This is a genomic window from Streptomyces sp. NBC_01294 (assembly GCF_035917235.1).
Lineage (GTDB): Bacteria > Actinomycetota > Actinomycetes > Streptomycetales > Streptomycetaceae > Streptomyces > Streptomyces caledonius.
The window spans coordinates 6,300,891-6,416,233 of record NZ_CP108423.1 but is presented as its reverse complement, the minus strand read 5'-3'; the positions used below and the strand labels follow the sequence as shown (position 1 = coordinate 6,416,233).

The 115,343-nt window shown below is 72.8% G+C and carries 94 protein-coding genes, 2 rRNA genes and 1 pseudogene (2 of these 97 cut by a window edge); 37 read left to right on the top strand and 60 right to left on the bottom strand.

Translation table 11 applies throughout. From position 1 onward, the window contains the following. The 8 genes from OG534_RS28980 to OG534_RS28945 all read right to left on the bottom strand — a co-directional run. Positions 1–131, bottom strand: the 5' portion of a protein-coding gene (locus OG534_RS28980; RefSeq protein ID WP_326591886.1) for a Zn-dependent alcohol dehydrogenase. The gene continues 949 nt to the left of window position 1, outside the view; only the first 131 of its 1,080 coding nucleotides appear in the window; it begins with the start codon at positions 129–131; the stop codon falls past the left edge of the window. A gap of 144 nt (positions 132–275) precedes the next feature. Beyond that, positions 276–1,688: an aldehyde dehydrogenase family protein gene (locus OG534_RS28975; protein WP_326591885.1), complete on the bottom strand. Its 1,413-nt coding sequence runs from the start codon at positions 1,686–1,688 to the stop codon at positions 276–278. Positions 1,689–1,787: 99 nt separating this feature from the next. Continuing rightward, a complete protein-coding gene (locus OG534_RS28970; RefSeq protein WP_326591884.1) occupies positions 1,788–3,293 on the bottom strand; it encodes a CitMHS family transporter in 1,506 nt (501 codons plus the stop codon). A gap of 73 nt (positions 3,294–3,366) precedes the next feature. After that, a complete protein-coding gene (locus OG534_RS28965; protein WP_326591883.1) occupies positions 3,367–5,610 on the bottom strand; it encodes a molybdopterin-dependent oxidoreductase in 2,244 nt (747 codons plus the stop codon). A 182-nt stretch (positions 5,611–5,792) separates the two neighbouring features. Further along, a complete protein-coding gene (locus OG534_RS28960) occupies positions 5,793–6,413 on the bottom strand; it encodes a TetR/AcrR family transcriptional regulator (RefSeq protein WP_326593927.1) in 621 nt (206 codons plus the stop codon). Positions 6,414–6,455: 42 nt separating this feature from the next. Continuing rightward, entirely contained in the window at positions 6,456–7,757 is a 1,302-nt protein-coding gene (locus OG534_RS28955; RefSeq protein WP_442807250.1) for a hypothetical protein, read from the bottom strand. A gap of 325 nt (positions 7,758–8,082) precedes the next feature. Next, positions 8,083–8,910 carry a hypothetical protein gene (locus tag OG534_RS28950; protein WP_326593925.1) on the bottom strand — a complete coding sequence of 276 codons (828 nt, stop codon included), beginning with the start codon at positions 8,908–8,910 and terminating at the stop codon, positions 8,083–8,085. 586 nt (positions 8,911–9,496) lie between these two features. After that, positions 9,497–11,617: a right-handed parallel beta-helix repeat-containing protein gene (locus OG534_RS28945; protein ID WP_326591879.1), complete on the bottom strand. Its 2,121-nt coding sequence runs from the start codon at positions 11,615–11,617 to the stop codon at positions 9,497–9,499. 184 nt (positions 11,618–11,801) lie between these two features. On the opposite strand from OG534_RS28945, the gene hmgA reads away from it, so the two are divergent. Continuing rightward, on the top strand, positions 11,802–13,130 hold the full coding sequence (hmgA, locus tag OG534_RS28940; RefSeq protein WP_326591878.1) for a homogentisate 1,2-dioxygenase: 1,329 nt from the start codon (positions 11,802–11,804) through the stop codon (positions 13,128–13,130). Positions 13,131–13,193: 63 nt separating this feature from the next. Further along, the gene (locus OG534_RS28935) at positions 13,194–13,943 is read left to right on the top strand and encodes a GntR family transcriptional regulator (RefSeq protein ID WP_326591876.1); all 750 of its coding nucleotides are present in this window, start codon (positions 13,194–13,196) and stop codon (positions 13,941–13,943) included. Positions 13,944–13,956: 13 nt separating this feature from the next. Here OG534_RS28935 and OG534_RS28930 read toward each other — a convergent pair whose 3' ends face one another. Beyond that, complete coding sequence (locus tag OG534_RS28930) at positions 13,957–14,121, bottom strand: hypothetical protein (protein WP_326591875.1); 165 nt, start codon at positions 14,119–14,121, stop codon at positions 13,957–13,959. A gap of 136 nt (positions 14,122–14,257) precedes the next feature. Here OG534_RS28930 and OG534_RS28925 point away from each other — a divergent pair, with 136 nt between their 5' ends. After that, a complete protein-coding gene (locus tag OG534_RS28925) occupies positions 14,258–15,382 on the top strand; it encodes a type ISP restriction/modification enzyme (protein ID WP_326593924.1) in 1,125 nt (374 codons plus the stop codon). Positions 15,383–15,523: 141 nt separating this feature from the next. On the opposite strand, the gene OG534_RS28920 is transcribed toward OG534_RS28925, so the two are convergent. Continuing rightward, a complete protein-coding gene (locus OG534_RS28920) occupies positions 15,524–16,249 on the bottom strand; it encodes a TetR/AcrR family transcriptional regulator (protein ID WP_326591874.1) in 726 nt (241 codons plus the stop codon). 73 nt (positions 16,250–16,322) lie between these two features. On the opposite strand from OG534_RS28920, the gene OG534_RS28915 reads away from it, so the two are divergent. The 3 genes from OG534_RS28915 to OG534_RS28905 all read left to right on the top strand — a co-directional run bounded on the left by OG534_RS28915 (position 16,323) and on the right by OG534_RS28905 (position 19,426). Then, entirely contained in the window at positions 16,323–17,354 is a 1,032-nt protein-coding gene (locus OG534_RS28915; RefSeq protein ID WP_326591873.1) for an ATP-binding cassette domain-containing protein, read from the top strand. After that, positions 17,351–18,139, top strand: a complete 789-nt coding sequence (locus tag OG534_RS28910) for an ABC transporter permease (protein WP_326591872.1) — start codon at positions 17,351–17,353, stop codon at positions 18,137–18,139. Before OG534_RS28915 ends, OG534_RS28910 begins: the two co-directional genes overlap by 4 nt. A gap of 90 nt (positions 18,140–18,229) precedes the next feature. After that, on the top strand, positions 18,230–19,426 hold the full coding sequence (locus tag OG534_RS28905; protein WP_326591870.1) for a CaiB/BaiF CoA transferase family protein: 1,197 nt from the start codon (positions 18,230–18,232) through the stop codon (positions 19,424–19,426). Between the two features lie 50 nt (positions 19,427–19,476). On the opposite strand, the gene OG534_RS28900 is transcribed toward OG534_RS28905, so the two are convergent. Further along, complete coding sequence (locus OG534_RS28900; protein WP_076046471.1) at positions 19,477–19,746, bottom strand: hypothetical protein; 270 nt, start codon at positions 19,744–19,746, stop codon at positions 19,477–19,479. Positions 19,747–20,024: 278 nt separating this feature from the next. Between OG534_RS28900 and OG534_RS28895 the strand changes: the two genes are divergently transcribed. After that, complete coding sequence (locus tag OG534_RS28895; protein WP_326591866.1) at positions 20,025–21,713, top strand: serine/threonine-protein kinase; 1,689 nt, start codon at positions 20,025–20,027, stop codon at positions 21,711–21,713. A 44-nt stretch (positions 21,714–21,757) separates the two neighbouring features. Here OG534_RS28895 and OG534_RS28890 read toward each other — a convergent pair whose 3' ends face one another. Further along, positions 21,758–22,570, bottom strand: coding sequence for an SGNH/GDSL hydrolase family protein (locus OG534_RS28890; protein ID WP_326591864.1), 813 nt, complete (start codon positions 22,568–22,570; stop codon positions 21,758–21,760). 200 nt (positions 22,571–22,770) lie between these two features. Between OG534_RS28890 and OG534_RS28885 the strand changes: the two genes are divergently transcribed. Then, positions 22,771–23,868 (top strand): DUF5925 domain-containing protein, encoded by a 1,098-nt coding sequence (locus tag OG534_RS28885; RefSeq protein WP_326591862.1) that lies wholly within the window; start codon positions 22,771–22,773, stop codon positions 23,866–23,868. Positions 23,869–23,953: 85 nt separating this feature from the next. Here the strand turns inward: OG534_RS28885 and OG534_RS28880 are convergent, their stop codons facing one another. Next, complete coding sequence (locus OG534_RS28880) at positions 23,954–24,340, bottom strand: GntR family transcriptional regulator (RefSeq protein ID WP_326591860.1); 387 nt, start codon at positions 24,338–24,340, stop codon at positions 23,954–23,956. A 71-nt stretch (positions 24,341–24,411) separates the two neighbouring features. Between OG534_RS28880 and OG534_RS28875 the strand changes: the two genes are divergently transcribed. The 4 genes from OG534_RS28875 (at position 24,412) to tsaD (ending at position 28,141) form a co-directional block, all read left to right on the top strand. Then, complete coding sequence (locus OG534_RS28875) at positions 24,412–25,353, top strand: GNAT family N-acetyltransferase (protein WP_326591858.1); 942 nt, start codon at positions 24,412–24,414, stop codon at positions 25,351–25,353. Continuing rightward, positions 25,350–25,832, top strand: coding sequence for a DUF402 domain-containing protein (locus tag OG534_RS28870; RefSeq protein ID WP_326591856.1), 483 nt, complete (start codon positions 25,350–25,352; stop codon positions 25,830–25,832). The genes OG534_RS28875 and OG534_RS28870 overlap by 4 nt, the downstream gene beginning before the upstream one ends. A gap of 329 nt (positions 25,833–26,161) precedes the next feature. Beyond that, positions 26,162–26,947, top strand: coding sequence for a tRNA(His) guanylyltransferase Thg1 family protein (locus OG534_RS28865; protein WP_326591854.1), 786 nt, complete (start codon positions 26,162–26,164; stop codon positions 26,945–26,947). 120 nt (positions 26,948–27,067) lie between these two features. Beyond that, entirely contained in the window at positions 27,068–28,141 is a 1,074-nt protein-coding gene (gene tsaD, locus OG534_RS28860; protein WP_326591853.1) for a tRNA (adenosine(37)-N6)-threonylcarbamoyltransferase complex transferase subunit TsaD, read from the top strand. 41 nt (positions 28,142–28,182) lie between these two features. Here tsaD and OG534_RS28855 read toward each other — a convergent pair whose 3' ends face one another. Further along, positions 28,183–29,799 carry an MFS transporter gene (locus OG534_RS28855; RefSeq protein WP_326591851.1) on the bottom strand — a complete coding sequence of 539 codons (1,617 nt, stop codon included), beginning with the start codon at positions 29,797–29,799 and terminating at the stop codon, positions 28,183–28,185. A 313-nt stretch (positions 29,800–30,112) separates the two neighbouring features. Between OG534_RS28855 and OG534_RS28850 the strand changes: the two genes are divergently transcribed. Then, on the top strand, positions 30,113–31,213 hold the full coding sequence (locus OG534_RS28850; RefSeq protein WP_326591849.1) for a lytic polysaccharide monooxygenase auxiliary activity family 9 protein: 1,101 nt from the start codon (positions 30,113–30,115) through the stop codon (positions 31,211–31,213). 80 nt (positions 31,214–31,293) lie between these two features. Here the strand turns inward: OG534_RS28850 and OG534_RS28845 are convergent, their stop codons facing one another. The 3 genes from OG534_RS28845 to OG534_RS28835 form a co-directional block, all read right to left on the bottom strand. Next, a complete protein-coding gene (locus OG534_RS28845; RefSeq protein WP_326591847.1) occupies positions 31,294–32,154 on the bottom strand; it encodes an esterase/lipase family protein in 861 nt (286 codons plus the stop codon). Between the two features lie 158 nt (positions 32,155–32,312). Then, entirely contained in the window at positions 32,313–33,380 is a 1,068-nt protein-coding gene (locus OG534_RS28840) for a DNA polymerase Y family protein (protein WP_442807249.1), read from the bottom strand. Positions 33,381–33,505: 125 nt separating this feature from the next. Beyond that, complete coding sequence (locus OG534_RS28835; RefSeq protein ID WP_442807164.1) at positions 33,506–37,105, bottom strand: DNA polymerase III subunit alpha; 3,600 nt, start codon at positions 37,103–37,105, stop codon at positions 33,506–33,508. 141 nt (positions 37,106–37,246) lie between these two features. Here OG534_RS28835 and OG534_RS28830 point away from each other — a divergent pair, with 141 nt between their 5' ends. The 3 genes from OG534_RS28830 to OG534_RS28820 all read left to right on the top strand — a co-directional run bounded on the left by OG534_RS28830 (position 37,247) and on the right by OG534_RS28820 (position 40,606). Beyond that, on the top strand, positions 37,247–38,317 hold the full coding sequence (locus tag OG534_RS28830) for a DUF3533 domain-containing protein (protein WP_326591844.1): 1,071 nt from the start codon (positions 37,247–37,249) through the stop codon (positions 38,315–38,317). Positions 38,318–39,162: 845 nt separating this feature from the next. After that, on the top strand, positions 39,163–40,347 hold the full coding sequence (locus OG534_RS28825; protein ID WP_326591842.1) for an AAA family ATPase: 1,185 nt from the start codon (positions 39,163–39,165) through the stop codon (positions 40,345–40,347). A gap of 112 nt (positions 40,348–40,459) precedes the next feature. Then, complete coding sequence (locus tag OG534_RS28820) at positions 40,460–40,606, top strand: hypothetical protein (RefSeq protein ID WP_326591840.1); 147 nt, start codon at positions 40,460–40,462, stop codon at positions 40,604–40,606. Here the strand turns inward: OG534_RS28820 and OG534_RS28815 are convergent. The 3 genes from OG534_RS28815 to OG534_RS28805 form a co-directional block, all read right to left on the bottom strand. Further along, a complete protein-coding gene (locus OG534_RS28815; protein WP_326591838.1) occupies positions 40,603–41,394 on the bottom strand; it encodes an N-acyl homoserine lactonase family protein in 792 nt (263 codons plus the stop codon). The genes OG534_RS28820 and OG534_RS28815 overlap by 4 nt on opposite strands. A 154-nt stretch (positions 41,395–41,548) precedes the next feature. After that, positions 41,549–43,201: an amidohydrolase gene (locus OG534_RS28810; protein ID WP_326591837.1), complete on the bottom strand. Its 1,653-nt coding sequence runs from the start codon at positions 43,199–43,201 to the stop codon at positions 41,549–41,551. 106 nt (positions 43,202–43,307) lie between these two features. Then, the gene (locus OG534_RS28805; protein WP_326591835.1) at positions 43,308–44,696 is read right to left on the bottom strand and encodes a purine-cytosine permease family protein; all 1,389 of its coding nucleotides are present in this window, start codon (positions 44,694–44,696) and stop codon (positions 43,308–43,310) included. Between the two features lie 167 nt (positions 44,697–44,863). Here OG534_RS28805 and OG534_RS28800 point away from each other — a divergent pair, with 167 nt between their 5' ends. From OG534_RS28800 to OG534_RS28765, 8 genes are all read left to right on the top strand, one after another. After that, positions 44,864–45,481, top strand: coding sequence for a TetR/AcrR family transcriptional regulator (locus OG534_RS28800; protein WP_326591833.1), 618 nt, complete (start codon positions 44,864–44,866; stop codon positions 45,479–45,481). A 384-nt stretch (positions 45,482–45,865) separates the two neighbouring features. Beyond that, complete coding sequence (locus OG534_RS28795; RefSeq protein ID WP_326591832.1) at positions 45,866–46,768, top strand: alpha/beta fold hydrolase; 903 nt, start codon at positions 45,866–45,868, stop codon at positions 46,766–46,768. A 424-nt stretch (positions 46,769–47,192) separates the two neighbouring features. Next, a complete protein-coding gene (gene fxsA, locus OG534_RS28790) occupies positions 47,193–47,357 on the top strand; it encodes an FxSxx-COOH cyclophane-containing RiPP peptide (RefSeq protein ID WP_326591830.1) in 165 nt (54 codons plus the stop codon). A 29-nt stretch (positions 47,358–47,386) separates the two neighbouring features. Continuing rightward, positions 47,387–49,639 carry a radical SAM/SPASM protein FxsBH, inactivated beta-hydroxylase extension form gene (gene fxsBH / locus OG534_RS28785; protein WP_326591828.1) on the top strand — a complete coding sequence of 751 codons (2,253 nt, stop codon included), beginning with the start codon at positions 47,387–47,389 and terminating at the stop codon, positions 49,637–49,639. Beyond that, complete coding sequence (locus tag OG534_RS28780) at positions 49,636–50,484, top strand: aminoglycoside N(3)-acetyltransferase (RefSeq protein WP_326591826.1); 849 nt, start codon at positions 49,636–49,638, stop codon at positions 50,482–50,484. Before fxsBH ends, OG534_RS28780 begins: the two co-directional genes overlap by 4 nt. A 43-nt stretch (positions 50,485–50,527) precedes the next feature. Then, positions 50,528–51,940 carry a TIR-like protein FxsC gene (locus OG534_RS28775; protein WP_374778236.1) on the top strand — a complete coding sequence of 471 codons (1,413 nt, stop codon included), beginning with the start codon at positions 50,528–50,530 and terminating at the stop codon, positions 51,938–51,940. Continuing rightward, positions 51,924–55,910, top strand: coding sequence for an FxSxx-COOH system tetratricopeptide repeat protein (gene fxsT, locus OG534_RS28770; protein ID WP_326591824.1), 3,987 nt, complete (start codon positions 51,924–51,926; stop codon positions 55,908–55,910). The genes OG534_RS28775 and fxsT overlap by 17 nt, the downstream gene beginning before the upstream one ends. 85 nt (positions 55,911–55,995) lie before the next feature. Beyond that, the gene (locus OG534_RS28765) at positions 55,996–56,892 is read left to right on the top strand and encodes a DUF4231 domain-containing protein (protein WP_326591823.1); all 897 of its coding nucleotides are present in this window, start codon (positions 55,996–55,998) and stop codon (positions 56,890–56,892) included. Positions 56,893–56,916: 24 nt separating this feature from the next. Here the strand turns inward: OG534_RS28765 and OG534_RS28760 are convergent, their stop codons facing one another. The 4 genes from OG534_RS28760 to OG534_RS28745 form a co-directional block, all read right to left on the bottom strand. Further along, the gene (locus OG534_RS28760; RefSeq protein ID WP_326591822.1) at positions 56,917–57,396 is read right to left on the bottom strand and encodes a hypothetical protein; all 480 of its coding nucleotides are present in this window, start codon (positions 57,394–57,396) and stop codon (positions 56,917–56,919) included. Between the two features lie 96 nt (positions 57,397–57,492). Then, positions 57,493–58,380, bottom strand: coding sequence for a S1 family peptidase (locus OG534_RS28755; protein ID WP_442807163.1), 888 nt, complete (start codon positions 58,378–58,380; stop codon positions 57,493–57,495). 139 nt (positions 58,381–58,519) lie between these two features. After that, positions 58,520–58,810, bottom strand: a complete 291-nt coding sequence (locus OG534_RS28750) for a hypothetical protein (protein ID WP_326591820.1) — start codon at positions 58,808–58,810, stop codon at positions 58,520–58,522. A 77-nt stretch (positions 58,811–58,887) separates the two neighbouring features. Next, complete coding sequence (locus tag OG534_RS28745) at positions 58,888–60,123, bottom strand: DUF5685 family protein (RefSeq protein WP_326591819.1); 1,236 nt, start codon at positions 60,121–60,123, stop codon at positions 58,888–58,890. A gap of 285 nt (positions 60,124–60,408) precedes the next feature. Here OG534_RS28745 and OG534_RS28740 point away from each other — a divergent pair, with 285 nt between their 5' ends. Beyond that, positions 60,409–60,858, top strand: a complete 450-nt coding sequence (locus OG534_RS28740) for a cell division protein SepF (RefSeq protein ID WP_052875748.1) — start codon at positions 60,409–60,411, stop codon at positions 60,856–60,858. A 9-nt stretch (positions 60,859–60,867) separates the two neighbouring features. On the opposite strand, the gene OG534_RS28735 is transcribed toward OG534_RS28740, so the two are convergent. Beyond that, complete coding sequence (locus tag OG534_RS28735; RefSeq protein ID WP_326591817.1) at positions 60,868–62,040, bottom strand: acyl-CoA dehydrogenase family protein; 1,173 nt, start codon at positions 62,038–62,040, stop codon at positions 60,868–60,870. 471 nt (positions 62,041–62,511) lie between these two features. Continuing rightward, complete coding sequence (locus OG534_RS28730; protein ID WP_326591816.1) at positions 62,512–64,176, bottom strand: MFS transporter; 1,665 nt, start codon at positions 64,174–64,176, stop codon at positions 62,512–62,514. Between the two features lie 291 nt (positions 64,177–64,467). Between OG534_RS28730 and OG534_RS28725 the strand changes: the two genes are divergently transcribed. After that, positions 64,468–65,583, top strand: coding sequence for a hypothetical protein (locus OG534_RS28725; protein WP_442807162.1), 1,116 nt, complete (start codon positions 64,468–64,470; stop codon positions 65,581–65,583). Positions 65,584–65,823: 240 nt separating this feature from the next. After that, positions 65,824–66,888, top strand: coding sequence for a phosphatase PAP2 family protein (locus tag OG534_RS28720; RefSeq protein ID WP_326591814.1), 1,065 nt, complete (start codon positions 65,824–65,826; stop codon positions 66,886–66,888). 286 nt (positions 66,889–67,174) lie between these two features. Here the strand turns inward: OG534_RS28720 and OG534_RS28715 are convergent, their stop codons facing one another. Continuing rightward, positions 67,175–68,155 (bottom strand): helix-turn-helix transcriptional regulator, encoded by a 981-nt coding sequence (locus tag OG534_RS28715; protein ID WP_326591812.1) that lies wholly within the window; start codon positions 68,153–68,155, stop codon positions 67,175–67,177. Positions 68,156–68,196: 41 nt separating this feature from the next. After that, positions 68,197–68,958, bottom strand: coding sequence for a LysM peptidoglycan-binding domain-containing protein (locus OG534_RS28710; protein WP_326591811.1), 762 nt, complete (start codon positions 68,956–68,958; stop codon positions 68,197–68,199). A 295-nt stretch (positions 68,959–69,253) separates the two neighbouring features. Between OG534_RS28710 and OG534_RS28705 the strand changes: the two genes are divergently transcribed. After that, entirely contained in the window at positions 69,254–70,066 is an 813-nt protein-coding gene (locus OG534_RS28705; RefSeq protein ID WP_326591809.1) for a hypothetical protein, read from the top strand. Between the two features lie 209 nt (positions 70,067–70,275). Then, positions 70,276–70,650, top strand: coding sequence for a hypothetical protein (locus tag OG534_RS28700; RefSeq protein ID WP_326591807.1), 375 nt, complete (start codon positions 70,276–70,278; stop codon positions 70,648–70,650). A gap of 22 nt (positions 70,651–70,672) precedes the next feature. Here OG534_RS28700 and der read toward each other — a convergent pair whose 3' ends face one another. From der to OG534_RS28675, 5 genes are all read right to left on the bottom strand, one after another. Then, positions 70,673–72,136: a ribosome biogenesis GTPase Der gene (gene der, locus OG534_RS28695; RefSeq protein ID WP_326591805.1), complete on the bottom strand. Its 1,464-nt coding sequence runs from the start codon at positions 72,134–72,136 to the stop codon at positions 70,673–70,675. 75 nt (positions 72,137–72,211) lie between these two features. After that, entirely contained in the window at positions 72,212–72,799 is a 588-nt protein-coding gene (locus OG534_RS28690; protein ID WP_326593922.1) for a lysophospholipid acyltransferase family protein, read from the bottom strand. A gap of 56 nt (positions 72,800–72,855) precedes the next feature. Further along, positions 72,856–73,563, bottom strand: a complete 708-nt coding sequence (gene cmk, locus OG534_RS28685) for a (d)CMP kinase (protein ID WP_326591804.1) — start codon at positions 73,561–73,563, stop codon at positions 72,856–72,858. Positions 73,564–73,774: 211 nt separating this feature from the next. Beyond that, entirely contained in the window at positions 73,775–74,863 is a 1,089-nt protein-coding gene (locus OG534_RS28680) for a prephenate dehydrogenase (RefSeq protein WP_326591802.1), read from the bottom strand. A 135-nt stretch (positions 74,864–74,998) separates the two neighbouring features. Continuing rightward, positions 74,999–75,484, bottom strand: a complete 486-nt coding sequence (locus OG534_RS28675; RefSeq protein WP_442807248.1) for a YidB family protein — start codon at positions 75,482–75,484, stop codon at positions 74,999–75,001. Positions 75,485–75,582: 98 nt separating this feature from the next. Between OG534_RS28675 and OG534_RS28670 the strand changes: the two genes are divergently transcribed. From OG534_RS28670 to OG534_RS28660, 3 genes are all read left to right on the top strand, one after another. Next, the gene (locus OG534_RS28670; RefSeq protein WP_326591798.1) at positions 75,583–75,924 is read left to right on the top strand and encodes a DUF952 domain-containing protein; all 342 of its coding nucleotides are present in this window, start codon (positions 75,583–75,585) and stop codon (positions 75,922–75,924) included. Positions 75,925–76,009: 85 nt separating this feature from the next. Further along, complete coding sequence (locus OG534_RS28665; RefSeq protein ID WP_326591797.1) at positions 76,010–76,480, top strand: Rieske (2Fe-2S) protein; 471 nt, start codon at positions 76,010–76,012, stop codon at positions 76,478–76,480. Between the two features lie 28 nt (positions 76,481–76,508). Continuing rightward, complete coding sequence (locus OG534_RS28660; RefSeq protein WP_326591796.1) at positions 76,509–77,189, top strand: nucleotidyltransferase domain-containing protein; 681 nt, start codon at positions 76,509–76,511, stop codon at positions 77,187–77,189. On the opposite strand, the gene OG534_RS28655 is transcribed toward OG534_RS28660, so the two are convergent. The 14 genes from OG534_RS28655 to OG534_RS28590 all read right to left on the bottom strand — a co-directional run bounded on the left by OG534_RS28655 (position 77,178) and on the right by OG534_RS28590 (position 92,771). Further along, the gene (locus tag OG534_RS28655) at positions 77,178–77,936 is read right to left on the bottom strand and encodes a nucleotidyltransferase domain-containing protein (protein WP_326591794.1); all 759 of its coding nucleotides are present in this window, start codon (positions 77,934–77,936) and stop codon (positions 77,178–77,180) included. The two genes, OG534_RS28660 and OG534_RS28655, sit on opposite strands and share 12 nt — an antisense overlap. A gap of 3 nt (positions 77,937–77,939) precedes the next feature. Then, positions 77,940–78,959: an ADP-ribosylglycohydrolase family protein gene (locus OG534_RS28650; RefSeq protein WP_326591792.1), complete on the bottom strand. Its 1,020-nt coding sequence runs from the start codon at positions 78,957–78,959 to the stop codon at positions 77,940–77,942. Continuing rightward, positions 78,956–79,696: an NUDIX hydrolase gene (locus OG534_RS28645; RefSeq protein ID WP_326591790.1), complete on the bottom strand. Its 741-nt coding sequence runs from the start codon at positions 79,694–79,696 to the stop codon at positions 78,956–78,958. The genes OG534_RS28650 and OG534_RS28645 overlap by 4 nt, the downstream gene beginning before the upstream one ends. After that, the gene (locus OG534_RS28640) at positions 79,693–80,772 is read right to left on the bottom strand and encodes an AAA family ATPase (RefSeq protein WP_326591788.1); all 1,080 of its coding nucleotides are present in this window, start codon (positions 80,770–80,772) and stop codon (positions 79,693–79,695) included. The genes OG534_RS28645 and OG534_RS28640 overlap by 4 nt, the downstream gene beginning before the upstream one ends. Continuing rightward, a complete protein-coding gene (pnuC, locus tag OG534_RS28635; RefSeq protein ID WP_326591786.1) occupies positions 80,769–81,365 on the bottom strand; it encodes a nicotinamide riboside transporter PnuC in 597 nt (198 codons plus the stop codon). The genes OG534_RS28640 and pnuC overlap by 4 nt, the downstream gene beginning before the upstream one ends. 127 nt (positions 81,366–81,492) lie before the next feature. Next, positions 81,493–83,004, bottom strand: coding sequence for a pseudouridine synthase (locus OG534_RS28630; protein ID WP_326591785.1), 1,512 nt, complete (start codon positions 83,002–83,004; stop codon positions 81,493–81,495). Beyond that, complete coding sequence (gene scpB / locus OG534_RS28625; protein ID WP_326591784.1) at positions 83,004–83,636, bottom strand: SMC-Scp complex subunit ScpB; 633 nt, start codon at positions 83,634–83,636, stop codon at positions 83,004–83,006. The genes OG534_RS28630 and scpB overlap by 1 nt, the downstream gene beginning before the upstream one ends. Then, a complete protein-coding gene (locus OG534_RS28620; RefSeq protein WP_326591783.1) occupies positions 83,633–84,691 on the bottom strand; it encodes a segregation and condensation protein A in 1,059 nt (352 codons plus the stop codon). The genes scpB and OG534_RS28620 overlap by 4 nt, the downstream gene beginning before the upstream one ends. Before the next feature lie 227 nt (positions 84,692–84,918). Continuing rightward, positions 84,919–85,458, bottom strand: coding sequence for a hypothetical protein (locus tag OG534_RS28615; RefSeq protein ID WP_326591781.1), 540 nt, complete (start codon positions 85,456–85,458; stop codon positions 84,919–84,921). Next, the gene (locus OG534_RS28610) at positions 85,443–86,561 is read right to left on the bottom strand and encodes a ParA family protein (RefSeq protein WP_078851667.1); all 1,119 of its coding nucleotides are present in this window, start codon (positions 86,559–86,561) and stop codon (positions 85,443–85,445) included. Before OG534_RS28610 ends, OG534_RS28615 begins: the two co-directional genes overlap by 16 nt. Positions 86,562–86,929: 368 nt before the next feature. Continuing rightward, positions 86,930–88,045, bottom strand: coding sequence for an alanine dehydrogenase (ald, locus tag OG534_RS28605; RefSeq protein WP_326591779.1), 1,116 nt, complete (start codon positions 88,043–88,045; stop codon positions 86,930–86,932). Between the two features lie 152 nt (positions 88,046–88,197). Further along, positions 88,198–90,162 carry a tetratricopeptide repeat protein gene (locus OG534_RS28600; protein WP_326591777.1) on the bottom strand — a complete coding sequence of 655 codons (1,965 nt, stop codon included), beginning with the start codon at positions 90,160–90,162 and terminating at the stop codon, positions 88,198–88,200. A gap of 240 nt (positions 90,163–90,402) precedes the next feature. Beyond that, on the bottom strand, positions 90,403–91,035 hold the full coding sequence (locus tag OG534_RS28595; protein WP_326593921.1) for an NUDIX hydrolase: 633 nt from the start codon (positions 91,033–91,035) through the stop codon (positions 90,403–90,405). An 83-nt stretch (positions 91,036–91,118) separates the two neighbouring features. Next, a complete protein-coding gene (locus OG534_RS28590) occupies positions 91,119–92,771 on the bottom strand; it encodes a CTP synthase (RefSeq protein ID WP_326591776.1) in 1,653 nt (550 codons plus the stop codon). A gap of 521 nt (positions 92,772–93,292) precedes the next feature. On the opposite strand from OG534_RS28590, the gene OG534_RS28585 reads away from it, so the two are divergent. From OG534_RS28585 to OG534_RS28575, 3 genes are all read left to right on the top strand, one after another. Beyond that, a complete protein-coding gene (locus OG534_RS28585; RefSeq protein ID WP_326593920.1) occupies positions 93,293–95,059 on the top strand; it encodes a glycoside hydrolase family 15 protein in 1,767 nt (588 codons plus the stop codon). Between the two features lie 152 nt (positions 95,060–95,211). After that, positions 95,212–96,594, top strand: coding sequence for an FAD-binding oxidoreductase (locus OG534_RS28580; RefSeq protein WP_326591774.1), 1,383 nt, complete (start codon positions 95,212–95,214; stop codon positions 96,592–96,594). Between the two features lie 160 nt (positions 96,595–96,754). After that, positions 96,755–98,380, top strand: a complete 1,626-nt coding sequence (locus OG534_RS28575; protein ID WP_326591773.1) for a PucR family transcriptional regulator — start codon at positions 96,755–96,757, stop codon at positions 98,378–98,380. Between the two features lie 318 nt (positions 98,381–98,698). On the opposite strand, the gene OG534_RS28570 is transcribed toward OG534_RS28575, so the two are convergent. The 5 genes from OG534_RS28570 to OG534_RS28550 form a co-directional block, all read right to left on the bottom strand. Next, complete coding sequence (locus tag OG534_RS28570) at positions 98,699–99,823, bottom strand: glycosyltransferase family 4 protein (protein WP_326591772.1); 1,125 nt, start codon at positions 99,821–99,823, stop codon at positions 98,699–98,701. A gap of 287 nt (positions 99,824–100,110) precedes the next feature. Beyond that, entirely contained in the window at positions 100,111–101,835 is a 1,725-nt protein-coding gene (gene recN / locus OG534_RS28565) for a DNA repair protein RecN (protein WP_326593919.1), read from the bottom strand. A gap of 118 nt (positions 101,836–101,953) precedes the next feature. Next, entirely contained in the window at positions 101,954–102,862 is a 909-nt protein-coding gene (locus tag OG534_RS28560) for an NAD kinase (protein ID WP_326591771.1), read from the bottom strand. Further along, positions 102,859–103,674, bottom strand: coding sequence for a TlyA family RNA methyltransferase (locus OG534_RS28555; protein ID WP_326591770.1), 816 nt, complete (start codon positions 103,672–103,674; stop codon positions 102,859–102,861). Before OG534_RS28555 ends, OG534_RS28560 begins: the two co-directional genes overlap by 4 nt. A 7-nt stretch (positions 103,675–103,681) precedes the next feature. Continuing rightward, positions 103,682–103,954, bottom strand: a complete 273-nt coding sequence (locus OG534_RS28550) for a hypothetical protein (protein ID WP_326591769.1) — start codon at positions 103,952–103,954, stop codon at positions 103,682–103,684. A 64-nt stretch (positions 103,955–104,018) separates the two neighbouring features. Between OG534_RS28550 and OG534_RS28545 the strand changes: the two genes are divergently transcribed. Then, entirely contained in the window at positions 104,019–104,366 is a 348-nt protein-coding gene (locus OG534_RS28545) for an SCP2 sterol-binding domain-containing protein (RefSeq protein WP_326591768.1), read from the top strand. A gap of 297 nt (positions 104,367–104,663) precedes the next feature. On the opposite strand, the gene OG534_RS28540 is transcribed toward OG534_RS28545, so the two are convergent. The 4 genes from OG534_RS28540 to OG534_RS28525 are packed head-to-tail and all read right to left on the bottom strand — an operon-like array spanning position 104,664 to position 108,837. Further along, positions 104,664–105,530: an ABC transporter ATP-binding protein gene (locus OG534_RS28540; protein ID WP_326591767.1), complete on the bottom strand. Its 867-nt coding sequence runs from the start codon at positions 105,528–105,530 to the stop codon at positions 104,664–104,666. Then, positions 105,527–106,588 (bottom strand): FecCD family ABC transporter permease, encoded by a 1,062-nt coding sequence (locus OG534_RS28535; RefSeq protein WP_326593917.1) that lies wholly within the window; start codon positions 106,586–106,588, stop codon positions 105,527–105,529. Before OG534_RS28535 ends, OG534_RS28540 begins: the two co-directional genes overlap by 4 nt. A gap of 38 nt (positions 106,589–106,626) precedes the next feature. Further along, a complete protein-coding gene (locus OG534_RS28530; RefSeq protein WP_385164037.1) occupies positions 106,627–107,694 on the bottom strand; it encodes a FecCD family ABC transporter permease in 1,068 nt (355 codons plus the stop codon). 51 nt (positions 107,695–107,745) lie between these two features. Beyond that, on the bottom strand, positions 107,746–108,837 hold the full coding sequence (locus tag OG534_RS28525) for an HAD-IIA family hydrolase (protein WP_326591765.1): 1,092 nt from the start codon (positions 108,835–108,837) through the stop codon (positions 107,746–107,748). Positions 108,838–108,923: 86 nt separating this feature from the next. Between OG534_RS28525 and OG534_RS28520 the strand changes: the two genes are divergently transcribed. Further along, positions 108,924–110,195 carry a DUF1015 domain-containing protein gene (locus tag OG534_RS28520; protein ID WP_326591763.1) on the top strand — a complete coding sequence of 424 codons (1,272 nt, stop codon included), beginning with the start codon at positions 108,924–108,926 and terminating at the stop codon, positions 110,193–110,195. Positions 110,196–110,262: 67 nt separating this feature from the next. Here OG534_RS28520 and OG534_RS28515 read toward each other — a convergent pair whose 3' ends face one another. The 4 genes and pseudogenes from OG534_RS28515 to OG534_RS28500 all read right to left on the bottom strand — a co-directional run. Then, on the bottom strand, positions 110,263–111,123 hold the full coding sequence (locus OG534_RS28515) for a tetratricopeptide repeat protein (RefSeq protein ID WP_326593914.1): 861 nt from the start codon (positions 111,121–111,123) through the stop codon (positions 110,263–110,265). 210 nt (positions 111,124–111,333) lie between these two features. Next, positions 111,334–112,098 (bottom strand): annotated as a pseudogene (locus tag OG534_RS38730) (tetratricopeptide repeat protein); the annotation flags it as partial. Between the two features lie 768 nt (positions 112,099–112,866). Further along, a 5S ribosomal RNA gene (gene rrf, locus OG534_RS28505) occupies positions 112,867–112,983 on the bottom strand. 106 nt (positions 112,984–113,089) lie between these two features. Then, positions 113,090–115,343, bottom strand: a 23S ribosomal RNA gene (locus OG534_RS28500); it runs 870 nt beyond the window's last position.

The window sequence follows — 115,343 nt, the reverse complement described above, 5'->3', positions numbered from 1 at the left end:
GAGAGGTCGGAGTGGCAGACCCCTGCGGCGGTGAGCCGCACCCGGACCTGCCCGGGGCCGGGATCGGGCAGCACGATCTCCCGTATCTCCAGCGGGGCTCCGACGGCGGGCAGGATGGCGGCGCGGACCATGGTCGTCGTCTCGACTTTCCGGGGCTGAGGGGCTGGGCGGCTGGGCGGATGACGTGCTGGGCGGATTGCGGGCTGAGCTGCTGACGGGCCGGGGAAGCTGCTGTCAGGGACCGGGAGGCCTCGAGGGGCGGGGCGGCTGCCGGATCAGAACTGCAGCGACTTGGTCTGGAGGTACTCCGCCAGGCCGTGCGGGCCCAGCTCGCGGCCCACACCCGACTGCTTGTAGCCGCCGAAGGGCGCGAGCACGTTGAAGCGGCCGCCGTTGATGTCCACCTGGCCGGTGTCCATACGGCGCGCGAAGGCGACGGCCGTCGCCTCGTCCTCGGCCCAGACGGCGCCGCCCAGGCCGTAGACGGTGCCGTTGGCGATGCGCAGGGCGTCCTCCTCGTCCTCGTACGGGAGGATCGACAGCACCGGGCCGAAGATCTCCTCCTGGGCGATGGTCATGTCGGGGGTGACATCGGCGAACACGGTCGGGGCCACGAAGTACCCCTGCGCATGCGGCGCGTCGGGCCCGCCGGCGACGAGGCGGGCGCCTTCCTCCACGCCCCGGGCGATGTAGCCGCGGACACGCTCGTGCTGCTTGGCGTTGATGACGGGGCCGACGCGGGTACCGGCCTCGCGGGGGTCGCCGGTGGGGTAGCCGGCGACGGCGGCGGCCGCGAGCGAGACGGCTTCCTCGTACTGGTCCCGGTGGACGAGCATCCGGGTGAGCGCGTTGCAGCTCTGGCCACTGTTGTTCATGACGTGGCCCACGCCCGCCGCGACGGCCTTGGCCAGGTCGGCCCCGGGCAGGATGACGTTGGCCGATTTGCCGCCCAGTTCGAGGGCGACCCGCTTGACGGCGGCGCCGGCCGTGGCGCCGATCTGCTTGCCGACGGCGGTCGAGCCGGTGAAGGAGACGAGGTCGACTCCCTCGTGCGCGGCCAGGGCCTGCCCGGCGACCGGGCCGGTACCGGTCACCAGGTTGAAGACTCCGGCCGGGATGCCCGCCTCGTGCACGGCTTCGGCGAAGAGCTGTGCGGTCAGCGGGGTGTCCTCGGCCGGCTTGAGGACGAGGGTGCAGCCGGCGGCGAGAGCGGGCGCCACCTTTGCAACGATCTGGTGCAGCGGGTAGTTCCAGGGCGTGATGGCCCCGACCACACCGACCGGCTCCAGCAGCACGGTGGAGTTCCCGATCCGCTCCTCGAAGGCGTACGAGGACGCGAGTTCGGCGTAGGAGGAGGCCACGGCGATCGGCGCTCCGACGTGGACGGCCGTCGCGAAGCCGAGCGGCGAGCCGAGTTCGTCGGTGATGGTCTCGGCGATCTCGCCCTTGCGCGCCAGCAGGACGTCGCGGAGCGCGCCGATCAGGGCGGCCCGCTCGACCGGAGGCGTGGCCGCCCAGGCCGGAAAGGCCTTACGGGCCGCGCGTACGGCGGCGTCCACGTCCTCGGCGGTGCCGGCCGGGACCCCCGCGATGACCTGCTCGTCGGCCGGATTGACGACCTCGATCCGGTCGCGTCCGGCGGCGGGCCGCCATGCGCCGTCGATGTACATCCCGTCGTGGGCCTTCATGGCATTCCTCCCGAGCGACGCGCGAGCGCGTGGATCCGACCTCGCGAACACCCTACAAACTAGCGCCGGTAGTTTTTACCTGCCAGGGGGCGGGCGGCATCAGATGATGCCGAAAACCATCCCTGCCGCAAGGACGACGAGGGAGGTCAAGGCCGCCCATTTCACGGTGAATCGGGTGTGGTCGCCGAACTCGACCTTGGCCATGCCGACGAGGACGTAGACGGCCGGAACCAGCGGGCTCGACATGTGCAGCGCCTGGCCGACGAGGGAGGCCCGGGCGATCTCCAGCGGGGAGACCCCGTGGGCGGCGCCGGCCTCGGCCAGGACCGGCAGGACGCCGAAGTAGAAGCCGTCGTTCGACATGAAGTAGGTGAGCGGCAGGCTGAGCAGGCCGGTGACCAGGGCCATGTGCGGGCCCATGCCCGCGGGGATGGCGCCGACGAGCCAGTCGGCCATGTGCTTGACCATGCCGGTGCCGGTGAGGACCCCGGTGAAGACGGCGGCGGCGAAGACCATGCCGGCGACGTTCAGGACGTTGTCGGCGTGGGCGGCGATCCGGGCCTTCTGGTCGGGCATGTGCGGGAAATTGACCGTGAGGGCGAGGGCGGCACCGAGCAGGAACAGCACCGGGATGGGCAGCAGCTCCATGATCATCGCGGTGAGCAGGGCGACGGTGAGGCCGGCGTTGAACCAGTAGAGGCGCGGGCGCAGGGAGGGGCGGTGGGGGTCGAGGCCCTGGAAGCCGTCCTCGGGGGCGGCGGAGCTCGAGGCGGCCGCGGGACCGACGGGCGCGGACGAGACGGCGGAGGCGGGGGAACCGGAATCCGCGGACGCGGTGGAGCTGTCGGCAGCGGTCACGGTGGCGGTGGCGGTGACGCCGAGGGAGGCGGTAGAGGACGAGGCGGCAGGGGACGAGGCGGCCGCGCCGGGGCCGGCCGGGACCAGGTCCTCCTCGGCGGTCTCCGGCTGCGCCTGGCCGGGCAGGACCAGCGTGCCGACCCGGCGTCGTTCCCTCACGCCGAGGACGTACGCCAGGACGAAGACGAAGAGCAGGCCCACCGCGAGGGCCGGGATCATCGGGACGAAGATGTCGGCGGCGTCGAGCTTGAGGGCGGTGGCGGCGCGGGCCGTGGGGCCACCCCAGGGCAGGGTGTTCATGACGCCGTTGGCCGTGGCCGCGACGCCCGTCATCACGACCAGGCTCAGCCCGAGCCGCTTGTAGAGCGGATACATGGCCGAGACCGTGATCATGAAGGTGGTCGATCCGTCGCCGTCGAGGGAGACGATCGCGGCGAGGGCGGCGGTGCCGACCACCACCCGCATCGGGTCCGCCTTGCAGAAGCGCAGGATGCCGCGCACGATCGGGTCGAAGAGTCCGACGTCGATCATCACGCCGAAGTAGACGATGGCGAACATCAGCATGGCGGCGGTCGGAGCGAGTTTGCCGACGCCGTCGATGACGTAGTCGCCGAGGTGCGCGCCCTTGCCTGCGAACACGCAGAAGAGTGCGGGGATGAGGACGAGCGCCGCGATGGGCGACATTTTCTTCATCATGATCAGAACCAGGAAGGTCGCGATCATGGCAAAGCCGAGGAAGGTCAGCATGGGGGGAAGGTAGGTGCCGCCTCCTTACGCCAACAAGACGTCCGCACGTGAGCAATACGAGCAAAACCCCAGCTCAGGGCAGGGGCGTCAGCTCCACGGGGAAGCCGTTGAGCACGGCCGTGCCGGACAGCCGGTCCAGCCGGGTGCCGTCGAGCAGCTGGTTGACATTGACGCCGGGCGCCGCGGAGGCGACCGCGAGCCGGGCGCCGGCGCGGTCGTGGCCCCAGCCGTGCGGAAGGCTCACCACGCCGGTACGGACGGAGTCGGTGACCTCGACGGGAACCTCCAGGCTCCCGCCGTCGGCGGTGATCCGGGCCCGGCCCCCGTCGGTGAGGCCCAGCCGGCCGGCGTCCTGCGGGTGGACCTGGAGGGTGCAGCGGTTGGAACCTCCGGTGAGGGCCGGGACGTTGTGCAACCAGCTGTTGTTGGACCGCAGATGGCGGCGGCCCACGAGCACCAGGGCGGTGGGGCGTTCGGCGAGCGCCGTGCGCAGCCGCGGGAGCTCGGCCCCGATCGGGTCCGGGAGCAGCTCGATCCTGCCGCTGCGGGTCTTCAGCACGCCCGGGAGCCGGGGCTGCAGCGGGCCCAGGTCGATCCCGTGCGGGTGCGCGAGCAGCCGCTCCAGGCTGAGCTCCCCGCTGCGCTCCCCCTCGGTCGCCGCGCCGAACCGGTCCCCGTACGGCCCGAGTCGGAGCATCAGGTCAAGCCGGCGCTCGGGGCCGCTGTCGCCGGTGAGCAGGCCGGCGAGACGCGCCGGGTCCTCCCCGTGCAGGGGGGAGTGCGGATCGGCGGTCTCCCTGGCCAGGGCGCCCTGGATGGCAAGTTCGTCGACGGCCTCCGGTCCGGCCGAGCCGTGCATGCCGGAGACGGCCAGGACGAGGCGCGCGTGGATCTCGCACTCGTCGAGGCGGCCCGCTTCGAGGGGGACGGCGGCGCGGGTGAAGCGCACCTGGTTGCGGATGGCGAAACCGTTGAAGGCGAAGTCGTGGTGTGCGCTCTGCGAGGGCGGCGGCGGAGGCAGCACGACATGGGCGTGGCGTGAGGTCTCGTTCAGGTACGGGTCGACCGAGACCATGAAGTCGAGGCCGGCCAGCGCCCGGTCGAGCCGGTCGCCGTCGGGTGCGGACAGGACGGGATTCGAGGCGATGGCGATCAGGGCACGGATCCGCCCCTCCCCCGGCGTCTCGATCTCCTCGGCCAGGGCGGCCGTGGGCAGCTCGCTCTTGACCTCGGGGTGACCGCTGACCCGGCTGTGCCAGCGGCCGACGGCGAAGCCCTTGCCGGGCCCGGCGGGGCGGGGCCGCGGGCCGGCGGCCGGGAGCGGGAAGAGGGCTCCACCCGGCCGGTCGAGGTTGCCGGTGAGGATGTTCAGTACGTCGACCAGCCAGCTGGCCGGCGTGCCGTACTCGACGGTGCAGCTGCCGATCCGCCCGTAGACGGCGGCGGTGGGCGCGGCCGCGAGCTCGCGGGCGAGGGTGCGGATCTCGTCGGCCGGGAGGTCGCAGGCGGGGGCCACGGCCTCAGGAGTGAAACTCCCGAGCGCGGCGGCGAGTTCCCCGAGACCTTCGGTCCACTCCTCCAGTTCGCCGGGGGCGGCGAGCTTCTCGGCGAGCAGGGTGTGCGCGAGGGCCGCGAGCAGCAGTGCGTCGCCGCCGGGGCGCGGTGCGAGGTGGCGGTCGGCGAGCGTGGCGGTACGGGTGCGGCGCGGGTCGACGACGACCAGGGTGCCGCCGCGGGCGCGCAGCGCCTTGAGCCGGCCGGGGAAGTCGGGGGCGGTGCACAGGGAGCCGTTGGACTCGACCGGGTTGGCGCCCAGGAGCAGCAGGAAGTCGGTCCTGTCGAGGTCGGGGACCGGGATGGCGAAGGGGTCGCCGAAGAGGAGCCCGCTGGACACGTGCTTGGGCATCTGGTCGAGCGTGCTGGCGGTGAACAGGTTCCGGGTGCCGAGGGCCTTGAGGAGCAGCGGCGGGTAGAGGGCGCCGGCCATGGTGTGCACGTTCGGGTTGCCGAGGACCACACCGACCGACTGGGCCCCGTACTCCCGGACGAGTGCGGGGACGGCGGCCGCGATGGCGTCGTAGGCCTCCTCCCAGGTGGCCTCCCGGAGTCGGCCGTCGCGGCGGACCAGGGGGGTGCGCAACCGGTCGGGGTCGGCGTCGAGCTGGCCGAAGGCGGCGCCCTTGGGGCAGATGAAACCCTTGCTGAAGACGTCGTCGCGGTCGCCGCGGGCGCCGGTGACGGCGCCGCCGTCGATGGTGAGGGTGAGGCCGCAGGTGGCTTCGCAGAGGGGGCAGATGCGCAGGGCGGTGCGGGGCATGGGCCCTCCAGGGACGGCAGGCTGCGACACGGACACGCGGGGGCACGCGGGACGCACCGAGCATACCGACCGGTAGGCACGGCGGGGAGGGGCGTGCGCGACCGAGTACGCGCGGGCGGCCTGGGAGCCGGTCGGAGGCAGCGGGGGCGGCGGGGTGGGGCGAGGCGGGGCGCGGACGGGGGTCAGTCCAGCACGCGGGCCAGGTAGGCGTGCATCATCGCGCGGGTCTCGGTGACGATGTCGGGGTCCCCGGACGGATCGGTCCGGAAAGCCAGTTGGATCAGCGCGTCGGTGGCCTCGACCGCGACGAGGACCGCCCGCTCCAGAGTGGTGTCGCGCGTCAGGCCGAGGTGCGTGGAGAGCAGTTCGGTCAGACGGTCGGCGACCTGGTTGTTGGGGTCGGCCTCCGGCCCCTCGGCCGGAGGCGCCGGCACGCCGAAGTCGACGAGCGCGAAGCCGGGCACGCTGCGCTTCATGGCCAGGTACTCGTCCAGTACGGCGTCCACGACGGGCCGCCAGTCGGTGGCCGGGAGGTCGGCGAGGCGGTCCGCGATGCCGTCGGCGTAGCGGTCCAGGTTGCGGTGGGCGAGGGCGATCGCCATGGCCCGCTTGTTGCCGAAGAAGCGGTAGACGGAGCCGATCGGCACTCCGGCGCGCAGGGCGACGGCGCGGGTGCTGAGGTTCTCGTACCCGGTCTCGTCCAGCAGCTCGGCGCAGGCGTCGAGGATCCGGGCGAGCCGGTCGGTGCTGCGCTGCTGGACCGGCGTACGGCGCAGGGAGTGGGCGGGAGGCACGGGGTCCATCATGCCGCTCCTCGCTTCTCGGTTCGGCGGGGGGGCCTCACCTCAGTTCAGCAGGAGGCTGAGTCCCCCGAGGGTGTAAGTGATCATCAGCGCGAGCAGGGGCAGCTGACCGGCCACCGCTTTCGCGGGCGGGAAGAGGCGCACAGAGCGGTCGTGAGCTGCGACGACGCCGAGTACGTGGCCGGCGACGACGGCAATGACCTGGAGGGCGGCGAGGCCGCCGGGACCCAGGGGCGGCAGGGGTTCGGGGGCGTTGTCAGTGCCGAGTGCCATGCTTACTGTGCGTGGTCCTTCGACTACAAGAAGGGAGAAGTAGTGGGCGATGAGATAGCCGAGGGCGATCGGCACGAGTGAGTGCGCGAAGGCGGTCAGCGGGCCGGGGTGCGGGCCGCTGACGAGGCGGGTGGCCGCGGCGCAGAGGCAGTACAGGGTGGCGACGAGGGCGATGGAACCGAGGAGTCCGAGTGTGGCCGCGGGGGTGCGGCCGAGGGGGGAGGTCTGGATCGCGTTGATCCACGAGGGGTTGTCGGAGAAGCCGTCGTAGGCGGTGGAGCCGAGCAGGACGCAGACGGTGGCGACGAGTCCGGGCCGCTCGGGCGTCGCGTCGAGTCCGTGGAAGGGGTTACGGAGAACGAGGCGGCCGTCGCTGCGGCGGCCAAGGGGGGAGAGCCGGGCCAGGAGGGCGGAGTACGCCTCGAAGGCGTCTCCGTCGTCGAACCAGCGCTCGCCGAAGCGGGCGGCGAGCAGCAACTGGGCGGTGGTGTAGGCGGCGAGGGCAGTGAGGAGGGTGGTGGTGGATGCGGGATCAGGAGCGACGAGTTCGAGCCAGGTGAAGCCGAACAGTCCGGCGGCGGCGGGCCATTGGCCCAGCCGGGCGGGGAGGGGTCGGTCGGGGCCGCGTCGGCGCAGGGCTCGGGAGAACAGGCGGTGCAGGGTGCGGAGCGGGTTGAGCAGGCGCCAGACGGGGCCGAGGAGGAGGGAGGCGGGGACGAGTCCGACCCAGAGGAGGACGTAGACGGCGCCGGGAGCGGGGTTGTGCGCGGGGTCGTCGGGACCGAGGAGGAGGTGGAGCAGGACGGCGAGTGCGGCGGCGAGTCCCAGTCCGCGCAGGACGGTACGGGTGGCCGGCGCGTCGGCCACCCGCTGGAGGGCGGCGGGCAGGGCGAGGCCGGAGTGCGCTCCGCGGAAGCGGGAGGTGGACCAGAGCAGGCCGAGCGCGAGGAAGGAGACGAAGAGCGCGGCGAAGGCACCGGCGAACGCGTAGAAGGGAGAGATGGGCAGATCGTGCTGGGAACCGATGCCGTGCGCGAGTGCGGTGAGCGGATCGGCCGGGTGAAGGACCACGCCCTGGCCGTGCCCGCCACCGCCGGCCCCCGGCGCGGTCCCCGGCCCGAGGCCGCTCAGCATTGCCCCGCCAAGGGCTGTGCCCCGCCGCCGAATTGGCCTGGCATCCCGGACCCGGGCCCGAGTCCGGGCCACCGGGCCGGGACGGCACGCGGGGACGCGGGGCGCGGCATGCGCCGGAACGCGGGCGCGGACCGGGATGCAGGCGCGGGCCGGGATACAGGGGCGGGCTGGAACGCGGGCGCGGGCCGGGGAGTACGTCGGAACGCGGGCGCGGGCCGGGATGTAGGGCGCGGAGTGCGTCGGAAGGGGGTTTTGGGTCGGGTCATCGGACGAGGAGTTGGGTGAGGAGGAGGCTGGACTCGTGGGTCTCGACCTCGAAGAGGCCTGTGCGGTCGGCCGTCAGGGTGAGGGTGGCCTCCTGGCCTGCGGGGAGGGCGAGTTCCTTGTCGTAGCCGTGGACGTGAAGGGTGTCGGCGCGGTCGCTGGTGACGCGCAGGGCGACGCGTTCCCCACGCCGTAGCTCGGTGCGGGCGGGGGCGGGGCTGACCTTGCCGTCGCGGACGGTGATGGTGACCGTGCGGTCGGCCTGCCCCTGGCTCGGCGCCTGCGGGTCCGGTGACTGGGGCGGCGTGCCGCCGTGGCCGTGTCCGCCGGGCGTGCCGCCCGGGGCGGCGGCGGTGAGCTGGGCCGTGCCCTCGACCGGCTTGCCGGAGACCGCCCAGGCGGTGTGGTCGTCCGCGTAGAGGCGGACGGTCAGGGTGTGCGCGCCCTCGGGGACCTGTGCGGCGGGCAGGTGGAACCACGGGCCGTAGAGCCGGGCCAGCTTGCGGCCGTCGAGTTCCAGGTGGGCGTGGCCGGCGCCCGGAAGGGCGGCGCCGCCGGTGCTGTCGGGGGTGAAGCGGTAGTTCTTCACCGTCAGCTGGAGGTTCCAGCCGTCCTCGGAGTCGGGGCGGACGGCCAGCTGGACCTCCGGCGCGCTTTGGGCCGGGACCTCGCGAAGCTTGTGGCCGGCGGTGTCGGTGGCGGCGAGCAGGGTGCCGACGCTGCCGGAGGCCTGCTCGTGGCTGGTGCCGGGCTTGTGGTGGGTGGTGGCCCGCCCACCACAGCCCGTCGCCGCGCCGCCCGCGAGCAGCAGGGCGAGGGCGAGCAGGGCCGCGGCGCGGGCGGTGCGGGCAGTGCGGTGGGGCCTGCGGGCCGCGCGGGGCGGCGCAGCGCAGACGTCGCACCGGATGTGGTCGTCGGGCCGGTCGGTCACGTCTGGCCTCCTGCGGTCGGCGCAGCCTGGGCGGGGGTCATCGCGTGGGGTTCGGGCAGGGTGTCGGGAGGCGCCACGCGCAGGGCCTTGGGTGAAGCCGGGCCCGCTGGAACCGGGGCGCGAGCGCCCACGGAGTCGCCGCCCGGGCCGGAGTGGCGGGCCGGGGCGTGGGGTCCGGGGCCACCGGGGGCTCGTGGGCCGCCATGCGCAGGGCCAGGTTGGGGCTGGCGGGAACCGGGGCGCCTGGCCGCCGCGCGCAGGGCCCGGGCGGGCCGGCGGGAGCCGGGGCGCGGGGCCGTCGCGGGCAGGGGCGGGGTCATCGCGTGGGGTTCGGGGTCGCCGGGGCCACCGGGGGCTCGTGGGCCGCCATGCGCAGGGCCAGGTTGGGGCTGGTGGGAACCGGGGCGCCTGGCCGCCGCGCGCAGGGCCCGGGCGGGCCGGCGGGAGCCGGGGCGCGGGGCCGTCGCGGGCAGGGGCGGGGTCATCGCGTGGGGTTCGGGGTCGCCGGGGGCTCGGGGGTCGACGCGTGCGGGGCGGGGGCTGGGGGGCGGGCGGTTGACGGGGGGTTGGCCTGGGTGGAGGAGTGAGAGGGGCCCGGGCGGGCCGAGGCTACGACGGCCCACAGGACCCAGATCACGGCCACCAGGGCGCGGACCCAGGCGGGGCTCAGGGGGGTCCAGGGGATCATCAGGACCGCCTTGTCGAAGGCGTCCAGCAGGGTGAGCCCGGCCAGCAGCAGGGTCAGGCGGGCCGGCCAGGGGCGGGTCGGGCGCAGCGCCAGGCCGACGCCCGTCCACCACAGGCCGAGCAGGAGGAGGGCGAGGGCCGGGGCGAAGGTGGCGGTCAGGCCTGTCGTGGAGCCGGCCACGTCCAGGGCCAGGCCCGCCAGGCCCAGGAGCGAGGCGGCCGTGCCCAGGCGGGAGCCGCGCAGGCGGCGCCACCACAGGACGCCGCCGACCAGGAGGAGTACCGCCGCCACGGCGAGCGCGAGCTGGGTCTCCACCCGCTCCAGGCCGCGCGCGCCGTACCAGTCGCAGCCGGCCGGGAGTTTGCGCGCCTGGACGTTGTAGTCCGCGCAGACGAGGAGCTGGACCAGCTTGACCGGTTCGCCGACGAGCCGGGCCGAGGCCCCCGAGACGGCACCCCGGCGCTCACCGCACTGCGGGACCGTGCCGGGGGTGGAGCCGTCGGGGCCGTCCTGCCAGCAGTTGCCCCTGCCCTGGCCGTCCCACCACACGTCCATGCCGTTGGGGCGGGCGGCGCCGGACTTGTCCTTGCCCATGACGTTCCCGGCGTACCGGTTGTGGTGGGAGGTGTCCGCCTGCTTCGACCACGCCTCCTCGCCGCGGATGAAGGCGGGGACCGCGCTGAGGAAGAAGCCCGCGCGCTGGTGCCCGTACACCCAGTTGCCCTCGTAGAGGTTCCAGTTGCCGCCCGCGGTGATGATGCCGGTGCCCGGCGGCATGGAGATCTGCGGGCAGACGACGCCGCGCTCGTAGCCGCGCTCGATGGGCGGCTTGGCGCAGGTGCCGTCGGCGACGTGGCGGTAGTAGTCCTGGTTGTTGTCGTGGATCAGGTTCCGCTCGAACTTGGCGTGGTTCTGCGGGAGTCCGGGGTGGCCGGGGAAGGCGCTGTCCATCGAGGCGCCGCCCATGTTCTGGTCGAACTCGTTGTCGTGCACCCACACCGAGTCGCCCGCGGTGCCGGAGTAGCCGACCATGTTGTGGTGGCTGCGGCAGCCGGTGATCTCGATGGAGTAGCGGGGGACCTCGTAGCCGCGGCCTTCGTTGATGTTCGACGCGCTGCCGGGGTAGATGCCGGAGTCGCCGTTCCCGTACGACTCGCAGTTCTTGTAGAGCCCGTGGTCGCTGGCGAAGGTCAGGAAGCCGTACTCGTCGTTCCAGCGGGTCAGCACGTCGTCGATGACGAAGCCGTCGCCCGCCAGCACGTACAGCGAGTTGAAGGTGGTGCGCTGGGCGGTGAAGTTGCGGAAGTAGATGCCGTTGGACCGGTCGGCGCGGATGGCGTTGAGCTTCTGGTACTTGGCGTCGACGACCACGTCGAGCCGTGACGCGCCCGTGCCCTCGATCTGCAGGTTCGTCTTGCCGAGGATCGCGACGAGGTTCTGGTTGTGCCGGCACTGCACCTGCTGGTCGTAGGACAGGATCTGGTAGCCGAGCGAGGACTGGGGTGCCTTCAGCGCGGCGCACTCCCCCGTCGGCTTCGGGAGCGAGGGCTCCTCCTCGTACAGGCCGGGGAGGATCGCGATGTTCATCCCGGGCCGGTCGACGGCGTCGACGGCCTCCTGCAGGTGCCGGTAGCCGCTCTGCTCGCACCGCGCGAACAGGGCGAGGTTGCGTTGTCTGAGCTCCTCCGGGAAGCCGGATATCCGGCGTTCGAAGGCGGGCCGGTCGGTCTTGCAGACGATCAGGTCGGGCTCCGCCCCGCGGTACTCGGGTACGGATCCGGAGCCGTCCGGGAAGGTGACCGGGCGCTCCTCGTGCGCGCGGGCGGCGGGCGCGGCGGCGAAGAGGGACAGGAGGGCGAGGAGGGCGGCGAGGAGCGCCGCCGGCACGGCAGGGAACCTGCGGGTCCACGACATGCGCGTGAGAGTAGAGCATTGTTCATCTTTTGGGATCCCCCCGGGAGGAATCCGTGTCCCGCATCCGCGCCCCCCGCCGGGTGGTCGCGGCGGACCGGAAGGCGTACCCCCGGCCCCGTTGACGTGCGGGCCGCGGAATCCTACTGTCAACCATAGGATTCCTTCGACGGAGCGGGAGCAGCACATGAGCGAGCAGGTCGGCGTCGAGCAGGCCAGGAAGACGGCAGAGGCACTGGAGTACCTCACCGGCTTCGGCAACGAACACAGCTCGCAGGCCGTCCCCGGCGCACTGCCGATCGGCCGGAACTCGCCCCAGCGCGCACCCCTCGGCCTGTACGCCGAGCAGCTCAGCGGCAGCGCCTTCACCGAGCCCCGCAGCGGCAACCGCCGCTCCTGGCTCTACCGCATCCGCCCCTCGGCCGCGCACCCGCCCTTCACCCGGATCGACAACGGCGCCCTGCGCACCGCGCCCTTCACCGAGGCCCCGGCGGACCCGAACCGGCTCCGCTGGAACCCGCTGCCCGACCCGGCCCCCGGCACCGACTTCCTGTCCGGCCTGTGGACCCTCGGCGGCAACGGCGACGCCACCCAGCGCGCCGGCATGGCCGTCCACCTCTACGCCGCCAACGCGTCCATGACGGACCGGGTGTTCAGCGACTCCGACGGCGAGCTGCTGATCGTCCCCGAGCGCGGCGGACTGCTCCTGCGCACCGAGCTGGGCCTGCTCGCCGCCCGCCCGGGCGACGTGGCCCTGATCCCGCGCGGCGTCCGCTTCCGCGTCGAGCTGCTGGACGCCGACGCCCGCGGCTACGTCTGCGAGAACTACGGCCTGCCCTTCGAGCTGCCGGACCTGGGCCCGATCGGCGCCAACGGCCTCGCCGCCCCGCGGGACTTCCAGGCCCCGGTGGCCGCGTACGAGGACAGCGAGCGCCCGACCGAGGTCGTCAACAAGTTCTGCGGCAACCTCTGGTCGGCCACCTACGACCACTCCCCGCTCGACGTGGTCGCCTGGCACGGCACCCACGTCCCGTACGTCTACGACCTGCGCCGCTTCAACGTCCTGGGCTCGATCAGCTACGACCACCCGGACCCGTCGATCTTCACCGTCCTGACCTCGCCCTCCGACACCCCGGGGCTGGCGGGCGTGGACTTCGTGGTCTTCGCCCCGCGCTGGCTCGTCGGCGAGGACACCTTCCGCCCGCCGTACTTCCACCGCAACGTGATGAGCGAGTACATGGGCCTGATCGAGGGCGCCTACGACGCCAAGGCCGAGGGCTTCGTCCCCGGCGGCGGCTCGCTCCACAACATGATGTCCGCGCACGGCCCCGACCACGAGACCTTCGACCGGGCGAGCGCCGCCGAGCTGAAGCCGCAGAAGATCGACGATGGCCTGGCCTTCATGTTCGAGACCCGCTGGCCGATCACCGCCACCGCCCAGGCGGCCGGCGCGGATCACCTCCAGCGGGGCTACGACGACGTGTGGCAGGGTCTGCAGCGCCACTTCCGTGCCTGACCTGCACTGCATACCCTTCATGCGCCGCACGTCACCTCTGTCCAGCCGTTCGGAGATCCACCCGTGACCGCCTTCGCCCCCGACTCGCTGGTCCTGAACCGGAAGCTGCCGCTCTGGTATCAGGTGTCGCAGTCACTGCGCGCCTCGATACTGGGGCGCACCCCGGACGCCTCGCTGCGCCTGCCCACCGAGGAGCAGCTCGCCGAGCACTACGGGGTGAGCGTGCTGACCATGCGGCAGGCGCTCAAGGAGCTGGAGGGCGAGGGCCTGATCAGCCGGCACCGGCGGCGCGGCACGTTCATCGAGCCGGGCGCGCTGCGCAGCGCCCCGGTCCGGCTGCTGGGCTCGGTCGACGCGATCGTGGCCCAGCAGTCGGGCGACCGCACGACGATCCTGGGCCACGGGCGGACCGCCGTGTCCGGGGAGCTGCTGGAGCACTTCCCGGACACGCCGGAGGTGGTCACGTACCGCCGGCTGCGCCACGACCGCGAGAGCGGCGAGCCGACCAACTGGGTGGAGAACGCGGTCCTCCCGGAGTTCGCCGGGGCGGTGGACCTCGCCGATCTCGAACGCTGGCCGATGACGAAGGTGCTGCGGGACGTCGTGGGCGTGCGCATCAGCCGGATCACGGACACGGTCGAGGCGCGGCTCGCCGACCCGGAGACGGCCGAGCTGCTCCAGGTCCCGCTGCTCAGCCCGATCCTGCACTACACGGGCGTCACGTACGACGAGGACGGCCGGGTGGTGGACGTAGCGCGCATCCGCTACCGCGGCGACCGGTTCTCCTTCACGGTGACCGTCGACGCGCACTGACCGGCGGCCGGCGTCACTTCCGCTCGTCGTCCTCCGTGGTGCGCTCGCCCTCCGCCTGGGAAGGCGTGGTCCGCATCGTCTGGGGGTGGCGCTCCTTGCGCTGCTTGTCGTCCATGTCCTCGTCGAGGCGCTCGCCCTCCGCCTGCGACGGTGTCGAGTATTCGTCGTACTGGCTCATGACCGTCTCCTCGGTCGATCCTGTACGTATGGGTATATAAGGAGCGTAGCTCTTCGGCCTGGACGCAGCCCGGCCATCGGATCCCGTCGCTACCATCGGCGGCGTGAGCGAAGACGTACCGCTGCTGGACGATCTGATGCCCTGGGCCGTGGGCGGCCTGCGCCTGGGCCGGGACTGGGTGGCCGCACCCGACCCGGCGGCCCTGCGCGCCCGCTGGGCCGCCCTGACCGGCTCCGAAGGGGCCGAGCGGGAGCGGCTGTTTCGCCCGAGCCGCCGCCGCACGCCGACGACAGGGGCGGCCGCGCTGCCCGGACAGCGCTCGGCGGCCACGACCCGTTTCGCCGACGCCCCCGGCCCCTGCCCCGACCCGGTACGGGTGCTCCGCGAGCCCTTCGACGAGCAGTGGCTCCTGCCCGACCAGCGGCTCATCGACGCGGCCCGCCCGGAGCTCTGGCGGGTCCGGGACGAGCACCAGCTGTTCCTCGTCGAGACCCCGGAGCCGCTGGTCACCGCGCACCTCCCGGCCGGCCGGCTCGGGCGGATCCGCCCCCTGCACCGGCGCCCCGGCGGCGCCGAGCCGAACCTCGCCCCCGGCCTGCTGCCGCTGCTGGGCGAGCGGCACGGCGGCTGGGTCACCCCCGAGGACGTCCTGTGCTGGATCCTCGCGGCGGGCCGCCCGGGGCCGCGGGGGTACGAGGTCCCGCTCGCCGCCGACCCCGCGCACTGGCGGGCCGGTCTGGAGCTCGGGCACCGCCTGCTCACCGTCCAGCTGCGCGGAGGCCGCGGAGGCGAGCCGCCCCGGCTGCCCGGCGGGCGCCGCCCGTACGTCCGCTCGGCGGTCGGGGCGTGGCCGCAGGCGCTCGCGTACGACGCCGAGAGCGAGACGCTGAGCCTCGGCAGCGGAACCGTGTCCCCCGTACCGGCCGGGGCCTGGGGGTACGAGGCGCAGGGCGCGCGGGTGCTGGAGGCCTGGTTCGCCGCGCGCACCGCGCACCGCGGCCCGGACGCCGAGGGGCTGGAGGCACTGGGGCCCGCCCAGTGGCCGCAGAGCTGGACCTCGGAGCTGCTCGCCCTGGTGACCACGCTGGCGCTGCTGGCCGATCTGGCCCCGGAGCGGGCCGCGTTCGAGGCCGGGCCGGGCCTGTCGGCCGGGAAGCTGCGCGCGGCGGGGGTGCTGCCGGCCCCGGCCTGGACCCGGCGCCCGGCCTCGGTGCTGGACCACCAGGAGGAGGGCCCGGGCGGGCAGTTCGCACTCCTCTGAGCGGGCTCCGGGCTCCGCTATCTGCTATCTGCTATCCGGCATCCGGGCAGCCTTTGCTCGCGACCTCCCGGCACCCTCCGACCGACCTCGGGGCAGCCCCTGAGCGGCTCCCCGGCGGCCGCCCGCAGCGTTCGAACCGCCCTACGCGCCCCACGCCCCCAGCAGCCGCGACACCGAGCGGTCGAAGACCGCGGCCATGTCCAGCCCCGCGCCCGGGACCGGGCCGCCGCCGGTGAGGGCCGCCGCCAGCCGCGGGTACTGCCCGGTGGCCAGGCGGGAGCCGAGCCAGGCCGACCGTACGCGCTGCTCCTCCTCCTCGCCCCAGGGCAGCGACCGGGCCCGCTCGGCCAGCGCGAGTTCGCCCGCCACATAGGTCGCGACGGTGCCGTTGACCGCGGCGACGAGCTCCAGTTTCTCGTCGTCCGGCGCGTCCAGCGGGGCCAGGCAGTCCAGGCTGTGCTCCAGGTAGCGCAGGGCGTTCGGGCTGAAGCCGTAGACGGGCGTCAGCAGGCGCGGCAGCCACGGGTGGCGGTGCATCAGCGCCCGCGTCTGGCGGGCCAGCGCCAGCAGGTCGGCCCGCCAGTCGCCGGTCGGCGCGGTGAACTCGTACTCGGCGCTGACGGCGTCGACCATCAGCTCGTACAAGTCCTCCTTGCGCGGCACGTAGTTGTAGAGGGACATGGTCCCCGCGCCGATCCCGGCCGCCACCCGCCGCATGGACACGGCCTCGATCCCCTCCGCGTCGGCGATCCGCACCGCCTCGGACGCGATCGACTCGCGGCTGTGCGCGGGCCTGGGGCCGCGGCCGGTCCGCGGGGGGCGGGACCAGATCACTTCGGGTTCAGCGGGTCGCCCGCCGGCTGTCATCGCTCAGATCACCTCGTCGTCTCACCACCATCTTAGTTACGTACGACGTACGTAGTGAGGTACGGTGGCGCACATGACGACTACGTACGCTGTACTTAGTGAAGGTCTGGAGAAGAACTACGGGGAGGTCCACGCCCTGCGCGGCCTCGACCTCGCCGTCCCCGAGGGCACCGTCTGCGGTCTCCTCGGCCCCAACGGCGCGGGCAAGACCACCGCCGTCCGGATCCTCGCCACCCTGACCCCGCCCTCCGGCGGCCGCGCCCTCATCGCCGGCCACGACGTCACGCGGGACCCCGCCGCCGTCCGCCGCGCCATCGGCGTCACCGGCCAGTACGCCTCCGTCGACGGGGACCTGACCGGCCGTGAGAACCTCCGGCTCTTCGCCCGGCTCACCGGACTGCGCGGTTCCGCGAGCCGGGCCCGGGCCGACGAGCTGCTGGAGCGCTTCGGGCTCGGCGAGGCCGCCGACCGGGTGGCCTCCACCTGGTCCGGCGGCATGAGGCGGCGCCTGGACCTGGCCGCCGGTCTGATCACCCGCCCCCGCGTGCTCTTCCTCGACGAACCGACGACCGGCCTCGATCCGGCGGCCCGGGAGCACATCTGGACCGCGGTACGGGAACTCGTCGACAAGGGAGCCGAGGGCACCACCGTGCTGCTCACCAGCCAGTACCTGGAGGAGGCCGACCGGCTCGCCGACGACATCGTGGTCGTCGACCGCGGCCGGGCCGTCGCCACCGGCACCCCGGCCCGGCTCAAGGCCCGGATCGGCGCCCGCGCCGAGGTGACCGTCACCGCGCGCGACGCGCTCGCGGGGGCCGCCGCCGTGCTCGACCAGCTCACCGGCGGCCGGCCCGTGCTCGACGAGGAGCGGCTGACCGTCGGCGTGACCGTCCTCGACACCGGGCTGACCCTGCCCCGGATCATCCGGGAACTCGACACGGCCGGCGTGCCGGTCACGGACGCGAGCCTGCGCCCGCCCACCCTCGACGAGGTGTTCCTGCGCCTCACCCGGGCCCGCCCCCAGCCCGGTGCCCGACCCGAGCCCCAGGACCGCCCCCAGGACCGCCCCCAGACCCGTCCCGCCGGCCAGGAGTACGCCGCATGAGCACCCTGCTGTCCGACGGCGGAGCCGTCCTGACCCGCCAGCTCCAGAAGGCCCGGCACGCCCCGGCGCTCCTGATCCTGACCCAGACCATGCCGATCACCATGCTGCTCTTCTTCGGCTACGTCTTCGGCAGCGCCCTCGCCATGCCGGGCGCGGAGTACCGGGAGTTCCTGGTCCCGGGGCTGCTCGCCGCCACCGCCGCGAACGGCCTGATGACCGGCATGTTCACGGCGGCGCAGGACGCCCACCGCGGGGTGACGGACCGGTTCCGGACCCTGCCGATGAGCCGCACCGCCGTGCCGCTCGGGCAGACGGCGGCCGACCTGCTCACCACCGGCGTGTCGATGGTGCCGCTGATGCTGGTGGGGCTGGCGATGGGCTGGCGGATCGAGAACGGCCTCCCCGGCGCGTTGGGGGCCCTGGGCGTGCTGCTGCTGTTCCGCTTCGCCACCGCGTGGGCGGGCACGTACCTGGGCCTGTTGAGCCGGAGCGAGGAGGCGGCGGGCCAGCTGGGCAGCGCGACCTTCGTCCTGCCGATGCTGTCCAGCGCGTACCTGCCGACCGCCGGACTGCCCGGGTGGCTGCGCGCGGTCGCCGAGTGGAACCCGATCAGCGCCGTCGCCACCGCCGTTCGCCAGCTGTGCGGGAACGCCGGGGCCGAGGCCGGGGCGGGCGCGGCCTGGCCCGCCGCGCATCCCGTGGCCGGGGCGCTGCTGTGGTCGGGGCTGCTCCTGGCGGTGTTCGTGCCGCTGGCCACGCGCAGGTTCGCGCGCGGGCAGGGCTGACGCCCGAACCGGACGCGGCCGGCGCACGGATGACGCATGTCACGACCCCGCCTGGTGACAGTTCCCCGTCCGACCCGGTAGGCAGGGCCCATGGCTACCGAACCGCTCCCCCTCGACGGCGTCACCGTCGTCGCCGTCGAACAGGCCGTCTCGGCCCCCTTCGCCACCCGCCAGCTGGCCGACCTCGGCGCCAGGGTGATCAAGGTCGAGCGCCCCGACGGCGGCGACTTCGCGCGCTCCTACGACACCGCCGCGCACGGCCTCGCCTCGCACTTCGTCTGGGCCAACCGGGGCAAGGAGTCGATCGCGCTCGACCTGAAGGACCCGCGCGGCCGGGAGGTCCTGCACGGGCTGCTCGCCGACGCCGACGTCTTCGTGCAGAACCTGGCCCAGGGGGCGGCCGCCCGGCTCGGACTCGACTCGGCCGCCCTGTGCGCGCGTTACCCGCGGCTGGTCGCCGTGGACGTCTCGGGCTACGGCGCCGAGGGCCCGTACGCCCACAAGCGCGCCTACGACATGCTCGTGCAGTGCGAGGCGGGGCTGGTGTCGGTCACGGGCACTCCGGAACAGCCCGTCAAGGCGGGGATTCCGGCGGCGGACATCGCCGCGGCCATGTACGCCTTCTCGGGTGTGCTGGCCGCGCTGCTGCGCCGCGGGGTCACAGGGCGCGGGGGCAGGGTGGAGGTGTCGATGCTGGATGCGCTCGCCGAGTGGATGGGGCATCCGCTGCACCACACGATGCACGGCGGGGAGCAGCCCGTGCGCACCGGCCTCGCGCACGCGGTGATCGCGCCCTACGACGCGTATCCGACGGCCGACGGGGACCGGGTGCTGCTGTCGGTGCAGAACGACCGCGAGTGGCGGCGGTTGGCGGAACAGGTGCTGGAGCGGCCCGAGTTGGCGGACGATCCGGCGTACGCGACGAACACGGCCCGGACGGGGAACCGGGAGAAGACCGACGCGGTGGTGGCGCAGGCGCTGGGCGGGCTGGGCGCGGACGAGGCGATCGTACGGCTGGAGGCGGCGGGCATCGCGTGCGCGCGGCTGAACTCGGTGGCACAACTGGCCGGGCATCCGCAGCTGGCGGCCCGGGACCGCTGGCGGGAGGTGGGATCACCGGTCGGTCCGCTGCGGGCCCTGCTGCCCCCGATCGGGCTGCCGGGCGGCGCGGCACCGCACATGGGTGCGGTGCCCGCGCTGGGCGAACACACCGAGGCCCTGCTGCGCGCCCTGGGGATGGCGGGCGCGCAGATCTCGGAACTGCGCCGGGACGGTGTGATCGCGTAGGGCCGGGAAGCCGGAGGCCGAAGGGGCGAACGGCTGCGCTGCGGGGACGGTTACGAGCGGCGGCTGCCGAAAAGCGTGCGACGCAGGCGGCGCAGCGGCGCGAAGAGCGAGACGCGCGCGCTCCGGCTCCGCAGGCGGTGCGTGTGGTCGCGGGAGGTGAGCTCGCGCATCAGCAGCGTCGCCTCGGCGGTCTCCCGGTGCGGGACGGCAGGACCGCCCAGCACGGCGAGGTGGCGGTCGAGGCGCGAACTGGTCGCGCTGCTCCCGCAGGTGATGGCAGGCACGCGAGGCGGCCTGCTGCGCATTGCTATTTGTTCCATGATCTCTCCCCACCCGTACGAGGGCACCCGGCCCGGGCAGGTTAACCCTATCGCCCTCGCGTCGCCCTCGGGTATCCCGGTGGTGTGAATTACCCCTATGGCGACGGGGAGTTGACGATTACTCAGCGGAGTCGGCCGTCACTCTCCGCATAGATGTCACGCTGCGGAGGCCCCCGCGCGAGTCGCGTCACGACAGGGGCCACTTGGCGCACACTGCGCTAACTTGGAGTGATCACCTGATGACCCATGGGCGCACAGGAACACACCGGGGGGCCCGCGTGAGTGAGGAATCGAACTCCGATCGTGTCATCTCGGGCCGGTACCGCCTGCTGGAACCGATCGGCCGCGGCGGGATGGGCATCGTGTGGCGCGCCCGGGACGAGGTGCTGGCCCGCGACGTCGCCGTCAAGGAGGTCCGGGCGCCGGCCGGGCTGGACGCCGCCGAACTGCAGCGCATGTACCGGCGGCTGGAGCGGGAGGCCTGGGCGGCGGCCAGGGTCTCGCACCGCGGGGTCGTCACGGTCTACGACGTGGCGTCCGAGGACGGGCGGCCCTGGATCGTGATGGAGCTGATCCGCGGGCTCTCGCTGGCCGACGTGCTGGAGGCCGAGGGGCCGATGAGCCCGCAGCGCGCCGCGCACATCGGGGAGCAGGTCCTGGCCGCGCTGCGGTCCGCGCACGACTCCGGCGTGCTGCACCGGGACGTGAAGCCGGCGAACGTGCTGATCGCCAACGACGGCCGGGTGGTGCTCAGCGACTTCGGGATCGCGAGCCTGGAGGGCTCCTCCGCCATCACCATGACGGGCGAGGTGGTCGGCTCCCCCGAATTCCTGGCCCCCGAGCGGGCGTTGGGCCGTGATCCGGGCCCCGAGTCGGACCTGTGGTCGCTCGGGGTGATGCTCTACGCGGCCGTCGAGGGCGTCTCGCCGTTCCGGCAGGCCACCCCTCTGGACACGCTGCGGGCCGTGGTGGACGAGGAGTTGCCGCGGCCGCGCCGGGCCGGGCCGCTGGAGCCCGTACTGGAGGGGCTGCTGCGGAAGGACCCGGCCGAGCGGCTGCCCGCGGCGGAGGCGGCCCGGATGCTGCGGGTGGTGGGCGCGGGCGGGGCCGTGCGGGCCTCGGGCGGGCCGGTGTCGGGACCGGACACGCCGACGGCCACCGCGCACCACCGGCACGAGCCGGGGGGCGGCGGAGCGCAAGGGGTGCCGCGAGCCCCCGGAACGCAGGGGTCGTCGTACGGGCAGCCCACGCCGCCGCTGCCCGCACCCCGGCCGGATGCGCGCGAGAGCCGCGCCGGGCTGGTGCTGACCGTGGGGATCGCGGTGCTGCTGCTGGCCCTGGCCGTGCTGGGGTGGCTGCTGCTGAAGGATCGCCAGCCGGCCGGCGGCGCCCGCGGGAACGGCGGCGCTCCGTCCGGTTCGGCCACCACCGCCCGGCCCGCCACCACGCCGCCCTCGGCCCCTCCGTCCGGATCGGCCCCGGCGTCGGCCTCGGCGTCGCCCGGTGCGGCGCAGCACGTCTCGGTGTACGTCAACGCCGTGCGCTCCACGTACACCGGCAGCTGTCCGCCGCCCGCCGGGCACGCGCCCGCCTTCGCCGCCACCGTCGAGGTGGAGCGCACTCCGGTCGTGCTGGAGTACCGCTGGGCCACGCGGAGCGGGCGGACCTCGGGCCCCGGCTGGCAGTCCGTCACGTACGAGGGGGCCGGGCCGAAGAGCCGGCGGCTGGAGCACACCGAGCTCACGCACGTCGCGGACGGGACCTTCGACGACGCGGTCCGGCTGGAGGTGCGGGGGCCGGCCGAGGTGACCACCCAGTGGGTGGCCACCTCGGTGACGTGCAGGAAGGAGACCCCGACGGGCGGGGCCTCCTCCCCCGAACCGAGTCCGTCACCGGCCGTCACGCCCACGGCGAGCGCTCCGGCGACCCCTGGGGACGGTGAGGGCGAGCACCCGGAGCCGGCCTGACACCAGGAGCCTGCCTGACACGCGGATCAGGCCTGATACGCGGATCAGGCCGCGTTGGTGAACGCCGGCAGGTAGCCGCCGGACTGTCCGGCGGCGGTCGGGTGGTACGACTCCGCGATGTTCAACCAGTTGACGCTGTGCAGCCACGCGTTGCCGGAGCAGATCTCGTGGCCCGTGAAGGCGCCGGCGACCGAGGCGAAGGTGAAGCCGTGGTCGGCGGCGCGTTTGGCGATGGCGGCGTTGAGGTGGTCTGCGGCGCCGTTGATGGCGGCGCGCTCGCCCTCGGTCAGGCCGGTGGTGCAGGTGCCGTTCAGCTTGTAGAAGCGGGGATAGCCGAGGACGACGACGTGCGCGCCGGGCGACCGGCTGTCGATGGCGTTGTAGACCTGGTCGAGCCGGCCGGGGAGGGTGGAGTCCACGTAGGCCTTGGCCTGGTTCACGCGGCTGATGCAGGTGGATTCGGACTGGAGCACACAGGTCGTCATGACGTCGGAGAATCCCGCGTCGTTGCCGCCGATGGTGATGCTGACGAGGTCGGTGCCGGAGTTGAGCGGGGCGAGCTGGCCCGCGAGGACGTCGTTCGTACGGGCGCCCGAGCAGGCGGTGAAGGAGAAGGTCTGGGGGGAATGGGTGGCGGCCCACAGGGCCGGGTAGGCGCGGGTGGTGCGCTTGCAGTTCCCGCTCGCGCCGTCGTAGTTGCCGGCGCCGAGGCCGGAGGAGTACGAGTCGCCGAGGGCGACGTAGCCGAAGTCGGCCCGGGCGGCGGCGGCCGCCTGGCCCGCGCCGAACAGGGCGGCGCCCGCGGCGAGTAACAGGGAGAAGGTGAGGGCAGCGAAGCGCGACGGTTTCCAGCTCATGTGTGCGGCTCCTTGTGGGGGTTACTCCTGAGTCCGTGGTACAAGCAGCCGGGGCCCGCTGGAAGTGTCCATGCCAAGAATGTTCGGAGCAGAGTTGCGGTCCGAACCTTCACTCCGAATGCGTTTGAAGAGGGAACTTGGGCACCCGATCCGGCGAAACACGGGTGCACGGGGGCACCGTGTGCCGGATCATGGGCGCCATGCCAGCCAACCCGCATGACGCGCTGCCGATCCGGCTCAACGTCGACGACAGCGATTCCCCGTCGGATGTCGTCGACGCGCTGTTTCTCGGCCGGTTCGCATCCGGCGAGCAGCCGTACTCGCACAGCATGTCGATCGAGCGGGTCAAGGCGGAGGCGACCCTCCTGCCGCCGGAGGCCACCGTGTTGCGCTCGGCGCGCGACAGCGACCGCAGCGCCACCCTCGCCGAGGGCGAGGGCTGGACGATGCTCGTCTCGCGCTGGAGCCGGGGCGCGGACGTGACCGTGACGGCGGTCAGCGACGAACTCGCCGCCAGCGTGCTCGGCACGGCCACGGAAGGCGTGCAGGACGAGCCCGAACCGCAGCCGGAGAACGTGACGATGGGCTTCTGGTACGTCTCCCCGCGCCGCGGCCCGTACCGGACGACCCGCCAGATCGCGGCCGGGACCTGGGCCGAGGTGCGGCCCAACTACACCGCGCCGGTGGCCGGGGCCATGGACCGGCTGATGAAGGTGACCCCGGACGACATCGCGGGCCGGCTGCTCCTGCTGCACGGCCCGCCGGGCACGGGCAAGACCTCCGCGCTGCGCACTCTGGCCCGGTCCTGGCGGGACTGGTGCCAGGTGGACTGCGTCCTGGACCCGGAGCGGCTGTTCAACGACGTCGGCTACCTGATGGACATCGCGATCGGCGAGGACGAGGGCACGGCGAAGGGCCGCTGGCGGTTGCTGCTGCTGGAGGACTGCGACGAGCTGATCCGCGGCGAGGCCCGCCACACCGCCGGGCAGGCGCTGTCGCGGCTGCTGAACCTGACGGACGGACTGCTGGGGCAGGGCCGCAACGTCCTGGTCGGGGTGACCACCAACGAGGACCTGGAACGGCTCCACCCCGCGGTGGTACGGCCGGGGCGCTGCCTGGCGCGCATCGAGGTCGGCCGGCTGACCCACCGGGAGGCGGTGGACTGGCTGGGCACCGCCGAGGGCGTCCCCCGCGAGGGGGCCAGCCTGGCGGAACTGTTCGCGCTACGGCGCGGGACGGGACCGGCGGCGATCCTGCCGCCGCAGCCGCACTCCACGGAGGCAGGCCTGTACCTCTAGCCTCCGGCGGGGCTGAAATACAGCCCCGCCGGCGATTGAGGCGCGGGGGTCCGGGGCGGAGCCACCGGCAACGGCGCCGCGGAGGCTACTCGGCTGCGTACCGGGCCCGGAGGGCTTCGGTGGCGGCGGCGGACGCCTCGGCCTGCGTCAGGCCCAGCCGGTGGGCCCGCTCCGCGTACGCCTGCGCGGCAGCCGCGGCCTCACGGGACGCCCCCTCCGCCGCCGCGACGAACGTCCCGTTGCGGCCCCGCGTCTCGATCACCCCGTCCGCCTCCAGCGCCCGGTACGCCTTCGCGACGGTGTTGGCGGCCAGCCCCAGCTCCTCCGCCAGCCCCCGTACCGTCGGCAGCTTGAAGCCCGCCGGCAGCTTCCCCGACCGGGCCCGGTCGGCGATCTGCGCGCGCAGCTGTTCGTACGGGGCGGCCGACCCGGCCGAGCCATCGATGGTGATCTTCAGGTTTGTCGAGGTCACGCGGGTGATTGTCCCCCATCGCCGGAAAATTGGGAGGCGCCCGGCGCGAAAGCACCCGTAGCGTCTGGCACATGACCGTATCGATCCGCGACCTCCGCCCGGGCGACTCCTTAGATGCGGAGTCCGTCGTGCGGGTACGGCGTGCAGCCCTGCCCTTCGTGATCACCACGGCTGCGGACGTGGCCTTCGAGCTCTCCTGCGCCCCTCCCGCGAAGCGCTACCGCATCCTCGTCGCCGAGACCGACGGCGGCCAGGTCATCGGCACCGCCCAGGTCGGCATCGCCTACGACAGCCCGGAGCCCGGCCAGTCGTTCCTCAACGCGTACGTCGACCCGGCCCGCCGCGGCCTCGGCGCCGGCCGGCTCCTGCTCCGCGCCGCCGAGGAGCACCTCGCCGCGCAGGACGCGGTGGACGCGTACGCCTGGGTCCTCGACGAGCCCGCCCCTCGCGCCTTCGCCGAGCGGCACGGCTACCGCCCCAGCCGCTCCGCGCACTTCCTGCGCCTGGACCTGGCGGCGGCCGCGCTGCCCGCGCTGCCGCCGGCCCTCCCCGCCGGGGTCGAGCTGGTCGCCGCCTCGGCCTTCGCCGCCGATCCGCGTCCGCTCTTCGAGGCCGACGCGGAGGCGACCGCCGACGAACCGGGCGACGTCGCGGCCGCGTTCGACGACTACGAGGACTGGCTCGCGCACACCTGGAGCAGCCCGTCCCTCGACAAGGAGCTGACCACGGTCGTCCTGGTCGACGGGGCGGTGGCCGCCTTCTGCGCGGCCGAGACCGACGGCGCCGCCCGCTACTCCTCGGCGATGACCGGCACCCTGCGCGCCTTCCGCGGCCGGGGCCTGGCCAAACTCGCCAAGACGGCGTCCCTGCACCGGGCCCGCGCGGCCGGGTACACCGAGGCATTCACCGGCAACGATGCGGACAACGGCCCGATGCTCGCCATCAACGAGTGGTTCGGGTACGAGATCTGCGCGACCGAGACCCGCTACACGAAGAAACTGGAGACAGTGTGACCGAGCAGCTGACCGTCGTCCTGACCAAGGCCGGCCGGACCAAGATCCGCTACCCGGCGGCGCAGGTCGCCGACGACGGCGACCGGATCTCCGTGCGCGCCCCCTGGGCGGCCGAGGGCGTACGGGACTTCGGCTTCGTCCGCTTCGAGCCGGGCGACGTGTTCGTCGAGCACTTCTGGCGGACGCGCTGGTACGCGGTCAAGGAGGTGTGGACCGGCGACGGCGTCCTCAAGGGCTGGTACTGCGACGTCACGCGCCCGGCCCTGGTGCGCAGCGGGGAGATCCTCGTCGAGGACCTGGACCTCGACCTGTGGGTCTCGGCGGACGGGTCCCGCGTCCTGCGGCTGGACGAAGACGAGTTCGCCGAGAGCGGGCTCGCCACGAGCGACCCGGAGGCGGCCGCCCAGGCGGTACGGGCCCTCGACGCCCTGGACGACCAGGCCCGGACGCCGGCCGGCCTGGCCGCGCTCCTCGCGTAGCGCGTAGCACGTAGCACGTAGCGGGCAGCGGGCAGCAGAGGTCACGGGCGCCGCGCGCGCGGCGACCCTCCCGTGGGGAGCCGGGAGGGCGCCGGGCCCGGGATGGTCCGGGGCCACACCCTATGCACGGGCCCCGGCGCGCGGGTAGGCATATGACAGAGGAGATTCCGGATCGCGGAACGCCCGTCCCGGGCACGGTCCGTTTCCCGGGCACGGTCCGCGTCCCGGGAAGGGGCCACGTCCCCCGGGAGGGTCCGTCTTCCGTCTACGGGCCGCCGCCCGGGGGCCCGCCGATAGCCTGGGCCGGACACCACACCTGGGGGGGCACCATGAGCGGCACGACGGCACTCGGCGACCGGATGAAGCGGTACGAGGCCGCACACCGAACGGTCCTGCCCCGCCGCACCTACACGATCCTGCGGCTCGACGGCCGCGCCTTCCACACCTATCTGGCCGACGCGGACAAGCCCTTCGACACGGGCTTCGTCGCGGACATGGCCGCGGTCACCGAGGCGCTGTGCGCCGAAGCGGCGGGAACGGCGCTCGCGTACACGCAGTCCGACGAGATCAGCCTGCTCCTCACCGACTTCGCCTCGGCGGGGACCGAACCCTGGTTCGGCGGCGTCACCGCCAAGCAGCTGTCCGTCTCCGCGTCCTTGGCCACGGCCGTGCTCAATGAGCGCCGGCCGGGCCGACGGGCGCTCTTCGACGCCCGCGTCTTCACGATGTCGGACCCGGTCGAGGTCGCCAACTACTTCGTGTGGAGGCAGCGCGACGCCGTCCGCAACAGCATCTCCATGGCCGCTCAGGCGCACTTCTCCCACAAGCGGCTGCAGCGGGTGTCCAGCGGGGCCATGCAGGAACTGCTGTGGGCGGAGGCGGGTGTGAACTGGAACGACTATCCGGCGGCCTGCAAGAGGGGCCAGGTCGCCGCACGGCTGACCGGCGAGCGGGAGGTCGAGTACGCCGACAAGCGCACCGGCGAGACCGTGCGGACGACGGCGGTCCGCTCCTGGTGGGAGGTGTCCGCCGCGCCGCACTTCACGACCGGGCCGACGGGGTGGCTCGCAGGGGTGATCCCCGCGCTGCCCGCCTTGACGGCTTCGGCCGGCTAGCCGGGCAGCCCGGTCCGGGCGGGCGGGGCAATGCCCTCCCGCGTGAGCGCGCACCCCGGCCGACGGCGTACCTTATTGCACGCATGTTGCAACTACTGCATATGTGCGAAAGGGGTCGTCGTGGGTTCTCCGGTGGTGCTCGGGATCGAGTCCTCGTGTGACGAGACGGGCGCCGGGCTGGTGCGGGACGGGCGGCTGCTCGGGCACGCCGTGGCGTCGAGCATGGACGAGCACGCCCGTTTCGGCGGCGTGGTGCCGGAGATCGCCGCGCGGGCCCACGTCCACTCCTTCACCCCCGTCGTACGGGAGGCCCTGGACCGGGCCGGGCTGCGGATGGCGGACATCGGCGCGGTGGCCGTCACCACGGGCCCGGGGCTGTCCGGGGCGCTCCAGGTCGGCCTCGCCGGTGCGAAGACCCTGGCCTTCTCGCTCGGCGTGCCGCTGTACGGGGTGCACCACCTGGCCGGGCACGTCGCCGCCGACACCCTGGAGCACGGGCCGCTGCCCGACCCGTGCATGGTGCTCATCGTCTCCGGCGGGCACACCTCCCTGCTCCTCGTACGGGATCTGGCGCGCGACCCGATCGTGCACCTCGGGGACACGATCGACGACGCGGCCGGGGAGTGCTTCGACAAGGTGGCCCGGGTGTTCGGGCTGCCGTACCCGGGCGGACCGGCCGTCGACCGCACCGCCCGCGCGGGCGACCCGCGCGCCGTGCGGTTCCCGCGGCCGCTGACCGGGCCGGGGGACTCCCGGTACGACTTCTCCTTCTCCGGCCTCAAGACGGCCGCCGCCCGCTGGGCCGAACAGCACCGGATCCGCGGCGAGGAACTGCCCCTGGCGGACGGGGCGGCCTCGCTCCAGGAGGCGGTGGCCGACGTCCTGACGCGCAAGGCGGTCGCCGCCTGCCGGGAGTACGGGGTGGGGACCCTGGTCGTGGTGGGCGGGGTCGCCGCCAACTCCCGCGTACGGGCGCTCGCCGAGAAACGCTGCCGGACCGCCGGCATCACCCTGCGCGTACCGCCGCTGAACCTGTGCACCGACAACGGGGCGATGATCGCCGCCGTCGGCGACCTCCTGGTCCGGGCGGGCGCCGAGCCGGCGCCGCTCGACGTCTCGATCGACCCGTCCGCCCCGCTGGAGTACGCGGCCCTGCACCCGGTCGCCCGCGCCCTGTCCCGCCAGGGCGCGTAGGGCGACTGGCGCGTCCAGGGCGGTTGGGACGGTCGGGGCGGCTAGGGCACGGCCGAGCGGGGCTGGGTCGTCGGGATGCGATGGGTGAAGAACATCGCGAGGAGGGCGGCGAGGGCGAGGATCGCGAGCGCGGCCTGGAGTCCGTCGAGCCGTGCCGCGGCGTTCGCGTCCAGTGCGGCCTCGGCCACCTCGCTGCTCGTGCCGGCTTCGTCGAGGGCCGTCTTGAGCTGCGCGTCCGATACGAACGGCACGCCGCTCTGGATCTTGACGGTCGCCTGGCTCTTGACGCTGTCCGGGATCGACGGATTCTGCTGCACACTGGTCAGGAAGGAAGAGGCGAGCGCGGCGATCATGATCGACCCGGCGAGTGCCGTCCCGATCGAGGCGCCGAGGTTGGTGATGGCGTTCTGGACGCCGCCGACCTCCGCGCTCTGCTCCTCCGGTACCGCGGACACGGTGACCGCACCGAGCTGGGACGCCAGCGCGCCCATGCCGAGGCCGATCAGCAGCATGGGGACGGTGACGACTTCCGCACCGGCGTCCGCGTCGAGCGCGGCCATGAGGATCACCGCGCCCGCGAGCAGGGCGAGGACCCCGAGCCGCACCACCCGCCGCGGCGAGACGTCCGGGAGGAAGCGGGGGATCAGGACCGCGGCGGCCAGGAGTGTCACCGACAGCGGCAGGAGGCGGGCACCGGTCTGCAGTGCGGACAGGCCGAGCGCGACCGACAGGTAGAGCGGTACGACGAAGAACACGCCCATCTGCACGAGGTACTGGAAGAAGAACATCGTCAGCCCGCCGGTGAGCTGCTTGTTCTGCAGCATGGCCGGGTCGAGGAGCGGCTCCTTGCGCTGCTCCACGAGGCGGGCCTCCCAGCGCAGGAAGAGCCAGATCAGCAGCAGACCGGCCAGCATCAGCCACACGACCAGCGAGATCCCGAGCCAGGAGGGCGCGTCGGGCTTCGGCTGGAACCAGCCCCATTCGTCCGAGCAGAGCACCCCGTAGACGAAGAGGCCCAGCCCGAGCGCGGACAGCACGACGCCGACGAGGTCGATGCGCTTGCGTTCGCCGATCGGGGCGTCGGCGATGCGGCGGGCCAGCACCAGGATGCCGAGCACCACCAGCACCTCACCGGCGAACACCCACCGCCAGGAGAAGTACGTCGTCGCGACACCCCCGATGAGCGGCCCGACCGCGATCGCCACCGCCCCCGCCGCCGCGACGAGCCCGTAGGCGGCGGGCCGGCGTTCGGCGACGAAGTTGCCGGCCACCAGCGCGACGATCGCGGGCAGGATGAGCGACGCCCCGATTCCTTCCAGGAAGGACCAGCCCAGCAGCAGTACGGGAAGGTTCGGTGCGAGCGCCGTGGTGAGGGAGCCGGCCCCGTAGATGCAGCAGCCGATCATGAACGCACGTTTGCGGCCGATCAGCGCCCCGACCTTGCCGCCGGGGATCATGAACATCGCCATCACCAGGGTGTAGGCGGTGATCGCGCCCTGGATGCCCGACACGGTCGTGCCCACGTCCTCGGCCACCGTCGCGATCGAGACGTTCATGACCGAGCTGTCGAGCGCCATCAGGAACTGACCGGCCGAGAGAGTCAGCAGGACGACCCGCGCGGTTGCAGAACTCTTGGCAGTGCCTGTCCTCGGAGCCATGGGCGGGATCGTCCCAGCCGACGGGGCGGGCGGATCCGCGACCCGCCACGCAGATCAACCGATTGGCGCACTGCGCTGCTCCGTGCGGAAACGCCGGTCCTGTGCTTCCTGAGCCCCTCCTTACTCCTCCCTTAAGCGGACCCTAAGGATCCCCTCCGGGGGCTCCGGGGTGGCAAAAGCCGTGGTCCCGGGGGCTAGCTTGGCTGAGCCAGGACAGGAAGGGCCGGATGTGGCGCCGCCGGGGGGGCGGCGGCGCGGGCCGATTCCGATTCCGCCTGCGCTCCCCTGCCTTGTGCCCGAAGGAGATCCACCCATGCCCGCACGCCGCCGCACCGTGACGCTGTCCCGTATCGCCTCCGCCGGTATCGCCCCGCTCGCGCTGGCCGCGTACGCCGCCGTTCCCGCGGCCGCGCACGGCTCGATGACGGACCCGGTCAGCCGGGTGGCGGCGTGTTACGCGGAGGGACCGGAAGCGCCGAAGTCGGCGGCCTGCAGGGCGGCGGTCGCGGCGAGCGGAGCGCAGGCGTTCTACGACTGGAACGCGGTGAACATCGCCAACGCGGCCGGGAACCACCGGGCGTTGATCCCGAACGGCCAGCTCTGCTCCGCCGGCAACGACAAGTACCAGGGCCTAGACCTGGCCCGCGCCGACTGGCCGGCCAGTCCGATGTCCGCCGGCGCGCACACCTTCCGCTACAAGGGCACGGCCCCGCACAAGGGTTCCTTCGAGCTGTACGTGACGAGGGACGGGTACGACCCGGCGAAGCCGCTCAAGTGGTCCGACCTGGAGCCCGCGCCGTTCGCGAAGACCACCGACCCGGGCATGCAGAACGGCGACTACGTCTTCTCCGGGACGGTCCCGAACAAGTCCGGCCGCCACCTGATCTACAGCATCTGGCAGCGCTCCGACAGCCCGGAGGCCTTCTACACCTGCTCGGACGTGGTCTTCGGCAAGGACAACGGGGGCGGTACCGGCGGCTCCGGCGGCTCCGGCGGCTCTGGTGGGTCCGGCAGCACCGGCGGCTCTGGCGGGTCCGACAGCACCGGCGGCACCGGCACCACGCCGACCACCAAGCCCGGCACGGAGCCGACCGCCAAGCCCGGCACCGAGACGGGTTCCAAGCCGTCCGACAAGCCCTCGGCCCCGACGGACCAGCAGATCGCCGCCGGCGCGGACAAGTCCACCGTGGAGCACAACGGCCACGGCGACAACGACCCGAAGACGAACGGCACGACCGACGCCGCCGCGCCCGTCCCCTCGGAGTCGTCGGCGAACGACAACCTCGCGCAGACGGGCGGCAGCAGCGCGACCCCGTCGATCGCGATCGCCGGGGCCGGCGCCCTGGCCGTGGGCGCGGCCGTGCTGTTCGGTGTGGCCCGCCGCCGTTCGACGGCGGGCCGCCACGGCCGCTAGTTCGGACCGTACGGATCGGTTCGGTTCGGATCAGTTCAGTTCAGTTCAGACGGTTGAACCGCCGGACCATCTGCGTCCCGTCACTCGAAGACGGAGGCGCAGGTGGTCCGTTCGGCGTGGGCCGGGTCAAGTGCGTTGAGCGCCTCGTGCCAGGCGATCCGGTCGGTGAGCCCGATGGCGACGTGCTCCGAGAGGTCCAGGAAGCACAGGTCCTGGAGGACGACGTTGCGTACGTTCGGTCCCTCCAGGAAGCCGCTCCGGTACGGCGTCACCACCTCGTCGTACTTGGTGGCGATCACCGTGTACTTCACCCCGGGCACGGTGTCCCCGCCCGCGTTCAGCTTCTGCAGGAAGGCGGATCCGGCGATCTGGTCGGCGAGGCCCGGGGTCGCCGTGCTGATCAGGTCCTCGGCCCCGGGGAAGTACGGGAGGAGCTTGGTGAAGCCGAGCAGGGTGGTGCCGTGGTTGTCGGGGGCGAGACCGACCAGCGCGTTGACCTTCTCGGCGCCTCCGAGGAACTTCAGGTAGTAGCGGGGCATCATGCCGCCCTGCGAGTGCCCGATGATGTCGGTCTTGGCGGAGCCGGTGGCGGCGAGCACCCTGTCGACGAAGACGTCGAGCTGTTCGGCGGACTTGTCGATGGGGCCGAGCCCGTTGAAGAGGGGCACGCCGGGCAGCTGGCCGTAGTCGAGCGAGTAGACGCAGTACCCGCGGTGCACGAGGTACGGGGCGAGGCCGAGCCAGTTGTCCCAGGAGTTGCCGAAGGTGCCGTGCACGAGGACGACGGGGCGCGGGTGGGCGGCGGACGGCTTGCAGGACCAGTTGTTCCAGCCGCTGCTGGGTGCGGACGCGGCCTGCGCGGTGCCGGTGGGGGCGACGAGCGCGGCGGCGGTGAGGGCGAGGACGGCCAGCGGGCGGAGCAGGCGTCTCCAGGGCAGCATCGTGTGATCTCCTTGCGGATCGACTCAAGGGGATGGGGCGTGGGGGTTCGTCCCGTGATCCGGATCACAAAGGGGCGCTGCTGCCGCTAAATTACGCGTGAGTAGCAACACAGGGAAGTTACACGTCGGTAAAAACTCGCGTGTCGCCCGACGACCCGTCAGGCGGCGAGCGTGCCGCGGGCGATGGCCTGCGGACCGAAGCGCGCGCGGACCCGGTCCGTGACCGCCTCCAGGCGGCGGGCCTTGTCGTCCTCGGGGTCGAAACTGAGCTGGCGTGCGGCCCGTTCGGCCGGAGTCAGGTCCTCGGCGCGCAGGGACAGCGCGCGGACCCGGGCCCGCTGCAGACCGAGCCCCTCGTACAGGGCGTAGGCCATGGCGGTCAGGGTGGCCGAGTGCGCGGTGGGTTCGGCCAGGGCGCGCGTCCGGGTGAGCGTGGTGCGGTCGGCGCAGCGGACGGTGAGCGAGAGGGCGCGGCAGACCTGCCCCTGGTCCTGGCCTTGGTCCTGGCCTTGGTCCTGGCCTTGGTCCTGGCCTTGGTCCTGCCCCTGCTCGCGCCCGTCCTGGCCCTGCCCCTGGCCCTTCCCTTGTGTACGAAGCTTCGCGCCGAGCTCCTCCGTCAGCGAGAGCAGGGCCCTGCGGTGCCGTACGGGATCCAGCTCGTCCCGGTCGAAGAGCCGCTCGGCGGCGATGGTGCGGGCGGCGGCTCCCGGCCGGACGGGGGTCCGGTCGATCCCGAGGGCGCGCTCGTGCACCTCGCGGCCGAGCCGGGCGCCGAGGATCCGCCGCAGGGCGGCGGGCGGGGCGGCGGCGACGCGGCCGACGGAGTCGAGGCCGTAGGAGCACAGGGTGCGGGCGGCCTTGGGGCCGACCCCGTCGAGGGCGGTGACGGGCTTGCCCGCCAGGAAGTCCCGTACGGCGTCGGGCTCCTCAGGGATCACCAGGGTCGCCCCGGGCCGGGCCTCGCGGGCCGCCGCCCGGGCCAGCATCGGGTTGCCGGCCACGCCGACGGCGGCGTCCACGCCGTACAGGGCGAGGGCCCGGACCCGGAGCACGGCGGCCAGCCGGCCGGCGTCGCAGCCGAAGTACCGCAGCGCGCCCCGGACATCGGCGAGGGCCGCGTCGGGCGGCAGGGCCTGCACGGCCGGGGTGATCCCGCCGAGCAGCGCGAGCACCCCGGCGTACTCCCGCGCCCCGAGCGGCCCGCCGTCCGCGGGGTGCAGCCGCAGGCACAGCACGGCCCGGCCCGCCGCCTCCCGTGGGGATCCCTGCGGTGCGCCCGGGCCGGGGGCCACCGCGGCCGTGCGGGGCCCTGCCCCCGCCCGCGCCCGCGCATCCGCGGACCGGCCGGAGGTCATCCCGCGCTCCCGGGGCTGGAGTGCCACAGCTTGCGGCCGGTCGCGGGGCCGGTGCCGGGGGGCTGGAGGTCGGCCCAGGGGTTCATCTCGTACCCCGTGGAGAAGTGGATCCGGCGGCCCGCTCCCCTCTCCCCGGCCACCTCGCCGTCGCCGCCGTCGCCGCCGTCGCCGCCGTCGCCGTCCTCGGCCGCGCCCGCACCACCACCGGAGGCGGCCAGGCGGGCCGCGACCGCGTCCAGGCCGCCCGCCGCCCGCAGTTCCACCAGCTCCGCCAGGTTCCACGCCGCCGCTCCGACCACGCTCAGGCTCTGCGGGCCCCGCCGCTGCACGACACCGCGCACCAGCAGCAGGAAGGAGTGGAAGACGGTGTGCGCGCACCGCTCGTGGCTGTCGTCGAAGAAGGCCAGGTCGACCAGGCCCGTCCCGTCGTCCAGCGTCGTGAAGATGACCCGCTTCCCGGACCGGATCGGCGGGGTCTGGGTGGCCGCCTTGGCCCCCGCGACCAGCACGGTCTGCCCGTGTTCGGTGTCCCGCAGCCGGCGTGCGGGAATCACTCCCAGCTCGGCCAGGAAGGCATGGTGGTCCCCCATCAGGTGCCGCGAGGCGTCCATGCCGAGGACGCCCAGCTCGGCGCTGAGCCGTTCCGCCTCGGTCAGGTCGGGCAGGCCGACGGAGGCCGTGGACCGGCCGCCCTCCAGCGGGAGTTGGGCGCCGCCCCGCGCTCCCGCCGCCCGCTGCGCGCCGTGCAGCTCCGTCAAGTGCAGCAGGAGGTCACGCCGGTTGGCCCCGAAGGAGTCCAACGCCCCGACCTGTGCCAGCCGTTCGGCGACCGGGCGTCCCGGGTGCGCCCGGTCCCAGAAGTCGCGCAGGGAGGCGTACGGCTGCCCGGCCTCGATCCGGTCCGCCTCGGCCGCGCTGATGCCGTGCACGTCGGACAGCCCCAGGCGCAGGCCCCACACACCACCCACATCGGACACCAGTTCGATGTGATGGGCGGCCGCCGACCGGTTCACGTCCAGCGGCAGCACCGGCACGCCCCGCCGCCGCGCGTCCGCCAGCAGCAGCCGCTTCGGATACATCCCCGGGTCGTGGGTCAGCAGCCCGGCGTAGAAGGCCGCCGGATGGTGCGCCTTCAGCCACGCCGACTGGTACGTGGGCACCGCGAAGGCCACCGCGTGCGCCTTGCAGAAGCCGTACGAGCCGAAGGCCTCGACGATCTCCCAGGTCCGGCCGATCACCTCCACCGGATAGCCGCGCTCGCCCGCCTTCGCCGCGAACCAGACCTTGATCCGCGCCTGCGACTGCGGGTCGGACAGCCCGCGCCGCACCCGGTCCGCCTCGTCCCGCCCGCAGCCGGTCATGACGTGCACGATCTCGATGATCTGCTCGTGGAAGACCACCACCCCGTAGGTCTCGCGCAGCGCGTCGGCCAGGTCCGGGTGCGGGAAGCGGACCGGCGCCCGTCCGTGCCGGGCCTCGATGAAGGGCCGCACCATGTCGGCGGCCACCGGTCCCGGCCGGAAGAGGGAGATGTCGACGACCAGGTCGTGGAAGGTCGACGGCTGCAGCCGCCCCACCAGGTCCCGCTGGCCCGGCGATTCGATCTGGAAGCAGCCCAGCGTCTCGGCGGAACGGATCAGCTCGTACGTGGCCCGGTCGCCCGGCGGCACCTGCGCCGGGTCGTCCAGGTCGAGCTCCCGCCCCGTGCCGCGCCGGATCTCCGCGACCGCGTGGGCCATCGCGGACTGCATCCGTACGCCCAGCACGTCCAGCTTGAGCAGCCCGAGCTCCTCCACGTCGTCCTTGTCGAACTGGGACATGGGGAAGCCCTCGCCGCTGGTGGGCACCACCGGCGTACGGGCGAGCAGGGAGTCGTCGGAGAGCAGCACCCCGCACGGGTGCATGGCGATGCCGCGCGGCAGCGCGTCCAGCGATTCGACGAGCTCCCACAGCCGCCCGTACGACTCCCCGCGCACGTCGCGCAGTTCCGGCAGTTCCTCCAGCGCGGCGCGGGCGTCGCGGGCGCGGATGTGCGGGAAGGCCTTGGCGAGCCGGTCGGTGACGGCCGGGTCCATGGACAGGGCGGCGCCGACGTCGCGGATGGCGTGGCGGACCCGGTAGGTCTCGGGCATGGAGACGGTGGCGACGCGCTCGGCGCCGAACCGGTCGATGATCCGCCGGTAGACCTCCAGCCGGCGGGCGGACTCCACGTCGATGTCGATGTCGGGCAGGACGCGCCGGCGCTTGGACAGGAAGCGCTCCATCAGCAGGCCGTGCGCGACGGGGTCGGCGTGGGCGATGCCGAGCAGGTGGTTGACGAGGGAGCCGGCGCCGGAGCCGCGGGCGGCCACCCGGATCCCCATCTCCCGTACGTCGTCCACGACTTGGGCGACCGTCAGGAAGTACGAGGCGAAGCCGTGGTAGGCGATGATGTCGAGCTCGTGGTGCATCCGCTCCCAGTACGCGGGGTCGTCCGCGTAGCCGCGCAGCACCATGCCCGCCGAGGCGCGGGAGGCGAGGACCCGCTGGGCGCTGCGGCGGGCGGCGCCGACGAGCCGGGCTTCGGGGAAGTGCACGGAGCCGATGCCGAGGTCGTCCTCGGGGTCCACGGCGCAGGCCTCGGCCGTACGCCGGGTCTCCGCGAGCAGGCGCCTGGCGTCGGCGGGGCGCAGGCCGGCCGCCCGGGCGATCCGGTCGGCGGCCTCGGCCATGGCGGCGGATCCCTTGAGCCAGCGCTCGCCGGTGTCGAAGGGGGCCCGGGGATCGATGGGGACCAGGCGGCGGGCCGCGTCGAGGATGTCGGCGACCGGGCCCTGGCCCGGGTCGGCGTAGCGGACGGCGTTCGTGAGCACGGCCGGGACACCCTGCTCGGCGGCGAAGCCGACGGTACGGGCGGCCAGTCGGAGCGAGCCCGGCCCGGTGCCGGTGCGGCCGTGGTGGACGGCCTCCAGGCGCAGGGAGTCGCCGTAGACCTCCCGCCAGGGTGCGAGCAGCCGGGCGGCCCGGTCGGGGCGGCCCGCGGCGAGCGCCCGCCCCACCTCGGAGCCCGGTCCGAGCAGGGCGAAGACGCCCTCCCCGCGCAGGTCGCCCCAGGGCACCAGCGGGACCTCGGCGGCCCCCGCGTGGGCGGCGGTGACCATCCGGCACAGCTCGGCCCAGCCGGCGGCCCCGTCCCGGGCCAGGAAGACGGCCCGGGGTGCGGACTCGTCCACGAAGGCCCCGCCCTTGACGGGGGTGCGCCGCCGGTGGGAGGCCTCGCCGGACCCGGCCGAGCCCCCCGACCCGGCCGAGCCCGCCGCGGACAGCCCTGCGGCCGTGGCCGATCCGGCGGCCGCGACCGCCAGGTCCACGCCGAACAGCGGGCGGATCCCCGCCTTCGCGCACGCCTTCGCGAACCGCACGGCGCCCGCCAGGGTGTCGCGGTCGGTCAGGGCGAGGGCGTCCATGTCCCGCTCGGCGGCACGCTCCGCCAGCCGTTCCGGGTGAGAGCCTCCGTAGCGCATGGAGAACCCCGAAACGGTGTGCAGATGCGTAAAACCAGGCACCCGCGGCCTCCTGCTTCGACTCGTGTGAACACCTCCCCCGCTCTCCACCATAGAGTAATTCGAATATCCGTGCGAAACACTTGTTCGATCGTCTCAGGCGTGTTTCCCACGGACTCCCGGTGCGCTCCCGGAGGTCAGCCGTTCGGCCCACCCCTGCTGCGCCCCGCAGCCGGTACGCCGAGCGTGTGGAACATGACCCAGCCCACCGAGAGCCCCGACGCAGGCCCGCCCCCAGGCTTCCTCGCCGAGGTCAAGGACGCCGTGACCACCCGGGCAGCCCTGCTGGTCCTGGGGGTGCTGGTCCTCCAGCTCGCCTTCGTCACCTCGTACATCGGGGCCTTCCACCATCCGAGGCCCAGCGAGATCCCGATCGCCGTGGCGGCCCCCCGCGCACCGGCGGCCGAGCAGGCCGCGCAGCAGCTCGCCGCCCTGCCCGGCACACCGCTCGACCCCCGTGTGGTCGGGAACGAGGCCGCGGCGCTCGACCAGGTCAGGGACCGGGAGGTCGACGGCGCGCTGATCGTCGACCCGGCCGGCACCACCGACCGGCTGCTGGTCGCCTCCGGCGCCGGAGCCTCGCTGTCCCAGGCCCTGGAAGAGGTCGTGGGCCGCGCCGAACGGGCCCAGGGCCGGACCGTGCAGGTCACCGACGTGGCCCCGGCCGCCCCGGGCGACAGCCGCGGCCTGAGCGCCTTCTACCTGGTCATCGGCTGGTGCGTGGGCGGCTACCTGTGCGCCGCGATCCTCGCGATCAGCGCCGGCGCACGGCCCGCCAACGCACACCGCGCCGTCATCCGGCTCGGCGCGCTGCTCGTGTACGCGCTCGCCGCCGGGCTGCTCGGCACGGTCATCGCGGGCCCGGTCCTGGACGCGCTGCCCGGCAGCATCATGGGCCTGTGGGGGCTGGGCACCCTGGTCGTCTTCGCGGTCGGCGCGATCACCCTCGCCTTCCAGGGACTGGCGGGCGTGATCGGCATCGGCCTCGCGATCCTGCTGGTCGTGGTGCTCGGCAACCCGAGCGCCGGCGGGGCCTACGCGTATCCCCTGCTGCCGCCGTTCTGGAGCACCATCGGCCCGGCCCTGCCGCCGGGCGCCGGCACGTACGCCGCGCGCTCCATCTCGTACTTCAGGGGCAACGGCGCGGGCGGGCCGATGCTGGTGCTGGCCGCCTGGGCGGTGGTCGGGGCGGCGGTCACCGTGGCCTGCGCGGTGTCCCGCAGGGGCCGGCCGGGCGCCGCGGTAGGCAGCGGCCTCCCCGACTGACCCCTGTCCCGGGCGCTGCCCGGACCCGCCGGCGAGGCTGAATATGCCTGAGCTCGGCCCGGCCGGAAGGGGCTGTTCGGCTCGGCTGTGCCCGCTGCGCGGAGCACCCGGGCTCCGCCCGGACCCGCGCCTCAATCGCCGGCGAGGCTGAATTTGCCTGCGCTGAGCTTCCGGGTGCTGCCCGAACCCGCGCCTCAATCGCCGGCGGAGCTGGATGGTGCGGGTTGCCCTGCGGGCGGCTCGGCGGCTCGCGCCGTGTGCCGGGTGCTGCCCGGACTCGCGCCTCAAACGCCGGCGGGGCTGGATGGTGCGGGCCTGTCGGCGCAGGTCGGTCCGTGGGGCCGTGCCGGGATGTCTCCTCGGCTCGCGCCTGCGGGCAGGTCCCGGCCATCGGCCTGGGTTGCGCGCTCGTCCTGCGGGGACACCCCGCCACGTCCCCACTCCCCTCCGCCCCAGCCACGCGAAGGAACTCCCCCGCACTGCCGAAGCCGGCCGGTGGGGCGGGGACACGCAGGAGGGTCCCCGCAGGACGAGCGCGCAACCCAGGCCGTACGGCTGGACCACTGCCAAGTGCGCGAGCCGAGGAGATCCTCGTGCGGGGCCCCGACCCACCCCCACACACCGCCAAACCCCCGCAGGGGAACCGCGCGAGCCGAGGAGATCCTCGTGCGGGGCCCCGACCCACCCCCGGACTAGGCCAGCCGTACACCGCCGAGCACCCCGCAGGGCAACCCGCACCACTCAGCCCCGCCGGCGATTGAGGCGCGGGTCCGGGCAGCGCCCGGGACACGGCCCGGGCCGCACACCGCCGAGCACCCCCGCAGGGGACCCGGCATGATCGGTGCGTGATCACCACCCTCGCCGTCGAAAACTACCGCTCCCTGCGCAAGCTGATCGTCCCGCTCGGCCGGCTCACCGTCGTGACCGGCGCGAACGGCACCGGGAAGTCCAGCCTCTACCGGTCCCTGCGCCTCCTCGCCGACTCCGCGCGCGGCGGCGCGATCGCGGCCCTGGCCCGGGAGGGCGGGCTGCCCTCCACCCTGTGGGCGGGACCGGAGAAGACGGCGCGGGCGGTGCGCGAGGGACAGCACCCGCTCCAGGGCACGGTCCGCAGCGAACCCGTCAGCCTCCGCCTGGGCTTCTCGGGCGACGAGTTCGGCTACGCGGTGGACTTCGGCCACCCGGTGCCGGTGGCCGACTCCCTCTTCGCCCTGGACCCGGAGATCAAACGCGAGTGCACCTGGGCGGGCCCGGTCCTGCGCCCGGCGGCCCTCCTCTCCGACCGGGCGGGCCCGGCCGTGCGGACGCGGACGGCCGACGGCGGCTGGCACCGCACGCAGAACGCCCTGCGCCCCTACGACTCCATGCTCAGCGAGCTCGCGGACCCCCAGCTGGCTCCGGACCTCCTCGCCCTGCGCGAGCTGATCCGGTCCTGGCGGTTCTACGACCACGTCCACACCGACGCCGAGGCTCCGGCCAGGACCCCGCGGGTCGGCACCCGTACGCCGGTGCTCAGCGCCGACGGTTCCGACCTGCCCGCCGCCCTGCAGACGATCCGCGAGATCGGGGACCACGCCGCGCTGGACGAGGCGGTCTCCGCGGCCTTCCCCGGCAGCCGGGTCTCCGTCACCGACCGCGACGGCCGGTTCGAGCTGGAGCTCCACCAGCACGGCCTGCTGCGCCCGCTGGGCGCGGCCGAACTCTCCGACGGCACCCTGCGCTACCTGCTGTGGACGGCGGCCCTGCTGACTCCGCGGCCGCCCGCCCTGATGGTGCTCAACGAGCCGGAGACCAGCCTCCACCCGGATCTGCTCGCCCCGCTCGCGGACCTGATCCTCACGGTCAGCCGGGACACGCAGACGGTGGTGGTCACCCACGCCGCCCCGCTTGCCGAGGCTTTGGCGGCCGGGACCCGCCGGCACCGGGTGGACCTGCAGACCATCACCCTGGTCAAGGAGTTCGGCCGGACGGAGGTCGCGGGCCGCGAGGGCCCGCTGGACGAGCCGCTCTGGTACTGGCCCAAGCGCTGAGAACCCGGGCCCGGCCTGACCGGAAGGACGCCCCTGGCGTGGAGCGGATCTCCTACGGGGATCCGCAGGAGCGCCCTACGACCGGCTCGCCGCCCGCGCCGACCCCCACGAGATGGCGCAGGCGCAGCTGTGCGCGCACGGCTGGGACGCGGCCAGGACCCTCACCTGGGCACGCCACTTGTACGAGGGGCTGGCGGAGTTCTTCGCGGCGGCCGCGCGCGGGGCACGCCGTTCTCGTAGGGCAGGAGTGAGCGTCTAGTCCCAGAAGTCGCCGTCGTGCGGCAGGTCGGCGAAGTGGCCGGGGTCGTGGGACAGGAACACCGGGATGCCGGCCCGGGACAGCGCGCGCAGTCGCCCGTAGGTGAGCAGTTTCTCCTCGATGTTCCAGTCGCTGGGCATGGGCACGTTCCGGTCCAGCCCCTCTTGGAGGTGCGCGGCGTCCCCCATGAGGCCGATCCGTCCGTGGTGGCCGAGGTCGAGGATGACGCCCTGGTGGCCGGGCGTGTGGCCGATCGTGCGCACGATGGTGAGCGTGCCGTCCTGGAACAGGTCGATGTCACCGCGGAGTTCGAGGAAGTCGTAGCCCCGGCCGCCCGCGTAGTCGTTGAACGCGTAGCCCCGGGCGGTCCAGCGGTCCGGCCACCAGGCGTGGCGCAGCTCCTCGTGCTGGGCGACGTGCACGGCGTGCGGGAAGTAGGTCATCCCTCCGGCGTGGTCGAGGTGCAGGTGGGAGTAGATGACGTACCGGACGTCGGCGAGCCGGTAGCCGAGTCGTTCCAGCTGCGCGTCGACGGCGTGTGCCCGGGTGAACGCCTCGGCGCCGTACGCCGCCCGCAGGCCCGGACCCCAGTGGGCCTCGGCGGCCTCGGGGTCCGCCACGCGGTGGTTGACGCCCGTGTCGAAGAGGATCAGTCCGTGGGCGGCGTGCTCGATGACGGCCACCGTCGAGGGCACGGTGACCGTGCCGCTCGCCCCGTGCTGGATGCCGCTCTTCGGCATGGTGAAGGGTCCGGCGTCCACCGTCGTCACGCGCAGTCTGGCGGCCACGGGACCTCCCTCCCGGGTGGCCGGGAAGGGCGCGCCCGGCCGACGCATCGCCCCTGTCCAGGCTAACCCTGGTGCGACGGGACCACACGCCGACGGCCGGGGCTCGCGGGTGGGTGCGCGGTGGGCGGCGGGCGGCTCCGCCCCCACGCGGACGTCAGACGCGGTGGACCACCTCGCCCGCCACCACCACCGTCTCGGCGACCGTGCCCGGGATCTCGTCCACCGGGACGGCGAAGATGTCCCGGGACAGGACCACGAAGTCCGCCGCCTTGCCGACCGTGAGCGAACCGCGTTCCTCCTCCAGGAAGTTGGCGTGGGCCGAGCCCATCGTGTAGCCGTGCACCGCCGTCTCCACGTCCACCGTCTCGGCCGGCTGCCAGGCCGGGCCGCCGCCGGACAGCGGGCGGCGCGTCACCGCCGTGTAGATGCCGACCATCGGGTCCATCTCCGCCACGTTCCAGTCGCTGGAGAACGCCAGCACCGCCCCGGCCTCGTGCAGGCTCCGCATCGGCCAGGCCTTGTGCCAGCGGTCCTCGCCCACGTTCTCCGCCCAGTCCTGGCCGGGGCCCGCGATCTCCGGCGCGCAGTGCCTCGGCTGCATGCACGCGACCACGCCCAGCTCCGCGAAGCGCGGTACGTCCGCCGGGTCGAGGCATTCCACGTGGACTACCTGGTGGCGGGAGTCGCGCGGGCCGTTCACCGCCCGTGCGTGCTCCACCGCGTCCAGGACGGTCCGGATCCCCCGGTCGCCCGTGGCGTGCACGAAGCACTGGAAGCCGCGGGCGTCCAGCCCGGCGAGCAGCTGCGCGAACTCCTCGGCCGGGTAGAAGGTCTCGCCGCGGTGGGAGCCGCACCCGGTGTACGGCTCCAGCAGCGCGGCCGTCCGCGGTTCCACGACGTCGTCGATGTAGAGCTTGAGCGGGCCGACCCGCAGCCGCTCCCCCGCGTAGGTACGGGCGGCCGTCGCGAAGGCGTCGAGCTCCTCCTCCGTGGTGCCGCGCGGGTGGAACAGCGCCGCGACGATCCGCGAGCGCAGCCGGCCCTCCACCCGGGCCCGCTCGTAGAGCGCGAGGTCGTCGAGGGAGTTCTGCGGTTCCACGACCGTGGTGATGCCGAAGCCGATCGCGTCGTCGAGGCTCTTGGCGAGCCGCCCGTACTGCCGGTCGGTCGAGGCCCACGGGACGCCCAGGTCGCGCAGGGCCCGGTGGCCGTCGCGGGAGAGTCCCTTGACGGCGAAGTCCTTGACGAATCCGGTGGGTTCGCCGCTCCCGGGGTCCACCGCCGCCGTGCCGAAGGGGAGGTCGGTGCGGTCCCGCGAGACCCCCAGCCGCCGCATGGCCGCCGTGTTCAGCCAGGCCGTGTGCACGTCGTACGAGAGCACGATCGCCGGGGTGTCCCCGGTGACCGGGTCCAGGTCGGCGGCGCACGGCATCCGCCCGCCCGGCACGGCCGAGTAGTCGAAGGCCTCGGCCTCGATCCACTCCGCGTCCGGGTTGGCCTCCCGCCAGGCCAGGATCCGCTCGTGGATGCCCTCCAGCGTGCGCACCCCGGCGAGCTGCACGCACGCGTCGTCCGAGCCGAGCCGGACGTGGTTGTGCGCGTCGATGAAGCCGGGGAGCACCAGCCTGCCGCCGGCGTCGATCCGCTCGGTGTCCGGCCCGGCCCAGGCGGCGGCCTCGTGGCCGGGGCCGATCCAGACGATCCGGCCGTCGTACACGGCGAGGGCCTCGGCCTCGGGCAGGTCCGGGTCCACGGTGTGGATGCGGGCGCCGGTGAGCAGCAGGTCGGCGGGGAAGGGCTGTGCCATGGGGTGGTGCTCCTGTGCAGAGGGGTGGGATGCAGAGGGGTGGGGTGAGGCATGGAGGGGTGGGGCGAGGTGCGGAAGGTGGGGTGCGGAAGGTGGGGTGCGGAGGTCAGGCGGCCGGTACGTACGCGGGCACGCGCCGGGCCAGCGCCCAGTAGGTGAGGCCGGAGACGGCCGCGCCGAGCAGGGTGAGGTCGGCGCCGCCGAGCGGGGCCACGAGCGGGCCGGTCCACAGCGCGGAGTCGCAGGTCAGCGCGGCGAAGACGATGCCCGCGAGCAGGGCGGTGAGGCCGGCCGGGTGGTAGCCGGCGCGGTACCAGTAGGCGCCCGCGCTCCCGGCGTGCAGCGCGTCGGCGTCGTAGCGGCAGCGGCGCAGCACCATGTCCGCGAGGAAGACTCCGCCCCAGGGCGCGAAGACGATGATCAGCAGGGAGAGGAAGGAGAGCAGGGAGGTGGTGAAGTCGGTGAGGAAGAGCGCGGCGAGCGAGCCCGCGGCGGTGACGGCGGCGCTGATCACGATGGCCCGGGCCCGGTTCCACGGGATGCCGAGGACCTGGAGGTTCAGGCTGGAGGAGTAGAGGGTGATGATCGAGTTGGTGACGGAGCCGCCCAGGACGAGGGCGAGGAACAGCGGCTGGAACCAGCCGGGCAGCAGGCTCTCGGCCCCCGCGACGGCGTCGGTCATGTCGGTCTGGGTGGCGGCGGCGACGCCCGCGACGCCGAGGGCCACCGAGGAGAGGAAGCCGCCGAGGGCGCCCATCCAGGTGATCGACCGGAGCGAGGTGGTCCGGGGCAGGTAGCGGGTGTAGTCGGCGGGCATCGGCAGGTACGAGAACGGCCCGGCCAGCATGACGACGAAGGCGAGGCTCCAGCCGGACAGCCCGGGGGCCGCGGCCGGGGCGGAGGTCTCGGCGCCGGGCAGGACGAAGACGAGCAGCGCGCCGAAGCCCGCGGCGAGGACGTAGGCCATCCAGCGCTCGGCGAACTGCACGGTGGCGTGACCCCACATGGCGACGGCGAAGGTCAGCGCGAGGGTGACCAGCAGGGCGACGGCCCGCCCCGCGCTGCCGCCGTCCCAGCCGATCTCGGTGAAGAACACCTCCAGGGCCAGGGTGCCGACGACGGTGTTGACGATGGTGTAGCCGATGCTCACCACCCAGTTGAGGACGCCGGCCGGGAGGTTTCCGCGGACCCCGAAGGCGGCCCGGGACAGGACCAGGGTGGCGGTGCCGGTGCGGCTGCCGCCGAGTCCTGCGGCACTGATGGCGAAGAAGGACAGGCCGCCGATCACGACGACGGCGGTGGCCTGCCAGAAGGAGAGCCCGAAGGCCACGGCGAGGGCGCCGTTGATGACGTAGGTGAAGGTGAGGTTGGAGCCGAACCAGAGCCAGAAGAGGTCCTTGGCGCTGCCGTGGCGTTCCGCGTCGGGGATGGGATCGATCCCATGGGTCTCGACCCGGAACACCTCGTCGACGTCGGCTGTCTCCTGCTGTCCCATTGACGGACCCCTGACCTTGGTGACCTTGACCATGAACGGATGAGCCCATGAATCTTGAATGGCGTTCTAAGTTCTTGAATGGCATTCAAGATGCGCGCTCGACCGCGACCCCGTCAAGACCCTGTCCGGGATAAGGTCGGGCCACGAAGATCCGGAGGGCGGAACTGGTGGCGGGAGCGGCGCGGCGGCGCGACGGGCGGGTCGCCCAGGAGCGGATGCTGGAAGAGGCCATGGCGGCGATCGCCGAGGACGGGCTGGCCTCGCTCACGATGTCCGCGCTGGCGGAGCGGCTCGGCACCAGCGGCGGCCACATCCTGTACTACTTCGGCAGCAAGGACCGGCTCCTGCTGGAGGCCCTGCGCTGGAGCGAGGAGCAGCTCGCCGGGGAGCGCCGCGCACTGCTGGGCCGCCGGGTCACCGCCCCGCGCAAGCTGGACCTGTTCCTGGAGCTCTACCTCCCGCTGGGGCCGCGCGACCCGCGCTGGACGCTGTGGATCGAGCTGTGGGCCCGCACCGCCTCCAATGAGCCGCTCAAGGCGGCGCAGGAGGAGATCGACGAGGGCTGGCAGCGCGACCTGGAGGCACTGCTGGCCAAGGGCGTGGACCAGGGCCGCTTCGCCGCCTTCGACGTACCCGCCCGGGCCTCGGAGCTGCTCGCCCTGCTGGACGGGCTGAGCACCCGCGTGGTGCTCGGCCAGCGCGGCGCGGACCGCGCCCGGGCCCTGGAGCAGGCCCGCTCGGCGGCGGCCCTGCTGGTGCCCCGCACCTCGCCCCCCGCGACCTGAAGCGGCGATCCGCGCTTTCCCGACGGCTCGGCCCGACGACTTGACCCAACGGCCCGGCCGGCCGACTTGACCCGACGACTCGACCCGCCGACGCGACCCGACTCGACTCGCGCCCCAATTCGACACCCAAAAGCGGAAGCCGCGGCGCCGAATAAGCCCATTCCGGGGAGACGGCAGGCTGTTCACGGCCATTCACGCCCGTTCACGCCTGTTCACGCCCCCATGGCCACCTTCTTGACCTGGGCACATGTGGGCGCCACAAAGGCCTCCGCGCGCTTGAGAATTCCTTCACAAGAATTTCGCGCAGAGTGCGCCCTACCGCGCTCCTCCCCCAGCGAGCACAATCGCCGTGACGACTCACATCGATCGTGAGGGAGGGAGCGCGTGCGCAATCAGGTGCGCACAGCGGACGGGCGCGCTCTGACCGTGGAGCGCTGGGGCGATCCGGACGGCAAACCCGTCTTCCTGCTCCACGGCATGCCGGGCAGCCGCCTGGGCCCGGCCCCCCGGGGCATGGTCCTCTACCAGCGCCGGATGCAGCTCATCGCCTACGACAGACCCGGCTACGGCGGCTCCGACCGCCACCCGGGCCGCACCGTCGCCGACGTGGCCCAGGACGTGGCCGCCATCGCCGACGCCCTCGGCCTGGACACCTTCGCGGTGGCCGGCCGCTCCGGCGGTGCCGCCGGAGCACTCGCCTGCGCCGCCCTGCTCCCGGACCGGGTCACCCGGACCGCGGCGATGGTCGGCCTGGCCCCCCGGGACGCGGAGGACCTGGACTGGTTCGCCGGGATGGCCGCGTCGAACGTGAAGGAGTACACCACCGCCTCCGCCGACCCCGAGGAGCTGGCGGCCCGGCTGATCCCCCGCGCCGACGGCATCCGCAAGGACCCCGGACGGCTGCTGGACGAGCTGCGCCGGGAGCTGACCGACAACGACCGCATGATCGTCTCGGACGCCGGCCTGCGGTCGATGCTGTTGCGGAACTACCGCGAGGGGCTGCGCCATTCGGCCTACGGCTGGATCGACGACGTCCTCGCCTTCAGCCGCCCCTGGGGCTTCGACCCGGCCGACATCCGCTGCCCGGTGCTGATCTGGCACGGGGAGCTCGACGTGTTCTCCCCCGTGGGCCACTCCCGCTGGCTGGCCCGCCGCATCCCGGGGGCCACCACCACCATCGAGCCGGCCGCCGCGCACTTCGCGGCCCTGCGCGCGCTGCCCGACGTACTGAACTGGCTGCTGCGCGACCTGCCCGTGCCCGACCTCGGCGCACAGCAGCCGGCCTGACGGCTCGGGCCGAACTCGGCCACCTCCATGTAAATTTGACCGGCCGTCACATCAGGGCCGCGCGAGGGGGTGCGGGCGGCCCGTCCCCGCCGGCGCGCCGAGCACCTCGCCGCGCCGCGGCCGGATCGCCGGGGTGGCCGCGTTCCCGCAGGCCACGGGCTTGCCGCGGATCCCGGTACCGCCGAGCGTCCGGCGAAGGACCCCCGGTGCCGGTCCCGCCGCCGGGAGAAAAGGATCTTGCCGTCCGGCGAACGGCCGAATAAGCCACGTCGAGAAATACGCCGTGCTCGCTATAGAACGGTTGACCAGGCGTCATGTCTCGGTTGCCAATGGGGTGTGGCCGAGTAAAGTCCACGCTTGACGGCAGCATGTCGCTGTTGTCATTCACATGCCCATTCCACATGGCTTCCCCAAGGACGGTGTCGTGAACACTTCCGCAACCCCCGCGACCAGCACGGTCAAGGCCCGCCGGGTCCCGCTCGCCAAGATCGACGTCCACACCGCGTCCGCGGCCACGACGCTCGGCCGCGTGCTCCCGGCCGAATCCGGTCGCCCGGTTCAGGCACCGATCTTCAACTCCGCGCTCTGACACCCAAGTAAGCGCTCTAGACTGGTGGAATGACCGGCCTGATCGCATTTCGCGAGATCGTCCTGAAAGTTCACAGCAGATGCGATCTTGCTTGTGATCATTGCTATGTCTACGAACACGCAGATCAGAGCTGGCGAGCCCGGCCGAAAGTGATCTCCCCCGAGGCTATTTCGCAGACCGCGTCGCGGCTCGCCGAACATGCCCGTGACCATGCACTCCCCTCTGTCACGGTGATTCTTCACGGAGGGGAACCCCTGTTGGCGGGCACCGCCCGGCTCCGCCTCGTGTGCGAGGAGTTCAGCCGGGCACTCACCGGGGTCGCCGCCCTGGACCTGCGGATCCACACCAACGGGCTCCAGCTCAGCACCCGTTACCTCGACCTCTTCGACGAGTTCGGCGTCCGGGTCGGCATCTCCCTCGACGGGGACCGCGCCGCCAACGACCGCCACCGCCGCTTCGCGGACGGCCGTACGAGCCACCCGCTGGTCCTGGCCGCCGTCGCCCTGCTCCGTTCGGCGCCCTACCGCCACCTCTACCAGGGCCTGCTCTGCACCGTGGACGTGGCCAACGATCCCGTCGCCGTGCTCGACGCGCTCGTCGAACTGGAGCCCCCGCGCGTCGACTTCCTCCTCCCGCACGCCACCTGGGAGACGCCCCCGGCCCGCCCCGACGGCGCCCCCGACGCGTACGCGCGCTGGCTCCTGCGGATCTTCGACCACTGGGAGCGGCTGGGCCGCCCGGTGCCCGTACGGCTCTTCGAGTCCCTGTTCTCCACCCTGCGCGGCGGACCCAGCCTCACCGAGTCGCTCGGCCTCGCGCCCACGGACCTCGTCGTCGTCGAGACCGACGGGACCCTGGAACAGGTGGACTCGCTCAAGAGCGCCTTCGAGGGGGCCGCGGCCACCGGCTTCAACGTCTTCGACCACGCATTCGACCAGGTCGCGGCCCATCCCGGGGTCCGTGCCCGGCAGCAGGGCCTCGCGGGCGTCAGCGACTCGTGCCGCCGGTGCCCCGTCGTACGTTCGTGCGGGGGTGGGCTCTACACCCACCGCTACCGCGACCGCAACGGCTTCGACAACCCCTCCGTGTACTGCACCGACCTGCGCGAGCTCGTGGACGGGGTCGAGGGCCGCACGGCGCTGCGGGAGACCGCCCCGCAGCTGTCCGACCCGGCCGAACTGGCCCGCTCCCAGGAGGAGCTCACCCGGATCCTGCTGGCCCGGCTGCACGCGGACCTCGCCGCCGAGCCCGGCTGGGCGCGCGCCTGGGAGCTGCTGGCCGCCGTGGAGCAGGCCGGGGAGGTGGGCGCGGACGCGCTGGACGCCGTACTGGACCACCCCTTCACGCGGACCTGGGTGCTGGCGGCCCTGGACGCCGCCCGCGAGGGCAGGCAGGACGCCGCGGAGGCGGCGCGCAGGCTGACCGCGCTGGCCGCCGCGGCGGTCCTGCGCGGCGGGCTGGACCTGCCGGCCGAGGTGGCCTACCGGGACGGCGAGGTCTACCTGCCGACGCTGGGGCTGCTGCGGCTCGGGGAGCCGGGCACGGAGGGCCGGGCCGCGCTGCACGTCACCGACGAGGGGTACGCGGTACGGGACGGCCGCGCCGAGCACCGCTTCGGGCCCGCGGCGGGCGACGCCCGCTGGCAGCCCGTACGCACCTGGTCGCCCGGGCCGGACGCGGCCCCGGTGGCGCTGGAGGACCTCGACCCGTACCGCAACTGCTTCGCCCGCCCGCCCAGGCTCCGCCTCGGCGCCGGCGAGGCCGAGGAGTGGCGGGGCAGGCTGGACCGGGCCTGGGCGACGCTGCACAAGGCGGTGCCCGAGTTCGCCCGGGCGGCCGCCGTCGGGCTGACCACGCTGACCCCGCTCGCCGGCGGCCCGCGCTCCGGCGGCTGGGGCGAGGCGGGCCGGCACGGGCCGGGGGCGCTCGGGGTGCCGTACGCGGCCGGGGGGCGGGAGACCGCGCTCGCGCTGCTGACCGGTCGGCGGCGGACCCGGCTGCGGGCGCTGACCGAGGTGGCCGACCTGTACGCGCTGGACGGTCAGTGGCAGCACCCCTCGCCGTGGCGGGAGCGCCCGGTCCCGGTGTCCCGGCTGCTGGCCGACGTGCACGAGCGGGTGGCGGTGGAGGCGTACCGGCGGGCCACGGCGGCCCCCGAGCCGGGCGGCTCGGACCGGATCCACCAGGCCCTGGACCGGCTTTCGGAGGCGGCCGAACTGACCGTCACCGGCAAACGCCTCGTCGCCGAGCTGCGCTACGAACTGAAGACGGTCGACGCATGACCGCGCCCTCTCCCTCCCCGGCTCCCGCGGGGCCGGGGCGGGGACCCCGCGGCACCGGGACCCTCGGGCTGGCCGTGCAGCTGCGGCTGCTCGGGGTCCGCCCCGGGATGCGGCTCATGGTGCACGCGGCGCTGCGCGGGACCGGGCTGCGCCCGGAGCAGCTGCGCGACGCCCTGCGGGGCGTCCTCGGCCCGCGCGGCACCCTGGTGGTCCCCGCGTTCACCCCGGAGAACTCCAGGACCTCCCACGCCCATCTGGAGCGGATCGCCGGCCTGGACGGGTCCGGGCTGCGGGACTTCCTCGACCGGATGCCGGCCTTCGACCCGGCGAGCACCCCGAGCCAGGGCATGGGCTCGCTCGCCGAGGCCGTCCGCACCGCCCCGGGGGCCGCGCGCAGCGCCCACCCGCAGACCTCGTTCGCCGCGCTCGGCGCCGACGCGGAGCGGCTCTGTTCCGGTCACCGCCTGGAAAGCCACATGGGTGAGGAGTCGCCGCTGGGAAAGCTGTGCTGGGAGGGCGGACAGGTACTCATGATCAATGTGGGGTTTTCGGTCTGCAGCGCTTTCCATCTCGCGGAGTATCGAATTCCGAAGCCCCCCTTGCGCATGTACGAGTGTGTGGTGAAGGTGAACCTTCCGGAGGGGCCGCAGGGGCGTCGACAGGAGGGGGAGTGGACCGCGTACGAGGACGTCACGCTGGATGACAGCGATTTCGCGGAGATCGGCAGGACGTTCCCGGATTCCCGGGTGCGCAGGGGGCGGGTGGGAGGGGCGTCGACCATGCTCTTCTCCCTCCCGGATGCCGTCGATCACGCCCTTGAGTGGATGACCGAAAACAGACGCTGATTGACTGAACGATGAGGGGATGTGGCGAAGCAGCTCCGGAATGATGTTTCTTCGCTCGCATCTTCGGGACGGGGGTCGTGTGCCCGCATCAGGGGAGCCGTACTTTTTTCTCAGTTACGCACATACACCGAGGTTCGGGCCCGGGGGGCCCGACCCCGACATGTGGGTCGAGCGCCTGTTCCGCGATCTCTGCGGTCATGTCATGGCGCTGACGGATCTGCGCGCCGGGTACGACGTCGGGTTCATGGACAGGGAGATACGCAGCGGCGAGGGCTGGTCCGAACGGCTCGCCCGGGCACTCGCCAACTGCCGGGTCTTCGTTCCCCTGTTCTCGCCGCGTTACTTCGCCAGTGAGATGTGCGGGAAGGAGTGGTTCGCCTTCGCGCAGCGCGCCGTCCAGCACGGCGCCGTGAGCAACAAGCAGGCCGAGGCCATCGTGCCCGCGTTATGGGTGCCGGTTCCTCCGGATCAACTCCCCGGCCCTGCCGAGCGGTTGCAGTTCAACCACAACACCTTCGGGGAGCGCTACGTCACCGACGGGCTGTACGGCCTGATCAAACTGCGCGGTTACGCCGAGCAGTACGAGCAGGCGGTGTACGAGCTCGCCCGGCGCATCGTCGAGGTCGCCAAGAAGCCGCTCGATCCGATCCGCCCGCTGGACTACCGGAACGTGCCGAGCGCCTTCGGCACCAGCGGCAGCCCCTCCCGCACGTTGCACGTGACCGTGGCCGCCGCCTCCCGGCACGACCTGCCCGAGGGCCGCACCCCCGAGTACTACGGGGACTCCGCGCTGGACTGGAACCCGTACCACCCGGTCGCCCAGCGGCCCATCGCCTACGTCGCAGAGGACCTGGTCAAGAACCTCAACTACCAGACCACCATGTCCTCCTTCGACGACGAGGCCGGGCACGTCGTCGACAGCAAACAGCTGCCGACCCGCCCGGAGATCCTGATCGTCGACCGCTGGGCGGTGGAGGACGAGCAGCGGCGCCGGCGGCTGGCCGCCTTCGACAGGGACCCCCGGCCGTGGGTCAACGTGGTCGTGCCGTGGAACCGCTACGACCACCAGAGCCGGTCGAAGGAGAGCGAGCTGGCCGACCGGCTGGAGGAGACCATGCCGAAGACGATGAGCCAGGGCCGGGCCGCCTGCCGGGCCGCCGCCAACGGCGTCGCCAACGTGGAGACCCTCGGCCAGATCCTGCCGCAGGTGGTCGAGGCCGCCGCCCAGCAGTTCCTCAGACACGCCCAGCCGTATCCGCCGAAGGGCGAATCCCCCATCGACCGGCCCCGGCTGCTCGGGCCCATGGGGATGAACGGGCCGCCCGGGCCGCCACCGCCGCGTGTCCCCTTCCCGCCCGACACCGACAGGCACCGGGCGGAGCTCCAGGACACCGGCCTCCACGACAACCACGACAACGACACCGACCGGGGGGACGCGGATGACAGCGAGTCGTGACAGTGACAGCCGTGACGGACGCATCGTCACCTTCTACTCGTACAAAGGCGGCACGGGCCGCACCATGGCGCTGGCCAACACCGCCTGGATCCTGGCCGCCAACGGCAAGCGGGTCCTCGCCGTGGACTGGGACCTGGAGGCCCCGGGCCTGCACCGCTTCTTCCACCCCTTCCTGGACCCCTCCACGCTCGGGGCCACCACCGGGGTCATCGACCTGATCAGCGAGTACGCCTGGGCCGCGACCAGCCCGGTGCAGCGCCCCGACGACTGGCACAAGGACTACGCGCGGATACAGCCGCACGCCGTCTCGCTCACCCCGGAGACGCACGGCTGGGAGTTCCCGGACGGCGGCACCCTGGACTTCGTCTCGGCGGGCCGGCAGAACCGCGAGTACTCCGCGACGGTCTCCACCTTCGACTGGGACAACTTCTACGACCGGCTCGGCGGCGGTCTCTTCTTCGACGCCTTACGCGCCGACATGAAGCGGAACTACGACTACGTCCTGATCGACAGCCGCACCGGCCTGTCCGACATCGCGGACATCTGCACCGTCCACCTCCCGGACGTCCTCGTCGACTGCTTCACCCTGTCCGACCAGTCCATCGACGGCGCGGCGGCCGTCGCCCGCCAGATCGACGAGCGGTTCAACGACCGCGGCATCAAGATCTACCCGGTCCCGATGCGCATCGACGAGGGCGAGAAGGAGAAGGCCGACGCGGGCCGGGCGCTGGCCCGGATCAAGTTCGACCGCTTCCCGAACGGCCTGATCGGGGACGAGCTCACCTCGTACTGGGGCGCGGTGGAGATCCCGTACCGCCCCTATTACGCCTACGAGGAGACCCTCGCCACCTTCGGCGACGAGGCCGGGCTCACCAACTCCCTGCTCTCCGCCTTCGAGCGGCTCACCACGGTGGTCACCGAGGGCGAGATCACCTCCATGCCGGCCATCGGCGAGGAGGTCCGCCTGCGGATCAGGGACGCCTTCACCCGGCGCCGCCCGGCGCTGCCCGCCGACCTGTTCCTGTCCTACGTCGCCGAGAACCGGATGTGGGCCGACTGGATCGAGTCGGTGCTCACCCGGGCCGGCTTCCGGGTCGTGCCCCGGGACGTCTCGGCCGAGCGGGCGCCCGCGACGACCTCCGCCGGGGACACCCTCGGCGGCACGGGCATCAGCATCGACACCGCCGCCCGGACCGTGGTGCTGCTCTCCACGGCCTACCTCAAGTCCGCTCGGGCCGTGGACGTGTGGGAGCGCGCGGCCGCCGAGGACCCGACCGGGGGCCGGCGCCAGCTGGTGCCGCTGAGGGTGGGCGACGTACGGCTCTCCACGCCCTACATCGACCGCAACCCGGTGGACCTGTTCCGGCTCGACGAGGTGCACGCCACCACCGCCCTGCTGCGCGCGGTGGAGCGGCCCATGGCCCTGCCCGACAGCGTCGGCAGCACCTCCCAGCCCGGCCCCCGCTTCCCGGGGACCGTCCCGAAGATCTGGAACGCGCCGCCCCGCAACCCCGGGTTCACCGGGCGCAGCATCGTGCTGGAGCGGATGCGCGACCAGCTCGGCGGCGGCATGGCCGTGGTGCTCCCGCAGCCGCAGACCCTGTTCGGGCTCGGCGGCGTCGGCAAGACCCAGGTGGCACTGGAGTACGTGCACCGGTTCATGGCCGACTACGACCTGGTGTGGTGGATCTCCTCGGAGCAGACCGACGACGTGGTCGCGGCCCTCGCGGAGCTGGCCGTGCGCCTGGGCGCGCAGACTGGCGAGGACATGGCGGCCGCCTCCCAGGAGGCGATCGACCTGCTGCGGCGCGGGGTGCCCTCCTCCCGCTGGCTGCTGGTCTTCGACAACGCGGACGATCCCGAGACGCTCAAGCGGTTCTTCCCGCCGGGCGGCCCGGGCCACGTGCTGGTGACCTCCCGCAACCAGTCCTGGTCCCAGTACGGCGACGCGCTCCCGGTGGACGTGTTCCTGCGCGAGGAGTCCATCGAGCACCTCCAGCGACGGGCCCCCGGGCTCAGCAAGGAGGACGCCGAGCAGGTGGCGGTGGCGGTGGGCGACCTGCCGCTGGCCGTCGAGCAGGCGGGGGCCTGGATCGCGGAGACCGCGACCCCGGTGTCCGCGTACCTCGAGCAGCTGGCGCAGCAGGCCGCCCGCGTCCTGGGCCTGAACCAGCCGCCGGGATACCCGGAGCCGGTGGCCGCCACCTGGAACATCTCCATAGAACGGCTGCAGTCCCGTTCCCCGGCCGCCGTCCGGCTGCTGCAGCTCTGCGCCTTCCTGGCGCCCGAGCCGATCTCCGCGAACCTGCTCTACAGCAAGGAGATGATCGACGCCCTCAAGCCCTACGACGCCTCGCTGCAGGAGAAGCTGGTGCTCGGCCGGGTGATCCGGGAGATCGGCCGGTTCGCGCTGGCCAAGGTCGACCAGGTCAGCAACAGCATCCAGGTGCACCGGCTGGTCCAGGCCGTGATCCGGTCGCAGATGCCGGAGGAGGAGCAGCGCGAGGCCCGGCACGCCGTCCACCGGATCCTGGCCGGCGCCCGGCCGGACGACGACGAGCCGATCGACAACCCGGACACCTGGCCGCGGTTCAACACCATCTGGTCGCACCTGACCCCGTCCGAGGCCCGGTACTGCAAGCAGCCCGAGACGCGCCGGCTGCTGATCGACCGGGTCCGCTACCTCTGGAAGCGCGGCGACTTCAAGGCCGCGTACGCGCTCGGCGAAGAGCTGCGGGAAGCCTGGAAGGAGATGCTGGGCAACGACGACCTGCAGTACCTGTACCTGCGCTTCCACCTGTCGAACATCCTGCGCTCGCAGGGGCGTTTCGTGGAGGCCAAGGAGCTGGACGAGGTCACGCTGGAGCGGCAGCGGGCCGTGCTCGGCCCCTCCCACCCGCACACGTACATGACCATGAGCGGTCTGGCCAACACCCTGGGCGCGCTGGGCCAGTACGCCGAGGCGATGCGGCTGGCGACCGACGCGCACGAGGGCTTCAGCCAGATCTTCCACGAGGCGCACCCGCGCACCCTGGCCGCCGCGAACAACCTGGCGCTGAACCTGCGGCTGGTCGGCCAGTACACCAGAGCCCGCGAGATCGACCAGGAGGTGCACGACCTGCGCACGGAGGTGCTCGGGCCGGAGCACCCGTACACCCTGTCCTCCGCGCAGAACCTCGCCCGGGACCTGCGCGAGGTGGGCCGGTACGAGGACTCGGTGCAGCTGCTCAGCCGGACGTACGAGACGTACAAGCGGACGCTGGGGCGGGCCTTCCCCGGCACCCTGTCGGCCGCGAAGAACCTGGCGGTGTCGCTGCGCCGGGCGGGCCAGCTGGAGGACGCCTTCCGGCTGACCACGGCCACCCGGGCCCGCTACCGGGCCAAGTACACCTCCGTCAACCCGGACCTGCTGTCCTGCGAACTGAACCTGGCCTCCGACCTGTTCGCGACCGGGGATGCGGGCGGGGCGCGGGACCTGGCGCAGGAGGTCGTGGACGAGTACATGAAGGTGCCGGGCGAGCGGCACCCGTACACCCTGGCGGCCGTCAACAACCTGGCGGTCTTCCACTGGGGCACGGGTGCGGCGGAGACGGCCGAGACGATGCTGCGCCAGACGATCCGGCTGATGCAGGACGTGCTCGGCGACAGCCATCCGCACACGGTCTTCGCCAACCTGAACCTGGCCAACGCCCGGGCCGACCTGGGCGATCCGGAAGGCGCGCTGGAACTGGAGCGCCTGGCGGTGATGCGGCTGCGCGAGGCGCTCGGGGCGCACCATCCCGAGACCCTGGCGAGCACCTCCAACATGGCGGTCAGCCTGGACTCGATGGGCCGCAAGGAGGAGGCGGCCCGCCTGCGGTCGGAGGCGGTGTCCGAGCTGACCCGGCTGCTCGGCGAGGAGCACAGCCTGGCCCGCTACGCCCGCGACGAGCGGCGGATCCACCGCGATCTGGAGCCTCTCGCCGTGTGATCCGACGGAGGGCGGCGGGGGCCCCGCGACCGCGGGGGTCCCGCCGCCCGCCACCCGACAGCAGGGGGGCGCTGTGACCGACAGCATGACCTTTCGAAACGAGGACCTGCCGGCCCTCTTCCACCACACCGACCAGGCCGCGATCTCCCGGCAGCGGGAGTCCACCCAGGCCACCCGTGCCCAGCTGGTGCTGCTCGTCGCGGCCGCCGGGGCCGCCGCACTGCCCTCGGGGCCGAAGCTGGGCTCGCTGCACCTCTTCGGGCTGCTGAGCGTGCTCGCGTACGCGGGGGTGCTGGGCGTGGGCATGCGGGCGACCCGGCGCCGGGCCCGCCCGCAGTGGCAGCTCAACCGCAGCGCGGCCGAGTTCATCAAGTCCCTGGCCTGGCGGTACGCGGTGCACGGGGCGCCGTTCGGCAGTGAGGTCGCCGCGCCCGAGTCGACGTACCGGACGCGGCTGGAGGCGGGCCTGGACGAGCTGCGGAAGATGGGCTGGGAGGATCCGCGGACCGGCGGAACGGTGCCGGAGGGCGGGGAGATCACCGGCGCGATGCAGCGGCTGCGCGGGATGGACTACCAGGCGCGGCGGGAGACGTACGTCCGGGACCGGCTGATCGAGCAGCGCAACTGGTACCGGCGGCGCGCGGAGGTGTCCCGGCGGGCGACGAACCTGTGGTCCTGGACGATCGTGCTGCTGACCTGTCTGGCGCTGCTGTTCGCGCTGCTGGGTTCGTTCGGGTCGGGTCCGGGGCCGAAGCTGACCGCGCTGCTGAGCGCCGCGGCGGCGGCCGGCATCGCCTGGAACGAGGTGCGCCGCCACCATCCGCTGATCGAGGCGCACACCCTGATCGAGCAGGATCTGGCGGCGATGATGGTGGTGATGCAGACGACCATCACCGAGTCCCAGTGGCCTTCGTCGGTGTACGAGACCGAGCGGTACGTCTCCCCGCAGCACACGGACTGGCTGGTTCGGCACAGCAGTTGAGGAGAGCGCGGTGGGGGGTGTGGCTCAGTCCCGGGCCACGCCCTCGCACCAGATGACGGTGACCGGCTTGCCGAGGGCCCGCGCGTAGGCGACGATCTCACCGGTGCCGCCGTGCCCGCGGGCGGGCTGCCCGTCCCAGACGGCGACGAGCCGGTCGCAGGAGTCGGCGATGTAGGTGCCGGCGGCGTAGTAGGCCTCGTCCGTGGAGCGGATGAAGTCCATCCGGACCTCCTGGGTGGCCCGGAGCTTGAGCCGCCGGTAGCGGTCGAGGGACTCGGCGTCCTCGAAGCCGTCCTCGTAGTCCCCGCTGGGGATCACCACGGTGAGGTCGGCGCCGTATTCGAGGGCGATGACGGCGAACAGCTGGTCCGCTCCCTCGGCGAGGCTGGAGAGGGCCTCCAACGGCCCGTCGTGGCCGCCCAGTACGGCCCGCAGACCGCTCTCCACATGGCCGAGCACCGACGCCGGAAGGAACCGGTGCCCGGTCACGCCGATACGTTTCATGCAGAAACCTGCCTCCCCCGCGGACACGGTCACCCGGACATCCTCCCAGAAGGCGGGAGGACGTCCAGGGGTGCGACGGGGGGCGCGTGGGTCACGTCAGTAGACGCTGACCCCGTAGGCGTTGAGGGCCTCGACCACGGGCTGGAAGAAGGTCGTCCCGCCCGAGGAGCAGTTGCCGCTGCCGCCGGAGGTGAGACCCACGGCGCGGGTGCCCGAGTAGAGCGGGCCGCCGCTGTCGCCGGGTTCGGCACACACGTTGGTGCGGATCATGCCGTAGACGACGTCGCCGCCGCCGTAGTTGACCGTGGCGTTGAGACCGGTGACCCGGCCGCTGTGGGTGCCGGTGGTGGAGCCGCGCCGGGTCACGGACATGTTGACCGTGGCGTTCACGGCGCTGGTGATGTCCTGGCCGCCGACGGTCCCCGGGGGCACGGGCGAGTTGCTGGCGTACTTGATCAGCCCGTAGTCGTTGTTCGGGAAGCTGGATCCGGTGGTGGAGCCGAGCACGTTGGTGCGGGCGGAGTTGGTCCACCAGGTGCCGGCGCCGTCCGTGCAGTGCCCGGCGGTGAGCGCGTAGTAGTTGCTGCCGCTGCGCACGTTGAAGCCCAGCGAACAGCGCCAGCTCGACGCGTAGATGGCGTCTCCGCCGGAGGCCAGCTTGGACAGCTTGCCGGGGATGCGCTCGATGCGCAGTGCCGCGGCGTCCGCCCCGGCCTCGCGCTTGATTCTCGCGATGGCGGCGGCGGAGACCGTGGAGTCGGCGGAGACCACGAGGGTCCCGGTGGCGGGGTCGGTGTGCCAGGCGGTGCCCGCGACGTCGGCGCGCAGGACGGATGCGCCGGCCGAGGCGAGCCGGTCGGCACTGAACCCGCCGTCCTGCGAGTCCGCGCTCGCCGCCGTGGGGACTGCGACGAGTGCTGCGGCGGCGGCCAGGCCGGTGGCCATCGCGAGCAGCCTGGTACGGGTCATGCGCTTGATCCTCACTTCTCGTCCTCCTGGAGAGGGTCTGGGGCCCGGCGGATGTGGGGGTGCCTGGGCCCGTGAGGCGCAGCCGGGGGCACGGCGGGCGCATGAACTTTGGCCGTGCCCCTGACAAGCGCTGTCGGGAGTGTCCTGTCGTCGGTTACCGGTCGCAAGAGCGGCTTTCAGCCTCCGCCCGCGCGTCGGCTATACCGGGGTTCAGGGAACGGAAGCGGTGGCCGGAGCGCCCGCCGGCGGCATCGTCGAAGACGGCCGGGAGGCTGCCGTCGCCCTCGCCGGCGGCGATGAGGAGGGTGCGCACGACGCCCGCGGCCGTGCGCCGGCGCCCCGGAACGGCCGGAATTCGACCTTCCGGGTCGTCTGCGGGCCCTGGTGTCCCCGCGGACGGAGTCGGGGGGAGGGCGGCGTGCGGGCCGTCTGCGTCATCGCTCATCCCGCACACCCCTTCCACACGGGTCCGGACGGGAATCCCCGCGTACGCCGTCCGGACCTGTGGAATCTGAAGGGACCTCAGCAGCCGTCGCAGGGGCAGCAGTCGCAGCAGTCACAGGCGTCGCACAACGGGTCCCGCTTCTTCCGGGACCACGGCCCCTCGTAACTGGTGCAGCACATCTGGCAGGTGCAGAACAGCCCGATGGCGACCGCACAGCCGGCGAGCAGGCCGCGGCGGGGCTTCTGCGGAGGCTGCGCACCGCCGAACCCGCCCGGGCCGGGGGGCGGCATCCCGGGGCCGCCGGGACCGCCCGCTCCGCCGCCGTACGGAGCCCCGCCGTACGGAGCCCCGCCGTACGGGTTCTGGCCGTACGGGTTCCCGCCCTGGCCACCGTACGGCTGGCCCGCGTACGGGTTCCCGCCCTGCCCGGTGGACGCCGTCGCCGTGTGCCCGCAGCCGCTGGTCCCGAAGGCTCGGTCCACCGAGGTGCGCAGCTCGTGCACGAGCAGCCGGTGGGCGAGCCCGGCGTCCGCGAATTCGACCTCTCGCAGGGCCAGCCTGATGCCGTGCAGGGCGTCGTCGCAGAGCCTGCGGGCCTCGGCGAGCGAGGTCCCGGTGGCGGTGAGCGGGTTCCAGGCGCCCGCCGCGGCGTCGGCGCCCTGGTCCTCGACCGCGTCCAGCAGGTGCGCGAGCCGCCCGAAGTACCGGCCCGCCTCGGCCAGTGCGGGGGCGTTGCCCGGCCGCCCGGCCAGCTGTGCGGTATGCGCGAAGGCGGCGGCCGTCGCCGTCTCCGTCGGCTCGGTCACCACGAGCACGGGCGTGCCGGGGCCCGCCAGCGTCTCGATGCCCGCCTGCCGGTCCACGGCGTCGACGAGCACCGCCGTGTCGAATCCGAGCGAGGCCCCGGTGCGGGCGCCGGCCCGGTCCCAGCCGCGGGCCACCTTGCGCGCGGCCGCGGCGATGGGGGCGCGGGCCAACATCCCGTCCCGGTCGGCCACGTGGTCGCGCACCTTCGCGGAGGCGAGGACGAGCGAGACGGCGGCCGCGAGCCGCGCACCCTCACCCTTGGCCACGGCGGCGGTGCGCATCCCGCGCAGGGGGCAGGGCCCCGCCGTGCGCCGGGTGCCGGGCGCGGGACCGGACTGAGCCTCCGTCAGAACGGAGACGAGCAGCCCGTCATAGTTCGTGACGATCCGGGCGAACTGCCCGTGGTCTCCGCGAAGTGCCAGACACAGCCCGCACAGATGGGCCATCCACTCCGCCTTGAACCGCTCCCCCAGCCGGTGCGTGCAAGGTCTCACGATGCCGAACAAGCTGCTTCCCCCGTGTGTCGTACGCATGCTTGCAGGGCATGGTATCGACCCGCGTCATTCACTCGTACGTCCGCATCGCCCACCCGGACGGCCCCGCCGGTCGTATTTTCACTCAGTCAGCAGTGGTAGCCACCAGGATCCTTGACCGTGCAACGGATGTTCTGCACCAGTACCGTCACGAAACCCCTGCGCGGCGACTATCCACTTGGCGCGTTGTCAGCATCATGGACGAGCATAGGGGCAGCGGAGAGAAGACAGACTGACCGCGGTGAAAGGAGGCAGTCCATGGGTTCGGTGCGCAAGGCGAGTGCCTGGCTGGGTCTCGTGGAGGACAGCGACGACGAGCGCTACTACGACGACGACTACGCGGAGGCCGCCCAGGGTTCGGTGGCCGGCCCCGGCGAGCAGTGGGTCACCGACCCGCGGGTCAGGGTGGCCTCCGAGTCCGCCGTGGAGCACGGCCGTCGGATCGCGACGGTCACCCCGGACGGTTTCCGTGACGCGCGGGGCATCGGCGAGCTGTTCCGCGACGGGGTCCCGGTGATCGTGAACCTGTCGTCGATGGACCCGGGCGACGCGAAGCGCGTCGTCGACTTCGCGGCCGGACTGACCTTCGGGCTGCGCGGTTCGATCGAGCGGGTGGCGACCAGGGTCTTCCTGCTGACCCCGGCCGACACCCAGATCGTGAGCGGCGAGGCCGGCGGCCGCTCGCGCGACTTCTTCAACCAGAGCTGAGCAGGGCTCTCACCGGAAGGCGTCCAGCCCGGTGAGCGCCTTGCCCAGCACCAGCTGGTGCATCTCGACGGTGCCCTCGTAGGTGAGGACCGATTCGAGGTTGGTGGCGTGCCGCATGACGGGGTATTCGAGGGAGATCCCGTTGGCACCGAGGATGGTCCGCGCGGTACGGCAGATCTCGATGGCCTCGCGGACGTTGTTGAGCTTGCCGAAGCTGATCTGCTCCGGCCGCAGGGTGCCCGCGTCCATCCGCCGGCCCAGGTGGTGGGCGAGCAGGATGCCCTTGTGGAGTTCGAGGGCCATGTCCGCCAGTTTGGCCTGGGTGAGCTGGAAGCCGCCGATCGGCTTGCCGAACTGCTCCCGCGTCCTCGCGTAGGCGAGTGCGGACTCGAAGCTGGCGCGCGCCGCGCCCATGGACCCCCAGATGATCCCGTACCGCGCGTGGCTGAGGCAGCCGAGCGGACCCTTGAGCCCGGTGACGAGCGGCAGCACGGCGTCGGCGGGCAGCCGTACGTCGTCCATGACCAGCTCGCTGGTGACACTGGCCCGCAGCGACCACTTGTGCTTGATCTCCGGCGCGGAGAAGCCGGCGGTGTCGGTGGGCACCGCGAACCCGCGGATGCCCTCGTCGGTCTGCGCCCACACCACGGCGACGGAGGCCACCGACCCGTTGGTGATCCACATCTTGCGCCCGTTCAGCACCCAGTCGCCGCCGTCGCGCTTGGCGTAGGTCCGCATCGCGGCGGGGTCCGAGCCCACGTCGGGCTCGGTCAGCCCGAAGCAGCCGATCAGCTCGCCCGCGGCCATGCCGGGCAGCCAGCGCTGCTTCTGCTCCTCGGAGCCGTACTTCCAGATCGCGTACATGGCCAGCGATCCCTGTACGGAGACCAGCGAACGGATGCCGGAGTCGGCGGCCTCCAGCTCCAGGCAGGCGAGGCCGTACTGCACGGCGCTGGCGCCGGCACACCCGTATCCCTCCAGGGACATCCCGAGCGCCCCGATGGCGCCGAGTTCCCGGGCCAGCTCCCGGATAGCGGGCAGCTCGCCGCTCTCGTACCACTGGGCGATGTTCGGCAGGACCCGATCGGCGGCCCACGCACGCACGGTGTCCCGGACGGCGAGGTCCTCGGGCCCGAGGAGCTCGTCGAGCCCGAGCGGATCATGGGGCAGGAACGCGGACACGGGGCCTCCCGGCGGCCTGAGTAGAACCTAGCAGCGCAAGTTTTCACGCCCCACCGAGCCAAGTCCAGCCCAGCCTGGCCAATTCCAGCACCGCCGGGCCAATTCAAGCCCCGCCGGGCCAAATCCAGCCCCGCCGGCGTTTGAGGCGCGGGGTCCGGGGCGGAGCCCCGATCTTCGAGCCCGGGCACATCCAGCCTCGCCGGGCCAATTCAAGCCCCGCCGACGATTGAGGCGCGGGGGTCCGGGGCGGAGCCCCGATCTTCGAGCCCGGGCACATCCAGCCTCGCCGGGCCAATTCAAGCCCCGCCGACGATTGAGGCGCGGGGGTCCGGGGCGGAGCCCCGAATCCTTGAGCCCGGGCACATCCAGCCCAGCCAGGCCAATTCAAGCCCCGCCGGCGATTGAGGCGCGGGGGTCCGGGGGCAGCGCCCCCGGCAACGGCGCCGCACCCGGCACCCGGCACCCGACCGCTCAGCCCGCGTGCTCGACCGCGGACGCCCGCACCTCACCCTTCGCCTGCGCAGGCAACCGCACCGGCTCCCCCGAAGCCCCCGCCCCCACCGCGGCCGCGGCCCCGCACTCCACCTCCATCGCCCGCGGCAACTTCAGCGCCATCACCGCCCCCGCGAACAGCAGCCCCGCACTCACCAGCAGCGTCACGTGCAGCCCGTGCACGAAGGAGTGCCGCGCGGCGGCGTACAGCGCGGCCCCCGCCGGCCCCCCGAGGCCCGCCGCGATCTGGTAGGCCTCGCCCAGAGAGTTCGCCGCGCCCGCCGAATCCGCCACCGAAACTCCCGGCACCCCCACGAGCCCCGGCCGGTACGCCGCGTTCATCACGCTGCCCAGCAGCGCGATGCCGATGCCCGCGCCCAGCTGGTACGAGGTCTCGCCGATGGAGGCCGCGCCGCCCGCCGTCTCCGCCGGAGCCTCGCTCAGCATCGACTCGTACGCGGCGAACAGCGTGGTCTGCAGTCCGAAGCCGAGCAGGATGAAGCCGACGGTCAGCAGCAGCGGCCGGTCCTGCTGGCCCATGAGCGTCAGCAGGAGCACGGCGAAGGCCGTCAGCAGGAAGCCCAGCGACACCATCGTGCGCGGCCCGATCCGGCCCAGGGTGTAGGACCCGGTGGCCCCCGCGGCCATGGCGGCGAAGGTCAGCGGGAGCAGCCGCAGGCCGGTCTCCAGCGGGCTGAGGTGCAGGACGAGCTGCAGGTACTGGACCGCGATCAGCTCCAGGCCGACCAGGGCCAGCATGGCGAGGACGATGCAGGCGACCGAGGTGGAGAAGGCGGCGCGGGAGAACATCCGCATGTCGATCAGCGGGTGCGCGCGCCGCTTCTGCCGCCGTGCGAACAGCACGAGCAGCGCCGCGCCGAGCAGCAGCGGCACCAGCGCCTCGGCGTCGAGGAGCTGCCGTTCGGCGCCCAGCCGCTTGATCCCGAGCACCGATCCGAGCACACCGGCGGCGGCCATCAGCGCGCCGAGCACGTCCCACGGCCCGTCCGCCGCGCCGCGCGACTCAGGCAGCAGCCAGCGGCCGAGCGGCAGGATCAGTGCCATCAGCGGGATGTTGATGAGGAAGACCGAGCCCCACCAGTAGTGCTGGACGAGGAGGCCGCCGAGGACCGGCCCGCTGGCGGCGCCGACGGCGGCGACCGCGGTCCAGATCCCGATGGCGAGGGCTCGCTCGCGCCGGTCGGGGAAGACCTGGCGCAGGATCGACAGGGTGGCGGGCATGATCATCGCGCCGCCGATGCCGAGCAGGGCGCGCGCGGCGATGAGGACCTGGGCGTTGTCGGCGAGGGCCGCCATCGCGGAGGCCACGCCGAAGAGTCCGTAGCCGAGGAGGAGGATGCGGCGGCGGCCGACCCGGTCGCCGAGGGTGCCGAAGAGGATGAGCAGCGCGGCGCAGACCAGCGGGTAGGCGTCGACGATCCAGAGGAGCTCCATCGGGCCCGGGCGCAGGTCCTCGGTGACGGAGGGGACGGCCACGTGCAGGATCGTCGCGTCGAGCGCGACGAGGACCAGGCTGACGCAGAGGACCGCCAGGACGACCCAACGGTTGGCCCCGCCGGAGGCGGCGCTGATCCGCTGCCACGGGGACGGGGTCTTGACCCCGGCCGCGTTCGTCCCCGACATGCATGTACCTCCCAGGTGATCCCTCGCGCTCGGTGGACCAGCGTCTTGTGGAGCCACGGGGGGTGGTGCTGTGCGGCGTCCAGCGGGGTCCGGCATCGACACGCGAGTGAACGGTCAGCGTACGCGAGTTCGCCTGTCCGACACGTGGTCAAGCTCTCATCCCGGCGACGGCCCCCGTGTGGCGTGTGCCACTCCGCCCACCGCGATCCCTCCCCCGTGTGCACGCCCGGTCACGGCCCGTGGTCCTCGGCCCCGGCCTCGAGGGATGTCCTGCCGGCGCCACCGATAATCATGCCCGTGAAAGATCTTGGATTTCGCCGGGCCGCGCCCGCGCTGGCCGTCTTCGCGGGGGTCCGGCTGCTCGGGCTGACCGTGCTCGCGGTGTGGGGTGCGGTGGCCGGCAGCAGCCCGCACACGCTGCTGTCGGCCCGCTGGGACTCCCTCTGGTACGCCCGCATCGCCGCGGAGGGATACGGGTACGAGGTGCTCCTCCCGAACGGGGACGTTCACTCGAACCTGGCGTTCTTCCCGCTGCTGCCATGGCTGGAACGGGTGGTCTCGGCGGTGACCGGGCTCTCGTACGGCTCGGCGGGCCTGGTGGTGTCGGTGCTCGCCGGGCTCGCGGCTGCGTGGGGGATCTTCGCGGTGGCCGACCTGCTCCACGGCCGCCGGGCCGGGGTGTTCGCGGTCGCGGTCTGGGCGGCGCTGCCCGTCGGGATCGTGCAGTCCATGGCGTACAGCGAGTCGCTCTTCACCGCGCTGGCCGCCTGGGCGCTGTACGGGGCCCTGCGCGGCCGGTGGCTGACGGCGGGACTGCTCGCGGCCGGGGCCGGACTGACCCGCCCGGTCGGCGCGGCGGTGGTCGCGGCGGTGTGGGTGGCCGCGGCCCTGGCCTGGCGGCGCGGGGAGCGGTCGTGGCGGATGGCGGCGGGGGCGCTGCTGGCTCCGGCGGGGGCGGCGGCGTACGTGCTGTGGGTCGGCGCGCGTACCGGGGGCGGGCTGCTCGGGTACCTGGACGTGCAGGGCGGCTGGGGCAACGGCTTCGACGGCGGCTACGCCTTCGCCCGGTTCGTCGGGGCGAAGCTGGCCTCGTCCGCGTTCCTCGCCGGGGTGGGGCTGATCGCGGGGGTCGTACTGGTGCTGTGGCTGTACGGGAGGTGCGTCCGGCAGCGGCAGCCGGCGCCGCTGCTCGTGTACTGCGGGATCGTCGTGGCGCTGGCGCTGTGCGCGTCCGGGTACTTCGGCTCCAAGCCCCGGCTGCTGCTGCCGGCCTTTCCGCTGCTGCTGCCGCCGGCGCTGGCGCTGGCCCGGTGGCGGATCCGGCGCTCGGCGACGGTGCTGGGCGCGGCGGCCCTGGCCTCGGCGGTCTACGGGGCGTTCTGGCTGAACGGCTCGGGTCCTCCATAGAGTCCGCACATAACGGAATGAATCACACGCAACTGCCTTTCGGCAAAAGAAATGACCTGCGGCAATAAAGTCCGGGTAAGCGGCCGAAAGAATTTCCCGGGGCAGTGGATCAAGAGGGGTCCAACCGCTTCCGAAATAACGACAATTAAGTCCCGCGTGAGACCAACTCCACATCACATGGTCATCACAAAGCCGGCGATTCGCGCGGGGTGCCCATCGTCGCGCGGTAACGTCGATTGAGTGCGTACCGACCAAATCCTGACCCGTCTGGAGCGGGTGTTCGCCCGGCTGGACCGGGAACCAGAGCGACCGGCTCATCTGCAAACGCCGCAGATGAGCCGGCACCGCGTCGTACTCCTGGGATCGACCCTCGTCTTCTATCTCGCAATCGTGGTGGCCGTACTGACCACTTCGTGGCTGGTCCGCCTGGACTGGCAGGTCATGTTCTTCCGGCCCTACGAGCAGTGGCCGCAGCTGCACGCCTTCCTCGACTACCTCGTCGTGCTCGGCCAGCGCGGACCCACCGCGGTCATGGTCGCCGCCTGGCTCGGCTGGCGCTCCTGGCGGCAGCACACCCTCCGCCCGCTGATCACCCTCGGCGTGGCGCTGCTGCTGCTCAACGTCACCGTCGGCTCCGTCAAGCTCGGCCTCGGCCGGCTCGGCCCGCACTACGCCACCGAGATCGGATCCGCCGAACTCTTCGCCGGCGGCGATATATTTCCTTCGGGCCACACCGCCAACGCCGTTGTGACCTGGGGCATCCTGGCGTACCTGGCCTCCACCGTGGTCACCCGGCGGGTGCTGTCCGTGGTGTCCGCGGTCGTCTCGCTGAGCGTCGGCGCCACCACCGTGTACCTCGGCACCCACTGGATCAGTGACGTCCTGCTCGGCTGGTCCGCGGGCCTGCTGATCCTGCTGGCGCTCCCCTGGTTCGAGCCGCTCATCGCACGGACCGAGGCCTACGTCTTCGACCTGCGCGAGCTGCTGCGCCGGCGCGCCGAGACCGGACGGATGCCCGCACCCGTCGTCTCCGCGCTCACCCCGCTGCTCTCCGCGGGCGGCAAGTGGCAGCTCCGGCGGGTCACCGACTCCGCCGAGGAACCGGCCCCCGCTCCCGTGGCGGCCGGCGCCCCGACCGCCACCGGGCACTCCCCGGCGCCCCGGCCCGCCGTGCACCCGGCCGGCCGGCCGCACGTCATCCGCTCCGAGCGGATGCCGGTCACCCCGGTCGGCAGCCGCCGTCCGGCGCACACCGAGCGGGCCGCCGCCCGGGGGGCCGCCGCCCGCCCGGTCGCCGGCGGCTGACGGTCCCGCCGCGGGGGCGCGGTACGCACCACCTCACCCCGCGACACGAAGGCGGGCCGGGTCATCGACCCGGCCCGCCTTCGGCGTTCGTCAGCGCCACGCCCGGACGTTCGTCCGTCCCGGGTCACGCTTGTGTCACAGAATATCTACAGCCGCGAATTGTTTTCCGGCCCGCGACACGCCCGGCGCGCAAGCGGTTCGGAATGGGCGTGAAGTACCGCAGAATTTCTGCCGGAGATTGTCACGAGCCCCTTGGACCAGACCAGCTGAATGACCCTCAGGACCGCTACATTTCCTTCACTTCTGCGGCTTCCACGGCCCTCCCCAGGAGATCCCGCGCGGCCGTGATCCGATCCGTCAGCTCCGGGGGCTCGACCACTTCGAACTCACAGCCGAGCAGCATGATGTGAATCACCAGAACGTCCAGGTTCACGGCTCCGGTGCGCAGCAGACAGCTCTGCGCGTCGACCGGTTCCAGGACCCCGTCGCTCGGCTCGATGATCCGCGCCGCCTCCTGTGCGGAAACCTTCAGCCGCACCACCGCGCGGGCCGCGTACACCCGCTGGGACACGCCCTCGGAGACGTACGCGGCGAGGTTCTCGGCGGGCGGCGGGCGCGGCGTGAACCGCGGACCGTGCGGCGGTCTGGGCTCGATCCGGTCGGCGCGGAAGGTGCGCCACGCCTCCCGGTCCAGGTCCCAGGCGACCAGGTACCAGCGCCTCTCGGTGCACACCAGCCGGTGCGGCTCGACGGTACGGCGGCTGACGTTGCCCTCGTGGTCCCGGTACCCGAAGCGCAGCCGCTCGGCGTCCCGGCAGACGGAGGCCAGGTCGGTCAGCACCGAGGCGTCCACGGTGGACCGCTGGGCGCCGCGCAGCATCGGCACGGTGAACTCGTTGAGCGCGGACACCCTGCGCCGCAGCCGCGACGGCAGCACCTGCTCCAGCTTCGCGAGGGCCTGTACGGAGGCCTCGCCGATCCCCTCGACCCCGTTCCCGGCGGCGGTCCGCAGCCCGACGGCGACGGCCACGGCCTCGTCGTCGTCCAGCAGCAGCGGCGGCAGCTCGGCGCCCGCCCCCAGTTGGTAGCCGCCGCCGGTCCCGGGGCTGGCGTTCACCGGATACCCCAGCTCCCGCAGCCGGTCCACGTCGCGCCGGACCGTCCGCGCGGTGACCCCGAGGCGCGCCGCGAGATCGGCCCCGGTCCATTCGCGGCGTGCCTGCAACAGGGAGAGCAGGCGCAGCAGTCGTGCGGAGGTATCGAGCATTCCCCGAGTCTGCCAGCGGTCCCGGGCGGGGCCCGACCGCGTCAGGAACCGTTCGACCCGCGGACGAGTGAGGCCGGGCGGTTCACCCCGGGCGGTGACGGAGATGACGGAACGACCGGCTCCGGGGTGGGAGCCGGGGCCGGCGGAGGGGCCCCTGCGTCGGCGGGAGGCGGGTTCGGCCCGGCCGGTGCCGGCACGGCGGGAGGCTCCGGCACCGGGATCACCAGCAGCACGCCCACCGCGAGCGCCGCCGGGCCCGGCCCGAGCAGCTCCCTGTTCGCCTCGTACAGCGCCTGCCGGCCGCCCCGCACCCCGTGCTTGCGGGCGATCGACTCCAGGGTGTCCCCGGCCCGCACCGTGTGCATCCGTCCCGCCAGCCCGTACCGCTTCGAGCACACCGGCCACGCGTTCCACCCCTGTGTGCCGAGGACGTCCTCGGCGACCCGGATCTGCTGTTCGCGGCTCGCCAGGTCGGCCCGTTTCGCGAACGCCGGCCCACCGTACTCCTCCCACGTCGGCTGCCAGAACTGCAGCCCGCCGTAGAAGCCGTTGCCGGTGTTGACCGCCCACCGCCCGCCGCTCTCGCAGTCGGCCACGCAGTCCCAGGGCCACTGCCCGCCCGGTCCGCAGTCCCCCGGCCCGTCCCCGATCACGCCCGGCGAGCCTGGGTGCGCCGCCCCGGCCGGTCCGGGCGCGGGCGGCGGCGGAGCCTCGGCCCGTGCTCCGCCGGGGAGCGCGAGCACCAGCACGGCGGCGACGGCGGAGGCGGCACCGGCGGCCCGGGGGATCCGGAGGTGGGGCATCGGGTCACGCTACGCAGCCGCCCTCGGCCCCCTCCGGCCCGCCACGCTGCAGGTCACCGCACCCCACCCGGTCGGCCGATGCGCCACTCCTGAGCCAAACGGCCACACCCGGGCATCAACTGCACACAACAGGAAAACAGTTGGCACGAAAACAAAGCACCGGTCGGACGGTTCACTCTTTCGGGGGCCCGGTTCGAATCCGTTCCCTCCAATGGCGTGACCCCGGCCGCCGCTCCCCCGTTGAGCCCGGCGAGCCGGGAGCCCCCGGACCCGCACTATGCCGAGGAGTCACCCCGTGCCGCGCATGCTCGACGTCAGTGATGAGGTACGTGCCGAGATCGGTGACGAAGAAGCCGACAGGCTGCTCGTCGGCGACGACGCTCCGCGCAGTTACGACTGCACCTCCTGCCGCACCCCGGGCGACCCCGAGAACGACCGCACCAGCACGGTGCTGTTCGTCGGCGAGGAGACCGCCGTCCTCGCCTTCGCCCACGCCACCTGCATCCCCTCGCAGGTCGTCACCGTCTCCGAGGAGCAGCTCCAGGGAGCCGTCCGCAGCATCACCGGCGACAGCCCGGCGCCCGCCGATCCCGCCGGCGGGAACGCCCCGCAGCACGTCCCCGGCGGCCAGGCCGTCCTCGGCATCACCAGCGGCCTGGTCCTCATCGGCGGCGAGCTGCACCCCGCCCTGGTGGTCGAGCCGACCGCGCCGATCGCCCGCCCCGGCAGCGACGGCCCCGGCGACGACTTCCTGCCGCTCCTCATCGAGCAGGGCTTCATCCCGGTCACCGACACGGCCGAGCTCCCCACCGTCCTGGGCGGCTGGTCGGTCCTGCTCGCCGCCGGCCAGCTGCACGCCGTACTGCAGCCCGGCACCGAGGGCGGCGGCCAGGTCGCCTGGTGGCAGGCGCACCAGGCGCTCTCGGTCACCGACGGCTGGCGGGCCGCCGTCAACAAGACCAAGCGCGTGCTCATCTACGCCGCCCCGGTCGGCTCCATCGGCCAGCAGCCCCGTGAGGACCTGCTGCGCGACGCGCTGGACAAGGCCGCCGCCGCGGGCAAGCTCGTGGCCGCCGCGATGCCGCTGGCGGGTACGCCCGGCGCCTGATCCCCGGTCGGCACCGGAACGGCCGCCCAGCCCCCGCCGAGGGGGCCGGGCGGCGTGCGCCGGGGGTGTGCGGTCCGTCCCGCACACCCCCGGCGATCTGTGTTTTCTCCCCCGTCACCCCGCATCCGCAGAGCGCCGGTTTCGTTGGCTGGTACGTGCATTCATACGACTCCTCCCACGCCCCGTCCTATCCGAGCACCGTCCCCGCGATGCGTCCCGCACGGGACCGGGACAGCTCTCCGGCCGTCTCGCACACCCCGATCTACGACACGCTGTACTCGGAGTACCTGCGCGCCTTCCGGGCGCTGCCGGGCGACCGTACGGGCGAGGAGGACCTCGGGTTCACGGCCTTCTCGTACGGGGCCACGTACACCGGCGGCGGCACGTACGGCGGCGGCTGGAGCGGTTCCGGGTGGCAGCGGGTGGACGACTGGCAGCCCTCGTACACCCCGCAGCCGCAGCACCAGCCGCAGCCGGCGTACTCGTACGCGGGCAGCCCCGGACATGCCGGCGGGCGGCAGCACCAGACCGGGATGACGCACATCCCGGCGGCCCTGCCGCCCGCTCCGCGCCGAGGCTACTGACCCCTGGGGGTCCGCCGCCCGGCTACTTCTTCTTCTTGTACTGGGCGCCGCGCTTCTCGCGCACCCGCACCGAGATGTGGATCGGGGTGCCCTCGAAGCCGAACTCCTCGCGCAGCCGGCGCTCGATGAAGCGCCGGTAGCCGTGCTCCAGGAAGCCGGAGGCGAAGAGGACGAACCGCGGCGGCTTGCTGCCCGCCTGGGTGCCGAACAGGATGCGGGGCTGCTTGCCGCCGCGGATCGGGTGCGGGTGGGCGGCGACGACCTCGCCGAGGAAGGCGTTCAGCCGACCGGTGGGGATCCGCGTCTCCCAGCCCGCCAGCGCCGTCTCGATCGCCGGGACCAGCTTCTCCATGTGGCGGCCGGTGAGCGCCGAGACGTTCACCCGGGGCGCCCAGGCGACCTGCTGCATCTCGGTCTCGATCTCGCGCTCGAGGTAGTAGCGGCGCTCCTCGTCGAGCTCGTCCCACTTGTTGTACGCGATCACGATCGCGCGGCCCGCCTCGACGGCCATGGTGATGATGCGCTGGTCCTGGACGCTGATGTTCTCGGTCGTGTCGATCAGGATGACCGCGACCTCCGCCTTCTCGACGGCGGCGGCCGTGCGCAGCGAGGCGTAGTAGTCGGCGCCCTGCTGGAGGTGGACCTTCTTGCGGATGCCGGCGGTGTCGACGAACTTCCAGGTGATGCCGCCGAGTTCGATCAGCTCGTCGACCGGGTCGCGGGTGGTGCCGGCCATCTCGTTGACGACGACGCGGTCCTCCTTCGCCACCTTGTTGAGCAGCGAGGACTTGCCGACGTTCGGGCGGCCGATCAGCGCGATGCGGCGCGGGCCGCCGGGGGCGGCGGCGCCGAAGGTCTGCTCGGGGGCCTCGGGCAGGGCCTCCAGGACGGCGTCGAGCATGTCGCCGGTGCCGCGGCCGTGCAGCGAGGAGACCGGGTGCGGCATGCCGAGGCCCAGCGACCACAGGGAGGCCGCGTCGGACTCGCCGCTCTGGCCGTCGACCTTGTTGGCGCACAGGACGACGGGCTTGCCCGCCTTGCGCAGCAGGCGGACGACGGCCTCGTCGGTGTCGGTGGCGCCGACCTTGGCGTCGACGACGAAGACGACCGCGTCGGCGGCCTCGATGGCGTACTCGGCCTGGGCGGCGACGGAGGCGTCGATGCCGAGGACGTCCTGCTCCCAGCCGCCGGTGTCGACGACCTTGAAGCGGCGGCCGGCCCACTCGGCCTCGTACGTGACGCGGTCGCGGGTGACGCCGGGCTTGTCCTCGACGACCGCCTCGCGACGGCCGATGATCCGGTTCACCAGGGTCGACTTGCCGACGTTCGGGCGGCCCACGACGGCGAGGACGGGCAGCGGGCCGTGGCCCGCCTCCTCGATGGCGCCTTCGACCTCCTCGATGTCGAAGCCCTCTTCCGCGGCGAGCTCCATGAACTCCGCGTACTCGGCATCGCCAAGTGCTCCGTGGTCGTGCTGGTCGTTCATGAAGTCCGTTCCTCGTCGTTCGTGGTGATCGGTGGCACCCGCGCAGCGCGGTTCCACTACTAGGTCAAGTCTCGCTCAGCGCCCGGTGAGGCGCTTGGCATCGGCCAGGTGGGCGGTCAGCCGGTCCTGGATGCGTACGGTGGCCTCGTCCAGTGCGGTACGGGTACGGCGGCCACTGCCGTCCCCCGCGTCGAAGGCCGAGCCGAAGACGACGTCGACCCGGCTCTTGAAGGCCGGCAGCCCCGGGATCAGCTTGCCGCGGTTCTCGGTGCTGCCGAGGACGGCGACGGGCACGACGGGCGCGCCGCTGCGGACCGCGAAGTACGCGAGGCCCGCGCGCAGCGAGGCGAAGTCTCCCTCGCCCCGGCTGCCCTCGGGAAATATCCCCAGGGCCCCTCCATTGTCGAGCACGCCGAGGGCGCGGCCTATCGCCGAGCGGTCGGGGCCGCCGCGGTCGACCCTGACCTGCCCGATCCCTTCCAGGAAGGGGCCGAGCGGGCCCACGTACGCCTCCTTCTTGATCAGGAAGTGCAGCGGCCGCGGGGCGGTGCCCATGACCATCGGGCCGTCGATGTTGTGCGAGTGGTTCACGGCAAGGATGACGGGGCCCGAGACGGGCACCTTCCAGGCCCCCAGCACGCGCGGCTTCCACAGCCCGTACATGAGCCCGATGCCGATGCGCCTGCCGACCGCCGCACCCTTGAGGGAGGGCGCTTCACTCACTTGCGGCCCGCCCGCTTCTCTTCCACCAGGGTCACGACGCACTCGATGACCTGGTCGAGCGTGAGCTCGGTGGTGTCCACCTCGACGGCGTCGCCGGCCTTGGCCAGCGGGGAGGTCTTGCGACCGGAGTCCGCCGCGTCGCGCTTGATCAGCGCCTCCTTGGTGGCCGCGAGGTCGGCGGCCTCCTTGCCGCGGAGCTCTCCGCTGCGCCGGGCGGCGCGCGCCTCGGCGGAGGCGGTCAGGAAGATCTTGAGGTCGGCGTCGGGCAGGACGGTGGTGCCGATGTCCCGGCCCTCGACGACGATGCCTTCGGCGTCCCGGGCCGCCTCGGCGGCGATGGAGCGCTGCAGCTCGGTGATGAGGGTGCGCACCTCGGGGACGGCGCTGACGGCGCTGACCTTGGAGGTGACCTCCCGGGTCCGGATGGGACCTGCGGCGTCGAGGCCGTCCACGGTGATGGTGGGCGCGCCCGGGTCGGTGCCGGAGACGATCGACGGCTTGCCCGCGGCGACCGCGATGGCGTGCGGGTCGTCGGTGTCGACGCCGTTGGTGATCATCCACCAGGTGATGGCCCGGTACTGGGCACCGGTGTCCAGGTAGCGCAGCCCGAGCTTGGCGGCCACGGCCTTGGAGGTGCTGGACTTGCCCGTGCCGGAGGGACCGTCGATGGCGACGATCACGGCGGACGGAGCTGCGGTTTCCACGGTGCGGGCACCTTCCTGGTTGCGCGTACGTGTCCGGGCGCGGCAAAACGCCCCTCCCCAAGGTTACCGGCCCCCGACCACCCCCGGCCCCGCCCCTGTTTTCCACCCCGTCCCCGCCGCTCAATCCCAGCCCCACGGGCCAAATCCAGCCCCGCCGGCGTTTGAGGCGCGGGGGTCCGGGGGCAGCGCCCCCGGGAGCCGGCCCGCAGGCCTACTGCTGCCGCAGCGCCCAGCCCCGCTCCCTCAGCTCGGCCGTCAGCCCGGCCACCGCCCGCGGCTCCACCATCAACTGCACGAGCCCCGCCTGCTGCCCCGTCGCGTGCTCGATCCGCACGTCCTCGATGTTGACCCCGGCCCGCCCCGCATCGGCGAAGATCCGCGCCAGCTCCCCCGGCTGGTCACTGATGAGCACGGCAACCGTCTCGTAGACCATCGGCGCCGCACCGTGCTTGCCCGGCACCCGCACCCGCCCCGCGTTCCCCCGCCTCAGCACGTCCTCGATGCCCGCCGCGCCACCGCGCCGCTTCTCCACGTCGCCCGACTGAAGACCGCGCAGCGCCTCCACGGTCTCCTCCAGGTCGGCCGCGATCCCGGCCAGGACGTCCGCGACCGGCCCCGGGTTCGCCGACAGGATCTCCACCCACATCCGCGGATCGGAGGCCGCGATCCGGGTCACGTCCCGGATGCCCTGCCCGCACAGCCGCACCGCCGTCTCGTCCGCTTCCTCCAGCCGGGCCGCGACCATGCTGGAGACGAGCTGCGGGGTGTGCGAGACCAGCGCCACCGCCCGGTCGTGCGCGTCCGCGTCCATCACCACCGGTACGGCCCGGCACAGCGCCACCAGCTCCAGCGCGAGGTTCAGCACCTCGTGCTCCGTGTCCCGGGTCGGGGTCAGCACCCACGGGCGGCCCTCGAAGAGGTCCGCCGTGGCGGCGAGCGGCCCCGACTGCTCCTTGCCGGCCATGGGGTGCGTCCCGATGTACGCGGTGACGTCCACGCCGAGCGCCGCCAGCTCCCGCCGCGGCCCGCCCTTGACGCTGGCCACGTCCACGTAGGCGCGGGCCACTCCGCGCCCGATCAGGTCGGCCAGGGTCGCGGCCACGTGGGCCGGCGGCACGGCGACGATCGCGAGGTCGACCTGGTCCTGCGGGGCCTCGTCGGTGCCGGCCCCGAGGGCGGCCGCCGTCCGGGCCTGGGCCGGGTCGTGGTCGGCGAGGTGCACGGTGATCCCGCGGGCGGACAGGGCGAGCGCCGCCGAGGTGCCGATCAGTCCGGTTCCGATGACGACGGCGGTTCTCACGGGCGCTCCAGGGGTGCGTACGGCATGGCGACGGGACTGACTGCCTGGCCAGGGTAGCCAGAGCGGACGCCACGAGGGCCCGGCCGTCCGTCCGGTGGGACGGCGGCCGGGCCCTCAACCCTGCTGTGGCGACGGTCAGATCTTCTGCGCCCTGATGATGTCCTCCAGCGAACCGGACGGCACCTCGCCGGCCGGCGTCAGCTTGTCGACCGCCTGCGGCAGCGTCTGCGCGATCTGGTCGGCGGCCTGCTCCGGGCTGACCCCGGTCTGCTCGGCGACCTTCTGCAGGGTGTCGGCGGGCAGCGCCTCCTTGATCTGCTCGGCGCTGACGGGCTGGTTCTCGCCGGTGCCGACCCAGGACTGCGCCTGCTCGACGAGCCCGGACTTGGCGAGCATGTCCATCAGGCCGCCGAGCGGATTGTTCGCGCCGCCGCCGGCCGCCTGGGCGCCGCCACCCCCGCCCCCTGCGCCCATGAGCGCGCCGAGCAGCGCGCCGATGACGTTGCCCCCACCGCCGCTCCCGCCCTGGCCGCCGCCGCCGAGGAGGCCGCCGAGAAGGGAACCAAGGTCATTACCCGCCATGGTCGTGCCTTTCGAAGAGGGGCCGGGTCGCGCGGACAGCGCCGTACCCGGCTTCGAGACACGGACAATGTCACTCGAACCGGAACGTGCCGCCACTTGGCGCACACGTCCGGGGCCGCTGCGGTAGAACGATCTGCATGATCTTCCACATCGTCCCGCTCGCCGACTGGGCCGCCGCGCCCGAGCTCCCGTACGCCCCGCCCTCGCTGGACTCCGAGGGTTTCGTGCACTGTTCGGCGGACCGCCCGACGGCGCTCGCGATCGCCGACGCGCACTACCGCGCGGTCTCCGGCACCCTGCTCGCGGTCGAGCTCGACGAGGGCGCGCTGACCGCGGAGGTGCGCCGGGAGGGTGAATCGGGCGGCCGCTACCCGCATGTCCACGGCCCGTTGAACCGGGACGCCGTGATCCACGTGTGGGAGGTCGTACGCACACCCGGCAGCCCTGCCTCACTCGTCACATGGCAGCCGGGCTCATGAAACGGCGCGGCGGACCTTCACCCGAGGCCCGCCGCAGGCCAGGATGCTGCACGCCCCCATCCGGCCACGAAGCGAGGAGACACTCATGAGCGACCCCACGCGCACCGCCCGGCGCACGGTACTGGCGGCGGGCGCGGCCGCCCTGGCCGGCGGTGCGCTCACCGCCTGCGGCAGTGACGGTGAGCAGACCCCCCAGGGCGAGGCGAGCGGCGCGGCCACCCCTCCCCCCTCCCCCTCCGCCACTTCGAACACCGGCGCGGGAGGCGGCGCGGCCATCACCAAGACGGCCGACGTGCCCACGGGCGGCGGCACGGTCCTCAAGGACAAGAAGCTGGTGGTGACCCAGCCGACGGCCGGGTCCTTCCGCTGCTTCACCGCCGTCTGCCCACACCAGGGCTGCCTGGTGAACAAGGTGGAGGACGGGTCCATCGACTGCCCGTGCCACGGCAGCAAGTTCGCGATCGCGGACGGCGCCGTGACCAAGGGCCCGGCCACCAAGGGGCTGGCCGAGAAGAAGATCACGGTCGCGGCGGACGGCAGTATCTCGCTCGCGTAGCGGCAGGTCAGGTGCCTACGCTCCCCGGATGGACGATCTGACGCTGGTACGCGACCACACGGTCTACCGGTGCGTGATGGGCTCCCGGGCGTTCGGGCTGGCGACGGAGGCGAGCGACACCGACCGGCGCGGTGTCTACCTCGCCCCGACGCCGCTGTTCTGGCGGTTCGAGAAGCCCCCCACGCACGTGGAGGGGCCGCGGGACGAGGAGTTCTCCTGGGAGCTGGAGCGCTTCTGCGAACTCGCCCTGCGGGCCAACCCGAACATCCTGGAGTGCCTGCACTCCCCCTTGGTGGATCACATCACCCCGGTCGGCGAGGAACTGCTCTCCCTGCGCGGGGCCTTCCTCTCCCGCCGGGCGCACACCAGCTTCAGCCGGTACGCGGCCTCCCAGCGCGGCAAACTCCTCGCGGACGTCCGCGTCCACGGGGCCCCGCGCTGGAAGCACGCCATGCACCTGCTGCGCCTGCTGCTGTCCTGCCGTGACCTGCTGCGCACCGGCCGGCTGACCGTCGACGCCGGCCCGCACCGCGACCGGCTCCTCGCGGTCCGCCGCGGGGAGCTCACCTGGGACGAGGCCGACGCCTGGATGGCCCGCCTCCAGGAGGAGACCGAGGCGGCCCTCGCGATCACACCGCTGCCCGCGGAACCGGACCACGCCAGGGTGCAGGACTTCCTCGTCCGCACCCGCCGCGCGTCAGCCGTGTAGCGCCCGCCGCCGTACGACGAACTCGTCGAGGGCGTCGAACGCCGACCCGTGCCCGGGCAGCGCGGAGCCGGCCTGCGCGTCGTCCAGCACCGCGTGCAGCGCCTCGAAGTCCGCCCGTACGCCGTCGAGGGCCGGGCCCTCGTAGCCTCCGTGCTCGGCGGCCACCTTGGCCTCGATCAGGGCGGCGAGGTACGCGGGCGCCTCCGGCACCTCGGCCAGCAGGGTCGGCAGGTGCGCCTGCACCCGGCCCGCCCGCATCAGGTGGATGCCGGTGAGCAGCGCCCGGAACGCGTAGAGCAGCGGCTTGAGTTCGGCGGCCTTCCCGAAGAGCCGCCACTGGGTGTTCGCGAACCCCCGGTAGTGGTGGGCGTGGTGGGAGGTCAGGACGCCGGGGGCCAGCGCGATCAGTTCCTCGTGCGCCGGAGTCGTGTGGACCACCAGCGGGGAGAGCAGCTGCTCCAGGACGTAGCCGTTGCGGTTGAGCATCAGCCGGACGAACTTGCGCAGGTCGTGCGTGACCAGGTCCATCTCCACGTCGTCCCGGTCCCACATGCGGGTACGGGTCTCCTCCGGCTCGCGCAGGCCGAGGAGGGCCTGCGCCGGGAGGAGGTGGGCGCCCCGCAGGTCGATGTCGGAGTCCCGGGACGGGAATCCGTACAGGTGGGCGCCCGAGACCGTGGCGAAGAGCAGCGGGTCGGGCTGCTCCGCCACGACGGGGGTCAGGTCGAGACTCAGTGCATCCAGCATGGATCAAGCATCCCAGAGGGCGCCGAAGGCCAGGAGTTCGTCCCGGTACTCGATGCGGCCCTCCCACTCGCGGGGCCAGACGTCCGCGCCGAGGTGGGCTCCGGCGAAGGCGCCGGCCAGGCAGGCGAGGGAGTCCGAGTCGCCCCTCGTGCAGGCCGCACGGCGCAGGGCCAGCAGCGGCTCGTCGGGGAAGAGCAGGAAGCACTGCAGGGCCGTGGCGAGGGCCTCCTCGGCTATCCAGCCGTCACCCGTGGTCAGACAGGGGTCGGTCTCCGGGGAGGGGGACCGCAGGGCGGCCGCCAGGCGGTCCAGGACCCCCAGGCACTCGTCCCAGCCCCTCGCCATGAAGGACTCCGGCGAGGCGTCGGAGGCGGTCCGCATCCACAGGTCCCCGAGCCAGCGCTCGTGGTAGCGGGTGCGGTTCTCCAGGGCGTACGAGCGCAGCCGCCCGACCAGGCCGGTCACCTCGGTGCCCGCGGCCAGCAGGTACACCGCGCGCGCCGTGAGGTCGGAGGCCGCGAGCGCCGTCGGGTGGCCGTGGGTGAGGGCCGACTGGAGCTGGGCCGCGCCCGCCCGTTCCTCCTCCGTCCAGTCCGGTACCAGTCCCACCGGGACCACCCGCATGTTCGCCCCACAGCCCTTGGAGCCGATCTGGCTGGCGTCGCGCCAGTCCCGGTCCGGCTGGTTCAGCAGCGAGCAGGCGCGCAGGCAGGTGTTGCCCGGGGCGCGGTTGTTCTCCGGGGAGTGGTACCAGTCGACGAACTCCTCCCGGACGGGGCGGGCGAGGCTCAGCGGGCCCACCCGGCCGCGGTCGGTCGCGGTGCGGATGCCGCGGGCCAGGGCGAGGGTCATCTGGGTGTCGTCCGTGACGATCGCCGGGCTGGGCAGGCGCATCTCGCGCCACGGGCCCGTCTTGGCCAGGATCGACGGCACGTCGTTGAACTCGGTCGGGAAGCCGAGGGCGTCGCCCAGGGCCAGGCCTGTCAGGGCGCCCGTCGCGGCTCGCTTCGTCGTCGAGGTCATCGGGGTGTTCCTTCCGGTCGGAGCAGAGGGGGATGAAGCGTGGTGGCCGGGCCGGGGCGGTAGAGGGCGGCGGGTTTGCCGCGGCCGCCGGTCAGCCGGGCGGCGCCCGGCACGGCCTCGACGAAGCCGGGCGTCGCCATGACCTTGCGGCGGAAGTTGGGGCGGTCGAGGGCGGCGTCCCAGACGGTCTCGTAGACGGACTGCAGCTCCCCGAGGGTGAACTCGGGCGGGCAGAAGGCGGTGGCCAGGCAGGTGTACTCCAGCTTGGAGCCGATCCGCTCGCGCGCGTCGGCCAGGATCACCCCGTGGTCGAAGGCCAGGCCCGCCGCCCGGGCCACCGGCATCCAGCGGGCCTGGGCCGCGTCACCGCCGCCCTCGGCCGCCGGCTCCGGCATGTCCGGGACCAGCGCGGTGAAGGCCACCGAGACCACCCGCATCCGGGGGTCGCGGTCCGGTTCGCTGTAGGTGCGCAGCTGCTCCAGGTGGAGCGCGGCCACGACCCGCTCCGACAGGCCGGTCTCCTCGGCCAGTTCCCGGCGTGCGGCCGTCTCGGCGGACTCCCGGGGCAGGACGAAGCCGCCGGGGAGCGCCCAGGCCCCCGCGTACGGCTCCTGCCCGCGCCGGATCAGCAGCACGTGCAGCTGGCCGCCGCGTACGGTGAACACCGCGAGGTCGACGGTCACCGCGAACGGCGCGAAGGCGTACGGGTCGTAGCCCGCCGGCAGCGCCCCGCTCATCGGTTCTCCGGGAGCGGCTCGGCGAAGTACCAGCCCTCGGCGAGCAGTTCGTCGACGGCCCGGACCGCTGTCGCCAGCCGTTCCTCGCGGTTCCCGCGGACGAGGAGGAACCGTCTGCCGGTGGCTTCGAGTTCCTCCCGGAACCGCCCGGTCATCCAGGGCCGCAGGTGCGGGCCGTCCCGCAGCCCGTCGTCCTCGAAGGGCACGTCCGCGTCGTCCGTGAGCAGGTACAGGTCCCGCCGGGTCAGGGCGGCGGTCTTCTCGACCTCGTCGCTGCGGCCGCCCGTGTACCGCTCGTGCCAGATGCCGGTCGCGAAGGAGTCGGTGTCGCAGAACAGCACCGGCGAGCCCGTCCGGGCCGCCCGCTCCTCCTCGGCGTCCTGGCGCCGCGCGATGACCGGGAACTCCTCGGAGGCGAAGGAGATGTCCGCCCAGGTGGCCGACGGGTCCGCCGCGCGGGCGGCCTCCAGCTTCTCCTCGCTGTACCGGCGCCCGTACTCGGCGACCCAGTCCGTCCGGGCCCAGACGCCGCCGCGCCGCCGGTAGTGGGCGGCGAGTGCCCGCGACAGGGTGGTGGTGCCGGTGGACTCGGCCCCGAGGACGACGACCCGCCGCGTCAGGGCGGCCCGTACGGCCGGTCCCAGGTAGTCCCAGCAGCCGACGGGGTCCGCCCGCACGGCCGTCCCGGAGACCGGGAACAGGGTCCGGGCGAGGTCCACGCAGACCTCCTCGGCGCCGAACCGCCGGGCGAGCTCGGTTCCGTACTCCTCCGAGGTGAAGACGGCGTCGACCGGCCCGCCGACCGCGGTCCGGAAGATCGCCATGTGCGCCTCCCAGACGGCCGGGTCGTGCAGGTCGACGGGGATGTCGTCGACCGCGCCGACGACCACCGCGTCCGGGTGCGCCTCGCGCATCCACGCGACCCGGTCGGCGAGCGGGACCGATTCCGCCGAGGCCGCGCAGACCAGTACGGTCAGCCGCTCGCACCGGTCCTGGGCGGTGCGCACCAGGTGGTGGTGGCCGGCGTGCGGCGGGTAGAACTTGCCCAGCACCAGGCCGTGCCCGAAGCGCCTCATGCCCGCACCTCCCGTTGCGTACGGACGCCCTCCGCGGGGAGCGTCCGCCGCCAGCCGGCCAGGCCGGCCACGCACAGGGCGAGGAAGCCGACGTAGAGCGCGGAGGTCAGGTAGAGGCCCTTGTGGGCGTAGAGCGGGATGTAGACGAGGTCGGCGGCGATCCACAGCCACCAGGACTCGACGAGCTTGCGGCACTGTCCGTAGGTGGCCGCGAGGGAGAGCCCGGTCGTCAGGGCGTCCCAGAAGGGGACGGTGGAGTCGGTGGCCCGCGCGAGCAGCAGGGTGAGGGCGAGCACCCCCACCACCCCCGCCGCGGCCAGCCAGAACCATTCGGTGCGCGTGGTGCGGCGCACCGGCAGGGCCTCGGTGGTTCCTGGTCCACCCCCGTGGGTCCAGGACCACCAGCCGTATACGGCGAGGGCGATGAAGACGATCTGGAGCCCGGCGTCGGCGTAGAGGCCGGCCTGGGCGAAGAGCACGATGAAGAAGACGTTGTTGGCGATGCCGATCGGCCAGTTGGCGACGTGCTGCCGGGCGACGAGCCAGACGCACAGGGCACCAGTGGCGAATCCGAGCACCTCGGTCCAGCTCATGACGACCCCCTTCAACCTTTAATAGTCATGTTGACTATAAACAGGGGGAGGGTCGCCGGGCAAGGGAAAAGCCCGCGGCGCCGTGAGGCACCGCGGGCTTCTCTCAGCCGGGAAGGGGCGGGCGGTCCTACAGACCGACCTCGCGCATCAGCATGCCGACCTCGGTGTTGGTCAGGCGGCGCAGCCAGCCGGACTTCTGGTCGCCCAGCTCGATCGGCCCGAAGGAGGTCCGTACGAGCTTCTCGACCGGGAAGCCGGCCTCCGCCATCATGCGGCGGACGATGTGCTTGCGGCCCTCGTGGAGGGTGACCTCGACCAGGTAGTTCTTGCCGACCTGGTCGACGACGCGGAAGTGGTCGGCGCGGGCGTACCCGTCCTCCAGCTCGATGCCGTCCTTGAGGCGCTTGCCGATCTCGCGGGGCAGCGGGCCGGTGATGGCCGCCACGTACGTCTTCTTCACGCCGTACTTCGGGTGCGTGAGGCGGTGGGCCAGCTCACCGTGGTTGGTGAGCAGGATGATGCCCTCGGTCTCGGTGTCGAGCCGGCCGACGTGGAAGAGACGCGTCTCACGGTTGGTGACGTAGTCGCCGAGGCACTGGCGGCCGTCCGGGTCCTCCATGGTGGAGACGACGCCGGCCGGCTTGTTCAGCGCGAAGAACAGGTACGACTGGGTGGCGACGGTCAGGCCGTCCACCTTGATCTCGTCCTTGGGCAGGACGCGCCTGCCCTGCTCCAGCACGATCTCGCCGTTGACCTCGACGCGGGCCTGCTCGATCAGCTCCTCGCAGGCGCGGCGCGAACCCATGCCGGCGCGGGCGAGCACCTTCTGCAGACGCTCACCCTCCTCCTCGGCACCCGGGAAGGTCTTCGGGGTCTTGATCACGGGCTTGTCGGCGTACCGGTCGCGCACGCGCTCCTCGATCCGCGCGTCCAGCTCGCGCGGACGGGACTGGCCGCTGCGGCTGCCCGGACCGCGGCGCGGGCCGCCGGCCCCGCCGATGCCGGGGGTCCTGGGGGTCTTGGGGCCGCCCTTGGCACCACCGCGCGCGGCGTCGCCGCGGGCACCGCCACGGTTGGTGTCGGCCGCGCCGCGGGCTCCGCCGCCGCCCGCCTTGGCTCCGCCGCGGCCGTTGCGCTCGCCCTCGGGGCCCACGTCGTAGCGGCGCTCCTCGGGGCGCGGGTTGCGGATGCGGGGCGCCTGCTCGCGGTCACGCGATTCGGAGCCGCCGCCCTGGTAGCCACCGCCGGAGCCGCCCTGGTGGCCGCCGCCGGAGCCGCCGCCCTGGTAGCCGCCGCCCTGGTAGCCGCCTCCGCGGCCGCCGCCCTGGAAGCTGCCGCCGCGGGCGCCGCCGCCGCTGGAGCTGCCTCCGCGGGCACCGCCGCCGGAGCTGCCGCCACGGGCGCCGCCGCTGGAGCTGCCTCCGCTGCGGTAGCCGCCGCCGGAGCCGGAGCCACCACTGCGGGAGCCGCCGCCGGAGCTGCCACCACGGGCGCCGCCACCGCTGGAGCTGCCGCCACCGGAGCCGCCGCGGTAGCCACCACCGCCGCCGGCGCCGCCGCCACGGGCGTTACCACGCCCGCCGCCGCCACCGCCGCCGCTGTTCCTGTTGCCACCGTTGCCGTTGCCGCTGCTTCGCATCAAAGTTCCGTCGTCTTGTCGTCTTCATCGGTGTCCGGTGCGTCCGGATCGAACGACGGCACACCTTCTTGCGTCTCAGCTTCGATCGCGTCCGCCTCGGGGAGGAAGGGCGCGAGCTCCGGGAGCTCGTCCAGGCCACGCAGGCCCATCCGCTCCAGAAAGTAGTTCGTCGTCCTGTATAGGATCGCACCTGTTTCAGGTTCCGTCCCCGCCTCCTCCACCAGACCGCGCTGGAGGAGGGTCCGCATGACCCCGTCGCAGTTGACTCCGCGGACCGCCGAGACCCGCGACCGGCTCACCGGCTGGCGGTACGCGACGACCGCCAGCGTCTCCAGTGCCGCCTGGGTGAGCCGGGCCTGCTGGCCGTCCAGGACGAAGCCCTCGACGGCCGGGGCGTACTCCGCCCGCGTGTAGAACCGCCACCCGCCCGCGACGAGCCGCAGCTCGAAGCCCCTGCGCGCGGCCGTGTACTCGTCGGCGAGCTCGCGCAGCGCGTCCGCGACCTCGCGCGGGGTGCGCTCCAGCACCTTGGCGAGGTGCGCCTCGGTCGCCGGCTCGTCCACGACCATGAGCACGGCTTCCAGGGCCGGCTTCAGCTCCAGCGCGGCCACCGCGCTCGCGTCGCTGCTCAATCCTTCGCCTCCACGATCTGGTCGAACTCGTCGGTCACGGTCGGCATCCCGTCGCCGTCCCCGCCGCTCCAGCGCACGGTGAGGGTCTGCAGCGCCTCCTCCTGGTCGAGGACGACCGCCTTCTCCCGGTACAGCTCCAGGAGGGCCAGGAAGCGCGCCACAACGGTGAGGGTGTCCTCGGCGTCCTCGGTGAGCTCCTGGAAGGTGGCCTCCCCGCGGGCCTTGAGCATCCGCACCACGAGCCCGGCCTGCTCGCGCACGCTGACGAGGGGCGCGTGGATGTGATCCACGTACACCTGGGGCTTGGCCTTGGGCTGCATGGCCTTGACGGCCAGGCGGGCGAACCCCTCCGGCCCGATGCTGATGACGACCTCGGGCAGCAGGTCGGCGTGGTGCGGCTCCAGGCCCACCGTCCGGGGGTAGCGCCGGCCCTCGGCCTCCGCGCGCCGCTCGAAGATGTCGGCGATCTGCTTGTACGCGCGGTACTGCAGCAGGCGCGCGAAGAGCAGGTCGCGGGCCTCCAGCAGGGCGAGGTCCGCCTCGTCCTCGACCTCGGCCGCCGGCAGCAGCCGGGCGGCCTTGAGGTCGAGCAGGGTGGCCGCGACGACGAGGAACTCGGTGGTCTGGTCGAGGTCCCAGTCGGGCCCCATGGCCCGGATGTGGGCCATGAACTCGTCGGTGACCCTGGACAGCGCGACCTCGGTGACGTCGAGCTTGTGCCGCGAGATCAGCTGGAGCAGCAGATCGAAGGGCCCCTCGAAGTTGGCGAGCCGCAGGGTGAACCGTCCGCCTCCCGCGGGGTCCGCAGGGACTGCGGGGTCCGCGCGGTCCTGCGCCCCGGGGGCCCGCCCCGGTTCGGCGGTCTCGCCCCGGGCAGGGGGCCCCTCAGGCCCCGCAGGGGGCCCGTGGAGGTCCTCGGGGGCGTCCGGGGGCGCCGGAGCCGTCTCGGCCGGTACGGGCTCCTCAGCGGCTCCGCGGGCCTCCTGGGGCGCCGTACCGGGACCGCGGCCCAGGAGGCGGCGGGTCGGTCGGCCGGGTTCGGCGGGCAAGGGCATCGCGGTCCAGGGTGGTGCGGAAGGTCGTCCGGGCAGCGTACGGCCGGACCCGCCCGCACCGCCGGGCACCCCGCCCGTGTTGCCGGGTGCGGCCCGAAGACCCGAAGACCCGGGGCCCCGCCGAATCCGGCCCCGCCGGCGATTGGGGCGCGGGGTCCGGGGACAGGCCCCGGCAGCGGCGGCCCGGACGACAGCGGCCCGGGAGGCCCCGCCGGGGCTCGGCAGGCTCAGCGCCCGCGAAGCCGCCGTACGAGGATGCTCGCGTCGCCGCGGGACTCCAGGTCGGCGAGGACGACCGCCACCGCCTCGCGGACGATACGGCCCCGGTCGACCGCCAGCCCGTGCTCCCCGCGCAGCACCAGCCGCGCGTGTTCCAGGTCCATGAGCTCCTCGGCGGAGACGTAGACCGTGATCTTCTCGTCGTGCCGCTCACGGCCGCTGGGCCGCCGGTTCGCTCCCCGGCCCTGGCCCTTGCCCCGGCGGGTCGGGCCGGCCGGGGCCGACCCCACCCCGCCGGCCGGGCCGGCGGGGCTGACAGAACCTTCCTGCGGTCGCCGCGGCTGCCCCACGACGGGCCCGCCGGCCTCGTTGCCGGCCCCAGCCTCCCGGCTGCGGCCCTCCCCCGCCGTGCCCTCGGCCGAAGAGGCCGAGTGTTCCGCGGCGGGTGTCTCCTCGACCCCGCGCCGCGGCGAGGACGACTGGAGCGCCATCCCCCCGGTCGTACGGAACAGTTCGTCGGCTCCGGGCAGACTCACTCGGCGTGACACCGGGCGAGCACCTCCCTGGCCAGCTGGCGGTAGGCGGCGGCGCCGACGGAGTTGGAGGCGTACGTCGTGATCGGCTCACCGGCGACCGTGGTCTCCGGGAAGCGCACCGTGCGGCCGATGACCGTGTGGTAGACGTGGTCGTCGAAGGCCTCGACGACGCGCGCCAGCACCTCGCGGCTGTGCACCGTACGGGAGTCGTACATCGTGGCGAGGATGCCGTCGAGCTCCAGCTCGGGGTTGAGCCGCTCCTGCACCTTCTCGATGGTCTCGGTCAGCAGCGCCACGCCGCGCAGTGCGAAGAACTCGCACTCCAGCGGGACGATGACCTTGTGAGCCGCCGTCAGGGCGTTCACGGTCAGCAGACCGAGCGAGGGCTGACAGTCGATCACGATGTAGTCGTAGTCGGCCAGCAGGGGCTTGAGGGCCCGCTGCAGGGTGGACTCGCGCGCGACCTCGCTGACCAACTGCACTTCCGCAGCGGACAGGTCGATGTTGCTCGGCAGCAGGTCCATGTTGGGGACCGCCGTCTTGAGCAGCACCTCGTCGGCCGACATGCCCCGCTCCATGAGCAGGTTGTAGACCGTCAGGTCGAGTTCCATCGGGTTCACGCCGAGACCCACGGACAGCGCGCCCTGCGGGTCGAAGTCGACGAGCAGCACGCGGCGCCCGTACTCGGCGAGCGCGGCACCCAGGTTGATGGTCGACGTGGTCTTGCCCACGCCGCCCTTCTGGTTGCACATCGCGATGATCTTCGCCGGACCGTGGTCGGTCAGCGGACCCGGGATCGGGAAGTACGGGAGCGGGCGTCCGGTCGGGCCGATCCGCTCACGGCGCTGGCGGGCAGCGTCGGGGGCGAGGGTGGCCGCGTACTCGGGGTCCGGTTCGTACTCCGCGTCGGGGTCGTAGAAGTGCCCCTCGGGCACATTGTCGTAGTCGGCGAAACCCACGGGCTTTTCGCCGCTCAGGTCGCCGGCCCTGGAGTTCACGTCTAGGCCGTCCATGCTCTTTTGGGGCGTCGTCATGTGCTGGTGGTTTGCGAAGGTGCGTACCGCGACGGAGCCGACGGCTTCGAGCCCGGTAGGGCCTTGGCCCCGCTCAGGCATCCCTGCTCGACCACCCCCAGGAGCAAATGTCGACTCATTCACAAGTCGTCTTACCTCCTCGGACGTGACCAGGACACTTATCGATAGGTCAGCGTGGCACCATGCCGACGGTTGGCGACTCTATGGCGTGTCACCACTCAGCGGCAACACAATCCGCCGGACCCGGCACGATGTGTCGGCAACCGAACACCACTCTGTCAAGGGCGTGCGAGCTGTCACTGCGAAGTTTCGCGGGTGCGCGAAAGGGTTAAAGGGTTACGTTCGAGGCGAGTTGAGCGGGGTCCCGGAGCACGCCTCAAACGCATCCGGCCGAACCTTGGGGGCAAGGTCCGGCCGGATACGTGAGATTGACGTCAGTCGTTGACGCGTCAGCCGAGCAGCGTGCTCAGCTCGAGGGTCTCGAGACCGTGGGCCTCGGCGACCGGACCGTAAACGACCTGGCCGTCATGGGTGTTGAGGCCCAGCGCGAGCGCCGGGTCACGACGCAGCGCCTCGACCCAGCCGAGGTTCGCGAGCTGCACGATGTAGGGCAGCGTGGCGTTCGTCAGGGCGTAGGTGGAGGTGTTCGGCACCGCGCCCGGCATGTTGGCGACGCAGTAGAAGACCGAGTTGTGGACCTTGAAGGTCGGCTCGGCGTGAGTGGTCGGACGGGAGTCCTCGAAGCAGCCGCCCTGGTCGATCGCAATGTCGACAAGGACACTTCCGGGCTTCATCTTGGCGACGAGCTCGTTGGTGACCAGCTTCGGGGCCTTCGCACCCGGGATCAGCACGGCGCCGATGACGAGGTCGGCCTCGACGACGGCCTTCTCCAGCTCGAAGGCGTTGGAGACGATCGTCTTGATCTTCGTGCCGAAGATCTTGTCGGCCTCGCGGAGCTTGTTGATGTCGCGGTCCAGCAGGGTCACGTGGAAGCCCATGCCGATGGCGATCTGCGCGGCGTTCCAGCCGGAGACGCCGCCGCCGATGACGACGCACTCGCCGGCGTGGGTGCCGGGGACACCGCCCGGGAGCACGCCGCGGCCGCCGGCCGAGCGCATCAGGTGGTAGGCGCCGACCTGCGGGGCCAGGCGGCCCGCGACCTCGGACATCGGGGCGAGCAGCGGGAGCGCGCGGTTGGCGAGCTCGACCGTCTCGTACGCGATGGCGGTGGTGCCGGACTCCAGCAGGGCGTCCGTGCACTCGCGGGAGGCCGCCAGGTGCAGGTAGGTGAAGAGCGTCTGGTCCTTGCGGAGGCGGTGGTACTCCTCCGCGATCGGCTCCTTGACCTTCAGCAGCAGGTCGGCGGTGGCCCAGACCTCGTCGGCGGTGCCGAGGATCTCGGCGCCGGCCGAGACGTACTCGGCGTCCGTGATCGAGGAGCCGACACCGGCGTTCTGCTCGACGAAGACCTGGTGGCCGTTACGGACCAGCTCATGCACGCCGGCGGGCGTGATGGCGACCCGGAACTCGTTGTTCTTGACCTCGCGGGGGATGCCGACCTTCATCGTCGATCACGGTCCTTGGCTCAGGGGATTTTCGGGGGCACTTCCATACATACCCGCCCACAAGAACGCGCAACGGGATGCACCACAGGATGACGTGGTGAAGCCAGTCTAATGAAGGATGAGTCGCTGTCTAGCCTTGCAAACGAATAATCTCAGTCGGAAGTACTGCGGATTTCGCAGGCTGCGGGGTCATCTCCCAGCAATCTGTCGGCTGCGGATCGATGCAGCCTGGCAGCGGCGGGGTCCCCCAGCCGGTCCAGCGTGTCGGCCAGCCGGACCTGCAGCGCGGCCTGAAGTCGCTGGTCGCCCGCCTTGCGCGCCAGCTCCACCGCCTCGCGGCAGGTGTGCAGCGATTCCTCGGGCCGTCCGGCGTACTCCTGGACCCGCGCCATCTCGCTCAACGCCTTTGCCTGACCGGGGACATCGGCCAGCTTCCGGTAGCCCGCCGCGGCGGCCCGCCAGCTGCGCAGCGCGTCCCCGTACCGGCCCGCGTAGGTGTGGACGTTCCCGAGCCGCCCGTAGAGCCGGGCCTCGTCCGCGCGCTCCCCCCGCGCGAGGGCCTGGGAGAGCGCCCGGCCGAACCAGTCGGAGGCCCGGTGCCAGTCCGCGAGCTCCTGGTACGCGCCGCCTACGGATTCCATCGCGCGGCCGGTCGCGTACGGATCGTTCGCCGCCCGCCCCGCGTCCAGCGCGGCCCGGTAGCGCTCCAGGGCCTCCTGGGTCCGGCCGGTCTCGGCGTCCAGGTCGGCCAGGTTCAGCAGCGCCGCGGCCTGCTCCCGGTGCAGGTCGCGGCGCTCGGCCACGTCGAGGACCAGGCGGTGCAGCCCGTACAGCTCGGGGGCGGCCTCGGCGGTGCCGCGGTGGTCGGCGAGGGCCCGTACGAGCGCCGCGACCAGCCGGCGGGCCAGGGTGTCCAGCTCCCCGTCGGCCACGGCCAGGGAGGCCGCCGCGGAGAGCGCGGGCAGCCGGGTGTCCAGCCAGGTCTCGGCGGCGCGCCGATCGGGGAAGCGCAGGGCGCGCGGCAGGCCGTCCAGCAGCTCCCGGAGCCCGTCCTCGTCGGTCGCGGCCATGGCCCGGCAGGAGTGCAGCAGCCGCACGGTGCGCTCCAGCATCCTGGCCCGGGCCAGCTGGACCTCCCCGGGGCGCTCCTTGGCCTCCAGCAGCGCTTGGAGCAGCGGCGCGAGGCAGCCGGGCAGCAGGTACAGGCCGTCCTGGGCCTGGCGCAGGAGGCCCAGCCCCGCGAAGTCGTCCAGCGTGGACTGGGCGGCGGCCACCGAGCAGCCGGCGAGGGCGGAGGCGGTGTGCGAGTCGACGATGCCGGCGGGGGCGAGCGGCAGCAGCCGCAGGGTCCGCTGGGCGGGCTGCGGCAGGGACTCGTAGACGAGCCGGAAGCCCCGGGCGAGCGGGCCGCCGGCGCCGGCCGGCAGGTCGTGCAGCCGCTTGGCCACGTCGGCGACCGAGGCCTTGGGGCGGGCGGCGAGCCATCCGCCGAGGAGGACCAGAGCGGCGGGCTGGCCCCCGCACTCCTCGGCCAGGGCCTCGGCGGCCCGGGGGTCGGCGGTGACGCGGGTGTCGCCGATGCGCTGCGCGAGGAGTTCCACGGCGGAGGGCGTGTCGAGGCCGCCGAGGGTGCAGGGCCGCACGTCGGGGATCCCCGTGAGCGGCCCCTCGGCGGTGACCACGACGAGGCATTCGGGGTTGTCCGGCAGCAGGGCGTCCACCTGCTGCGGGTCGGCGGCGTCGTCGACCAGGATGATCGCCCGCCGCCCGTCGAGCGCGGTGCGCAGGGCGGAGCTCAGCTCGTCCTCGCCGGCGCCGGGCGGGGTGGGCTGCCCCAGCCCCTCCAGCAGGGCGCGGACGGCCCGCTCGGTGGCGACGGTGTCGCCGCCGGGAGCGGTGAGCCGGGTCCGGAGCACGCCGTCGGGGTACTGCGCGGCGATCTCGCGCACGAACGCCTCGGCCAGGGCGGTGCGCCCGGACCCCGGCCGGCCGGCGACGAGCAGCACCCGCGCCCGGGGCGCCTTGGCCTTGCGACCGGAGAGGGTGTCGAGCCCGGTCCGTGCGATGTCCTCGCGCAGCTCCTTGAGCTCACGCCGCCGCCCGACGAAATCCGTCACGGATCCGCTCCTCTCCCTGCCTTCGGATGGCGAGCGTAGTTCACGCAGAGCGACGACCCGGGTGGAGCGCGGCGGACAAATCCCCCAATCGGATCAGCGGATGGTCCTCTTTTTCGCACGTCACCCGCGTGGCTGGGCCTGACGGACCTCACCGACCGCTCCGCGCACCCCCTACGGCGCTCCGCGCCCGCGCCTCAAACGCCGGCGAGGCTGCCATGAAAGAGGCGCGGCGTCCGGCGGTCAGGCCTTGTACGGGCGGGCCGGCCAGGGGGCCAGGGCCGGACGGAGGCTGTCCACCGCGTCGGAGGCGAGCGCGGCGTTCAGGGCCAGGACGCCCGTCAACAGCCCGGGGTTGCCCAGCTCGCCCGCCAGGATTCCGCGGACCAGGTCGCCGAGGGGAACGCGGGCGATCTCCATGTCCGCCTCCTCCTCGGAGGGCTTGTACCGCTCCCCCTCCGCCTCCGCCAGGTCCCGCGCCAGGAAGATCCGCACCGCCTCGTCGGACCCGCCGGGCGAGGAGAAGAAGTCGGCCAGCACCCGCCAGTCCCCCGCCTTGACGTGCGCCTCCTCGTAGAGCTCACGCTGCGCCGCATGCAGCGGGTTCTCCCCCGGCACGTCCAGCAGACCCGCCGGCAGCTCCCACAGCCGGTGCCGCACCGGGTGCCGGAACTGCCGCAGGACCAGCACCCGCTGCTGCTCGTCGAGGGCCAGGACGCACACCGAGCCGGGGTGCGCCTGGTAGTCGCGGCGCACCACCGTCCGGTCCGGCATCCGGACCTGGTCCGAGCGGACCGCCGTCTTCGCCCCCTGGAACGGGGTGCGTGAAGCGACGATCTCCCACGACTCCGGTGTGTCCACGATGTCGTTGCCCATGGCCATGGCCGATACCTTCCCGAGAAACGCGACAGCCGGGGCACGATCCGTGCCCCGGCTGCCTACGTTATGCGGTCAGGCTCTCACTTCGCGGACTGCTGCCGTTCCACGGCCGCCTTGACCAGACCCGCGAACAGCGGGTGCGGGCGCGTCGGGCGCGAGCGCAGCTCCGGGTGGGCCTGGGTGGCCACCAGGTAGGGGTGCACCTCGCGCGGGTACTCGACGTACTCGACCAGCTTGTTGTCCGGGGAGGTGCCGGAGAAGACCAGACCGGCCTTCTTCTCCAGCTCGCCGCGGTAGGAGTTGTTGACCTCGTAGCGGTGGCGGTGGCGCTCGTCCACGTACGCCTGGTCGCCGTAGACCTCGCGCACGATGGAACCCTCGGCGAGCTTCGCCGGGTACATGCCCAGGCGCATGGTGCCGCCCAGGTCGCCCGCGCCCTCGACGAAGGCCAGCTGCTCCTCCATGGTCGAGATGACCGGGTGCGGGGTGGAGGCGTCGAACTCGGTGGAGTTCGCGTCCTCGATGCCCGCCAGGTTGCGCGCGGCCTCGATGACCACGCACTGCAGACCCAGGCACAGGCCGAGCAGCGGGATCTTGTTCTCGCGGGCGTAGGTGATCGCGCCGACCTTGCCGTTGACGCCGCGGTCGCCGAAGCCGCCGGGGACGCAGATCGCGTCCACGTCGCCGAGCACCGCCGCCGCGCCGGCCGGGGTCTTGCAGTCGTCGGAGGTGACCCACTTGATCTGCACGCGGGCCTTGTTGGCGAAACCGCCGGCGCGCAGCGCCTCGGTCACCGACAGGTAGGCGTCGGGCAGGTCGATGTACTTGCCGACGAGCGCGACCTTGACCTCGTGGTCGGGGTTGTGGACGCGGTCCAGCAGGTCCTCCCACACCGTCCAGTCGACGTCGCGGAAGGGCAGGTCGAGCTTGCGCACGACGTACGCGTCCAGGCCCTCGGTGTGCAGCACCTTCGGGATGTCGTAGATCGACTTGGCGTCGATCGCCGCGACCACGGCCGCCTCGTCCACGTCGCACATCAGCGAGATCTTGCGCTTGATGGAGGTCGGGACTTCGCGGTCGGCGCGCAGCACGATGGCGTCGGGCTGGATGCCGATGTTGCGCAGGGCCGCGACCGAGTGCTGGGTGGGCTTGGTCTTGAGCTCGCCGGAGGGGCCGATGTAGGGCAGCAGCGAGATGTGCACGACGAAGACGTTGTCGCGGCCGACCTCGTGGCGGACCTGGCGGACGGTCTCCAGGAACGGCAGCGACTCGATGTCGCCGACGGTGCCGCCGACCTCGGTGATGACGACGTCGACGTCCTCGGTCGCCATGCGGCGGATGCGGTGCTTGATCTCGTTGGTGATGTGCGGGATGACCTGCACGGTGTCACCGAGGTACTCGCCGCGCCGCTCCTTGGCGATGACCTGCGAGTAGACCTGGCCGGTGGTGACGTTGGCCGAGCCGTCGAGGTCGACGTCGAGGAAGCGCTCGTAGTGGCCGATGTCCAGGTCGGTCTCGGCGCCGTCGTTGGTGACGAACACCTCGCCGTGCTGGAACGGGTTCATCGTGCCGGGGTCGACGTTCAGGTACGGGTCGAGCTTCTGCATCGTGACCCGCAGGCCGCGCGCCTTCAGCAGCGCCCCCAGGCTGGAGGCCGTGAGGCCCTTGCCGAGGGAGGAAGCGACACCCCCGGTGACGAAGATGTGCTTGGTCGTCATGGATTTGGGCGGCATCGCCAAGAGGGGGCTCCCGTGGTCGCGAAGTGAGGTGCGTCCGGCGCCGGCCACCGTCGAACCGGAAGGTCTCAGGGGGCGCCGAAGCTGCGGTTTCGGGGTGCCTGATTCGCACAGGCAGACCACCGGTCCACGGGGTACCAGCCTATCAGCGCCCGGGCCGGTCCGCCTCCGGCCACGCGGCGCGCACACCGGCCGCACACCCTCCGCGAGCGCGCCGAAGTGCGCCGGGGCGGCGTACCGCCTGCTCACCCGTTCGGCCGAACGCCATTCTTCCGCGGCTTACGGAGATCACTAGGGTGCCGTCATATCCTGCTCGGATATTGCACACATCACCGCCGGGCAGTCCGTCAGACGGCCTAACCGAGCCGATATACGGAATCATGGGCTCAACGCGGAGATCCCTGCACACAGGAGACCGCGCAACCGCGCAATGCAAGCGCCCTTCGGGGCGGACGTGGCCGTTCGACTGGAGATGCAACGTGTCCGGGCGCATCGAGGATTACGCACTGATCGGGGACATGCAGACCGCGGCGTTGGTCTGCCGGGACGGGGCGGTGGACTGGTTGTGCCTGCCCCGGTTCGACTCCCATGCCGTGTTCGCGAGCATTCTCGGCACCGAGGATCACGGGTTCTGGCGGATCGGCCCGGCGTTCCCGGCCGGCTCCGAGGCCCCGCGTGCCACCCGCCGCCGCTACCGCGGCGAATCGCTGGTGCTGGAGTCCGAGTGGGAGACCCCGCGCGGCACCGTCCGCGTGATCGACTTCATGCCGCCCCGCGAGGATCACGCGCCGCAGCTGATCCGCATCGTGGAGGGCGTCAGCGGACGCGTCCCGATGCGCTCGGCCCTGCGGATGCGCTTCAGCTACGGGCGGGTCGTGCCCTGGGTGCACAAGGTCGACGGGCGGACCGTCGCCGTCGCCGGCCCCGACTCGGTCTGGCTGGACACCGACGCGCAGACCTACGGCAAGGACCTGACGACGTACTCCGACTTCACCGTCGGCCCCGGCGACCGGAGGGCCTTCAGCATCAGCTGGCAGCCCTCGCACAAGGGCGCCCCGGAGGCCCCCGACGCCGAGGCGGCCCTGGAGTCGACCGCCGAGTTCTGGCGCGAGTGGGTCGACCAGTGCACGTACCACGGGCCCTACCGGGAGGCCGTGGTCCGCTCCCTCGTCACGCTCAAGGCCCTCACGTACGGCCCCACGGGCGGGATCGTCGCCGCGCCGACCACCTCCCTCCCGGAGGAGATCGGCGGGGTCCGCAACTGGGACTACCGCTACACCTGGTTGCGGGACGCGGCCATCACCCTCTCCTCGCTGCTGCGCACCGGCTACCGCGAGGAGGCCCGCGCCTGGCGCGAGTGGCTGCTGCGCGCGGTGGCCGGCGACCCGGAGAACCTGCAGATCATGTACGGGATCGCGGGCGAGCGGGAGCTCGGCGAGACCGAGCTGGACTGGCTGCCCGGCTACGAGGACTCCCGCCCGGTCCGCGTCGGCAACGGCGCCGCGGGCCAGCTCCAGCTCGACGTGTACGGCGAGGTCACCGAGGCCCTGCACCTGGGCCACATGACCGGCCTGGCCCGCAGCGACTACGCCTCGCTGCTCCAGCTCAAGCTGATCCGCTACCTGGAGACCCACTGGGACCAGCCGGACGAGGGCATTTGGGAGGTGCGCGGCCCGCGCCGCCACTTCGTGCACTCGAAGGTGATGGCGTGGGTGGCCGTGGACCGCACGATCAAGCTGATCGAGAGCGGGGACGCGGACGGCCCGCTGGAGCGGTGGCGCGAACTGCGCGACGAGATCCACCAGGACGTGTGCGAGAAGGGCTACGACAAGGAGCGCAACACCTTCACCCAGTCGTACGGGTCGAAGGAGCTGGACGCCTCCCTGCTGCTGATTCCGCAGATGGGCTTCCTGCCGCCGGACGACAAGCGGGTCATCGGCACCATCGAGGCGATCCAGCGCGAGCTGTCCACGCCCGACGGTTTCATCCTGCGCTACCCGACGGCGGGCGAGGAGGCCGGCGTGGACGGCCTGGAGGGCGACGAGGGGGCGTTCCTCGCCTGTTCGTTCTGGATGGCCGACGACCTGGCGATGATCGGCCGGGTGGACGAGGCGCGGCGGCTGTTCGAGCGGCTGCTGTCGCTGCGCAACGACCTGGGGCTGCTGGCGGAGGAGTGGGACCCGCGGCTCCAGCGTCAGGTCGGGAACTTCCCGCAGGCCTTCAGCCACGTTCCGCTGATCGACACGGCGCTGCGGCTGACGGCGAGCGGGGCGTACGGCGGTTAGGGCGGTTGGGGCGGTGAGAACGCCGCGTCCGGATCGCCGGGCGCGGCCCGCCGACCGCCGGCGGGCAGGTGTCCGCCCCGCCGCGCCCCGGTGATCCCCTCCGCCTACGCTGGAAGGGTCCGATGCCCTCCCTCCGGTGGAAGGGGGCAGCCATGGCTCCCCTCTCGAAGGCGGGCGCGGCGCTGACCGCGCTCCGCGAGGACCTGTCCGGCGAGGTGTTCACTCCGGAGGATCCGGGCTACGACGGGGCCCGGACCATCTTCAACGCGATGATCGACCGCAGGCCGGCCGTCATCGCCCAGTGCGCGAGCGCGGCGGACGTCGTGACCGCCGTGCGCTTCGCGCGGGACCTGGACCTGAACATCGCCGTGCGCGGCGGCGGGCACAGCGTGGCCGGGATGTCCCTCAACGACGGCGGCCTCGTGGTGGACCTGCGCCGGATGCACGAGGTGACGGTCCACCCGGCGGCCAGGTCCGCGCACATCGAGGGCGGGGCCACGATGAGCCACCTAGACCTGGCGTGCGAACCGTACGCGCTGGCGACCACCGGCGGCCGGGCCTCCACCACCGGCGTCGGCGGCTACGTACTGGGCGGCGGCAGCGGCTGGCTCGACCGGAAGTTCGGCCTGGCGGTGGACAACCTGCTGGGCGTGGACCTGGTCACCGCCGAGGGCGAGCTGGTCCACGCGACCGAGGAGGACCATCCCGAGCTGTTCTGGGGGCTGCACGGCGGCGGCGGGAACTTCGGCATCGCCACCTCGCTGACCCTGCGGCTGCACGAACTGCCCGCCATGTCGATCGCGTTCCTGCTCTACCTGCCGGAGCGCGGCCCCGAGGTGGTCCGTGCGTACCGGGACATCATCGAGGCCGCACCGCCGGAGGCGTCCGGCGCCGCCCTCTACGTGACCGGCCCGCCCGAGGAGTTCGTCCCGCCGCACCTGGTCGGCCTGCTGCTGGCCGGCGCGCTGCTGACGTACGCGGGCCCCGAGGAGGAGATGCGCAGGCTGGCGGCGCCGCTGCTGGCGATCCCGCACGAGTCCGAGATCGTCCAGGCCATCCCCTACGCCGAGCTGCAGTGCATGATCGACGACCCGCCCGGGATGCGGAACTACTGGTCGGCGGAGTACCTCACCAGCGCGCCGGACGAGTTCGTGGACGTCTTCTGCGCGCGCGCCGGGTCCATGCCGGTGCCGACCGGCACCCAGCACCTGATCTTCCCGCAGGGCGGCGCCATCGCCTCCGGCCCGGCCGACTACCCCGTGCCGTACCGCGACGCGCCGTGGGCGGTGCACCCGTTCGGGATCTGGGAGGACGAGGCCGACGACGACCGGTGCCGGCAGTGGGTCAAGGACGTCCGCGCCGACGTCCAGCCGTGGAGCACCGGCGCGGTCTACCTCAATTTCACCGGGGACGAGGGCCGCGACCGGGTGGTCTCGGGCCTCGGCGACGAGAACATGCAGCGGCTGGGCGCGCTGAAGCGGCAGTACGACCCGGACAACGTCTTCCGGTTCAACCACAACATCCGACCCGCCTGAGCGCGCGGCCGGGCTGCGGCATGACGCACGCCACCGCCGACACACCGTCCGATAATCTCCCCTTCCGGGTGATGGGCCGTCGGGCCGGACGGGGGTACGCGGGCCCCCCGGAGGGGGGAGTGATGTGATCGGAACAGAGCGCCCGGTACCGTCCGGCGATATGGACAACCAGGGCGGGATCACGGTTCAGCGGGCACTGGAGCTGCCGGGGCTGCGCAGCGGGCTGCCGGAGGTGGTGGCCTGCGCCGACCGCCTGGGCCGGACCGTCCGCTGGGTGCACGCGGGCGAGGTGCCGAACATCGCCTCCCTCCTCAAGGGCGGTGAACTCCTGCTGACCACGGGCCTCGGCCTCGGCACCCGGCCGGCCGAACAGCGTGCCTTCGTACGCCGCCTCGCCGACCGGGGCATCGCCGCACTGGTGGTCGAGCTGGGCCCGCGCTTCACCCGGCTGCCGGCGACGATCGTGGAGACCGCGCGCTCGGCGGGCCTGCCGCTGGTCCAGCTCCACCGGGAGGTCCCCTTCGTCACGGTCACGGAGGAGGTCCACACCGAGATCGTCAACCACCACTACGCGCTGCTCCAGCGGGCCGAGGAGGTCCACCGGCGCTGCACGGAAGCCCTGTTGGGCGGCGGCGGCATCCCCCAGGTCCTGCGGATCCTGGCCGACTTCACGGGGAACCCGGTCTTCCTCGAGACCCCGGACGGGCAACTGCTGTACGCGGCGGGCAGCTCGGCCGGGGACGCGGGTGCGGACCCGCTCCAGGTGTGGGAAGGCCTACGGGGCCAGCGCGAGGCCGAGCCGTCGGCGAACACGGTGGTGGTCGACGTACCGGGCGGGGGCCACGGCACGGGTTCGGTCCGGGCCCGGGTCGTCCTGGTCGGGGTGTCGGCTCCACTGCTGCCGGTGCACCGGATGGCGGCCGAGCGCACAGCCGGCGTGCTGGCCGTCGTCCTGATGCAGGCACGGCAGGAGGAGGAGCTGGCGGCACGCGGCCGCGGCGACTTCCTGACCGACCTGGCGGAGGGCCGCATCTCGGCGGAGGACGCCCCGGCCCAGGCCCGCGTCCTGGGCTTCAAGCCGGGCGGGGGTCCGCTGCTGCCGGTGGTGATGCGGCTGTCGACGGACCTCGGCCCGTCCGGGAACTGGGCGGTCCTCGCCCGTGCGGTCCTGGAGGAGCTGTCGTCCGTCGGGGTCCCGGTCCTGCTGGGGGTCCGCCCGGTGGAAGGCCGCGTCCCGCTGCTCGTGTCCCTGCGGGCCGAATCGGAGCGCACGGCGGTGGCGGACCGGGTCGCGGCCGCCCTGCGGGCGGGCGTCGAACGCGCCGGCCTGGACCGCGCGACCACTGCCCCGCCGGCGGTGGTCGTCGGCGTCGCGGGCGGCTGGGCGGCGGCCTCGGCGGGCCTGCGCCACGCCGCGGAGACGGCCACGGCGGCGCACGGCCTGCCGGCCCGCCCCTGGTACGACGCGAGGCGCCTGGACATCGACCTGCTGCTGTGGCGGTTGCGCGAACACCCCGACCTGGCGGCGTTCGTGGACCGCGCGATCGGCCCGCTGCGGGTGCACGACACGGCTTCGCGGCCGCCGCTGCTGCCGACGCTGGAGACGTACCTGGCCCATGCGGGCCGCAAGGCGGAGACGGCCCGCGAGCTCCACCTGAACCGCCAGACCCTCTACAACCGGCTGGCCCGCATCTCGGAACTCCTGGGCACGGACCTGGACGACCCCGAAACGGTCCTCTCCCTGAGCCTGGCCCTCCGCGCCCGCCGCCACACGACTTCTTCTTGACGCGCCGCTCGCACCGCTCGGCCGCGAGCGGCCTCCCGGGCTTCGCGCCGCTGCGCCGGGACTCCGTCCGTCGGCCCTGAGCGGGGTCTCCGCCACCGCCGACGGTCGCCGTTCGGGAGGGCGGGTGCGGGTAGGTGGCCGTGCGGGGGCTGTCCCCTGCCCTCCCTTCCACCGTTCCCTGGGGCTTCGCCCCAGACCCCTGACGGCGCTCCGCGCCCGCGCCTCAAACGCCGGCGGGGCTGAAGATCCAGCCTCGCCGGCGTTTGAGGCCCGGGGGCTCGGGGGCAGCGCCCCCGCAGCGGTGCCGCAGGCGGGCTGTTACCGGCGGCGGCGTTCCATCAGCTCGTCGTAGACGGACAGGACCTGCGCGACGGTGTCGTCCTCCGACGGCCACGTCGCGGCCTGCACCCGCCCCGCCGCGGCCAACGCACCCCGCCGCTCCGGATCCGCCAGCAGCCCGGTCACGGCCGAGGCGAGGGCTCCCGCATCCCCCGGAGGGACCAGTACCGCCCCCTCCCCCACCAGCTCCGGCACGCCCCCCACCGCCGTGGCCACCAGCGGCACCCCCACCCGCAGCGCCTCCTGCGCCAGCAGCGCCCGCGCCTCCCACCGGCTCGGCAGCACCGCCAGGTCCGCCGCGGCCAGCAGCTGCGCCGCGTCCCGGCGGCGCCCCAGCAGTCGTACCGGGAGCGCCTCGGCCTCGATCCGCCGGGACAGTTCGGCCCGTAGCGGCCCCTCCCCCGCGATCACCAGCAGCGGCGCGGGTTCCAGCGCCCGCCACTCCCGCGCCGCGTCGAGCAGTACGGAGTACCCACGGTGCGGCACCAGGCTCCCGACCGCGATCAGCAACGGCCGCTCCACCGCACCCAGTTCCGCCCGGACCTTGCCGGGATCCGCGGCCGCCTCCGGGCCGCCGGGGCCCGCCGGGACGGCCACCGGCGCCAGCCGCGCGTCCCTGGCGCCCCGCAGCCGCGCGAGGTCCACCTGGTCCGAGGAGGCCCCGAGCACCACCGCCGCGGCCCGCGCCACGTGCCGTTCGAGCATCCGGCTCAGCCGCCCGAGCGCACCGGCGGCCGTCGGGCCGTCGCCGTGCCAGCTCACCACCAGCGGCACCCGGCGCCCCCGCATGGCCAGCGCGGCGCGCATTCCTGCCCGTACGCCGTGCGCGTGCACGACGTCGGCCCCGGCGCACGCGGCCCGCAGCACGCTCACCGCGTCGGGAGCGAACTGCGCCCCGGCACCGGTGAAGTCGTACTCGCCCTCCACCCGGACGGGCGCGCACACCGTCACCCGGACACCGCGCGCGGCGAGGCCCGTCGCGAGCGAGCGCACGTGGGCGCTGCTGCCCGCGCCCGCGCCGCCGCCGAGCACCTGGACGGTGCGGAGCGGCTGCCTTCCGTAGGGCTGGGCCGGGACGGGGGTGGAGACCGGGGAGCTGCTCACGGGCCGAAGCTCCAGGGTGAGGGAGTCAGAGACTTCGCCAAGGATGCCAGTCCGCACGCGCGTTCCGGGACCATACGGGTGCGGATCCCGTGGGAGATACCGCCGGACACCCCTCAGCCTCACCCACACGGACTAGTGCCGCGTCCTCCCGGTGACTCCGATCACCAGGCGCGGACACGGCGAGCCCGGAACGCCGACACGGCGAAGGGCCCGACACGGCGAAGGGCCCGGAACGGCGAAGGGCCCGGAACGGCGTACGTCCCGGGCCCTCCGCACGCCGTGTCGTCTCAGGCGTCCGCGCGCGCCGCCGCCAGGAGCTCCTCGGCGTGCGCACGCGCCGAGGCCGAGTCCTCGTGCCCGGCCAGCATGCGCGACAGTTCGCGGATGCGGTCCTCGCCCTCCAGGACGGTGACCCCGCTGCGGGTGACCGAGCCGTCGTTGGTCTTCTCGACCAGCAGCTGACGGTCCGCGAAGGCCGCCACCTGCGGCAGGTGCGTGACGACCACGACCTGCGCCGACTTGGCCAGCTTCGCCAGCCGCCGGCCCACCTCGACGGCCGCCTTGCCGCCGACTCCCGCGTCCACCTCGTCGAAGAGGTACGTGGGCACCGGGTCGGAGCCCGCGAAGACGACCTCCACGGCCAGCATCACCCGGGACAGCTCACCGCCCGAGGCGCCCTTGGCGATCGGCCGCGGCTGGGCCCCGGGGTGCGGGGCCAGCAGCAGTTCGACCTCGTCCGTGCCGGAGGGGCCGTAGGCGACCGGGCGGCCGTCCACGTCCACGCCCTCGGGGTCCTCGGCCTGCCGGACGTCGATCGTCACGCGGGCGTGCGGCATCGCCAGCGAGGCCAGTTCCTCCGTCACCGCGGAGGCGAAGCGCGTCGCCGCCTCCACCCGGGCGTCCGTCAACGCCTGTGCCAGCAGGGACAGTTCGGAGCGCAGCCCGTCCCGCTCGGCGGTCAGCTCGGTGATCCGCTCGTCGTCGCCGTCCAGCTCCAGCAGCCGCGCCGCGCCCTGCTCGGCCCACGCCAGCACGGCGTCCACGGTGCCCTCGGAGCCGTACTTGCGCGTCAGCTGGGTGAGCGCCGCCCGCCGCTCCTCCACAGCGGCCAGCCGCAGCGGATCGGCGTCCAGGTCGTCGGCGTAGCCCGCCAGCTCCCCGGCCACGTCGGACAGCAGGATGCCCAGCTCCCCGATCCGTTCGGCGAGCGAGCCGAGCGCCGGGTCGTGCGACCGTACGGATTCCAGTGCCCGGTGGGCGCCGGCGACGAGCATGTTCGCGTCGATGGCCTCCGGGTCCTCGGGGTTGCCCGCGAGCGCGGCGTGCGCCACCTGGGCGGCCGAGGCCAGCGATTCGGCGTGCCCGAGCCGCTCGGCCTCCGCCGCCAGTTCGGTGTCCTCGCCGGCCACCGGTTCCACGGCCGCGATCTCGTCCAGCCCGAAGCGCAGCAGGTCCGCCTCCTGGGCCCGCTCCCGGGCCCGGGTGGTGATCTCCTCCAGCTCGACGGCGACCGCGCGCAGCCTGCGGTAGGCCGAGCCGTACTTCTCCAGGGGGACGGCGACGGCGTCCCCGGCGTACCGGTCGAGCGCCTGCCTCTGCCGGGCCGGCCGCAGCAGCCCCTGCTGGTCGGTCTGCCCGTGTACGGCGACCAGGTCGTCCGCGAGTTCGCCGAGCAGGCCGACGGGCACGGCGCGGCCGCCGACGTGTGCGCGCGAGCGCCCCTCGGCGGACACGGTCCGGCTGATCAGCAGGGCGCCGTCGTCGAGCTCGGCCCCGGCCTCCTCGGCGCGTACCGCCGCGGGGGCGTCCGGGCGCATGACGATGCGGCCCTCGACCACCGCCGCCTTGGCCCCGATCCGCACCAGGGCCGGGTCGGCGCGACCGCCGAGCAGCAGCCCGAGGCTGGTGACGACCATCGTCTTGCCCGCGCCGGTCTCGCCGGTCACCGCGGTGAAACCGGGCGACAGCTCGACCACCGCGTCGTCGATGACCCCGAGCGACCGTATCCGCATCTCCTGAAGCACGGGACGACGATACCGAGGTTTCACCGGTGCCATGTGACGTCACCCGCCCCGAGTTCTCCGAACGGATGTGCTATTAAGGCGGCGGGCCGGCCACCCGGCCACGTTCCTAGTGCGGCGCCCCGCGCCAACCCGACACCGGCAGCGCGAACTTCGCGACGAGCCGGTCCGTGAACGACGCGTGGTGCAGCCGGGCGAGCCGCACGGGAACCGCCCCCCGCCGGACTTCCACACGGGCCCCGGCCGGCAGCTCCAGCATCCGCCGGCCGTCGCACCACAGCACTCCGTGCGGGGTGCCGTTCTGCACTTCGACCGCCAGAACCGAGTCCGGGGAGGTCACCAGCGGCTTCGCGAACAGCGCGTGCGCGCTGATCGGCACCATCAGCAGCGCCTCCACCTCCGGCCAGACCACCGGCCCGCCCGCGGAGAAGGCGTAGGCCGTCGAGCCCGTCGGAGTCGCGCAGACGATCCCGTCGCAGCCGAAACCGGTCACCGGGCGCCCGTCGATCTCCAGGACCACCTCCAGCATCCGCTCCGGGGACACCTTCTGGACCGCGGCCTCGTTCAGTGCCCAGTCCCGGTGGACCACGTCGCCGTTGGTGCGCACGATCACGTCGAGGGTCATCCGCTCCTCGACCTCGTACGAGCGCGACACCACCCGGTCCACGACCTTGTCCAGGTCGTCGCGCTCGGCCTCGGCGAGGAAGCCGACCCGGCCGAGGTTCACGCCCAGCATCGGCACGCCCGAGGCGCGCGCGAACTCCGCGCCCCGCAGCAGGGTCCCGTCCCCGCCCAGCACGATCAGCAGCTCACACCCGTCGAGCACGCCCGGGGTGGACTCGGTGACCAGCTCCACCTCGGGAGGCAGCGGCAGGTCCACCGCCTCGTGGTCGAAGACCCGTACGCCCAGCCCGCATCTGAGCAGCCCCTTCACGACCAGCTCGGCGCTGCGGATGGCCGCCGGCCGCCCGGTGTGCGCGAGCAGGAAGACGGTGCGTTCCCCCGATGAATCTGTCACTGCGGCCCCTCCACCACTGCACGGTCAACATCCGCCGGGTCGAGGGCCGGTGCCCCCGCCCGCAGCCACAGAAAGTACTCGACGTTCCCCGACGGCCCCGGCAGCGGACTCGCCGTCACGCCCAGGACCCCCAGGCCCAGCTTCGCCGCCTGCGCCGCGACCTCGCGCACCGCCCCGGCCCTCAGCTCCGGGCTGCGCACCACGCCGCCGCTGCCCAGCCGGTCCTTGCCGACCTCGAACTGCGGCTTGACCATCAGCACCAGGTCCGCGTCCGGCGCGCAGCACCGTACGAGCGCGGGCAGCACCAGCCCGATGGAGATGAAGGACAGATCGCCGACGACGAGATCCACGGGAAGCCCGTCGATCTGCTCGACCGTCAGCTCGCGGACGTTCGTCCGGTCCTTGACGGTGACCCGGTCGTCGCTCTGCAGCGACCAGGCGAGCTGCCCGTAGCCGACGTCGACGGCCACGACGTGGGCCACGCCCGCGCGCAGCAGCACATCGGTGAACCCGCCGGTGGAGGCGCCGGCGTCGAGCGCCCGGCGGCCCTCGACGCGCAGCCCCTGCGGCTGGAAGGCCGCCAGCGCGCCCGCGAGCTTGTGGCCGCCGCGGGAGACGTAGTCGGGGTCGCTGTCGTCCTTGAGGACCACGAGGGCCGCGCTGGTCTCGACCTGCGTGGCGGCCTTGGTCGCGGTGGTGCCGCCCACGGTCACCCGGCCCGCGGCGATCAGCTGCGCGGCGTGCTCGCGCGAGCGGGCCATGCTGCGGCGTACCAGTTCGGCGTCCAGGCGGCGGCGTGCCACTCCTGCCACGTTCGGTTCAGCTCCTGTTTTCGTACGGACCAGGGACGGGCGGTGCGTCCAGCGCGGTCAGCGCCTCGCGCAGCCCCCGGTGGACATCCTCGTACACAGCGACGTGTCCGTCCGCCGCGAGGTGGTCCGCGTCCGCCAGCCGCGCCAGGTGCGCGTCCACTCCGGCGTGTCCGGTGGGCGTGCGTACGATGCCCAGCGCCACGGGCCCGGCGGCGGCCCCGGCCACGGCCCCGGCTTCGCCCTGGGCATCGGCCCGGGTCTCGGCAGCTTCGTCGGTCATGCCCCGACGCTACCCCGAAGCGCCCCGCGACCACGCACGGCTCTGCGGTACGGTCGTGATCACGATGGCTACGATCCAGGAGTGCCGCGAAGCACTCGACAACCTCTCCGGCACTCTCGCGCGGGCCGACGGCGACGTGCGCGGCGCGACCGCGTTCGACCGCTCCCTGAGCTGCCACATCACGGACCTCGACCAGACGTTCACGGGCCGCCTCGACGCGGGCCGGATCCGGGTGGACGCGGTCGCCCCCGGCCCGCCGGCGCACAAGGCGGAGATCCGCCTCGCGATGACGGGCGACGACCTGGTCGCGCTGGTGGCGGGCGAACTGAAGTTCGCCAAGGCCTGGGCCTCCGGCCGAGTAAAACTGGAAGCCGGCTTCCGCGACCTACTCCGCCTGAAATCCCTCCTGTAGCCCGGCCGGCCAACCCCAGCCCCGCACATCCAGCCCCGCCGGCGTTTGAGGCGCGGGGTCCGGGGCGGAGCCCCGATCTTGAGCCCCGCCGGCGTTTGAGGCGCGGGGTCCGGGGCGGAGCCCCGATCTTGAGCCCCGCCGGCGTTTGAGGCGCGGGGTCCGGGGCGGAGCCCCGATCTTGAGCCCCGCCGGCGTTTGAGGCGCGGGGTCCGGGGCGGAGCCCCGATCTTTGAGCCTCGCCGGCGATTGAGGCGCGGGTCCGGGCAGCGTCCAGGCACGGCACCGGCTCCGCACCCGCTACACCGCGGCCCCGCCCCCGACCCCCGCCCGAACCCTCCGCGCCGCCGGAATCACCAACGGCGTCCCCGTCTCCGGATCGTCGATGATCTGGCAGCGCAGCCCGAACACCTTCTCCACCAGCTCCGCGGTGACCACCTCCGCCGGCGGCCCCTCCGCGACGACCTCCCCGCCCCGCATCGCGATCAGGTGCGTGGCGTAACGCGCGGCGTGGTTGAGGTCGTGCAGCACCGCGACCAACGTCCGCCCCTGCTCCTCGTGCAGCTCGGCACACAGGTCCAGCACGTCGATCTGGTGCTGGATGTCCAGGTACGTCGTCGGCTCGTCGAGCAGCAGCAGCGGGGTCTGCTGCGCCAGCGCCATCGCGATCCACACCCGCTGCCGCTGCCCGCCCGAGAGCTCGTCCACGGCCCGGTCGGCGAGCTCGGCGACCCCGGTCGAGGCCATCGACTCGTTCACCACCCGCTCGTCCTCGGCCGACCACTGCCGCAGCAGCCCCTGGTGCGGATACCGGCCGCGTGAGACCAGGTCGGCCACCGTGATGCCGTCCGGCGCGATCGAGGACTGCGGAAGCAGGCCCAGCGTCTTGGCGACCTTCTTCGCCGGCATCGACCCGATGGCCTGCCCGTCCAGCAGCACCCGCCCGGCGGACGGCTTCAGCATCCGCGACAGGGCCCGCAGCAGCGTGGACTTGCCGCAGGCGTTGGGGCCGACGATCACCGTGAAGGAGTTGTCGGGGATCTCCACCGACAGGTTCTCGGCGATGACCCGCTGGTCGTAGCCGAGGGTCACGTTCTCCGCGGTCAGCCGCTGCACTTGCTTGCTCCTCAGTTCTCGATGCGTCGCGGCCCGGTCGGTCGCGGTCATATACGTCCGGCCTTGCGCTCGATGACGAGCAGCCAGAGCAGGTAGACACCGCCGACGAGCCCGGTGACCACGCCCACGGGCAGCTGGTCGGCGCCGAACGCCCGCTGCGAGGCCCAGTCGGACACCATCAGCAGCACCGCGCCCATCAGCGCGGCGGACAGCAGGTTCCCGCCGGGCGAGCGGGTCAGCCGCCGGGCCAGCTGCGGCGCGGCCAGCGCGACGAAGCTGATGGGCCCGGCCGCGGCGCTCGCCGCGGTGGTGAGCAGGATCGCCGCGAGCATCAGCAGCAGCCGCGTGCGCTCCACCCGCACCCCGAGGGCGTACGCGGCGTCGTCGCCCATCTCCATCATCCGCAGGGCCCGGCCCTGCCCGAGGATCAGCGGGAAGAGCACCGCGCAGACCCCGAGCAGCGGCCACACCTGCGCCCAGTCCCGGCCGGCCAGCGAGCCGGTCAGCCAGACCATGGCACGGGTGGCCTCGATCATCTGGGCCTTGGTGATCAGGTACTGGATCACGGCGATGAGCACGGCGGAGGCGCCGATTCCGACCAGCACCAGCCGGTAGCCCTGGATGCCCTGCTTGTACGCCAGCAGGTAGACGACGACTCCGGCGAGCAGACCGCCGACCAGCGCGCCGACGGCCACCGCGGTGGCATCGCCCTTGAACAGGATGATGACGACGAGCGCGCCGACCACCGAGCCGTACCCGAAGCCCAGCAGGTCCGGGGAACCGAGGGGGTTGCGGGAGACGGACTGGAAGACGGCTCCGGCCATCCCGAGGGCGGCGCCCACGAGCAGGGCGACCAGGACCCGTGGCAGCCGCAGGTCGTTGACGATGAAGTCGTTGGCGGGGGTGCCGTTGCCCAGCAGGGTCTGTACGACGTCCCACGGTGCGATCTGGAAGTCGCCGGTGCCGGTGAGCAGGACGGCCAGCGCGAACGCCAGGACGGTGAGCAGGACCCCGACCGCCAGGGCGCGCCGCTCGACGCGCAGCGAGATGCCGCCGGGCAGGTGCAGCCGGCGGGGCCCGGACCGGCCCTTCCGGGGTGCTTCGGTCACGGTCGCGGTCGCGGTTTCGGCCGCGGTCGTGGTCGTGGTCACAGCTGGGCCATCCTCTTGCGCCGAACCAGGTAGATGAAGACGGGGCCGCCGATGAGCGCGGTGACGACGCCGACCTGCAGTTCGGCGGGCCGGGTGACGACCCGTCCGACGACGTCGGCGCCGAGCAGCAGGACGGGCGACAGGACGGCCGAGTACGCGAGCACCCAGCGCATGTCGGGCCCGGTGAACGCCCGGACGAGGTGCGGGATCATCAGCCCGATGAAGACGATGGGGCCGCACGCGGCGGTCGCGGCACCGCACAGCAGGGTGACGGCGATCATCGCGCCGATCCGAGTCCGCGTCAGGTGGGCGCCGAGCGCCCGCGCCGTGTCGTCGCCCATCGCCATCGCGTTGAGCGGCCGGCCCAGCATCAGCGCGAGCACCGCGCCGACGAGCAGGAAGGGGGCCACCTGGCGGACGGTGTCCATGTTGGCCGAGGCCAGCGAGCCCACCGTCCAGAAGCGCAGCTTGTCCAGCGCCTTGCTGTCCATGAGCTGCACGGCGTTGATGTAGCCGACGAGGGCCGCGCTGGCCGCCGTACCGGCGAGCGCGAGGCGCACCGGCGTCGCGCTGCGGCTGCCGCCGAGCACGTAGACGACGACCGAGACGACGGCGGCGCCGAGGAAGGCCCACCACACGAACTCGCTCAGCGAACTCGCGCCGAAGAAGCTGATCGCGGAGACCACGGCGGCCGCGGCGCCGGCGTTGACGCCGAGGATGCCGGGCTCGGCCAGCGGATTGCGGGTCAGCGCCTGCATCACGGCGCCGGACAGGCCGAGTCCGAGCCCGACCATCAGGCCGAGGAGCGTGCGCGGGACCCGCAGGTCCCGCACCACCACGTCGGAGGGCGTTCCCGCATACGCGAACAGGCCGTGCCAGACCTCGTCCAGGGGCATCTGCTTGGCGCCCACGGCGATGCTCACGACCGCGATCACTGCCAGCACCGCTAGGGCGGCGAGCAGACCGGCGGCGCGCACGGCATGGCGCGGGCGGGCTACGGCGGCGTCGGCGCCCTGTTCGGGCGCCGCGCTCCGTTCGGGTTCAGGAGGACTCTCGACCAACACGGAGGTTAGGTTAGCCTAGCCTCCGCCCCGCACGGGTCCCCCGGTCGGCCCCTAAAGACCCAGCCTGGCCAGCGCCTTCGCCGCGTATAGCGTGCAGACGCCGTCCCCGGCCGCCGTCCAGGCCGCCGCGCACAGGGCGCGCAGCCCGTCGATCGGATCGACGTCCGCCCCGCCGTCCCGGTCTTCCCCACCCGCCTCGCCCGCCTCGCTTGCCTCACCCGCCGCGCGCAGTTCGAGCACGCCGCTGTTCAGCGCGACCGCCGTCCAACCGCCGCAGCGGAACCCGTCCTCGACCGGCTCCACCTCCGGCTGCCCGGCCAGCAGCCCGCGCAGGTCCCGGTCCACGTACGTCGGCCGGTGCCGCGGCTCGGCCCGCAGCAGCTGCTCCGCGTCCGTCACCCCGGTCAGCACCAGCAGCGAGTCCACCTCCCCGTTGAAGGCGCCCTCGATGTCGGTGTCCAGCCGGTCCCCGACCACGAGCGGCCGCTCCGCCCCGGTCCGCAGCACGGTCTCCCGGTGCATCGGGGGCAGCGGCTTGCCCGCCACCTGCGGCTCCGCGCCCGTGGCGATCCGTACGACCTCCACCGCGGCCCCGTTGCCCGGCGCGATCCCCCGCGCCCCCGGGATCGTCAGGTCGGTGTTCGACGCGAACCACGGCACCCCGCGGTTGATCGCGTACGAGGCCTCCGCGAACCGCCCCCACGCCAGATCGGGCCCCCCGTACCCCTGGACGACCGCCGCGAGACCCTCCTCCTCGGCCGACTCCACCGGTACGAGGCCCCGCTCGCGCAGCGCGACCCGCAGCCCCTCCCCGCCGATCACCAGCACCTTGGACCCCGGCTCCACCTGCTCCGCGATCAGCCGGGCCACCGCCTGCGCCGAGGTGATCACCTCATCCGCCTCCGTGGGGATGCCGAGCTCGCCCAGGTGCTCCGCGACAGCGTCCGGGGTGCGGAGCGCGTTGTTCGTGACGTAGGCGAGGTGCATCCCGTCGGCCCGGGCCGAGGCGAGGGACTCCACCGCGTGCGCGATGGCCTCTCCGCCCGCGTACACCACTCCGTCCAGGTCCAGCAGAGCGGTGTCGTACGCCTGGTGCAGACTCTGCTCACACGCCGCGGGACTGGTCCTGATCTGCCGGGTCATCCTTGCCGCTCCCCACACTGTCGATCTTGTCCGATTCCGTCTGCCCCGATCATCCCGCATGACGAGACGCGACTTACCATGCACCAATGACCACATCTGGTACCGCGGACGACGGGCTGCGCCTGATCCCGTTCCATGGCCTGCGCTACGTCCCGGAACGTGTCGGCAGCCTCGCCGCCGTCACCTCGCCGCCGTACGACGTGGTCGTGCGCCCCGACGGAGTCGACCACCTCGAATCCGCCGACCCGCACAACATCGTCCGCCTGATCCTCCCCCAGGCGGGTACCCCGGACGCGCGCAACGAACAGGCCGCGCGCACCCTGAACGACTGGCTCGCCGAAGGCATCCTCAGCGCCGACCCCGAGCCCGCGCTCTACGTCTACGAGCAGCGCAAGGCCGGTCTGCTGCAGCGCGGCATCATCGGCGCACTCGCCCTGTCCGCCGCCGACGCCGGCGTCGTCCTGCCCCACGAGGACGTCATGCCGGACGTGGTCACCGACCGGGCCGGCCTGATGCGGGCCACCTCCGCGAACCTCGAACCCCTCCTCCTCACCTACCGGGGCGACGACCCGGGCGCGGGGGCGGCGGCGGTCGTCGAGCGGACCTCCCGGCGCGCGCCCCTGCTGTCGACCACCACCGAGGACGGCTTCCAGCACCGCCTCTGGGCCATCACGAACCCGGACGAGCTCGCCGCGGTCACGGCCGATCTCAGCCACCACCAGGCCCTCATCGCGGACGGCCACCACCGCTGGGCGACCTACCTGCGCCTCCAGGGGGAGCACGCCTCCCCCACCGCCTGGGACTTCGGCCTGGTCCTCCTCGTGGACACCGCCCGCTACCCGCTCCAGGTCCGCGCCATCCACCGGATGCTGCGCCGCCTCCCGGTCGCCGACGCCCTCGCCGCCCTCGACGGCCACTTCCGGGTCCGCCCGGTCGACGGGCCGCTCCCGCTGGCCCTGGAGTCCCTCGCGGACTCCGCGGAACGGGGCAACGCCTTCCTCCTCACCGGCGACGGCACCTTCCACCTGGTCACCGATCCCGACCTGGCCCTCCTCGACCGCACGGTCCGGCACGACCGCCCCGAGGCCTGGCGCCGGCTGGACGCCACCGTCCTGCACGAGACGCTGCTCGACGCCCTCTGGCACGTCCCGGACACCCCGGACCAGATCACGTACATCCACGACGCCGCGTCCACCGTGGCGATGGCCGAACGCCACGGGGGGACCGCGGTCCTGCTGCATCCCGTACGGGAGGAAGTCGTACGGGACCTGGCCCGCCAGGGCGTGACCATGCCCCGCAAGTCCACCTCCTTCGGCCCGAAGCCGGCCACCGGCCTGGTCCTGCGGGGCCTGGACTGACCTGCTCCGGACATGAGGAAGGGCGGTACCCCGACCGGGGTACCGCCCTTCCTCACTTCACCGTGCCTCAGGCCTTGTCGCGGCCCGTGTCCGGCTCGTCGTCCTCGACGTCGGCGTCGGAGTCGGCCTCGGAGTCGGCCTCGGACTGCTCCAGCGGCTCGTACTCCTCGTCGTCCTCGTCGTAGTACTCGGCGACGTCGGTGGCGCGCTCGGCCGCGGCGATCTCCGCCGCGTCCTCACCCTCCTCCTCGTCGTCCTCGTCCTCGTCCTCGTCGACGTCGATGTCGGACAGGTCGACCGCGGCGTCGACGAACTCGACACCGTCGAGCTCGGCGAGGCGGTCGGAGGCGTCGGTGGCCCCGTCCTTGTCCGCTTCGAGGGTCTTGCCGAACCACTCGCGCGCCTCGTCCTCACGACCGGCCGCCAGCAGGGCGTCGGCGTAGGCGTACCGCAGGCGCGCGGTCCAGGGCTGGACGGAGCTGGAGGCCAGCTCCGGGCTCTGCAGGGTCACGATGGCCGCTTCGAGCTGGCCCTGGTCCCGCCGGGCACCGGCCGCGACGAGACGCATCTCGACCTGGCCGGCCTTGTCCAGCTTCTGCACCTCGGGCTCGCCGGCCATGGCCAGCGCCCGCTCCGGGCGGCCGAGGCCGCGCTCGCAGTCGGCCATGACGGGCCACAGCTCGACGGAGCCGGTCATGCGCTTGGCGGCACGGAACTCCGCGAGGGCCTCGCTGTACTTCTGCGTGGCGTACGCGGCGAAGCCGGCGGCCTCGCGGACGGCGGCGACGCGGGAGGCCAGCCGCAGGGCGATGCGCGAGTACGCGTACGCCTGCTCGGGCTCGTCGTCGATCAGACGCGCGACCATGACCAGGTTCTTGGAGACTTCTTCGGCCAGACCCTTGGGCAGGCTCAGCAGCTCCTGGCGCACATCGGAGTCGATCTCGAAGCCGGTGACGTCGTCGTCGATCGGAAGCCGCTTGACCGGGTCACGGTCGGAGCGGTACTCAGGACGGTCGCCGCCACGGTCATCGCGACCACGGTAGCCACCACGGTCACCACCGCGATCGTCACGGCCGCCACGGAACCCGCCACGGTCGCCACCCCGGTCGTCACGACGGGGGTAGGCCGGGCGGTCGCCGCCACGGTCGTCACGGCCACCGCGGAAACCACCACGGTCGTCATCACGGCGGGGGTACGACGGACGGTCGCCACCGCGGTCGTCACGGCGGAAACCGCCGCCACCACCCGAGGGACGGTCACCACGGTCATCACGACGCGGGTACGACGGACGGTCGCCACCGGAGGGGCGGTCGCCACGGTCGTCACGACGCGGGAAGCTCGGACGGTCGCCACCACGGTCGTCACGACGGAAACCGCCGCCACCACCCGAGGGACGGTCACCACGGTCGTCACGACGCGGGTACGACGGACGGTCGCCACCACGGTCGTCACGGCCGCCACGGAAACCACCGCGGTCGTCATCCCGACGGGGGTACGACGGACGGTCGCCACCGCGGTCATCGCGACGCGGGTAGGACGGACGGTCGCCGCCACGGTCGTCACGACGGAAACCGCCGCCACCACCGGAGGGACGGTCGCCACGGTCATCACGACGGGGGTACGACGGACGGTCGCCACCGCGGTCGTCACGACGGAAACCGCCGCCACCACCGGAGGGACGGTCACCACGGTCATCACGACGCGGGTAGGACGGGCGGTCGCCACCGGAGGGGCGGTCGCCACGGTCGTCACGACGCGGGAAGCTCGGACGGTCGCCGCCACGGTCGTCACGACGGAAACCGCCGCCACCACCGGAGGGACGGTCACCACGGTCGTCACGACGCGGGTACGACGGACGGTCGCCGCCGGAAGGGCGGTCGCCACGGTCATCGCGACGGGGGTAGGACGGACGGTCGCCGCCACGGTCGTCACGGCCGCCACGGAAACCACCGCGGTCGTCATCGCGACGGGGGTAGGACGGACGGTCGCCACCGCGGTCATCACGACGCGGGTAAGAGGGACGGTCGCCACCAGCGCCGGCAGGACGCCCACCACGGTCGTCACGGCGGAAGCCGCCGCCACCACCGGAGGGACGGTCACCACGGTCATCGCGGCGGAAGCCGCCGCCACCGCCGGAGGGGCGGTCGCCACGGTCGTCACGACGCGGGAAGCTGGGACGGTCGCCACCACGGTCATCGCGGCGGAAACCGCCGCCGCCACCGGAGGGACGGTCACCGGAGGGACGACCACCACGGTCGTCGTCACGGCGGGGGTAGCTGGGGCGGTCGCCACCGCGGTCATCACGACGCGGGTAGGAGGGACGGTCGCCACCAGCACCGGCGGGACGCCCACCACGGTCATCGCGACGGAAACCGCCGCCGGCGCCTGCCGGGCGACCACCACGGTCGTCACGACGGAACGGCGGACGGTCGCCACCACGGTCGTCACGGCCCCCGCGGTAGCCGCCCCTGTCACCGCCGTCGTTGCGCCGAGGCTCGCGCTCCGGACGATCGTCGGGAGAGTTGGACATGGGTGTGACTCCTGTCTTCGGGGTACCGCTAGTCATTCTCGCGCAACCAACCCATGGCCGCGCTTCGGCGTAAAGAGGTAAAAACAAAAAAGGACCCTTGGTCCAGCGTTGAACGCTGGACCAAGGGTCCTTTGAAAGATTGTTCGGCGGCGTCCTACTCTCCCACAGGGTCCCCCCTGCAGTACCATCGGCGCTGAAAGGCTTAGCTTCCGGGTTCGGAATGTAACCGGGCGTTTCCCTAACGCTATGACCACCGAAACCCTATCGGTTTCGAGCGAACAAGCACACTTTGTAGTTATGTTCTAGCTCTAGAAACCAGCAACTGTTCGTTGCTTCAGAACTAACACAGTGGACGCGAGCAACTGAGGACAAGCCCTCGGCCTATTAGTACCAGTCAGCTTCACCCGTTACCGGGCTTCCACATCTGGCCTATCAACCCAGTCGTCTACTGGGAGCCTTACCCTCTCAAGGAGGTGGGAATACTCATCTTGAAGCAGGCTTCCCGCTTAGATGCTTTCAGCGGTTATCCCTCCCGAACGTAGCCAACCAGCCATGCCCTTGGCAGGACAACTGGCACACCAGAGGTTCGTCCGTCCCGGTCCTCTCGTACTAGGGACAGCCCTTCTCAATATTCCTACGCGCACAGCGGATAGGGACCGAACTGTCTCACGACGTTCTAAACCCAGCTCGCGTACCGCTTTAATGGGCGAACAGCCCAACCCTTGGGACCGACTCCAGCCCCAGGATGCGACGAGCCGACATCGAGGTGCCAAACCATCCCGTCGATATGGACTCTTGGGGAAGATCAGCCTGTTATCCCCGGGGTACCTTTTATCCGTTGAGCGACGGCGCTTCCACAAGCCACCGCCGGATCACTAGTCCCGACTTTCGTCCCTGCTCGACCCGTCGGTCTCACAGTCAAGCTCCCTTGTGCACTTACACTCAACACCTGATTGCCAACCAGGCTGAGGGAACCTTTGGGCGCCTCCGTTACTCTTTGGGAGGCAACCGCCCCAGTTAAACTACCCATCAGACACTGTCCCTGATCCGGATCACGGACCGAGGTTAGACATCCAGCACGACCAGAGTGGTATTTCAACGACGACTCCACCCCAACTGGCGTTGGGGTTTCAAAGTCTCCCACCTATCCTACACAAGCCGAACCGAACACCAATATCAAACTATAGTAAAGGTCCCGGGGTCTTTCCGTCCTGCTGCGCGAAACGAGCATCTTTACTCGTAGTGCAATTTCACCGGGCCTATGGTTGAGACAGTCGAGAAGTCGTTACGCCATTCGTGCAGGTCGGAACTTACCCGACAAGGAATTTCGCTACCTTAGGATGGTTATAGTTACCACCGCCGTTTACTGGCGCTTAAGTTCTCAGCTTCGCACGCCCGAAAGCGCACTAACCGGTCCCCTTAACGTTCCAGCACCGGGCAGGCGTCAGTCCGTATACATCGCCTTACGGCTTCGCACGGACCTGTGTTTTTAGTAAACAGTCGCTTCTCGCTGGTCTCTGCGGCCACCCCCAGCTCACGGAGTAAATCCGATCACCAGTGATGGCCCCCCTTCTCCCGAAGTTACGGGGGCATTTTGCCGAGTTCCTTAACCATAGTTCACCCGAACGCCTCGGTATTCTCTACCTGACCACCTGAGTCGGTTTAGGGTACGGGCCGCCATGAAACTCGCTAGAGGCTTTTCTCGACAGCATAGGATCATCCACTTCACCACAATCGGCTCGGCATCAGGTCTCAGCCTTATATGAGGGACGGATTTGCCTACCCCTCGGCCTACACCCTTACCCCGGGACAACCACCGCCCGGGCTGGACTACCTTCCTGCGTCACCCCATCGCTTACCTACTACCACCTTGGATCGGCGGCTCCACCACTTTCCCTTGCCCGAAGGCTCCGGAACGGCTTCACGGCCTTAGCATTAGAGGATTCGATATTGGGCGTTTCAAAGCGGGTACCGGAATATCAACCGGTTGTCCATCGACTACGCCTGTCGGCCTCGCCTTAGGTCCCGACTTACCCTGGGCAGATCAGCTTGACCCAGGAACCCTTAGTCAATCGGCGCACACGTTTCTCACGTGTGTATCGCTACTCATGCCTGCATTCTCACTCGTGAACCGTCCACAACTAGCTTCCGCTGCTGCTTCACCCGGCACACGACGCTCCCCTACCCATCACAGCGGGCGTTGGCCCTATTGCTGCAATGACACGACTTCGGCGGTACGCTTGAGCCCCGCTACATTGTCGGCGCGGAATCACTTGACCAGTGAGCTATTACGCACTCTTTCAAGGGTGGCTGCTTCTAAGCCAACCTCCTGGTTGTCTCTGCGACTCCACATCCTTTCCCACTTAGCGTACGCTTAGGGGCCTTAGTCGATGCTCTGGGCTGTTTCCCTCTCGACCATGGAGCTTATCCCCCACAGTCTCACTGCCACGCTCTCACTTACCGGCATTCGGAGTTTGGCTAAGGTCAGTAACCCGGTAGGGCCCATCGCCTATCCAGTGCTCTACCTCCGGCAAGAAACACGTGACGCTGCACCTAAATGCATTTCGGGGAGAACCAGCTATCACGGAGTTTGATTGGCCTTTCACCCCTAACCACAG

What these genes read in the sequence shown, in the direction of transcription:
- OG534_RS28665 (WP_326591797.1), top strand. Translation starts at nt 76,010, where the DNA reads ATGAGCGACCCCACGCGCACCGCCCGGCGCACGGTACTGGCGGCGGGC.
- OG534_RS28520 (WP_326591763.1), top strand. Translation starts at nt 108,924, where the DNA reads ATGACCACATCTGGTACCGCGGACGACGGGCTGCGCCTGATCCCGTTC.
- OG534_RS28710 (WP_326591811.1), bottom strand. Translation starts at nt 68,958, where the DNA reads ATGCCCCACCTCCGGATCCCCCGGGCCGCCGGTGCCGCCTCCGCCGTC.
- OG534_RS28835 (WP_442807164.1), bottom strand. Translation starts at nt 37,105, where the DNA reads ATGGTGGAGAGCGGGGGAGGTGTTCACACGAGTCGAAGCAGGAGGCCG.
- OG534_RS28910 (WP_326591872.1), top strand. Translation starts at nt 17,351, where the DNA reads ATGAGCACCCTGCTGTCCGACGGCGGAGCCGTCCTGACCCGCCAGCTC.
- OG534_RS28715 (WP_326591812.1), bottom strand. Translation starts at nt 68,155, where the DNA reads ATGCTCGATACCTCCGCACGACTGCTGCGCCTGCTCTCCCTGTTGCAG.
- OG534_RS28960 (WP_326593927.1), bottom strand. Translation starts at nt 6,413, where the DNA reads ATGGACCCCGTGCCTCCCGCCCACTCCCTGCGCCGTACGCCGGTCCAG.
- OG534_RS28690 (WP_326593922.1), bottom strand. Translation starts at nt 72,799, where the DNA reads ATGTACGGGCTGTGGAAGCCGCGCGTGCTGGGGGCCTGGAAGGTGCCC.
- OG534_RS28845 (WP_326591847.1), bottom strand. Translation starts at nt 32,154, where the DNA reads ATGCTGCCCTGGAGACGCCTGCTCCGCCCGCTGGCCGTCCTCGCCCTC.
- OG534_RS28590 (WP_326591776.1), bottom strand. Translation starts at nt 92,771, where the DNA reads ATGCCGCCCAAATCCATGACGACCAAGCACATCTTCGTCACCGGGGGT.
- OG534_RS28780 (WP_326591826.1), top strand. Translation starts at nt 49,636, where the DNA reads ATGACCGCGCCCTCTCCCTCCCCGGCTCCCGCGGGGCCGGGGCGGGGA.
- OG534_RS28930 (WP_326591875.1), bottom strand. Translation starts at nt 14,121, where the DNA reads ATGAGCCAGTACGACGAATACTCGACACCGTCGCAGGCGGAGGGCGAG.
- OG534_RS28670 (WP_326591798.1), top strand. Translation starts at nt 75,583, where the DNA reads ATGATCTTCCACATCGTCCCGCTCGCCGACTGGGCCGCCGCGCCCGAG.
- OG534_RS28575 (WP_326591773.1), top strand. Translation starts at nt 96,755, where the DNA reads ATGGACAACCAGGGCGGGATCACGGTTCAGCGGGCACTGGAGCTGCCG.
- OG534_RS28725 (WP_442807162.1), top strand. Translation starts at nt 64,468, where the DNA reads ATGCCCGTGAAAGATCTTGGATTTCGCCGGGCCGCGCCCGCGCTGGCC.
- OG534_RS28965 (WP_326591883.1), bottom strand. Translation starts at nt 5,610, where the DNA reads ATGCCCCGCACCGCCCTGCGCATCTGCCCCCTCTGCGAAGCCACCTGC.
- OG534_RS28660 (WP_326591796.1), top strand. Translation starts at nt 76,509, where the DNA reads ATGGACGATCTGACGCTGGTACGCGACCACACGGTCTACCGGTGCGTG.
- fxsBH (WP_326591828.1), top strand. Translation starts at nt 47,387, where the DNA reads ATGACCGGCCTGATCGCATTTCGCGAGATCGTCCTGAAAGTTCACAGC.
- OG534_RS28740 (WP_052875748.1), top strand. Translation starts at nt 60,409, where the DNA reads ATGGGTTCGGTGCGCAAGGCGAGTGCCTGGCTGGGTCTCGTGGAGGAC.
- OG534_RS28750 (WP_326591820.1), bottom strand. Translation starts at nt 58,810, where the DNA reads ATGAGCGATGACGCAGACGGCCCGCACGCCGCCCTCCCCCCGACTCCG.
- OG534_RS28595 (WP_326593921.1), bottom strand. Translation starts at nt 91,035, where the DNA reads ATGGGCAACGACATCGTGGACACACCGGAGTCGTGGGAGATCGTCGCT.
- OG534_RS28585 (WP_326593920.1), top strand. Translation starts at nt 93,293, where the DNA reads ATGCAGACCGCGGCGTTGGTCTGCCGGGACGGGGCGGTGGACTGGTTG.
- OG534_RS28810 (WP_326591837.1), bottom strand. Translation starts at nt 43,201, where the DNA reads ATGGCACAGCCCTTCCCCGCCGACCTGCTGCTCACCGGCGCCCGCATC.
- OG534_RS28850 (WP_326591849.1), top strand. Translation starts at nt 30,113, where the DNA reads ATGCCCGCACGCCGCCGCACCGTGACGCTGTCCCGTATCGCCTCCGCC.
- OG534_RS28890 (WP_326591864.1), bottom strand. Translation starts at nt 22,570, where the DNA reads ATGAGCTGGAAACCGTCGCGCTTCGCTGCCCTCACCTTCTCCCTGTTA.
- OG534_RS28580 (WP_326591774.1), top strand. Translation starts at nt 95,212, where the DNA reads ATGGCTCCCCTCTCGAAGGCGGGCGCGGCGCTGACCGCGCTCCGCGAG.
- recN (WP_326593919.1), bottom strand. Translation starts at nt 101,835, where the DNA reads ATGCGGATACGGTCGCTCGGGGTCATCGACGACGCGGTGGTCGAGCTG.
- OG534_RS28650 (WP_326591792.1), bottom strand. Translation starts at nt 78,959, where the DNA reads ATGACCTCGACGACGAAGCGAGCCGCGACGGGCGCCCTGACAGGCCTG.
- OG534_RS28525 (WP_326591765.1), bottom strand. Translation starts at nt 108,837, where the DNA reads ATGACCCGGCAGATCAGGACCAGTCCCGCGGCGTGTGAGCAGAGTCTG.
- OG534_RS28645 (WP_326591790.1), bottom strand. Translation starts at nt 79,696, where the DNA reads ATGAGCGGGGCGCTGCCGGCGGGCTACGACCCGTACGCCTTCGCGCCG.
- hmgA (WP_326591878.1), top strand. Translation starts at nt 11,802, where the DNA reads ATGAGCGAGCAGGTCGGCGTCGAGCAGGCCAGGAAGACGGCAGAGGCA.
- OG534_RS28545 (WP_326591768.1), top strand. Translation starts at nt 104,019, where the DNA reads ATGGCTACGATCCAGGAGTGCCGCGAAGCACTCGACAACCTCTCCGGC.
- OG534_RS28855 (WP_326591851.1), bottom strand. Translation starts at nt 29,799, where the DNA reads ATGGCTCCGAGGACAGGCACTGCCAAGAGTTCTGCAACCGCGCGGGTC.
- OG534_RS28925 (WP_326593924.1), top strand. Translation starts at nt 14,258, where the DNA reads ATGCCCTGGGCCGTGGGCGGCCTGCGCCTGGGCCGGGACTGGGTGGCC.
- OG534_RS28540 (WP_326591767.1), bottom strand. Translation starts at nt 105,530, where the DNA reads ATGACCGCGACCGACCGGGCCGCGACGCATCGAGAACTGAGGAGCAAG.
- OG534_RS28975 (WP_326591885.1), bottom strand. Translation starts at nt 1,688, where the DNA reads ATGAAGGCCCACGACGGGATGTACATCGACGGCGCATGGCGGCCCGCC.
- OG534_RS28970 (WP_326591884.1), bottom strand. Translation starts at nt 3,293, where the DNA reads ATGCTGACCTTCCTCGGCTTTGCCATGATCGCGACCTTCCTGGTTCTG.
- OG534_RS28620 (WP_326591783.1), bottom strand. Translation starts at nt 84,691, where the DNA reads ATGCCCTTGCCCGCCGAACCCGGCCGACCGACCCGCCGCCTCCTGGGC.
- ald (WP_326591779.1), bottom strand. Translation starts at nt 88,045, where the DNA reads ATGAAGGTCGGCATCCCCCGCGAGGTCAAGAACAACGAGTTCCGGGTC.
- OG534_RS28865 (WP_326591854.1), top strand. Translation starts at nt 26,162, where the DNA reads ATGAGCGGCACGACGGCACTCGGCGACCGGATGAAGCGGTACGAGGCC.
- OG534_RS28945 (WP_326591879.1), bottom strand. Translation starts at nt 11,617, where the DNA reads ATGTCGTGGACCCGCAGGTTCCCTGCCGTGCCGGCGGCGCTCCTCGCC.
- OG534_RS28640 (WP_326591788.1), bottom strand. Translation starts at nt 80,772, where the DNA reads ATGAGGCGCTTCGGGCACGGCCTGGTGCTGGGCAAGTTCTACCCGCCG.
- OG534_RS28920 (WP_326591874.1), bottom strand. Translation starts at nt 16,249, where the DNA reads ATGACAGCCGGCGGGCGACCCGCTGAACCCGAAGTGATCTGGTCCCGC.
- pnuC (WP_326591786.1), bottom strand. Translation starts at nt 81,365, where the DNA reads ATGAGCTGGACCGAGGTGCTCGGATTCGCCACTGGTGCCCTGTGCGTC.
- OG534_RS28730 (WP_326591816.1), bottom strand. Translation starts at nt 64,176, where the DNA reads ATGTCGGGGACGAACGCGGCCGGGGTCAAGACCCCGTCCCCGTGGCAG.
- OG534_RS28900 (WP_076046471.1), bottom strand. Translation starts at nt 19,746, where the DNA reads ATGGAACAAATAGCAATGCGCAGCAGGCCGCCTCGCGTGCCTGCCATC.
- OG534_RS28610 (WP_078851667.1), bottom strand. Translation starts at nt 86,561, where the DNA reads ATGCCTGAGCGGGGCCAAGGCCCTACCGGGCTCGAAGCCGTCGGCTCC.
- OG534_RS28875 (WP_326591858.1), top strand. Translation starts at nt 24,412, where the DNA reads ATGACCGTATCGATCCGCGACCTCCGCCCGGGCGACTCCTTAGATGCG.
- OG534_RS28885 (WP_326591862.1), top strand. Translation starts at nt 22,771, where the DNA reads ATGCCAGCCAACCCGCATGACGCGCTGCCGATCCGGCTCAACGTCGAC.
- OG534_RS28655 (WP_326591794.1), bottom strand. Translation starts at nt 77,936, where the DNA reads ATGCTGGATGCACTGAGTCTCGACCTGACCCCCGTCGTGGCGGAGCAG.
- OG534_RS28760 (WP_326591822.1), bottom strand. Translation starts at nt 57,396, where the DNA reads ATGAAACGTATCGGCGTGACCGGGCACCGGTTCCTTCCGGCGTCGGTG.
- fxsT (WP_326591824.1), top strand. Translation starts at nt 51,924, where the DNA reads ATGACAGCGAGTCGTGACAGTGACAGCCGTGACGGACGCATCGTCACC.
- OG534_RS28765 (WP_326591823.1), top strand. Translation starts at nt 55,996, where the DNA reads ATGACCTTTCGAAACGAGGACCTGCCGGCCCTCTTCCACCACACCGAC.
- OG534_RS28915 (WP_326591873.1), top strand. Translation starts at nt 16,323, where the DNA reads ATGACGACTACGTACGCTGTACTTAGTGAAGGTCTGGAGAAGAACTAC.
- OG534_RS28820 (WP_326591840.1), top strand. Translation starts at nt 40,460, where the DNA reads ATGGCGCAGGCGCAGCTGTGCGCGCACGGCTGGGACGCGGCCAGGACC.
- OG534_RS28630 (WP_326591785.1), bottom strand. Translation starts at nt 83,004, where the DNA reads ATGCGAAGCAGCGGCAACGGCAACGGTGGCAACAGGAACAGCGGCGGC.
- OG534_RS28700 (WP_326591807.1), top strand. Translation starts at nt 70,276, where the DNA reads ATGCGTCCCGCACGGGACCGGGACAGCTCTCCGGCCGTCTCGCACACC.
- der (WP_326591805.1), bottom strand. Translation starts at nt 72,136, where the DNA reads ATGAACGACCAGCACGACCACGGAGCACTTGGCGATGCCGAGTACGCG.
- OG534_RS28550 (WP_326591769.1), bottom strand. Translation starts at nt 103,954, where the DNA reads ATGACCGACGAAGCTGCCGAGACCCGGGCCGATGCCCAGGGCGAAGCC.
- OG534_RS28775 (WP_374778236.1), top strand. Translation starts at nt 50,528, where the DNA reads ATGTTTCTTCGCTCGCATCTTCGGGACGGGGGTCGTGTGCCCGCATCA.
- OG534_RS28905 (WP_326591870.1), top strand. Translation starts at nt 18,230, where the DNA reads ATGGCTACCGAACCGCTCCCCCTCGACGGCGTCACCGTCGTCGCCGTC.
- OG534_RS28830 (WP_326591844.1), top strand. Translation starts at nt 37,247, where the DNA reads ATGACCCAGCCCACCGAGAGCCCCGACGCAGGCCCGCCCCCAGGCTTC.
- OG534_RS28805 (WP_326591835.1), bottom strand. Translation starts at nt 44,696, where the DNA reads ATGGGACAGCAGGAGACAGCCGACGTCGACGAGGTGTTCCGGGTCGAG.